General features: G+C 49.9%; 97 protein-coding genes and 5 pseudogenes (1 of these 102 cut by a window edge). 28 read left to right on the forward strand and 74 right to left on the reverse strand.

Features of this window, described 5'->3' with window-relative positions; genetic code table 11:
* Positions 1–143: 143 nt before the first annotated feature.
* The 21 genes from tnpA to BFJ94_RS07890 all read right to left on the reverse strand — a co-directional run bounded on the left by tnpA (position 144) and on the right by BFJ94_RS07890 (position 27,342).
* On the reverse strand, positions 144–617 hold the full coding sequence (tnpA, locus tag BFJ94_RS07790) for an IS200/IS605 family transposase (protein ID WP_120460925.1): 474 nt from the start codon (positions 615–617) through the stop codon (positions 144–146).
* Between the two features lie 184 nt (positions 618–801).
* Positions 802–2,130 (reverse strand): type I glutamate--ammonia ligase, encoded by a 1,329-nt coding sequence (gene glnA, locus BFJ94_RS07795; RefSeq protein WP_120462150.1) that lies wholly within the window; start codon positions 2,128–2,130, stop codon positions 802–804.
* 18 nt (positions 2,131–2,148) lie between these two features.
* A complete protein-coding gene (locus tag BFJ94_RS07800; protein WP_120462151.1) occupies positions 2,149–2,562 on the reverse strand; it encodes a MerR family transcriptional regulator in 414 nt (137 codons plus the stop codon).
* Positions 2,563–2,655: 93 nt separating this feature from the next.
* The gene (locus tag BFJ94_RS07805; protein WP_120462152.1) at positions 2,656–3,909 is read right to left on the reverse strand and encodes a methionine gamma-lyase family protein; all 1,254 of its coding nucleotides are present in this window, start codon (positions 3,907–3,909) and stop codon (positions 2,656–2,658) included.
* 222 nt (positions 3,910–4,131) lie between these two features.
* Entirely contained in the window at positions 4,132–5,103 is a 972-nt protein-coding gene (locus BFJ94_RS07810) for an AAA family ATPase (protein ID WP_120462153.1), read from the reverse strand.
* 85 nt (positions 5,104–5,188) lie between these two features.
* On the reverse strand, positions 5,189–5,863 hold the full coding sequence (locus BFJ94_RS07815) for a YdcF family protein (protein ID WP_120462154.1): 675 nt from the start codon (positions 5,861–5,863) through the stop codon (positions 5,189–5,191).
* Positions 5,864–5,865: 2 nt separating this feature from the next.
* Positions 5,866–6,426, reverse strand: coding sequence for a ribonuclease FAU-1 family protein (locus BFJ94_RS07820; protein ID WP_120462155.1), 561 nt, complete (start codon positions 6,424–6,426; stop codon positions 5,866–5,868).
* Between the two features lie 197 nt (positions 6,427–6,623).
* Positions 6,624–9,206, reverse strand: a complete 2,583-nt coding sequence (locus BFJ94_RS07825; protein WP_120462156.1) for a PBP1A family penicillin-binding protein — start codon at positions 9,204–9,206, stop codon at positions 6,624–6,626.
* Between the two features lie 180 nt (positions 9,207–9,386).
* Positions 9,387–9,626: an RNA chaperone Hfq gene (hfq, locus tag BFJ94_RS07830; RefSeq protein WP_188831495.1), complete on the reverse strand. Its 240-nt coding sequence runs from the start codon at positions 9,624–9,626 to the stop codon at positions 9,387–9,389.
* 24 nt (positions 9,627–9,650) lie between these two features.
* Positions 9,651–10,622 carry a tRNA (adenosine(37)-N6)-dimethylallyltransferase MiaA gene (gene miaA, locus BFJ94_RS07835; RefSeq protein WP_120462157.1) on the reverse strand — a complete coding sequence of 324 codons (972 nt, stop codon included), beginning with the start codon at positions 10,620–10,622 and terminating at the stop codon, positions 9,651–9,653.
* Entirely contained in the window at positions 10,615–11,394 is a 780-nt protein-coding gene (locus tag BFJ94_RS07840) for a class I SAM-dependent methyltransferase (RefSeq protein ID WP_120462158.1), read from the reverse strand. The genes miaA and BFJ94_RS07840 overlap by 8 nt, the downstream gene beginning before the upstream one ends.
* A gap of 17 nt (positions 11,395–11,411) precedes the next feature.
* Complete coding sequence (gene mutL / locus BFJ94_RS07845) at positions 11,412–13,445, reverse strand: DNA mismatch repair endonuclease MutL (RefSeq protein WP_120462159.1); 2,034 nt, start codon at positions 13,443–13,445, stop codon at positions 11,412–11,414.
* A 29-nt stretch (positions 13,446–13,474) separates the two neighbouring features.
* Positions 13,475–16,318 (reverse strand): DNA mismatch repair protein MutS, encoded by a 2,844-nt coding sequence (mutS, locus tag BFJ94_RS07850; protein WP_120462160.1) that lies wholly within the window; start codon positions 16,316–16,318, stop codon positions 13,475–13,477.
* Positions 16,319–16,511: 193 nt separating this feature from the next.
* Entirely contained in the window at positions 16,512–17,999 is a 1,488-nt protein-coding gene (locus tag BFJ94_RS07855; RefSeq protein ID WP_120462161.1) for a putative amidoligase domain-containing protein, read from the reverse strand.
* Positions 18,000–19,154: 1,155 nt separating this feature from the next.
* The gene (gene cotE / locus BFJ94_RS07860) at positions 19,155–19,697 is read right to left on the reverse strand and encodes an outer spore coat protein CotE (protein WP_120462162.1); all 543 of its coding nucleotides are present in this window, start codon (positions 19,695–19,697) and stop codon (positions 19,155–19,157) included.
* A gap of 256 nt (positions 19,698–19,953) precedes the next feature.
* Positions 19,954–20,934, reverse strand: a complete 981-nt coding sequence (locus BFJ94_RS07865; protein ID WP_120465145.1) for an aromatic acid exporter family protein — start codon at positions 20,932–20,934, stop codon at positions 19,954–19,956.
* Positions 20,935–21,088: 154 nt separating this feature from the next.
* The gene (locus tag BFJ94_RS07870) at positions 21,089–21,925 is read right to left on the reverse strand and encodes an ABC transporter permease (RefSeq protein ID WP_120462163.1); all 837 of its coding nucleotides are present in this window, start codon (positions 21,923–21,925) and stop codon (positions 21,089–21,091) included.
* Positions 21,897–22,706 carry an ABC transporter ATP-binding protein gene (locus tag BFJ94_RS07875; RefSeq protein ID WP_120462164.1) on the reverse strand — a complete coding sequence of 270 codons (810 nt, stop codon included), beginning with the start codon at positions 22,704–22,706 and terminating at the stop codon, positions 21,897–21,899. The genes BFJ94_RS07870 and BFJ94_RS07875 overlap by 29 nt, the downstream gene beginning before the upstream one ends.
* A 33-nt stretch (positions 22,707–22,739) precedes the next feature.
* Positions 22,740–23,741 carry an ABC transporter substrate-binding protein gene (locus BFJ94_RS07880; protein ID WP_120462165.1) on the reverse strand — a complete coding sequence of 334 codons (1,002 nt, stop codon included), beginning with the start codon at positions 23,739–23,741 and terminating at the stop codon, positions 22,740–22,742.
* Positions 23,742–23,820: 79 nt separating this feature from the next.
* Positions 23,821–25,425, reverse strand: coding sequence for an amidohydrolase (locus BFJ94_RS07885; protein WP_120462166.1), 1,605 nt, complete (start codon positions 25,423–25,425; stop codon positions 23,821–23,823).
* A 399-nt stretch (positions 25,426–25,824) separates the two neighbouring features.
* Positions 25,825–27,342 (reverse strand): carboxypeptidase M32, encoded by a 1,518-nt coding sequence (locus BFJ94_RS07890; RefSeq protein WP_120462167.1) that lies wholly within the window; start codon positions 27,340–27,342, stop codon positions 25,825–25,827.
* Between the two features lie 157 nt (positions 27,343–27,499).
* Here BFJ94_RS07890 and BFJ94_RS07895 point away from each other — a divergent pair, with 157 nt between their 5' ends.
* The gene (locus BFJ94_RS07895) at positions 27,500–28,066 is read left to right on the forward strand and encodes a beta-class carbonic anhydrase (RefSeq protein ID WP_120462168.1); all 567 of its coding nucleotides are present in this window, start codon (positions 27,500–27,502) and stop codon (positions 28,064–28,066) included.
* Positions 28,067–28,120: 54 nt separating this feature from the next.
* Complete coding sequence (locus tag BFJ94_RS07900; protein ID WP_120462169.1) at positions 28,121–29,293, forward strand: MalY/PatB family protein; 1,173 nt, start codon at positions 28,121–28,123, stop codon at positions 29,291–29,293.
* A 76-nt stretch (positions 29,294–29,369) separates the two neighbouring features.
* Here the strand turns inward: BFJ94_RS07900 and BFJ94_RS07905 are convergent, their stop codons facing one another.
* Positions 29,370–29,996 carry a GNAT family N-acetyltransferase gene (locus BFJ94_RS07905; protein ID WP_229717152.1) on the reverse strand — a complete coding sequence of 209 codons (627 nt, stop codon included), beginning with the start codon at positions 29,994–29,996 and terminating at the stop codon, positions 29,370–29,372.
* A gap of 254 nt (positions 29,997–30,250) precedes the next feature.
* On the opposite strand from BFJ94_RS07905, the gene BFJ94_RS07910 reads away from it, so the two are divergent.
* Complete coding sequence (locus BFJ94_RS07910; RefSeq protein WP_120462170.1) at positions 30,251–31,291, forward strand: flippase-like domain-containing protein; 1,041 nt, start codon at positions 30,251–30,253, stop codon at positions 31,289–31,291.
* A 47-nt stretch (positions 31,292–31,338) separates the two neighbouring features.
* On the opposite strand, the gene BFJ94_RS07915 is transcribed toward BFJ94_RS07910, so the two are convergent.
* A complete protein-coding gene (locus tag BFJ94_RS07915; RefSeq protein ID WP_120462171.1) occupies positions 31,339–32,382 on the reverse strand; it encodes an HD-GYP domain-containing protein in 1,044 nt (347 codons plus the stop codon).
* A gap of 228 nt (positions 32,383–32,610) precedes the next feature.
* Between BFJ94_RS07915 and BFJ94_RS07920 the strand changes: the two genes are divergently transcribed.
* From BFJ94_RS07920 to BFJ94_RS07935, 4 genes are read left to right on the forward strand one after another with little or no spacing between them, the layout of a single operon-like run.
* Complete coding sequence (locus BFJ94_RS07920; RefSeq protein ID WP_120462172.1) at positions 32,611–34,200, forward strand: spore germination protein; 1,590 nt, start codon at positions 32,611–32,613, stop codon at positions 34,198–34,200.
* Complete coding sequence (locus tag BFJ94_RS07925; protein WP_120462173.1) at positions 34,197–35,393, forward strand: Ger(x)C family spore germination protein; 1,197 nt, start codon at positions 34,197–34,199, stop codon at positions 35,391–35,393. The genes BFJ94_RS07920 and BFJ94_RS07925 overlap by 4 nt, the downstream gene beginning before the upstream one ends.
* A 17-nt stretch (positions 35,394–35,410) precedes the next feature.
* Positions 35,411–35,602 (forward strand): hypothetical protein, encoded by a 192-nt coding sequence (locus BFJ94_RS07930; protein ID WP_120462174.1) that lies wholly within the window; start codon positions 35,411–35,413, stop codon positions 35,600–35,602.
* Between the two features lies 1 nt (position 35,603).
* Positions 35,604–36,707 carry a GerAB/ArcD/ProY family transporter gene (locus tag BFJ94_RS07935; RefSeq protein WP_162944219.1) on the forward strand — a complete coding sequence of 368 codons (1,104 nt, stop codon included), beginning with the start codon at positions 35,604–35,606 and terminating at the stop codon, positions 36,705–36,707.
* A gap of 68 nt (positions 36,708–36,775) precedes the next feature.
* Here BFJ94_RS07935 and BFJ94_RS07940 read toward each other — a convergent pair whose 3' ends face one another.
* On the reverse strand, positions 36,776–37,615 hold the full coding sequence (locus BFJ94_RS07940; protein ID WP_120462176.1) for a prohibitin family protein: 840 nt from the start codon (positions 37,613–37,615) through the stop codon (positions 36,776–36,778).
* 129 nt (positions 37,616–37,744) lie between these two features.
* On the reverse strand, positions 37,745–38,530 hold the full coding sequence (locus BFJ94_RS07945; protein WP_120462177.1) for an ABC transporter ATP-binding protein: 786 nt from the start codon (positions 38,528–38,530) through the stop codon (positions 37,745–37,747).
* Positions 38,531–38,639: 109 nt separating this feature from the next.
* On the opposite strand from BFJ94_RS07945, the gene BFJ94_RS07950 reads away from it, so the two are divergent.
* Positions 38,640–39,470, forward strand: a complete 831-nt coding sequence (locus BFJ94_RS07950; protein WP_120462178.1) for a GNAT family N-acetyltransferase — start codon at positions 38,640–38,642, stop codon at positions 39,468–39,470.
* 8 nt (positions 39,471–39,478) lie between these two features.
* Here BFJ94_RS07950 and BFJ94_RS07955 read toward each other — a convergent pair whose 3' ends face one another.
* Positions 39,479–41,197: an ABC transporter ATP-binding protein gene (locus BFJ94_RS07955; RefSeq protein WP_120462179.1), complete on the reverse strand. Its 1,719-nt coding sequence runs from the start codon at positions 41,195–41,197 to the stop codon at positions 39,479–39,481.
* A 231-nt stretch (positions 41,198–41,428) separates the two neighbouring features.
* Here BFJ94_RS07955 and BFJ94_RS07960 point away from each other — a divergent pair, with 231 nt between their 5' ends.
* Complete coding sequence (locus tag BFJ94_RS07960) at positions 41,429–42,292, forward strand: class I SAM-dependent methyltransferase (protein WP_120462180.1); 864 nt, start codon at positions 41,429–41,431, stop codon at positions 42,290–42,292.
* Positions 42,293–42,294: 2 nt separating this feature from the next.
* Positions 42,295–43,056, forward strand: a complete 762-nt coding sequence (locus BFJ94_RS07965; protein ID WP_120462181.1) for an RluA family pseudouridine synthase — start codon at positions 42,295–42,297, stop codon at positions 43,054–43,056.
* 449 nt (positions 43,057–43,505) lie between these two features.
* On the opposite strand, the pseudogene BFJ94_RS07970 reads toward BFJ94_RS07965, so the two are convergent.
* Both BFJ94_RS07970 and BFJ94_RS07975 read right to left on the reverse strand, forming a co-directional pair.
* Positions 43,506–44,101: pseudogene (locus tag BFJ94_RS07970) on the reverse strand (histidine phosphatase family protein).
* Positions 44,102–44,252: 151 nt separating this feature from the next.
* Positions 44,253–46,061, reverse strand: coding sequence for a glycoside hydrolase family 30 protein (locus tag BFJ94_RS07975; protein WP_120462182.1), 1,809 nt, complete (start codon positions 46,059–46,061; stop codon positions 44,253–44,255).
* Between the two features lie 329 nt (positions 46,062–46,390).
* On the opposite strand from BFJ94_RS07975, the gene BFJ94_RS07980 reads away from it, so the two are divergent.
* On the forward strand, positions 46,391–47,071 hold the full coding sequence (locus BFJ94_RS07980) for a M50 family metallopeptidase (protein WP_120462183.1): 681 nt from the start codon (positions 46,391–46,393) through the stop codon (positions 47,069–47,071).
* Positions 47,072–47,136: 65 nt separating this feature from the next.
* On the opposite strand, the gene BFJ94_RS07985 is transcribed toward BFJ94_RS07980, so the two are convergent.
* Positions 47,137–48,561: a DHA2 family efflux MFS transporter permease subunit gene (locus BFJ94_RS07985; protein ID WP_120462184.1), complete on the reverse strand. Its 1,425-nt coding sequence runs from the start codon at positions 48,559–48,561 to the stop codon at positions 47,137–47,139.
* A gap of 218 nt (positions 48,562–48,779) precedes the next feature.
* A complete protein-coding gene (locus BFJ94_RS07990; protein WP_120462185.1) occupies positions 48,780–49,406 on the reverse strand; it encodes a hypothetical protein in 627 nt (208 codons plus the stop codon).
* Between the two features lie 213 nt (positions 49,407–49,619).
* Here BFJ94_RS07990 and BFJ94_RS08000 point away from each other — a divergent pair.
* Positions 49,620–49,721, forward strand: a pseudogene (locus tag BFJ94_RS08000) (DNA-binding protein); the annotation flags it as partial.
* 240 nt (positions 49,722–49,961) lie between these two features.
* Here the strand turns inward: BFJ94_RS08000 and BFJ94_RS25790 are convergent.
* Together BFJ94_RS25790 and BFJ94_RS26045 are read right to left on the reverse strand one after the other, a co-directional pair.
* The gene (locus BFJ94_RS25790; RefSeq protein WP_120462187.1) at positions 49,962–50,714 is read right to left on the reverse strand and encodes a TrmO family methyltransferase domain-containing protein; all 753 of its coding nucleotides are present in this window, start codon (positions 50,712–50,714) and stop codon (positions 49,962–49,964) included.
* A gap of 138 nt (positions 50,715–50,852) precedes the next feature.
* The gene (locus BFJ94_RS26045) at positions 50,853–50,984 is read right to left on the reverse strand and encodes a hypothetical protein (RefSeq protein ID WP_276145665.1); all 132 of its coding nucleotides are present in this window, start codon (positions 50,982–50,984) and stop codon (positions 50,853–50,855) included.
* 74 nt (positions 50,985–51,058) lie between these two features.
* Between BFJ94_RS26045 and BFJ94_RS08010 the strand changes: the two genes are divergently transcribed.
* On the forward strand, positions 51,059–51,529 hold the full coding sequence (locus BFJ94_RS08010; protein WP_120462188.1) for a helix-turn-helix transcriptional regulator: 471 nt from the start codon (positions 51,059–51,061) through the stop codon (positions 51,527–51,529).
* A 56-nt stretch (positions 51,530–51,585) separates the two neighbouring features.
* On the opposite strand, the gene BFJ94_RS08015 is transcribed toward BFJ94_RS08010, so the two are convergent.
* From BFJ94_RS08015 to BFJ94_RS08040, 6 genes are all read right to left on the reverse strand, one after another.
* The gene (locus BFJ94_RS08015; protein WP_120462189.1) at positions 51,586–52,947 is read right to left on the reverse strand and encodes a M56 family metallopeptidase; all 1,362 of its coding nucleotides are present in this window, start codon (positions 52,945–52,947) and stop codon (positions 51,586–51,588) included.
* A 1-nt stretch (position 52,948) separates the two neighbouring features.
* Complete coding sequence (locus BFJ94_RS08020; protein WP_120462190.1) at positions 52,949–53,326, reverse strand: BlaI/MecI/CopY family transcriptional regulator; 378 nt, start codon at positions 53,324–53,326, stop codon at positions 52,949–52,951.
* Positions 53,327–53,431: 105 nt separating this feature from the next.
* Complete coding sequence (locus tag BFJ94_RS08025) at positions 53,432–53,929, reverse strand: GNAT family N-acetyltransferase (protein WP_120462191.1); 498 nt, start codon at positions 53,927–53,929, stop codon at positions 53,432–53,434.
* Positions 53,930–54,023: 94 nt separating this feature from the next.
* On the reverse strand, positions 54,024–54,695 hold the full coding sequence (locus BFJ94_RS08030; protein WP_120462192.1) for a VOC family protein: 672 nt from the start codon (positions 54,693–54,695) through the stop codon (positions 54,024–54,026).
* Between the two features lie 120 nt (positions 54,696–54,815).
* Positions 54,816–56,213, reverse strand: coding sequence for a sensor histidine kinase (locus tag BFJ94_RS08035; RefSeq protein ID WP_120462193.1), 1,398 nt, complete (start codon positions 56,211–56,213; stop codon positions 54,816–54,818).
* Position 56,214: 1 nt separating this feature from the next.
* Complete coding sequence (locus BFJ94_RS08040) at positions 56,215–56,925, reverse strand: response regulator transcription factor (RefSeq protein WP_120462194.1); 711 nt, start codon at positions 56,923–56,925, stop codon at positions 56,215–56,217.
* 166 nt (positions 56,926–57,091) lie between these two features.
* On the opposite strand from BFJ94_RS08040, the gene BFJ94_RS08045 reads away from it, so the two are divergent.
* Genes BFJ94_RS08045 through BFJ94_RS08055 form a run of 3 tightly spaced genes read left to right on the forward strand, consistent with a single transcriptional unit; the run spans position 57,092 to position 59,515 of the window.
* The gene (locus BFJ94_RS08045; RefSeq protein ID WP_120462195.1) at positions 57,092–58,003 is read left to right on the forward strand and encodes an ABC transporter ATP-binding protein; all 912 of its coding nucleotides are present in this window, start codon (positions 57,092–57,094) and stop codon (positions 58,001–58,003) included.
* A complete protein-coding gene (locus BFJ94_RS08050) occupies positions 58,003–58,761 on the forward strand; it encodes an ABC transporter permease (protein ID WP_120462196.1) in 759 nt (252 codons plus the stop codon). Before BFJ94_RS08045 ends, BFJ94_RS08050 begins: the two co-directional genes overlap by 1 nt.
* A 22-nt stretch (positions 58,762–58,783) precedes the next feature.
* Complete coding sequence (locus BFJ94_RS08055) at positions 58,784–59,515, forward strand: ABC transporter permease (RefSeq protein ID WP_188831494.1); 732 nt, start codon at positions 58,784–58,786, stop codon at positions 59,513–59,515.
* A gap of 83 nt (positions 59,516–59,598) precedes the next feature.
* Here the strand turns inward: BFJ94_RS08055 and BFJ94_RS08060 are convergent, their stop codons facing one another.
* Both BFJ94_RS08060 and BFJ94_RS08065 read right to left on the reverse strand, forming a co-directional pair.
* Positions 59,599–59,943: a GNAT family N-acetyltransferase gene (locus BFJ94_RS08060; protein ID WP_120462197.1), complete on the reverse strand. Its 345-nt coding sequence runs from the start codon at positions 59,941–59,943 to the stop codon at positions 59,599–59,601.
* Between the two features lie 86 nt (positions 59,944–60,029).
* A complete protein-coding gene (locus BFJ94_RS08065; protein WP_120462198.1) occupies positions 60,030–60,299 on the reverse strand; it encodes a hypothetical protein in 270 nt (89 codons plus the stop codon).
* A gap of 78 nt (positions 60,300–60,377) precedes the next feature.
* On the opposite strand from BFJ94_RS08065, the gene BFJ94_RS08070 reads away from it, so the two are divergent.
* Complete coding sequence (locus tag BFJ94_RS08070; RefSeq protein ID WP_016311143.1) at positions 60,378–61,571, forward strand: transposase; 1,194 nt, start codon at positions 60,378–60,380, stop codon at positions 61,569–61,571.
* A gap of 268 nt (positions 61,572–61,839) precedes the next feature.
* Here the strand turns inward: BFJ94_RS08070 and BFJ94_RS08075 are convergent.
* The 6 genes and pseudogenes from BFJ94_RS08075 to BFJ94_RS08100 form a co-directional block, all read right to left on the reverse strand.
* A pseudogene (locus tag BFJ94_RS08075) lies at positions 61,840–62,666 on the reverse strand (IS1595 family transposase); the annotation flags it as partial.
* Positions 62,667–62,906: 240 nt separating this feature from the next.
* Entirely contained in the window at positions 62,907–63,188 is a 282-nt protein-coding gene (locus BFJ94_RS08080) for a YhfM domain-containing protein (RefSeq protein WP_120462199.1), read from the reverse strand.
* Between the two features lie 209 nt (positions 63,189–63,397).
* Positions 63,398–63,841, reverse strand: a complete 444-nt coding sequence (locus tag BFJ94_RS08085; protein WP_120462200.1) for an NUDIX hydrolase — start codon at positions 63,839–63,841, stop codon at positions 63,398–63,400.
* A 12-nt stretch (positions 63,842–63,853) separates the two neighbouring features.
* On the reverse strand, positions 63,854–64,549 hold the full coding sequence (locus BFJ94_RS08090; protein ID WP_120462201.1) for a class I SAM-dependent methyltransferase: 696 nt from the start codon (positions 64,547–64,549) through the stop codon (positions 63,854–63,856).
* Between the two features lie 557 nt (positions 64,550–65,106).
* Complete coding sequence (locus BFJ94_RS08095) at positions 65,107–65,526, reverse strand: MarR family winged helix-turn-helix transcriptional regulator (protein ID WP_120462202.1); 420 nt, start codon at positions 65,524–65,526, stop codon at positions 65,107–65,109.
* Between the two features lie 300 nt (positions 65,527–65,826).
* Positions 65,827–66,900 (reverse strand): branched-chain amino acid aminotransferase, encoded by a 1,074-nt coding sequence (locus BFJ94_RS08100; protein ID WP_120462203.1) that lies wholly within the window; start codon positions 66,898–66,900, stop codon positions 65,827–65,829.
* Positions 66,901–67,028: 128 nt separating this feature from the next.
* On the opposite strand from BFJ94_RS08100, the gene BFJ94_RS08105 reads away from it, so the two are divergent.
* Complete coding sequence (locus tag BFJ94_RS08105) at positions 67,029–67,937, forward strand: LysR family transcriptional regulator (protein ID WP_120462204.1); 909 nt, start codon at positions 67,029–67,031, stop codon at positions 67,935–67,937.
* Between the two features lie 27 nt (positions 67,938–67,964).
* On the opposite strand, the gene gyrA is transcribed toward BFJ94_RS08105, so the two are convergent.
* The 7 genes from gyrA to BFJ94_RS08140 form a co-directional block, all read right to left on the reverse strand.
* Entirely contained in the window at positions 67,965–70,400 is a 2,436-nt protein-coding gene (gene gyrA, locus BFJ94_RS08110; protein WP_120462205.1) for a DNA gyrase subunit A, read from the reverse strand.
* 13 nt (positions 70,401–70,413) lie between these two features.
* On the reverse strand, positions 70,414–72,399 hold the full coding sequence (gene parE / locus BFJ94_RS08115) for a DNA topoisomerase IV subunit B (protein WP_120462206.1): 1,986 nt from the start codon (positions 72,397–72,399) through the stop codon (positions 70,414–70,416).
* 93 nt (positions 72,400–72,492) lie between these two features.
* The gene (locus BFJ94_RS08120; RefSeq protein WP_120465148.1) at positions 72,493–73,482 is read right to left on the reverse strand and encodes an ABC transporter permease; all 990 of its coding nucleotides are present in this window, start codon (positions 73,480–73,482) and stop codon (positions 72,493–72,495) included.
* Positions 73,475–74,449 carry an ABC transporter ATP-binding protein gene (locus BFJ94_RS08125; protein WP_120462207.1) on the reverse strand — a complete coding sequence of 325 codons (975 nt, stop codon included), beginning with the start codon at positions 74,447–74,449 and terminating at the stop codon, positions 73,475–73,477. Before BFJ94_RS08125 ends, BFJ94_RS08120 begins: the two co-directional genes overlap by 8 nt.
* 22 nt (positions 74,450–74,471) lie before the next feature.
* A complete protein-coding gene (locus tag BFJ94_RS08130) occupies positions 74,472–75,278 on the reverse strand; it encodes a GDSL-type esterase/lipase family protein (protein WP_120462208.1) in 807 nt (268 codons plus the stop codon).
* Between the two features lie 414 nt (positions 75,279–75,692).
* On the reverse strand, positions 75,693–76,013 hold the full coding sequence (locus BFJ94_RS08135) for a PspA/IM30 family protein (RefSeq protein WP_120462209.1): 321 nt from the start codon (positions 76,011–76,013) through the stop codon (positions 75,693–75,695).
* 131 nt (positions 76,014–76,144) lie between these two features.
* Positions 76,145–76,651 carry a CAP domain-containing protein gene (locus BFJ94_RS08140; RefSeq protein ID WP_120465149.1) on the reverse strand — a complete coding sequence of 169 codons (507 nt, stop codon included), beginning with the start codon at positions 76,649–76,651 and terminating at the stop codon, positions 76,145–76,147.
* Between the two features lie 334 nt (positions 76,652–76,985).
* On the opposite strand from BFJ94_RS08140, the gene BFJ94_RS08145 reads away from it, so the two are divergent.
* The gene (locus BFJ94_RS08145) at positions 76,986–77,576 is read left to right on the forward strand and encodes a C40 family peptidase (protein ID WP_229717142.1); all 591 of its coding nucleotides are present in this window, start codon (positions 76,986–76,988) and stop codon (positions 77,574–77,576) included.
* Positions 77,577–77,646: 70 nt separating this feature from the next.
* Here the strand turns inward: BFJ94_RS08145 and BFJ94_RS08150 are convergent, their stop codons facing one another.
* The 16 genes from BFJ94_RS08150 to lepB all read right to left on the reverse strand — a co-directional run bounded on the left by BFJ94_RS08150 (position 77,647) and on the right by lepB (position 100,306).
* On the reverse strand, positions 77,647–78,111 hold the full coding sequence (locus BFJ94_RS08150) for a GNAT family N-acetyltransferase (RefSeq protein ID WP_229717143.1): 465 nt from the start codon (positions 78,109–78,111) through the stop codon (positions 77,647–77,649).
* Entirely contained in the window at positions 78,099–79,280 is a 1,182-nt protein-coding gene (gene purT, locus BFJ94_RS08155; protein WP_120462211.1) for a formate-dependent phosphoribosylglycinamide formyltransferase, read from the reverse strand. The genes BFJ94_RS08150 and purT overlap by 13 nt, the downstream gene beginning before the upstream one ends.
* 126 nt (positions 79,281–79,406) lie before the next feature.
* Positions 79,407–81,263, reverse strand: a complete 1,857-nt coding sequence (locus BFJ94_RS08160; RefSeq protein WP_120462212.1) for an ABC transporter ATP-binding protein — start codon at positions 81,261–81,263, stop codon at positions 79,407–79,409.
* A 3-nt stretch (positions 81,264–81,266) separates the two neighbouring features.
* The gene (locus BFJ94_RS08165) at positions 81,267–83,036 is read right to left on the reverse strand and encodes an ABC transporter ATP-binding protein (RefSeq protein ID WP_120462213.1); all 1,770 of its coding nucleotides are present in this window, start codon (positions 83,034–83,036) and stop codon (positions 81,267–81,269) included.
* A gap of 254 nt (positions 83,037–83,290) precedes the next feature.
* On the reverse strand, positions 83,291–86,926 hold the full coding sequence (locus BFJ94_RS26050; protein WP_120462214.1) for a dynamin family protein: 3,636 nt from the start codon (positions 86,924–86,926) through the stop codon (positions 83,291–83,293).
* An 871-nt stretch (positions 86,927–87,797) separates the two neighbouring features.
* Positions 87,798–87,929: a hypothetical protein gene (locus tag BFJ94_RS26055; protein WP_268238241.1), complete on the reverse strand. Its 132-nt coding sequence runs from the start codon at positions 87,927–87,929 to the stop codon at positions 87,798–87,800.
* Positions 87,930–88,117: 188 nt separating this feature from the next.
* Positions 88,118–88,414, reverse strand: coding sequence for an NAD/NADP transhydrogenase alpha subunit (locus BFJ94_RS08175; RefSeq protein ID WP_120462215.1), 297 nt, complete (start codon positions 88,412–88,414; stop codon positions 88,118–88,120).
* A 37-nt stretch (positions 88,415–88,451) separates the two neighbouring features.
* A complete protein-coding gene (gene nth, locus BFJ94_RS08180; RefSeq protein WP_120462216.1) occupies positions 88,452–89,120 on the reverse strand; it encodes an endonuclease III in 669 nt (222 codons plus the stop codon).
* 104 nt (positions 89,121–89,224) lie between these two features.
* Entirely contained in the window at positions 89,225–91,981 is a 2,757-nt protein-coding gene (locus tag BFJ94_RS08185) for an S-layer homology domain-containing protein (RefSeq protein WP_120462217.1), read from the reverse strand.
* Between the two features lie 282 nt (positions 91,982–92,263).
* Positions 92,264–92,899, reverse strand: coding sequence for a GerMN domain-containing protein (locus BFJ94_RS08190; RefSeq protein ID WP_120462218.1), 636 nt, complete (start codon positions 92,897–92,899; stop codon positions 92,264–92,266).
* Positions 92,900–92,931: 32 nt separating this feature from the next.
* Positions 92,932–94,353, reverse strand: a complete 1,422-nt coding sequence (locus tag BFJ94_RS08195; RefSeq protein WP_120462219.1) for an N-acetylmuramoyl-L-alanine amidase family protein — start codon at positions 94,351–94,353, stop codon at positions 92,932–92,934.
* Between the two features lie 196 nt (positions 94,354–94,549).
* Entirely contained in the window at positions 94,550–95,143 is a 594-nt protein-coding gene (locus tag BFJ94_RS08200; RefSeq protein ID WP_120462220.1) for a GerMN domain-containing protein, read from the reverse strand.
* Positions 95,144–95,192: 49 nt separating this feature from the next.
* The gene (locus tag BFJ94_RS08205) at positions 95,193–96,713 is read right to left on the reverse strand and encodes an N-acetylmuramoyl-L-alanine amidase family protein (protein WP_240431900.1); all 1,521 of its coding nucleotides are present in this window, start codon (positions 96,711–96,713) and stop codon (positions 95,193–95,195) included.
* A gap of 755 nt (positions 96,714–97,468) precedes the next feature.
* The gene (gene leuD, locus BFJ94_RS08210; RefSeq protein WP_120462221.1) at positions 97,469–98,059 is read right to left on the reverse strand and encodes a 3-isopropylmalate dehydratase small subunit; all 591 of its coding nucleotides are present in this window, start codon (positions 98,057–98,059) and stop codon (positions 97,469–97,471) included.
* Between the two features lie 46 nt (positions 98,060–98,105).
* The gene (gene leuC / locus BFJ94_RS08215) at positions 98,106–99,533 is read right to left on the reverse strand and encodes a 3-isopropylmalate dehydratase large subunit (protein ID WP_120462222.1); all 1,428 of its coding nucleotides are present in this window, start codon (positions 99,531–99,533) and stop codon (positions 98,106–98,108) included.
* A gap of 221 nt (positions 99,534–99,754) precedes the next feature.
* Positions 99,755–100,306 carry a signal peptidase I gene (gene lepB / locus BFJ94_RS08220; RefSeq protein WP_120462223.1) on the reverse strand — a complete coding sequence of 184 codons (552 nt, stop codon included), beginning with the start codon at positions 100,304–100,306 and terminating at the stop codon, positions 99,755–99,757.
* Positions 100,307–100,477: 171 nt separating this feature from the next.
* Between lepB and BFJ94_RS08225 the strand changes: the two genes are divergently transcribed.
* Positions 100,478–101,389: a LysR family transcriptional regulator gene (locus BFJ94_RS08225; RefSeq protein ID WP_120462224.1), complete on the forward strand. Its 912-nt coding sequence runs from the start codon at positions 100,478–100,480 to the stop codon at positions 101,387–101,389.
* Here the strand turns inward: BFJ94_RS08225 and BFJ94_RS08230 are convergent.
* Positions 101,377–101,663 (reverse strand): annotated as a pseudogene (locus tag BFJ94_RS08230) (nitrilase-related carbon-nitrogen hydrolase); the annotation flags it as partial. The gene BFJ94_RS08225 and the pseudogene BFJ94_RS08230 sit on opposite strands and share 13 nt — an antisense overlap.
* Before the next feature lie 191 nt (positions 101,664–101,854).
* Between BFJ94_RS08230 and BFJ94_RS08235 the strand changes: the two are divergent.
* The 5 genes and pseudogenes from BFJ94_RS08235 to mtnB form a co-directional block, all read left to right on the forward strand.
* Positions 101,855–102,385: pseudogene (locus BFJ94_RS08235) on the forward strand (cupin domain-containing protein); the annotation flags it as partial.
* A gap of 775 nt (positions 102,386–103,160) precedes the next feature.
* The gene (gene proB, locus BFJ94_RS08240; RefSeq protein ID WP_229717145.1) at positions 103,161–104,267 is read left to right on the forward strand and encodes a glutamate 5-kinase; all 1,107 of its coding nucleotides are present in this window, start codon (positions 103,161–103,163) and stop codon (positions 104,265–104,267) included.
* 67 nt (positions 104,268–104,334) lie between these two features.
* Complete coding sequence (locus BFJ94_RS08245; RefSeq protein WP_120462226.1) at positions 104,335–105,582, forward strand: glutamate-5-semialdehyde dehydrogenase; 1,248 nt, start codon at positions 104,335–104,337, stop codon at positions 105,580–105,582.
* Positions 105,583–106,011: 429 nt separating this feature from the next.
* On the forward strand, positions 106,012–106,881 hold the full coding sequence (proC, locus tag BFJ94_RS08250; protein ID WP_120462227.1) for a pyrroline-5-carboxylate reductase: 870 nt from the start codon (positions 106,012–106,014) through the stop codon (positions 106,879–106,881).
* 239 nt (positions 106,882–107,120) lie between these two features.
* Positions 107,121–107,765, forward strand: coding sequence for a methylthioribulose 1-phosphate dehydratase (gene mtnB / locus BFJ94_RS08255; protein WP_120462228.1), 645 nt, complete (start codon positions 107,121–107,123; stop codon positions 107,763–107,765).
* Positions 107,766–107,869: 104 nt separating this feature from the next.
* On the opposite strand, the gene dhaK is transcribed toward mtnB, so the two are convergent.
* Both dhaK and BFJ94_RS08265 read right to left on the reverse strand, forming a co-directional pair.
* Positions 107,870–109,630: a dihydroxyacetone kinase subunit DhaK gene (dhaK, locus tag BFJ94_RS08260; protein WP_120462229.1), complete on the reverse strand. Its 1,761-nt coding sequence runs from the start codon at positions 109,628–109,630 to the stop codon at positions 107,870–107,872.
* A 1-nt stretch (position 109,631) separates the two neighbouring features.
* Positions 109,632–110,768, reverse strand: a complete 1,137-nt coding sequence (locus BFJ94_RS08265) for a glycerol dehydrogenase (RefSeq protein ID WP_120462230.1) — start codon at positions 110,766–110,768, stop codon at positions 109,632–109,634.
* Positions 110,769–110,987: 219 nt separating this feature from the next.
* Here BFJ94_RS08265 and BFJ94_RS08270 point away from each other — a divergent pair, with 219 nt between their 5' ends.
* Entirely contained in the window at positions 110,988–112,034 is a 1,047-nt protein-coding gene (locus BFJ94_RS08270; protein ID WP_120462231.1) for a PocR ligand-binding domain-containing protein, read from the forward strand.
* Positions 112,035–112,133: 99 nt separating this feature from the next.
* Here the strand turns inward: BFJ94_RS08270 and BFJ94_RS08275 are convergent, their stop codons facing one another.
* Positions 112,134–112,808 (reverse strand): helix-turn-helix transcriptional regulator, encoded by a 675-nt coding sequence (locus BFJ94_RS08275; protein WP_120462232.1) that lies wholly within the window; start codon positions 112,806–112,808, stop codon positions 112,134–112,136.
* A 435-nt stretch (positions 112,809–113,243) separates the two neighbouring features.
* Here BFJ94_RS08275 and BFJ94_RS08280 point away from each other — a divergent pair, with 435 nt between their 5' ends.
* Together BFJ94_RS08280 and sdaAB are read left to right on the forward strand one after the other, a co-directional pair.
* Positions 113,244–114,314 carry a PTS sugar transporter subunit IIC gene (locus BFJ94_RS08280; protein ID WP_120462233.1) on the forward strand — a complete coding sequence of 357 codons (1,071 nt, stop codon included), beginning with the start codon at positions 113,244–113,246 and terminating at the stop codon, positions 114,312–114,314.
* 74 nt (positions 114,315–114,388) lie between these two features.
* Positions 114,389–115,096 (forward strand): L-serine ammonia-lyase, iron-sulfur-dependent subunit beta, encoded by a 708-nt coding sequence (gene sdaAB / locus BFJ94_RS08285; RefSeq protein ID WP_120462234.1) that lies wholly within the window; start codon positions 114,389–114,391, stop codon positions 115,094–115,096.
* Between the two features lie 130 nt (positions 115,097–115,226).
* Here sdaAB and BFJ94_RS08290 read toward each other — a convergent pair whose 3' ends face one another.
* On the reverse strand, positions 115,227–115,343 hold the final stretch of the coding sequence (locus BFJ94_RS08290) for a pyruvate, water dikinase regulatory protein (RefSeq protein WP_120462235.1). The gene runs 693 nt beyond the window's last position; the window shows 117 of its 810 coding nt (coding positions 694–810); its start codon lies beyond the right edge, outside the window; it ends in the stop codon at positions 115,227–115,229.

The following is a 115,343-nucleotide window of genomic DNA, read 5'->3' on the forward strand; positions in this document are numbered from 1 at the left end:
AAATCATGACCACCCGTCCAACGGGTGGTTTGCACTTGGGGTATAACCCCCTGTTGCCAAACTGCGCCTAAAGACGCTAGCCTGACCACAAATCTGTTCAGGCTCAGTGTAATTTGTCACTTTCACTAACCAGTTAAACTGGTTTATTTCTTTTTGCTCCTGTTACTGCTAAACGGATCTTCGTACTCTTTTACACTCAACTTATCTATTGCTTGGTCATGTGCTTCTTGTTCACGAATGTATTTTGCTACGGTTGCTTCATTTAGGCCCACTGTACTTACATAATAGCCTTCTGCCCAAAATTTTCGATTCCCATATTTATACTTTAGTTGCGCGTGCTTTTCAAAGATCATTAGCGAACTTTTCCCCTTCAGATATCCCATGAATGTGGACACGGCTATCTTTGGGGGGATCGCTACCAGCATGTGTACATGATCTGGCATCATATGACCTTCCAGGATGTCCACTCCCTTATACTTACATAAACGTTTGAAAATTTCGATTAAGTCTTTCCTCACTTGATTATAGATCTCTTTCCGTCTATACTTCGGGGTGAACACAATGTGGTATTTGCACATCCACTTCGTGTGAGCTAGACTATAGCTCTTGTTTGCCATCTAAGACCATTCCTTTCAATTGAGCCTGAACATCTCAATTCTATCGGGATGGTCTTATTGGTCAAACCCTCGATCCCTCCACCCGCATAGCGGGTGGTTTTTTGTTTCGCGCGTTTCACGCACTCAACTGGCTAAAGCCATAACAAAAAACCCTCACGCCATACGGCGCAAGGGGCTCCTTGAATTAATACAACGTAATATATTGGTCGCGTTCCCATTGGTGCACTTGAGTGCGGAACATATCCCATTCGATGGCTTTCAGCTCGTAGAAGTGGGTCAAAGCATGATCGCCGAGAGCTTCGGAAATGATCTCGCTGCGAACCAATTCACCGAGAGCTTCCTTCAGGTCTACAGGTAAGCTTGGAATTCCTTCTTCAACACGTTCTTCGTCAGACATGACGTAGATGTTGCGGTCAACCGGTTGAACGAGCGGCAGTTTCTTCTTGATGCCGTCAAGTCCGGCCTTGAGCATTACGGCCAGAGCCAGGTAGGGGTTAGCCGCCGGGTCAGGGTTCCGAACCTCCACACGAGTACTGATACCGCGGGAAGCAGGAATACGAATCATCGGACTGCGGTTGCTGGAGGACCAAGCGACATAGCAAGGGGCTTCATAACCAGGCACGAGACGTTTATAAGAGTTCACAGTTGGGTTGGTTACAGCAGCGAAGGCGCGCGCATGGGTCAAAATACCGGCCATGTAATGGCGAGCATCTTGGCTCAGACCAAGCTCGTCCTTCTCGTCGTAGAAAGCATTGGTCTTCCCCTTGAACAGGGATTGGTGACAGTGCATTCCGGAACCGCTCACTCCATACAGTGGCTTCGGCATAAATGTAGCATGCAAGCCATGCTGACGAGCGATCGTCTTAACTACCAATTTGAAGGTTTGAATTTGGTCCGCCGCTTTAATCGCTTTGGCATATTTGAAGTCGATTTCATGTTGGCCTGGAGCTACCTCATGGTGAGAAGCTTCGATTTCAAAGCCCATTTCCTCAAGGGTCAGCACGATCTCGCGGCGGCAGTTCTCACCAAGATCCGTCGGGGCAAGGTCGAAATAACCGCCTTGGTCATTCAACTCCATAGTGGGGTTGCCCTTCTCATCTGTCTTGAATAGGAAGAATTCTGGCTCAGGTCCGACATTCATCGAAGTATAGCCCATTTCCTCGGCTTCCTTCAGCACACGCTTCAGGATATTGCGAGGGTCACCAGCGAACGGTGTGCCGTCAGGCATGTACACATCACAGATCAAGCGGGCAATACGATCCTCTCTAATCCAAGGGAAAATAACCCAGGTTTCCAGATCCGGAACCAAATACATGTCAGATTCTTCGATCCGCACATAGCCTTCAATAGATGAACCGTCGAACATCATCTTGTTGTCCAACGCCTTCGGCAATTGGCTTACCGGGATCTCAACGTTCTTGATCGTTCCCAGCAGATCTGTAAATTGCAGACGGATAAAGCGGACATTCTCTTCTTCGGCGATTCGCAGAATATCTTCCTTGGTGTAACTCACGCTAACATCTCCCAACAGTTAATTTAATTTAAAATACCGGGATAATTCCCCCTGGATTAATGAAACCTGACCAGGACGTTGCTTCGTGAACAATTCCTGCTTCAGAATACGATAGAGCTCGGAATTCGATATTTCCTTGCGTTTTTCTTCGGTGTCCCGCGTTATGACAGTCGCTTCCTCAGATTCGCCATCAACCGGGGCGATCACCTGTTTAATACCGGCGATATTAACTCCCTTATCGATCAAGGCCTTAATCTCGAGGAGACGTTCCACATCATTAAAGGAGAACAGACGTTGGTTCCCGGATGTCCGCGCAGGTACAATCAACTCATGCTGTTCGTAATAACGAATCTGCCGAGCTGTTAAATCCGTAAGCTTCATCACGATACCAATCGGAAACAAGGCCATATTTCTGCGAATATCGTCACTCATCGCTCTCAACCTTCCAGTTTAATTATCATAGACTAATGATATGTAAGTTATTCTGACATGTCAATAGTGATGTCAGGTTAGCTTACAAGAAATTTATAGCAAATTACGATCCCTCATCGTCTGCAATGCGGTTAACAGACCGAACTTAACGTGGGAGTAGGTAAGTCCGCCCTGCATATAAGCGATATAAGGCTCGCGGATCGGCGCATCTGCAGACAGCTCAAGACTGCCCCCCTGAATAAAGGTCCCCGCCGCCATAATGACCGGATGTTCATATCCCGGCATATCCCAAGGCTCAGGCACAACATGACCGTCAACCGCTGCCGCACGCTGAATCCCTTGCACAAAAGCAATCAAATGCTCCGAGCTGCTGAACGAAATCGCCTGAATCAAATCCGTACGCTTATCATTCCAGCGCGGCTTACTATCAAAGCCGACCCGCTCGAACAAGGCTGCAGCCAGAATACTTCCCTTGACCGCTTGTCCGACAATCGTCGGAGCCATGAATAATCCTTGATAAATCCCTCTTGTTGTGCCCAGCATAGCGCCGACTTCACTGCCGATGCCCGGCGCTGTCAGACGGTTCGCAGCCAGCTCCACCAGTTCCGCCCGACCGCATATGTATCCGCCTGTTTCGGCCAATCCTCCGCCCGGGTTCTTGATCAGCGAGCCTGCCATCAGATCCACACCTACCTGGGTCGGCTCCTGCTCCTCCGTAAATTCCCCATAGCAGTTATCGACGAACACGATAAAATCCGGGGATAGAGCTTTCACCCGCCGTACCATATCTCCGATCTGCTCCACCGTGAAGGAATCCCGCCAATCGTATCCGCGTGAACGCTGGATTCCGATCACCTTCGTGCTGCTCGTTATTTTGCCAGCTACCGCATCCCAGTCCACCGAGCCATCGGCAAGCAAGTCCACATCATCGTAGGTTATGCCAAAATCCCGCAAGGACCCGGTTCCATCGCCCGGTTCACCAATGACCTTATGCAGAGTATCATACGGCTTACCCGTAATGTAGAGTAGCCCATCTCCCGGCCGTAGCACACCGAACAAGGCTGTGGAAATCGTATGCGTTCCCGAAGCAAAATGAGGTCGCACCAGCGCCACCTCCGCTCCGAATACATCCGCGTAGACGAGATCCAGCACCTCACGTCCCCGGTCATTATAGGCATATCCGGTCGAGCCAGCAAAATGAAAATCACTGACATGATGCTTCTGAAAAGCTTCAATGACCTTGAACTGATTTTTGTCCACAATTCGATCTATTTCCCGGAACTGCTGTTCAGCCTGACGCTCCGCTTCTTCCATTCGTGTTACGATCTCTTCAGAAAATACCGCCATCCAACTTCTCTCTCCCTTTACAGTTGTTCAAAAAGCGTAAGCTTCATGCAGAAGATCTGGCTCCTTGAACATGCTCTGTGAATTCTCGCTGTACGCCTCAGCATAATTTAAAAATTGAACCGCCTGATGCAGGCAGACCAGGTGTAGCATAAGCAGCAGCCTGACCGCATCATGGGTTCAACTTGAACATAATATTACAACCTTACTAGTACACACACGCTACTATTCAAACTTCAAGTCCTCGGTGCGGATAGTCATAAGCTCCAGCTTCCCGGGCGAGCCGCCGCTATATTGGTTCAGAATGCGTACCGCCTGCTGACGGATCGAACGCTCGATCACATTACGGACATACCTTGCGTTACTGAACACATGCTCGCCTTCCACCTTCTCCCGTAGCAGATGCTGTTTCAATTTGACGATCGCCTGCGGCATCAGAATATAATCACGTTCCTTGGCCATACCTTCGGCAATCTGGATTAATTGATCGATTGTATAATCGGGAAATTCCATCACGATCGGGAAGCGGGAGGGCAGCCCCGGGTTCGTATCCAGGAAGAAATCCATCTCATCGCTATACCCAGCTAAAATAAGAATAAATTGCGACTTGGAATCTTCCATTTGTTTTACTAATACATCAATGGCTTCCTTCCCAAAATCCTTCTCCCCGCCGCGGGCAAGGCTGTACGCTTCGTCCACAAACAGAATACCGCCCATCGCCTTCTTGACCAAATCACGGGTTTTCTGTGCGGTATGCCCGATGTATTCTCCCACAAGGTCGGCCCGCTCTACCTCGATCAGATGACCTTTGCTAAGCACACCCATCCGCTGAAAAAATTTAGCTACCAGCCGGGCGACCGTCGTCTTACCGGTACCTGGATTTCCTTTGAACACCATATGGAACACTTGTGCCTCGGACAATAGACCCGCTTCAGAGCGCATCGACGCAATTTGCAGGAGAGCAAATATTTCGTACATCAGCTCTTTAATATGATCCAGTCCAACCAGTGCATCCAGTTCCTTCTGCAAATCTGCAAACAGGCTATTCTGCGGCATAACCTTGGCAGATGAACGGGCTTCACTGTCCGGAACGCTCTGCGAGACAACCGGCGGCTCCGAATTGCGCAGAACAATATTAATTTGTCTTGAAGGTCTCTCCTCTGGAGGTCCACTTCTAGCCATTACTCGCCCTGACATAGCGTAGATCACCTCTTTATATGGTGGGGCTTTGAAACACATATTTAAATGTATTCTCTCTCCCCGTCCGATATTAGAAGTTTTGTCATTTCCAGCCAAGAGCAAGCAAGGCGTAATCTATCTTCCATTTCGTATAAGCCAGAATTTCGCGCACAATAGTAGGAACACGCTTCAGCACCTGGGTCTCTGTGAGCGACAGCCTCGGATTGGAATAATCCAGTGCCTCCGCGATCTCGTAGGATCGGTTGCCATGGAAGGTATGCGTGATAATCACCGCTGTTGTGAACTCCTTATCCTTCATAATCTCCTGGCTGAATTTCAAATTCTCAAGGGTGCTGGTCGCCTTATTCTCTAGCAGGAGCGCTTCCTTCGGTACTCCATGCTGCTCCAGATAGATCGCCATTCCCTCTGCTTCCGTGTAAGGATTACCCGGCTTGTCCAGACCTCCCGTCAAAATAAAGGAATGAAAGCGCCCGGCCTTATAATCTGCAAGGCCCTGCTCCAGGCGCTCCCGCAAGCCCGGACTCGGCTTGTCACCCCACATCGCCGCGCCAAGTATAATACCGACATCGGCAGGCTCAGAAGCAACCGCCGTCGCCGCTGTATTCCGATACACACTGCCAATCTGGGCCAGTGCATAGACAGACCATAGGACACCTAGCAATATACAGGTTACCCCAATGCGCAGCATCCAGACGAATTTGCGACTGCGTCTTCTTCGACTCCCAAGATACGGTGAGCTAGCACGGTATTGAGCCATGATTAACCTCCAGAATTGCTAGAATCAGATTGAACATAACCGGTCCGGTAGTGCTCAAGCGACATCGCAAAATAAGGGAACGCTTGATTCTTGATCAATTTCATCACTTCACGGGCCGTTTCCTTCGCCAGATCATAATCCCTGACGCTGATAAATCCGCGGCTTAGTGCATCATCAAGTTCATCTTCATCCAGCAAGAATACCTCGCCATTCTTCAGTACAACAATATCCAAATACAAATCATCGAACCAAGGGACCCCTTGGTCGGTAACCCCTTGGGTTTTGCATACATCAATGTACCATTCCACGATGTCCCCATGATCGTCAAACATCGCGGTTACTACATAGTGAGCCCCTTTGGGATAGTATTGAAGCCATGTATATCCCTTGTCGGCGATGCGAAAGGTATGACCTCCATACGTCTTCCAAAGCGGATCACGCAGGGCGTTAATACCGTAAAACGTAGCATAGCCCGTAAATTTGTCACCCTCTACATACTTCGATTTGAACTGGCGCTGGGTCACGCGGCGCCAATTCGCACGGTCTCCGAATTTTCGCTTCATGTTCAATACCCTTTCAACACAATGTACTTTCAGCTTACCACATTTAAAGGACTCACTCAAAAACGAATCTTCAAAAATTTATAAAAATACATCAAGCGCAAAAGAACACCGATGCCCTATCAGGGCACCGGCGTTCGATCCGAACCTATATACTAACCTTTTTATCATATCGATATCTGTATTCTTAGACCAGCAGTCTATACTCCACCAGAGCCGCTGTTCTGACCACCACCGCCGTCGACCGGTTGATCCGTTCCGGAACTGGAGGCATCCCCGCCGCCACCGGAATCGCCTGGCGTCGTCCCGCCTGGAACACTACCACCCTCATTTCCGTTTCCAGACTCGGTGTTATTCCCATTCTCATTGCCCTCTGGAGGAGGAACTTGATTCCCGCCATTGCCGGATTCACCAGAGCCGCCCTCGCCAGGAGGTGGCGTCACTTCCGAGCCTCCGCCGCCTTCCCCAGGATTCTCTGTATCCCCTCCATCTGGAGGCGGGATGACTTCTCCCTCGCCCTGATCCTCAGCAGGTACCGAGACCTGAGTAATATTGGATGGCTGGCTCTCTACATCATTGACAGGATCATAGATTGTTACATAGTATTCATAATCCGTGCCTGGTACGACCCCTATGTCCTCAGCCGAAGTCGTAACCGAATCCATATAACGCGTAAATTCGGATGCAGTCGCTTCGCGGCGATAGATGCGGTAGGCAACATCGGTCTCTTCTGTACCTGTCCAGTTCAGTGAAACCGTTCCCGTTCCTTCATCATACGAACCGCTTAAATTGCTCGGTGCAGTAATCTCTACTTCCTCTTGTGGAGGCTCTGGAGCTTTCTCCAGACTCTTCGGAACAGGGAAGTCCTTGACCGGGACGCCTTTGAGTGCCTCCTTCATAATCGTTGCGAATAAGGAAGCTGCCTGACCACTACTGCCATTTAGCAAATGGTTCTTATCCGGATTATCGTAGCCTTCCCAGATCGCAGCCGTCCATTCCGGCGTATATCCAACGAACCATACGTCACGGTTCTTGCTGCTCTTGAGGCCCGGGATACCATGCTGTGTCGTCCCCGTCTTACCGGCCAGCGGACGATCGATCTTGGCACGTCTACCTGTACCGTCATTAACAACATTCTGCAGCAGCTTCGTCATATAATAAGCTGTCGTCTCGCTGAATACCCGCTTCGGCTTCGGCGGATTGTATTTGAACAGATCCTTGCCATCGTGATCCTTGATCAGCTTAATGGAGTATGGAGCATTGTATTCCCCACCGTTGGCATACACACTAAAGGCTCCCGCCATTTCCAGCGTATTCGTACCATAGGTCAGACCGCCGAGCGCAATCGCCAGGTTATTGTCATTCTTATCCATCTTGATGCCCATTTCCTCGGCATACTTCACACCGGTCTTAACCCCGACCTGATTCAATAACCATACGGCAGGAATATTCTCCGACTTCGTCAACGCAGTAGTGAAATCTATCGTCTTGGAATAACCATGCAGGTTACGCGGACAATAGTCGCCGAAGCACTGCTTCTCATTACTAATCTGCGAGTTGATCGTAAACTGGCCGGACTCAAGCGCAGGACCATAGGATACGATCGGTTTAAAGGCCGAGCCAGGCTGTCTGCGGCTCTCGACACGACTGAAGCCTTTGCGTTGGTAGTCACGACCGCCCAATAGAGCGATCAAGCTGCCATTCTGATGGTTCATAATGACGATCGAAGCCTGAACCGGCTGGTCATCCTTGCTCTTCTCGAAGAAGTCGTCATTGTCGAACGCCTTCTCAACCGCTTTTTGCGCCTGTGCGTCCATCGTTGTATAAATTTTGTATCCGCCGCGGTTCAGATCGTCTTCCGTCAGCCCATATTTCTCCTCGGCTTCTTTAATGACATAATCCTTGAAGGCCAGATAGCTCTCATTCTTCACTGGCGGAACATAATCATAATCGACCGCCTTCGCTTCGTCACGCTCTTCAGCAGAGATATAGCCCTGCTCAAACATCAGGTCGAGCACAACCGCCCGGCGCTGCTTCGACAGATCCGGATTGGATACCGGATTGTACTTGGACGGACCCTTTGGAATAGCGGCCAGCGTAGCAATTTGCCATAATTCAAGCTTATCGAGGTCACTGACTCCAAAATACCGCTGGGATGCTGCCTTAATCCCATACGCTTTCTGGCCGAAGAAGATCCGGTTCAGATAGAGCGTAATAATCTCATCCTTCGTCTTATGGTTCTCGAGCGCCATGGCGATAGACATTTCCGTCGCTTTACGGAAGAAGGTCTTATCCCGGCTCAAGAACATATTCTTGGCCAACTGCTGCGTAATCGTACTGCCCCCTTCAACAAGAGAACGGGCCATAACGTCTTTGACAGCGGCACGTCCGATGGACCATAAATCAACACCGCTATGCTCTAAAAATCGTCTATCCTCAGTAGCGATAAATGCTTTTTTGACTAGCTCAGGTATTTTATCGGAATCAACAGGCTCGCTGCGATCCACCGATAATTCACCCATCATATTTCCATTGCGGTCATAGACCTTTGAGGTTTCATAAATAAACAGCTTATCCTCATTCTCTCTGAGGATCTTCTCACCGTTGACGGTAATATAGAGATAACCTGCGATCGCACAAATACTAGCGATAGCTACGGTGAAAAATAAGGTCCACATGAGCCGCCTTGCCGTCAGTTTTCTTTTTTTATTCCCTTTTGGCTTGACCGGCTTGTGACTTGGCTTACTGTTCCTGTCCAGTCTGGAAGGTCTCTTAGTAGACATTTATTTTCTCTGACTCCCTTCATACCAGTCTCGCTTGACAGCAGTTTCCTTGCTTGAACATGTTCCTCTACTGACCAGTATTAGTAGTTGGAAAGAAAAGAACAACCTCTCATCAGGTTGCTCCACTCTTAATCCTATACCTTTAAACGTCCTGAAGATCAAAAAGTTTCAAAACCCAAATTATACCTCGCTCGCAGGCTCCTGCATCAAGGACACATTACGCTGTGGCTGGAAGGTAGAAATCGCATGCTTGTACACCATTTGTTGGCGTCCATCGCTGTCAATCACGATCGTAAAATTATCGAATGCCTTAATGGTGCCACGGATTTGAAAGCCATTGGTCAGAAATACAGTCACAGGAATATTCTCTTTGCGGAGCTGGTTCAAAAATGTATCTTGGATGTTGATGGATTTGTTCATTCGTCGTACCCCCAATAGGATCAATTAGTATTTAGATTTATATTCAAGATTTAAATGAAACTTTCCTGCTATTATAGCACGTACAGCCTCTAAATTCCCGGAAAAATTTTTATAATCGCTAACATCGACCCAGGAAATATCCTTCATATGCCGGAACCAGGAGAGCTGTCTCTTGGCGAATCGTCTCGTATCCCGCTTCAGCTTGTTCACCGCATCCTCCAGTGGCACTCCATCTTCCAGATGCTCCGCAATTTCCTTGTAGCCTAAGCCCTGCATGGAAATGAGATCCCGAGTAAAGCCCTGCTCAAGCAGATTTCTGACCTCATCCACCAGCCCGGCATTCATCATCTCATCGATTCGCTGCTCAATACGGTTATAAAGCATTTGACGGTCCATTGTCAAACCGATGAGGCATAAGTTGTACGGGGACTGCTTATTCTGGGACTCAAGTCCAGCGGATAAAGTCGTCCCGCTTAGATGATAAATCTCTAACGCCCGAATGACCCGGCGTACATCGTTGGGATGCAGCCTCTCCGCCGATTTGGCATCCACAGCAGCCAGGCGGGCATGCAGCACTTCGTTCCCTTGCTCATCGGCTAACGCCTGCATTTCGGCGCGGAATGTCTCATCTGCTCCTACATCCGTAAATTGATACTCATAGCAGACCGATTCTACATAGAGGCCTGTGCCTCCCACGATAAAAGGCAACTGGCCCCGTCCGTGAATCTCCGGGATCAACTCCCGGCAGCTCTCCTGAAATAACGCCACAGAGAACGGTTCATCCGGACTCAGCACATCGATCAAATGATGAGGTATTCCTTCCATTTCGGCTGGACTGATCTTGGCTGTGCCGATGTCCATACCGCGATAGACCTGCATTGAATCACCGGAGATGATCTCACAGGAAAATGCCTTGGCGATTTCGATGCTCAGCTTCGTCTTGCCGACCGCCGTCGGGCCGACCAGAACGAGCAGGTTCGGTTTGTCTTTATTCATCAAGTGAAATCACTCCATACACAATTTTAGTGTGAGAACGTCCTACCTCCTGAAAGCCGAGTCTCGCAAACTCGCTGCTTCCTTTTTTCTCCTTCAGTACGACGCTCCTGCGTGCAACCCGGCAGGCCTCCTCAATCGTCTCCTCGCTCAGCCCCTCGTTGTTAGCGAAGGTTCGTAGCGGGGAAATCGCCGATGATTCCATGATCGGATCGCGGAACATCGGATCGAAATAGACGACATCTGCGCTCTTGGCAGGCATTTCTCGCAGCGCCTCAAGATGGTGAACATGTCTTGTCTCAATCCGCCGCAGCGCGGCGTCATATAGAGCTACGCCTGATTCATAGTAAGCGAGCCCTTCGGTAAGCAGCGCCCATAAGGATAAGGAATCCTCCAGAGCGATAACCCGCCCGGTAGGACCGGCGCCGAGCGAGAATACCGAAGAATCGGAGCCTAGTCCGGCTGTACAGTCGATAATCGTATCGCCCGGACGTACACCAGCTGCTTCAAGCATCGTATCCGGCTCGCCGCGCAGGACCCGCTTAGCCCTCACAAAAGCCATGCTCGGGTGAAAAGTCAGCGGCTCAGCTCCAGTCCGGTGTAATCTTGCGCCGCCCTCCAGGATGACAAGAATATCATCATCGCCGTAGCGCTGAGATAATTTGGACAGAGACGTCCGATTTCGGGGAACGAATCTGGCCCCTGATTTGCTGGAGAGGGCCATAGCACGCTGCACTGGCTCGGCTGCGCTATGATCTCCTGTCGTAATAATCAAAACATGAATTCCTCCGTTCACATAACCCGCTTGAATAGCTTCTCCAGATCATAATTCGAAAAGGAGATAATAATCGGTCGTCCATGCGGACAGGTATAAGGCTGCTTGCATGCACCTAGCCGCTGCAGTAAAGTATCAGCCTCTTCCTTCGTTATCTTCTGGTTGGCCTTGATCGATGCCTTGCAGGATACCAAGGTGGATGATTTCTCCCTCAGCTTGGAGAGGTCAATCGCCCGCTCATTCAGCACCCATTCCGCCATCTCTTCAATAATCGAGGCTTCCTCGCCGCTCGGGAACCAGTATGGATGCGATACGACGCGGAAGGTGCCACCGCCGAAATGCTCGAGAATGACGCCGACCCGCTCGAACCAGGACAAGCGCTCCTTCAGCTTCTCGCTGTCCGCTGGCGTAAATTCCAGGGTGATCGGCAGTAGCAGCTCTTGAGATGCATCCGCAGGCTGACCGAATTTCTCGTAATAATATTCGTAATTCACACGCTCATGCGCGGCATGCTGGTCGATCAGATACAGGCCTTCCTGATTTTGTGCGATCAGGTAAGTGCCGTGATGCTGGCCGATCAGCTCCAGCTCAGGGAAGGCCGGCAGCTCCGGCGCCTCCTGCGGGGCGCCGTATAGCGCTTGCGGCGCCGCGCCGCTCGCAGCTGGCGCGGCCTGCCCCCGGCCGCCCGGGCCTTCAATGCCCGGGCTGGCCGTTCCCGGCGCGCGCTCCGCGTACGCGCCGGATGCCGCCGGGCGGCGGCCAGCAGCAGCGGCGGAGGGACCGCCGCCGCTGCCACTGCCGCTGGCGTAGCCGCCCGCGGCTTGTTCGCGCAGCGCGTAAGCGGCTGCGCTGCTCTGGGCAGGCGCGCTATAGCTAGCGCCTGCGGCCGCCTGCCCACGGGCGGCCGCAGCATCTGCGCCGCTCGCTCCCTCGCGGCGACCGCCATCCGCGTCCCTCGTCGTGTCCTGAAGTGACGAGGGACGCGAGAAATGGAACTGCTCTTGAATGACCGCCTTTGTACTGCCTCTGCCGAGATTCTGCTTGACGACCTGCGGAATCAGCACCTGCTCCGACAGGACGGAGCGAATGCTCTCTTCCACGAAGCTGTTCAGTTCCGGCTCCTTGCTGAACCTGACCTCCAGCTTGGCCGGATGGACATTGACATCGACGAGCGAGGGATGCATGTCCAGCATCAGCACCAGTAACGGATAGCGATTTATCGGCAGCAGCGTATGGTAGGCGCGTAGAATCGCCTGCTGCAAGCCCTGGTTCCGAATATAGCGGCCATTCACGATCGTGGATATTCCACTGCGGTTGGAGCGAGTCAGCTCCGGACGCCCGATATAACCGGTGATCCGGTAATCCAGATTCTCCGCCTCGATCGCCACCATCCCTTTTGAGGTGTTAATGCCGTAAATCGCCGCGATAACCTGTAGCAAATCCCCTCCGCCCTGGCTTTGCAGCAATGTATTCCCATTGTGCCGGAATGTAAAAGAAATTTCCGGATGGGACAGAGCCTGCCGATACATCACATCAGAAATATGGCCGAGCTCAGTCTGTATCGTCTTCATATATTTCAGCCTTGCCGGAGTATTATAGAACAATTCCTTCACGGTAATATCCGTACCCCGAGGCGCCGCGATCTCTTCGTTCAGCTTCAGATTTCCGCCTTCGATCTCGATCGCTCGGCCCAGGCCAAGCTCGCTATTCGCTGTAACCAGTCTGACCTTGGCAACGGCAGCGATACTCGGCAGTGCCTCGCCGCGAAAGCCAAGGCTGCGGATTTGGAACAAATCCCGGCCCTGCAGCAGCTTGCTCGTCGCATGACGATAGAAAGCCGCCTCACAATCGTCCGGTTCAATGCCGAAGCCATTATCGATGACCCGAATCAGCGATAGCCCGCCTTCCTCAGCTTGCACCTCTATACTCGTCGCTCCGGCATCGATCGCATTCTCCACCAGCTCCTTCACCACCGAGGCAGGCCTTTCAACCACCTCCCCAGCGGCGATCTGGTTCGCGATATGTTCATCCAGGACAATTATTTTAGCCATTCATTATTCCCCCCTTAGCCAATTTACGCTCACAGTTCGTTCGCCTTCATCTTCAGCTCATTGATCAACTGCATCGCCTGAATCGGCGTCATATTCATCAGATCAGCCTGCTTCACCATGCTCACCATTTGCTTTAAAGCCGGTGGTTGCTGGGATGACATCTTATTCTGCCTTCGCTCAGGCAGCTCGTCCACGAACATCGATAACTGAACCACTTCTCCGACTTCCGCTGAATCATCGTTTGAAGAAGGAGCTCCCGAATCGCTGGCTCGCCCATCCACGGGCTCCTTGTCAGCGTGGTCATGATGATCGTGGTCTACATGACCATTATCCTGAGCGCGCAGCTGTTTATCTTGTTCAGCCCGTTCTCCGGCAGAGACCGTCTGTAATTTCGAACCCGTTCCGGCGTTATCTTGCCCATCATGGGCAGAATTTCCTTGAAGTGAAATTCGCTCCACCTGCGAAGAGGCTGCCGTTTCGACTGTCGCTTGCTCGAAGCCTTGCAGCAGGCCGTAAGCCCGGTCAATGATGCTATTAGGCAGTCCAGCGAGACGGGCGCAATATATCCCGTAGCTCGAATCGGCGGCACCTGGAATCAATTTACGCAGGAAATGCACCTTATCGCCGCTCTCCTGCACTGCCATGCTGTAATTACGCAGATTCCCCAGACTTTTCTCCAGCCCGGCCAACTCATGAAAATGTGTGGATACAAGCGCCTTACAGCCGATATGATCATGCACATACTCGATCACCGCTTGGGCAATCGCCATCCCTTCGCTCGTCGAGGTGCCCCGCCCAAGCTCGTCGATGATGATCAGGCTGCGCGGCGTCGCCTTCTCCGTCATAATCTGAATATCGGCCATTTCCACCATGAATGTGCTCTGACCGCCGATCAGATCATCCGCTGCCCCAATCCGGGTAAATATACGATCGACCAGCGGTATTTCCGCCTTCGTGGCCGGTACGAAGCTGCCGATTTGCGCCAGGATAGAAATAAGTGCGACCTGACGCATATAGGTGCTTTTTCCCGCCATATTAGGTCCTGTAATCAGTAAAATACTCGCCTCATCCTTACGGAGATCCGTGCCGTTGGCGATGAATGCCGCGTCGTTCATCACCGACTCCACTACCGGATGACGTCCCTGTTCGATGATCAGATCGAAGCCGTCGCTCAGCACAGGACGTACGAACCTACCGTCTGAAGCAACGACAGCCAATGAGCGGTACACATCGATCTCGGCGATTTTCTCAGCCAGTGACTGTAATCTTGTAATCTCGGTAGCGACCTTCTCCCGGACTTCCTGGAACAATGCATATTCCAGATCGACCATCTGTTCCTCTGCTTCGAGGATCAATCGCTCCTTCTCCTTAAGCTCAGGCGTTACATAACGCTCGGCATTTGCCAGCGTCTGCTTCCGTTCATAGCGTCCCTCGGGAAGCATGGACAGATTGGCCTTCGTCACTTCGATATAATAACCGAACACTTTGTTATAACCGATCTTCAGCGACTTGATGCCAGTTAATTTCCGTTCCGAAGCTTCCAGCTCGGCAATCCAGCGTTTCCCGTTCGCGCCCGCTTCGCGCAGCTCGTCGAGATGAACATGGTATCCCTTCTTGATGATGCCACCGTCTCGTACTGATACCGGAGGCTCGTCCGCAATCGAGGCCTCGATCATCTCGGCCAGATCCTCGCAGATGTCCATGTTAGCGGCGATCTTGCCCAGTGTTGTGGAAGCGGAGGAAGCACAGAGTTGCTTCAACGCCGGCGCTTGGCGTAAAGAAGCCTTGAGCGCGATCAAATCCCGTCCATTCGCGCTACCGAAGGCGATCCGACCGGTGAGACGTTCTAGATCATATATATCTTGGAGCAGGATACGCAGATCTTCCCGCAGGATGAAATCGCGCTGCAACGCATCTACCGCCTCCAGGCGCTCCTCAATCCGGGTCCTCTGCAATAGCGGCTTATCGACCCAGCGGCGCAGCAGGCGCGCACCCATCGACGTCTCGGTCTTGTCGAGCAGCCATAGCAATGATCCTTTCTTGGAGCGCTCTCGCACTGTTTCCACTAGCTCCAGATTGCGCCGGGTGAACGGATCGAGGATCATATATTGCTCCGGCTCATAGGCGGAGATCTTCGTAAGCTGGCCGAGGGAACGCTTCTGGGTCTCGTTCAGATAGCCGACCAAGAGAGAGATGCCATGCTGACGCTCAGGCTCGAGTCTGAGCCAGGCTGCTTCGCCGAATTGCTTGCGGCTGATGTCCTCTTTGCCCCGATCCCAAGGGGTATAGACCACCGGCTTACCGAGCGTAGATGCCTGACTTTGAATCCACTCAAGCAGCTCGCTATCACCGATAATTTCAGATGGATCGTACAGACCGATCTCATCCCTCAGCCATTCTTTGTTGGCGGGTGCAGAGGTGACGTAGAGCTCCCCGGTCGAGAGATCGCAGACCACTAACGCCATATTGTTGTTCTGCTCAGTAACGCACAGTATGTAGTTATTGGTGTGCTCCGCTACGGTCTTGCCCTCCATGATCGTACCTGGCGTTACGACCCGCACGATTTCACGGCGGACGACACCTTTGGCGGTTGCCGGGTCCTCCACCTGTTCGCAGATAGCGACCTTATAGCCCTTCTCAATCAGGCGCTGAATATAGCTCTCCGCCGAATGATAGGGAACACCGCACATCGGAATTTTCTCGCCGATCCCCCCATCGCGGCCGGTTAATGTAATCTCCAGCTCTTTGGATGCCAGAATAGCATCATCGAAGAACATTTCATAGAAATCGCCCAAACGGAAAAACAAAAAGGAGTCCTTCGCTTGAGCCTTCACACTCAAATATTGTTGAATCATCGGCGTATAGTTAGCCATGAGAAACCTCCAAATTACCATTCATATCATAGAAAATCGTTCAAAAAGCTCCGTTCTTGATCCACCGTTTCATGCAACGCTGGCGTTTGAAGGTTGACGCTCCTCACACTTATTGGGAAGCATAATTGGGTATCGAAAACCAGACTTTTTGAATTCGCACTAGAAGTCTATTATACCAGAAAGGGATGGAGGCTTACGAGTAGTTTCGTATTTTCCAGGGCCTGCGAATATCCGCGGATTCATCCCAAGTATTCCCCGATTCAATCGCGGTTAGGAATGGGGCTAAATATTTCTCATAGTATCCATAGGCCTTAGCCTGCCTAATATCCGAGAGTAGTGGAGGGAGGGATGGCCGGATGAGCTCGGGCTGACCCTTATAAAAAGCATGGTAGATCTCCTCCCGCTGCAGTGGCCTGCGTTTAAAGCATGCGGGTTCTTCCGCAATAAGCATGGCTAGAGCCACCACTCCTTTGGTCACTAGCGGGGAGATGAGGAAGCTCGGTAAGGTGCGGTATTCGAAGCCGCCATAGCTTTTGAGGCGGAAGTCTCCCAGAAATCCGTAGCGTGGCCTGCGGCGGAAGCTGCTGCTGTCCTCCAGCATAAATACTGGAAGCGCCAAGTAGTTGTCGAGGATGCGAAGCAGCTCGCTCGTCAGCGGAACACCGCTAAAATGCAGATGCCCTCCTAACGGAAATCCACGCTGCGGCATCCCGCCCGCCTGCCAGAGCAGTTCGCGGTCATGGATGTGGCTATCTGCCGTACGAAAGGCATGTAATAAGTGGCGAACAATCTCATCCGGGTTCCGGCCCGGGGCAGGCCGTAGCTCCGCAAGTGGCATCAGCCTGCGGCCCTGGTAGCGCAGCACATCACAGCCCGCCTCTCCATGATGGCTCAGAAAGCGCGAGGCCGGTACGACTTTGCCGGTATGACGATTAAACAGCAAAAATTCCGGGTCCATGCCGATTACCGCTTCGCTTCTCTCCCCCGGAAATTGCACCAGTTCATCTAGCTGCTCAGCCATAGCCATGGCATACAGTTCAGCGGTGGCTCTATCGCTAAAATCCGGGGTCGGTGAAACCCCCTCGATGGTATACATCCCTTCTTCGCCTGCAGCTATGATCACTTCCCCCATATCGAGCCCCAAGGCGTACAGGGCCCGGATCGCCGCCTTCCCCAGCCGTCTCCATAACGGAGTCCCCTGTTCCGGTTCAACGCCCGGTGAGCTGATGATTCCCGATTGCCCTAGCGGAATAGCACGTAGAGCGCGGAGATGGAACACACTGACCTTGAAGCGCCGCTTGTATACCCGATGTCTGGCCTGTCTGGAAGGCGAGAGGGAAGCTAACAAACCAGCCGTAGTTAAACGCTGCTCACACTCGGTTGGTGTCAGCTTGAGATATCGCTCCAGTCCATCGTTAATGTGATATTCCGTCACCTTTTCCGCCAACAACGCCTCAGGTAATCCATACACAATCCCGATCAGCGTCGCCTCTTGGTCGCTCCGGTTGGTACGCACATTATTGGCAGCCGGGGCTTGCAGAACACGATACGGCACAGCCGTGAGCCTCAGCTGATTGTACAATAGTTGTGCAATCACACCGGTGGGCACAAAGATTCGCAGCACCTGACTTTTCTCAAGATTTGGACCTGAATCTGGACTTGAACCTGAACTTTGACTCATCCTCCGATCCCCTCCCACTCGGCTAAAATGACCACTGTTACATCTGTTACATCGCTCCCCATTGTGACGAACCGTAGTATCGCTACTTGCGCCAACAAGAGCTAATCCACACTCTAACGAAACTGAGCATCGCTATTTGCACCAAAAAGTGCTGATCCCAACTCTAATGAAACGGGGTATTGCTATTTGAGCAAAATGGAGTTCCTAAGCCATGTTTTCCTCTGAATAACGATATGGTGTACCGTTAAAAATTTTTTGCCGTTTGGTTTGGAGTAAATAGCGATATGGTGTTTCGTTAGAAAGTCAACCGTCTCAAATATTGCAGCTTTTCGTATCTTCACGCTGGAAACTTACTCTCGCGCGGGGCGGTTCTCAAGGTAAAGGTCATATATTTACTAAAATAACGGTTACTATGGAAACTTTTGTGCTGAACGAAGGCTTTACAGGTAATACGCAACAATCTGCAGTGGCTATAAGTGCTTATATGCAACTATTTTGGCTCCTTTCGCCCTCCATCGGGGATATAAGTGCTTTTGTGCAACTATTCAGACGGATCTCCTCTCCATTGAACTCCATTGAGGCTTAAATGGGCAGATAGTTGTATTTTCGCAGTTATTTTCTGATTTGGAGACCATTTTCCGGAAATAAGTGTATTTTTGCAGTTATCGGGCATCCCCGGCAAAAGTGCAGCAAAATAAAAACAAAAAGAGGGCAGCCGCCCTCGACGACGACGCCCCTGCCGCATATAGTAGACTATAATCCAACACCTAACTTGCTACATCTCCTGAAGAGGAAGTTCAAAAAGTTCGCCTTTGAGCACGATGGAATATCTGACAGACCATTCGACTGCGAATCTTGAATTCAACCGGGCCTACGGGTGCTCACGTACTCAAAACGTACGCTCCGCTCCCTCCGTCCCTAGTTTCATCCAACCTTCTTGGTGCTGAAAGCCCATCTTTTTGAACATGCATCGAAGTGAGGAAGTTCAAAAAGTTCGCCTTTGAGCACGATGGAATATCTGACAGACCATTCGACTGCGAATCTTGAATTCGTCGGCCGAGGGGCCTACTGGTGCTCAAGCCTACTCATCAGCGAATCCTGAACTCAGCCGGGGCTAGTGATAAGGTGTGGTGGCTCGCTTTTTGAAGCAGTCCCTTAAAGTTCGTCGTCGAGGAGGTCTGGATCTAAATCCTCGTAATCCTCGGAGTCAGATCCGAAATCATATTCTTTGTCTTCCACATTGCCAGGTACGACAAGAATATTCAGTTTCGTCTCTGCTACGAGTTCTACGGCGAATTCACGTTCCACACGAATCGATACCCGACCGTCACCAGTCACGCTCGCTTCAACAGTGCTTGGCTCCTGCGTTGCCTCCGCAGTAACCTCGACCGTTGACGGGCGATGTCTGGAATCCAGATAGTTCAGTGGAACATTCTCTACGTAAGACACCGTTTCTTTGGCAACCTCGGTCTGCGAATTTTTATCATAGGAGTACCAGATGTTGATATCGTAAGTACCAATAACTTCAATTCCGTCGCCGGCTGCTACCGCTTCATACTGGTGGTTGATAATCCAGGCCCCCAGTATGCTAGACGGCTTATGAGGCGGAGTCACGGTATGTGTTACGGTAGAGAACTTACGACCTTTTCCGCAGATCGCTTTCGTTATAATCTCTCTACTTTGATAGTTCAATGACATGTTAGAACCTCCTCCATACATCATTCAATACATGTGTATGCGGGACATAGGCAAATGTTGAATATGTGAGCATAAATAATTATGTGAATGCCCATAAGTCAAGCATAGTCCAATAGCGATCCTTAAAAGCTATCCTTAAAAAATATATATGTAATGATAACTCAAAATATTTGTCTCAAATTAAAGACGCATTAAAAAATCCCCGGGAAAATCTATTCCCGCGGGATTTGTTCGGTTTCATATAACGGATGAGTTACTATAAATCACCTGTATCCTGTGCCGAAGCTTTCTGTGCCTGGCGCGCTTTGTCCTTTCTGGCGACTTCCAGATAGAAGCTCAGCTCATGGCATAGCTGGAGAAGATGGGCGCGCAGTTCGAATTCCTCTCGCGTGGAAGGCAGATTCATCGCTTTGAACTGCTGTTCAAGCTGATGCAGCATTTTCTCCGTCTGGCCTGTATAGAACTCCCGACTGACATCGACACTGAGGCGATCGAACAATGCCGCCATGGCCTCCCCCTGCGGAATACGTTCAAAGACTAGCGAGACAAGCTCCAGCATCCCCTCAATCCGCTCTAACTGCTGCTTACGCATATAGAAATAGACGTTCCAGGCCTCATTGGGCGAGATCAACTGATTCTCCAGTGCCCGATTAGCGGAAGTCAGCCCCTCATCGACCAGCTTGCCTGCCTCAATTAACTCACTCCCATCCCACAGATGCTCCGGGTCACGCAGCGATTCAGCGATATGCTTGAAAATAACCGAGAACAGCCCGTCCACTTTACGGCGTATTTGCAGCAGTTTATCCTCTTCCTTCGGCATATACAGTAAATTTACTAGCATAGCCGAGCCAAGACCGATGATAAGCAGTTCGATCTGGGTGGCCATAACTTGCAGACTGATCTCTTCGCCACCGAACACACGGAATACGACGACAGAGCTCGTGACAATGCCCTCTTTGAATTTAGCCCGGGCAATAATCGGAAAGGCGATCAGGATATAAACCGCCAGCACCCAGATATGGAAGCCTAATATATAGAAAATAATAAATGCCATAATCAGGCCCAGCAAAGAAGCGAAGAACCGTGAGGATACGCTGGAAATACTGCGCTTACGTGTCACATCAACTCCCAAAATCGCAAGCAACCCTGCAGATAGAGCTCCTTCTATACCTAGCGCATCAGATACAATAATAGCTAGCAGTGTGGCAATAGCTGTTTTAATAACTCTGAATCCCATCGAATCACCCTTCATGACAGTCTATAAATGCGTGATATACCTCTTAAGGTAACATTTCAATATTTACACAAAAATAACCCACATTTCAAATTTCATTCCATCACCCTCCTTATTTTACAGACCGCGAGCCAAAAATGGCCATAAAAAAAGGAGCTTACCGCTCCCTGACCAGTTTACGTTCAATATATACGACCAACTGATACATCGCTGTCGCCACGATAGCAATGATGACCAGACTGGATAGAACCAGCGTGAAATTAAAGACCTGAAATCCATAGACGATCAAATAGCCAAGTCCGATCTTGGCCACCAGGAACTCACCGACGATCACCCCTACCCAGGCCATGCCCACATTCACCTTCAACGTGGATACAATGGTGGGAAAAGAAGCCGGCAGGATCGCCTTCGTAAATACTTCTCGCCGCGAGCCGCCAAATGTGCGGATGACCTTGATCAAGTTTTGATCTACCTCATTGAAACTGTTATAGACGACAAGGGTCGTGACGATCACGGTAATCGACAACGTAGTGATGACAATCGCAGTATAGCCCGCTCCGAACATGACGATGAAGATCGGGCCGAGGGCTACCTTCGGCATGCTGTTGAACACGACCATATAGGGGTCCAGTACCCTCGACAGGAAAGGCGACCACCAGATCACTACTGCCAGCGCCGTTCCTATTAACGTGCCGAGCAAGAAGCCGACCGCTGTCTCCGCCACCGTAATTCCTAAATGCGGCCACAGTTCTCCTGACAGAGCATCCTTGACGATTTGCTTGGCAACCTTGGAGGGATAACTAAAAATAAGGACGTCGATCCATTTCAACCGTCCAGCCAGCTCCCATAGCCCGATCAAAACTAGCAGTATTGATAATTGAGTAGCCAGCACAAGACGCTTGCGCTTGGTCTTAAGCCGGCGATGCCCAAGCCATTGCTGCTTGATCCAGTCTTGCTCCTCATGCTTAACCTTCAGAGTTTGCGTGAGAGACATTCTTCAGCCCCCTCTCCTCCAGCGTCTCCAGATCACGCCAGATTTCCTGAAACAACTCGTTGAAGCCTTCCTCTTCTCGGGCGTAGAACGGCTGCATCTGCCGGATATTATCCGGAATCATATAGGTGCTCCTGATCCTGCCCGGCTTCGCAGCCAGCACGATGACCCGATCGCTTACGGCGATCGCCTCGGACAAATCATGAGTCACCAGGATTCCGGTCTTGCCCCGCTGCCGCAGCGTATCGACGACCAGATCCTCAAGCTGCAGCTTCGTCTGGTAATCCAGCGCCGAGAAGGGCTCATCGAGCAGCAGTAAATCCGGATCTGTAGCAAGCGTCCTGACGAGCGCAACCCGCTGTCGCATCCCTCCAGACAGCTGATGCGGATACTGATTTGTCGTATTTCCAAGTCCCATCCCATCCAGCAAGTCCTGCACCATCAGACTGCTCTCCTCATTAAGCCGCCCTGTCAGCTCCAGGCCAAGCTGGGCATTGCTCAATATAGTCCGCCAAGGAAACAAATAATCCTGCTGCAGCATATAGCCGATCTCTGGCGTCGGTCCTGTAATCGGCTTCCCATGCAGCAGCACCTGCCCCCTGGACGGGGACAATAGTCCGGCAATCAGTGATAGAAGCGTGGTCTTGCCGCAACCGCTAGGGCCAACCAGGCTGATGAATTCACCGGCATCGACGGCTAAATTCAGCCCCTTGAGTGCAAGTATCGCTTCCCGATCCGTTAAATATAAATGATCTAAATCCCTCAGTTCTACGACAGGAACCACTGCTCACACTCCCTTTTCGTCCGGATAAGATAATTACTTGCTACTGGCCTGTACAGCAGATTCCGCAAATTCATTGTTCACTACACTGCCTATCTCGACCCGCTGCTTCAGCTCTCCGGCACTATCCATCACATCCAGCAAGTTGTTCCAGGCGTCCTCTTGCAGAGCTGGTGTCTTTGCATAAGTCCCTTGCTCAAGATAGCGCTTCACAGAGCTGATGAGAATATCCATATCCGTATCCTTGAAGTAAGGAGCGATCACTTCCGCTGTCTCCTCGGGAGTATGGGCTCCGACCCAGACCTGGGCCTTATAAATGGCATTGGTGAACTTCTGGATCATATCCTTATGCTTCTTCATATAGCTCTGCTTCGTCATAAACACGGTATAGGGCAGCTGTCCACTCTCGGTTCCAAATGAAGCGACAACATGGCCCCTGCCTTCCCGTTCAAATATCGAGGCTTGCGGCTCGAATAATTGCACATATTGACCCGTTCCTGATGAGAACGCAGCGGCGATATTGGCAAACTCGATATTCTGAATCAGCTCCAGATCAGCATGAGGATCGATACCGTTCTTCTTCAGCGTAAATTCACCGGCCATCTGCGGCATTCCGCCTTTACGCTGACCGAGGAACTCGCTCCCCTTCAGCTCCGACCAATTGAACTCCCCCGGTTCTTCCCTGGCTACGAGGAAGGTACCGTCCGTCTGGGTCAATTGCGCGAAGTTAATCACCGGATCATCGGCTCCTTGCTGATATACATAGATAGATGTCTCCGCACCGACCAGGGCCACATCGATCGCTCCTGACAACAGCGCTGTCATCGTCTTATCCCCGCCCGCTGTCGTCTGTAATTCCACGTCCAGGCCTTCTTCCTTGAAGAAGCCCTTCTCCAGCGCGACATACTGCGGCGCGTAGAATACCGAGCGCGTAACTTCACCGATCTTCACCTTCGATGCTCCCCCAGCGCACCCCGACAAGCCCCATGTAAAGAGCAGCAGCAGTGCGATCAACATCATCAAATGGCGTTTGAACATGCCTTTCACCTCTTTCGCAATAACCAATAATTAGGCTTCTAATTAAAGTGTATGCGTCAGTTAGGCAAATGGTTAAGCACTATCGATCAGAACGGCTCTGCCGATAAACGACCTGGTCGTTCACCACAGTCATTTGGACAAGATCCTCCAGTAGCATATCCGTCTCACCATAAAAAGGGTCCTGCCGCAGAATCGTAAAATCCGCCGCATGGCCTGCTTCAATCAAACCGCGCTTCCCTTCATGACAGGCCGCATACGCACTGCCCTTCGTATACAATGAGATCGCTTCATACATCGTAAGCTTCTCCTTCTCCCCATATACGGCGGTCTGGCCAGGCTGCGTTCGCGTGACGGCCGCATGTATGCCCAAAAGTGGAGATACCCTCTCGATCGGCGCATCCGAACCGCCAGCACATGCAATGCCCCTTGCTGCAAGAGTATGCCAGGCATACAGCAGCAGTCCCTCGGGATCGCCGATCCGCTGCATGACCCAAGGGAAATCCGAGGTCACGAAGCTAGGCTGTATGTCGGTGATTATAGGTATATCGCTCATTTGCTCAATCAGCTCAGGCCGTAGGATTTGCCCATGAATCAGCCTGTCCCTCTTGCCTTCAGGACAAGGATACTTCTTAAGCAGTCTGAGCATCTTGACAGCGGCCTCATCTCCGATCGCATGAAAAGCGACGGCCAGACCCCACTTTCTCGCCCTAATCACTAGCTGCTCCAGTTCCTCATCCGTATGGACCGCAACGCCCCGGGTCGTTGGATCATCTGCATAAAGCCTGCTGAGCAGGGCGGTTCTCCCGCCAAGCGCACCATCGACAAACAGCTTCATCGCGCCAAATTCAAGCAGCGGAGATTCGCTGGCCTGTCCCTTATGTTCCATCAGCCATTCATCCAAGGCCAAATGATGGACGAGCAAATGAGCTCGGAAAGGCCTCTGTCGTGCATGGAGCACCTGATGAAATGCCCTTATCGTCCGAGCGCAGCTACCGTAATAGCTCAAATCCTCCGTATGACAGCCTGTTAAGCCTTTGGACCAACAATCTTCAATCGCGGCTTCAAGCGCCGTAGCCAAATATTCATCTGTCGCCCCCGGTATGGCTGCAAGGACCAGCTGTTGGGCCTGCTCCTTAAGGATGCCATTCAATTTCCCGCTTGCGCTTCGTCCCAGGACACCGCCTTCAGGTATAAGGGGATGCTCATCCATTCCAGCTGCATCGAGTGCAGCCGAATTGACGGCAAGCATATGTCTACATACTCTCCACAGTAGAACCGGATGTTCCGGGGCGACCTGATCAAGCAGTTCCCGCTCCGGCAATCCCGAATCCGACCACTCATTCTCGTTCCATCCTTCACCGATGATCCACATGCCTTGCGGCAGTAATGCAGTCTGTGCCCTCACTCTCTCCAGCACCTCTTCCCTGCTCCGGCAATCATTTAACTGCAGCCTGAGAAAGGTTTCACCATGCCCGATTAAATGCATATGACTGTCCACAAAGCCCGGAAACATCACACCGCCTTGCAGATCCTCTATCCGTACGATCTGTCCCTCATACTGCCGCCTCAATTCACTCATGCAGCCCGCACCGAGTATGACTCCGTCCGCCGTATATACCGCCTCCACGGTATGAAGCTCCTCCTTCATCGTATAAATTGTACCGCCCATCCACAGCGTCCCCATATAACTCCTCCTTTCTTGCCAGCCAGTAACATTTAAATCTACGAATCTGCGATGTCTTCCCGTGCTAATCCTTGTGACGGACGATTGCCCGCACCAACTCAGTATCTGAGAATTCCTGCAAATATGTAGGTTTTCACTCTCAAAGTCACCTGTGCTTAGGAAATTCCTGCAAATGTGCAGGCTTTTCTGGAATTACAGCTCTAGCTCAGATACCGCCGCCGAATCCAACCAGCCCAACCGACAATTCCACACTCGCACTCACTGATCCGTCCAATATACTGCCAATACTACAAGAAGCCCGTCTGGAATGGTTGCGTTAGCACTGCCATTTACCAAGGACGGGCTTCTTATTAAGATTTAATTATGCATATATGCGTACAATTGTCTGAATCGCATGTGTTACAGATGATAAACTGCCTTGTATTTCTTCTCCAAATAATCGGCCAGATAGTCAGGATTCAGATCCTCACCAGTGACTTGCTTAATGATTTCCGCAGGCTTCAGCGACTTGCCGTGACGGTATATTTTGTCCGTGAGCCATTCCTTGATCGGCTTCAGGTTGCCAGCAGCGATCAGGCTGTCGAACTCAGGCAGCTCCTTGCGGATCGTATGGGCGAACTGCGCTGCATACATATTCCCGAGCGCATAGGAAGGGAAGTAGCCGAAGCTGCCGCCAGCCCAGTGCACATCCTGCAGCACACCCTCGCCGTCGTTGGACGGAGTAACCCCGAGATAGGATTGATATTTCTCGTTCCACACCTTCGGTAGCTCACTGACCGCCAGGCCCTCGTTAAAGAGCATTTTCTCAATTTCATAACGGATGATGATATGAAGGTTATAAGTCAATTCATCGGCTTCAATCCGGATGAGCGAGCTCTCCACCCGGTTAATAGCCCGGTAGAATTGATCGACAGAGATCCCCTTCAATTGTTCAGGGAAATATTGCTGCAGCTCCTCATAGTAACGATTCCAGAACTCGTGGCTGCGGCCGATAATATTCTCCCAGAAACGGGACTGGGACTCATGAATTCCCATCGAAGTACCCGCGCTGAGTGGAGTACCATTCAGCTTAGGGTCCACATTCTGTTCATAGAGAGCGTGACCGCCCTCATGCAACGCGCTGAATAAAGCGCTCGTCAGATCATCCTCGTAATAATGCGTCGTAATCCGCACATCCCCCGGATTGATCGTCGTCTCGAACGGATGCTCGGTCTCATCGACCCGGCCGCCGTCGAAGTCATATCCCATCTCTCTCAGCATGGCCAGGCTGAATTGATGCTGCTTCGCAATATCAAATTGATTGTCCAGGAAGGCCGTATCTGGTCTGTCCTTGGCTTCCGCAATTTGCTGTACCAGCGGAACAAGCCGATCGCGCAGCCGTCCAAACACTTCATCCAGCTTCTCCGCGGTCAGATCAGGTTCATACATATGTAATAGCGTGTCGTAGCGGGTAGCCCGCGGCCCCCAATAATCGATGAATTCCTGCGTCTTCTCTACAATCTTGGTTAAGTACGGTTCGAAGCCAGCATAATCGCTGGTTTTCTTGAAATCAGTCCACAGAGTCTCCGCATGAGAGACAAGCTCCGTATACTCCTGGAATTTCTGCGGCGGAATCTTCACACTGCGGTCATATTCCTCCTGCACATTGCCCACCAAGCGTCTGCCCGTCTCATCCAGCTCAGCCAGCACCTCCGACTGGTTCAGATAGGATAAGTATCCGCCCATCTCTTCAGAGATCTGCAGCTTGAACTGCTCTGTCGCCAGTGCCCCGATCGTAGCGGCGCGCGCTTCGGCGCCATTCTTCGGTGCTCCGGTACGAAGATCCCAATGCAGTAACGCCACAGCCTCCCCGTAGCTTTCTACTTTACGCAGAAGTTCCTTGAACTGCTCCCATACTTCCGTTGTTTTTTGATTCATCCCATTCACCTCTAATTTTATTTGGGTCATTCTCTTGCTGATACTTTTTCAGATACGTATAATTAAATTTTAAGACGAGTTGGAGTTTTTCTCAAATATAATTATTAATCTCCTGCTTACAGATCCCAGAACCGCTGAATTTGAAAGGAGGTTCACTATGAACCGTGTAGAGACGATATTGGAGCATAACCGCCATTTTGTGGCGAACAAAGATTATGAAGCTTATATTACTGATAAATACCCCGATAAGAAGCTGGCGATCGTCACCTGTATGGATACAAGATTGGTAGAGCTTCTACCCAAAGCGATGAATCTAAGGAATGGCGATGCCAAAATTATCAAAAATGCCGGAGCCCTGATCTCACAACCTTTCGGAAGCGTTATGCGTAGTCTTATCGTAGCTATCTATGAGCTGAAAGCGGAGGAAGTGTTCATCGTCGGACACACCGGATGCGGGATGGCTGCTATAAACTCGGATAGAGTTATCGAAACGATGCAGGAACGCGGCATTTCGGACGAAGTGCTTAGCACCCTGGAGCATTCCGGGATCAGGTTGAACAAATGGCTGCGCGGAGTTACCAATGAGAAGGAAGGCATCATCCATACGGTCGGTATCGTCAAGAACCACCCTCTCCTCCCCGCCAATGTTCCCGTACATGGCATGCTGATCGATTCGATGACCGGAGAGCTGGAAGTGATTGTTAACGGATATGAACAAGCCTAGCTTTCGTTTGCAAGCAAATTTACCGCATGAGCATAGAAAGGAAGATAGCAAGCTATGACTTATCATTTTGACGAATTGTATCCACGAAAAGGAACGCTCTCTCTCAAATGGGATCAGAACGAAAGCCTGTTCGGTGATCCGGATGTTCTACCACTATGGGTAGCCGATATGGATTTCCGCTGTCCGCCTGCCGTTATTGAGACCGTTAAGCAGCGTGCTGAATTAGGGATGTATGGCTATACGATCAGAACTGAAGAATACTTAGCCGCCATTACCAGCTGGTTCGAAAGACGCCACAATTGGAAAATCCAGCCTGAGTGGCTGACGGATACGCCTGGGGTCGTCCCCGCGCTCAGCATCGCCATCCAAGTTCTATCAGAGCCGGGCGATCCAGTGATCGTGCAATCTCCAGTATATAATCCCTTCTACGATGTCATCCGCCGGAACGACCGGCGCATCGCCGAGAATCCTCTACGACTCCGTGACGGGCGCTATGAAATGGATTATGAGCATCTAGAGAGTCTGATGCGTGAAGGCGCCAAGTTAATGCTGCTGTGCAGCCCGCATAATCCCGGCGGCCGTGTCTGGGATCGCGACGAACTGGAGAAGCTGGGCCAGCTCTGTGAACAGTATGATGTGAAGATCATCAGCGATGAAATCCACTGTGACCTGGTGCTGGCTGATAAGAAGCATGTTCCTCTCGCTTCATTATCCGACTCGATCGCAAAGCTGACCGTCAGTTGCCTGGCTCCGTCCAAGACTTTTAATATGCCTGGGCTTAACTCTTCATTCACCTGCATCTCCAACCCGGAGATCAAGCGGCTGTTCGATGAGCGCATCCAGACCATCGCCGTAGGCGGGGTCAGCTTCTTCGGCCCGCCTGCTACAATTGCAGCCTATAACGAGAGCGAGGATTGGCTCGAAGCACTATTGGACTATGTACGTGGCAATATGAACTACGCGGTTTCGTTCATCCATGAACAGCTTCCGATGCTCCGTCCGATCATTTCCGAGGGCACCTACCTGCTATGGGTGGACTGCCGTGAACTCGGCCTTAGCTCTACTGCCATAAAGCAGTTGATGTACCGTGAAGCCAGGATCGCCTTCAACGAAGGCTCGCTCTATGGCGAGCAAGGAAGCGGCTTCCTGCGCGTGAACCTCGCTTGTCCGCGCGCTCTGCTCAGCCAAGCATTGGATCAATTCAAAGCTGCCATTGACCGTATTTAATATTCCAGGGGACCCGAATTGGGTCCCCTGCGTTATTTTACTACATGATATCGACTCTTCATCGGAGAGGCCTCACTCAGGAGTGCAGCATGCAATACTGCTTCAATGAGCTGCCCGGCAGCGAGATCACCTTCACCACATGATAATCATAATGCTCATATAACGGTAAATTCCCTATCGTCTGCGTCTCCAGCGAACAGATGACTTCTTCCTTATGGCATTTCTCCAATAACGGCCTGATTATCCTGGAAGCATAACCCTGACCCTGATACTGACGCTGTACCGCCAGCATATCCATATGGAGATACTTTCGCTTGCCCAGCATGGATAACCAGGATGAGTCCATCTTATGAAGAATGGACAAGCCGCGTATAAATCCGCGAGCTCCGATATAACGGCAAATCGGCACGGATTTACAGACAGCGACAGCGATCCGTCTTCTATATTTCATTCTCGAACGAAATGTTCCTGGCTCAAGCTCCGAATGAAATACGAGAGCCACCGCCTCATATTGCTCCGAAGTGGCTACCACGTCGGAATAAGGATACAACATCTCAATATAATGATTGAAGAAAATACTCAAAACCTGATGCCTTGTCGTCTCATCAGGCAAAATATACTGATAGAGCGGATCATCCTGGGCAAAGGCCTGCGCCATCACCTCAGCTGCTTTAGGAATATCCTGCCTACCTACTCTAAGCAACGTACTACAAATAGTTCCACCTCATTAGTGTCATGTCAATTTTACAGCCGCTATGAGACTATTATAGCACTTCTTGAAAGTATTCAGTCTTCCCCATATTTTCTCCTCTAAGTACGTATACAACGATTCAGCTTATGCCGAAAATGAGTATATATCCCTGCAAATTATCGATGCTATGACGCCATCGTTTGACATCTTCTTTCACGACACACCATAATATAGTTACTTGAAGTAACAAGGGAGCCTATTCAATTATGCAACGCATCCGAACGATTATTGGTAAATTACAGCTTAAGAAATGGTTATCCACGCTATACCGTATAAAATTGCTGCGGTTTATTCCCCCGATCGTAATTATCGGTCTCGTGTATTGGGAGGGACAGAAGGAATTCAATGTGATTAATTGGAACAAAACCTTCTATTATCTGCGGCATATTCACATAGAAACACTATTATTTCTATTTTGCTTCTCGCTCGCTGCTGTCTCTATTATGACTTTGTATGACCTGTTGATCCGACGTCACTTCCAGCTTCCGCTGACCCGTTGGCAGACCTTCAGATACGGCTGGGTCGCGAATACTTCCAGCAATTTGCTCGGTTTCGCCGGTCTGACCGGAGCCGGAATCCGCACAGCGCTGCTCCGCAGCTGCGGAACCTCGTTCCCTATGATCGCAGCCGCCGTCGGCTTCATCTCAACCATACCCTTCACCGGGTTATCATTGCTCGCCTGGTTCAACATCTTCGGTGTTTTTCCGGCCGGGCAAATCATTGAAGTTCATCGTTGGCTGATATACGCGGTCTGGGGCTCTGCATTATACCTGCCCTTATTCGTGCTCCTGCAACGGACGACGCTATTCTCCAAGTGGTTCAATCGCAATCGGGGATACATGAAATGGAGCACAATCTGTTCAGTGATTACTGTGTCCTTGATGGAGTGGCTGTTCGCAGGCCTGACCTTCTGGTTCATCTGTGTGGCCTTCTTTCCCAGCCTGTCCTTCCCGGCCATCTTCGGGATCTACATCGTTGCTGCGATCGCCGGCATGATTAGTATGATGCCTAGCGGAATCGGAGGCTTCGATCTGATCGCCTTGCTGGGATTGCAGTTGCTGGGTCAGTCGCCGGAGAAGAGCGCGGTCGTGCTGATCCTGTTCAGAATTCTGTATTATATTCTACCGTGGTTGATCGGCCTTATCATGGTCGCCATCGAATGGTTATTCGATCGTAAGAAGCGTCCGGCAGTCGCATGCTGCAAGGAGTCTAAAGAGGAACATGAGGAGCAACTACTTGGAAAATAAAACAAGGCCGCTGCGCGGAGGAGTCCGTGAGCGGCCTTGTTAGCTGATTACATAAATACATCAACAATCTGGATATTCCGTTCTGTAGAAAGGTCATAAAATTTCTGTTCCGATTGCACTAATGGCCGGAAAATATCCGATGGATTCGTCCAGACAATCGTCGCCAGCTGGTCGTCACTAAGCCGTACCTTCTTGCCGATAAAGCTAGGCAGCAGGTTGCGCGTCAGAGCCTGAACAGCCCGCTCATTCAACACGCCGAAGCCAAGCTCATATACCTTGCGGAGCACAGTCAGCAGTGCTGGCTTATTGCCCTCACTATCCGGCGCGGTCATATCAACATATGCATTCGCCACCGCTACAATTTGCGCATAGGGATGAATCTGTTCCTTATGCAATCCATCCGGGTGACCGGAGCCGTTCTCCCGCTCATGATGCTGCAGAGCTACTAGAGCGATCGGCTCATCGGACATCGACTCGCGGATGATATCGTAACCGTACTTCGTATGCTTCCTTAGCTCCGCCTTCTCCTCAGCGGACAGTGGATGCGTGCTGTTGCGAATTTCCTGGGGAACCTGACATTTCCCTATATCATGCAAATAACCTGCTTTACTGATCGTCATGCATTCTTCCTTGGTGTAGCCGAGCCATGAAGCGATGTAATAAGACAGTAGTCCTACCTGCAGGGAGTGATTATAAATATTAACATCTTCCTGTCCAAAATAGATCAACAAGGATACTACATCCTTCTTCTCATCGATGACCTCCAGCATAGGCTGCAGCTTGTTATCCACCATCGCCTGATTGAACTTCCCGGTCGTCAGTGCCTCTAGGAATATCGACTGATATCCTTGCACCGTCATATCAAAGTTTTCCTGTAATCGGCTGGAGAATCCACTGCGATCCAGACCAAATAGCGCTGAAGAATCCACCCGAGGCTCGATATCGATATAATCGATGCTCTGTCTGTACAGAAGAGCGATTTCCTCTTTATGTATGCTTGTACCTTTCGGCAATACGTGAAGCCCGGCGCGATTGAATATGTCGGATTTCAACCGGTCTCCATCTTTTAGATCCGTAATATGCATTTTCATTCATATCAGCCTCCTCTCGACAAATTTATAGGCCTTCCTAGACGTTAAGATCTATACGTAAGATGTATGTAACAGACTCCCGATACTAAATGTACTACTGCAATATTAATATCGAATAATAATAGCCGTATCTTAATAGTTCTAAAGATTCATTTGCATAAAACCCCCTCTCATCGCAAACCTTATAGGTACCATTACATAATTTTGGATGGGAAGGAGAAGTTGTCTATGTCGCCATGGGGACGCAAGAAGCGGATGCAGGATAAGAATAAAAAAGTATCGGCAAAAGAAACCGGACACCCCCCAAACACCGAGTGGCCTGTGCTGGAAACAGACGTTAGCGATCTCAAGCCACGCCTTAATTGGTTCAAGAAACAATTCAGCAATTGTTCAGATATTATTTTCCGGGAATTCACCTTGCCATCCGGGCAGAGCTGCGCATTGATTTACTTCAATGGAATGATAGATCAGAATTCACTTCAGCACTTCATATTGCAGGATTTGTTAACGGTAGCTTCGGAAACTGAAGATATATATAAAACTCTCTTTGAGCGTAAATCACTCTCCGTCTCGAACTATACGATCACAGTTGATTTGAATGAATGCCTAACCCACATCTTAAGCTCCTGCGCTTCGCTCATTATCGATGGCGATAGACGCATGATCAATTTTGAGGTGGCCTCTTATGCGACCCGCTCGATCGAAGAGACACCGAATGAATCGATTATTCGCGGCTCCAGGGAATCTTTCATCGAGGACCTGCCGACCAATTTAACGATATTACGCCGCCATTTGAAGACGCCGGCATTAAAGACAGAAAGCATCGTAGTAGGCAGAAAAACGCAAACCCCGGTCGTTATCAGCTACATCGAAGGGGTATGCAAGCCAGAACTGATCGCCGAGCTAAAGCGCAGATTATCCTATATACAAATCGATGGAATCGTAAACTCCTACTATATCGAAGAGTTCATCAAAGACAATCCGTATTCGCCATTCCCTCAGGTTGAATATACGGAAAGACCGGATACATTAATCGCCTCCCTGCAGGAAGGAAGGGTGGCTATTCTGCTTAATGGGACTCCAGTCTGTCTGCTGGCTCCGGTTACACTGACGATGCTGATGCAGGCGCCGGATGATTATAGTATGTGGTTTATCGCCGCTTCCTGGATCCGGATCACCCGCTATATCTTCTTGCTGATTTCCTTGCTGCTGCCATCACTATACATTGCGATCACGACATTCCATCCGCAGATGATCCCCTATCCGCTGCTCATCACAATCGCCTCCTCACGGGAAATCGTTCCGTTCCCGGTGATCTATGAGGCATTTATTATGGAGATCGCCTTCGAAGCGCTACGGGAAGCATCGATCCGGATTCCGAAATCGATCGGTCAGGCGGTATCGATTATTGGAGCGTTGATCATCGGCACTGCCGCTGTGCAGGCCGGCATTATCTCCGCCGCGATGGTCATTATCGTATCCTTGACCGGAATCGCTTCGTTCATTATGCCGCACTATGATCTCGGGATTGCCATCAGAATACTGCGCTTCCCGGTTATGATCCTGGCCTCGATGTTCGGACTTTATGGAATCGCCTGCGGATTAATTTTTCTCTATATCCATCTGGTCAATTTGAAATCATTCGGCGTGCCCTACTTGTCTCCATTCACTCCGCTGGTGAAGGATGATCTGGTAGATACAGTGATACGGCTGCCATGGACTATGATGCGTACCCGTTCTCCATTGACATCTAATAATCGGCACAGGGTGGCGAGGAATGCGCGGGGATGGGTCCGGCCAAAGGGGGAAAATGAATGAAGAAATCGCTAGCATGTCTATGCACTACAATTCTCACGATACTCCCCCTCCTCGTACTGAGCGGATGCTGGTCGGCTACAGAATTGAATAATCGGGCCTTCCCAACGATTATGACCGTCGATTTGCTGGAGGATGGATATCTGGAAGTCGCACTTGGGTTCCCTCTCCCTAACCGGATGATTCCAAGTCAGACGGGCGGATCCAACAGTGGCGTGGGAGAGCCGTTCACTTTCATATCCAGAAAAGGCAAGAAAATAGGGGAAATTCTACGGGATATTCAATTGGATGCCACCAGGGATATCTTCTTTGGCCAAACTCGGGTCGTGGTCATTGGCCGACGCCTCGCCTCGCAGGGCATAAGTCCTGTCATTGATCTGATCAGCCGCCAACCGAATTTCCATATTAGCGCCAACCTGTTCGTGACTGAGCAGGACGTCAAGGATATCCGAATGACTCCGACGGTATCGGAGCGCTTCGTCTCGACGGTACTCACCAAGTTCATCGATGATAAGCTGACCATTAATGCGACAGTGAAGAACTTCCTGATGTCCAATCCCAGAACCTCTGCTATTCTTCTCCCGCAGATTGGCTTCAGAAAGCTGGAAGAAATCGAGGTAACCACTCCAGGCAGGGATTACTGGATCAGTTCAGAAGGCGCCGTCATGATGTCCAACGGCAAGATGATCAGCGATCGGCATCTGACCAATGAAGAGCTCAGAGGCGCTCTATGGATCACTTCACAAATTGATTCCGCCATCTCATCGATCAAATCGCCGACTGATCAACGGGAGGTTACTATTAAAATCAATAATATTCGCACCAAGATTAAGCCTACGATCAAAAATAACAAAATCGCCTTCGAGCTCAAAAGTACAGGAAATGCCTATCTGTTCTCTTCCGATTCCGATCTCGATGTCAAGGATACCAGGGCAGTCGAAGAGCTCCAAAATACATTGAACAAGGATTTGGAAGGGCTGATACGCCAAACTTTTGAAACTACCAAGCAGGCAAAATGCGATGTATTCCGGCTCAGTGACTATTTGGATTGGAGATACCCGAAAATATGGGAAAAACTGCAGGATCAATGGGGTGAATACTATGCTAAGAAACTTCCTATTGATATCGACGTAGATATCACCATTAATCGTACAGGAACCTTCTACCAATCCACACAGCAAATCAGGAATTATTAAGCTTCGGAGGAAAGATTATGGTCTGGATCGGGTTAATCTTCACCGTGATTATTATCTTTAACTGGTTCGAACAACGGAAGCAGCAAGCGGATCTTAAGAAAAGGTTCATCGTTCTGTCAATCACGATCACATTCCTTATCTTGAGTGAGCTGCTGTACGCTTTTAAGGATCAATTTAATGTATTTCAAATGTTGGAAGGAGTGCTGTGACATGAGAAAAATTACTGCATTGCAGGTTTTCACGCTGTACAGCTTGTCTATGTATACGACATTCACAGCCTTCCTTATAAACCCGCTAGCCTCAAATAGTAAATACTCCTCCCTGCTCGCCTCGCTCATAGGACCGATTCTGGCCTGGATATTGATCTACCCTGCCCTGAAGGTGACCAAGGCAAAACCTGATCAATTCATCATTGTGTATGGGCATGAGCTCGTTGGTAAGTGGCTGCATATCATCTGTATGCTGATGATCGTCATTGTAAATCTTGTGCTGGGCGCAACCACCTTACGGCAGATGTCTGATTTTCTGCTGACGGAATATTTGATCGGCACCCCGTCCTGGGCCGTTCTACTGTTGTTCAGCCTGACCGTCGCTTATGCGGTCTATTCAGGAATCTCGACCATTTTCAGAGCGTCCCAGGGAATATTCCTGCTCAGTGCTCTGGCCTATCTGTTGATTCCGATTTTCGCTTCCAGCGAAGTGAATGCAGCCATGATCCCAGCTTTTTTTACCCATCTGGATATGAAGCATTTCGGGGACGGACTATATCTGAATCTGGCCATGTTCGGGGAGATCGCCTTCCTATTCCTGCTGAGGCCTTACTTGAAAACCCCGGACAAATCTTACCGGTCGCTCCTGGGAGCTGTCCTATTTGCTGTTTTTATTAATTTGACCCATCTATTCCTGGTCTTAACCTCCTTCGGACCTGAGGTTACCAGCAATATGTCTTACCCTGATCTGGAGCTGATCGCCTTCATTCAGACCGGATCATTCCTGCAGACAGGGGACCCGATCCTGATCATCCTATGGCTAACGAGCCTGTTCGTAAAAATATGCTTCACCCTATTCATGTCAGCGATTGGCCTCGCACAGCTTGTCAAGGTGATGGATCACCGTCCATTCGCGCTACCCGTGACCGCCTTCACGACGATGCTATCCATCATTCTGGTCCGGACGCAAGTCGAGTTGAATGAACTCGTCTCCGGCAAACTGCCTGGGCTTCTGATCGTTTGTGAGATTGTAATTCCGATCATATACTGGATCGGCCTTTTTATCCGCAACCTCACCCACAAGCATAAAGAGCAGCGAACCTGAACAAGTCGCTCCGAAAGCGGAGCGACTTGAGCGCATTTTATAGGGAATAGTTGAATTGAACTTAGTTTTTATGGATTAGTCAGGGACTGAACATCGATAAATGGTGTCGCTCCTCCCGTTACCGTCGGAAGCTTGCCGTCCCATTTCTCCAGTGCCTTCTCCTGAACCTCGATCTGCTTCAACTGGATCAGCTCCGATGTAACTTCCTGCTTCTTCAGCTTGAGCGACTCGGCCTCGGCTTGAGCCTGGGCGATCTTCTGCTTCGCCTCAATCTCGATCCGCTTCAGATCATTGCTTGCCTTCAGCGCCTGCTGCTGAGCAACCTGCTTCGCTTCAATCGACTGGTTGAAGGCGTCGGAAAATTTAAAATCCACGATATTAATCTCATTGACGATCAGATCGTATTTAGCAAGGCGCGCCGTCAGCAGTTCGCTAATCTCTCCAGCGACGACATCCCTTCTCGCTATCAAATCTTCCGCTTGATACCTCGCCGTCACTTCCTTGACGATCTCCTGTACTGCCGGATTGATAATGATCGAATCGAAAGATCCGCCGATATTGTTCATCAAATTATAAGCTGACTCTTTATTGACTGAATAGTTCACGGCAACATGAGTGGATACAGGCTGCAGATCCTTTGATGAGGCTGTCGTATCCGTCTCCGCCTTGGTTACCTGCGTATTCACTTGGATGACCGACTGTACAAACGGAATCTTAAAGTGGATTCCCGGAGATAGCACTTCACTATTCAACTTGCCAAATGTCTTGTAGAGCCCCACATGACCGTATTCTATCTGCGTAAAACTAGCCATCCCCAAAATACCTGCAACGATGACAATGATAATCAGACCTGTTACCCCGCGCAGCTTGACTGTCTTCTTCGATCCAGGATTCGCTCCCGCCTCCATCTGCATCCCTCCGTCTAATTAAATCTTGCTACTCCTCCGACCAGGTTAACCGGCCCTACTTATAGTACGCTGCGTCCTGGAAAAGGTAGCAAAGTTTACAATAGAGCGATACTTTGTGTTGCAGGAAGCTTATTTCCGCGACAACCAGGCGCGCCCCTGATTCCAGTTCAAATCCACTGGCATCTCGAAAAAGTCGGACAGTCTCTCACTATCCAGAACTTCTCTCGTCTGGCCCTGAGTAAATACCTCGCCGCGCCGGATCAACAAAGAATGGGAGAACATCGGCAAGATTTCCTCTGTATGATGCGTCACATAGATCATGGTCGGCGCATCCGGCTGCCCCGCCAGCTCGCTAATGCTGTCCAGCAGGCCTTCCTTGGAAATAAAATCTAGCCCGTTCGCAGCCTCATCGAGAATAAGCAAACGTGGTGCCGCCATCAATGCTCTGGCGATCAACAGCTTCTGCTTCTCGCCTTGGGAGCAAGTCTGATAGGTGCGGTCCAGTAAATGTCCACAACGCAGTTGCTCCATAAGGGCAGCCGCCCGTTCAAAGTCGGCCTCCGTCGGCTTGTCATAGAGACCGATGGAAGCGAATTTACCGCTGACGACCAGATTTTGCGCCTTCTCACTGCCATGCAGCCGCTCTTGCAGCGAAGAGCTGACCCAGCCGATCGATTTGCGCAGCTCTCTTAGATCAACCTCGCCGAATCTCTGTCCAAGAACGCTGATCTGTCCCGTGGTCGGCCATATGTAGCCACAGAGCAAATTGAGCAGCGTCGTCTTGCCTGAGCCGTTCAAGCCGAACAATGCCCAGTGCTCGCCCTCACGTACAGTCCAATCGATTTGCTGCAGCACTGTTTTTCCATCGCGTCTCCAACTGACGCCCTTCATCTCGATCACCTGATTTTTCCCCATAGCTCTACCTACCTTCTCCCGATTTTTGTATAATAAACCCAAGCTACTCTGACGCTGTAATTTTGTCAACAGCCGATAATAGATGACTAGCTAAGGAGGGTAGATACATATGAACCCACTGAATTTTGACGATTTAAAAGAGCTCCAGACCTGCTGTGAACAGCAAGATCATATCTATCTGAAGCTGAACTGGGACATGCTGCTTAACCCGGAGGAAGAAAATAGCCTTCATCTGGCGGAATATCGCGATGGGCGACTCATCGCTTTTCTGGGCAAATATATCATCGGAGGCAATCTGGAGATTTGCGGCATGGTGCATCCTGATTTCAGAAGGCAGGGGGTTTTTGCGAAACTGCTGAAGGAGGGCCTGAACAAACAAGAAATCGCGAGATACCGGATGATTCTGCTGAATACACCCGCTGCCTCGACAACAGGAAAGGCCTTCCTCGGCACGGTTAACTGCCGCTATTCCTTCTCTGAATATCAAATGCAGTATGTCGCGGCTGAGAACAGACTCGGCACTGCCCGACAGGATGTGTCGCTGCGCCCCGCCGTCTCGGAGGACACGGCATTCTTAAGCAGACTTGATGCCGATGGATTCCAATGTGATTATCAGGAAACTCTGCAGGAATATACGCGATTAAGCCCGGCGGAGCTAGCTGAGAATGAAGTGGTCGTCGTTAATGGGACCGACGTAGGCAAAATTCGCTTATCTCGGATCGAAGACCGGAGCTGGATTTACGGATTTGTTACCCGCTCAGACCATAGAGGTGGGGGCATTGGCAGCGCCGTTTTGAAGCAGGTGATCGACCGCGAGCAGGCTGCGGGACGAAGCATATGGCTGGATGTGGCCATAGAGAACCCGGCTGCCATGAAGCTCTATACGACAGCCGGGTTTGAAACGCGCAGTGCACAGGATTACTATACTTATGAAGTTTAAAGAGGACGTTAAATAGCCCCGAATTGTGCTTGGTGCAGGCGGCTGTAATGGCCGCCGGCAGCCACCAGTTCCTGATGGCGACCCTGCTCCGATATACCCTCCTCCGTCACGACGACAATACGATCCGCATTCTTGATCGTAGCCAGACGGTGTGCGATTACGAGCGTCGTTCTTCCCTCTGACAATTCGGCTAGGGATTGCTGGATCGCCAGCTCCGTCTCTGTATCCAGAGCCGAAGTCGCTTCATCCAGAATCAGAATCGGCGGGTTCTTCAGGAACATCCGGGCGATGGCCAAGCGTTGCTTCTGGCCGCCGGACAGCTTGACTCCCCGTTCGCCAATCACCGTATCCATTCCCTCGGGCTGCGACTCGATGAAATCTTCAAGCTGAGCCCGGCGCGCCGCCGTCCAAATCTCTTCATCGCTAGCCCCTAATTTACCGTAAGCGATATTCTCACGGATACTGCCCGAGAACAAATAGACATCCTGCTGCACGATCCCAATATTTCGGCGCAATGAAGATAAAGTCACATCGCGAATATCTCGACCATCGACCGTGATCCTGCCCTCATCCACTTCATAGAAGCGTGGCAGCAAGCTGCAAAGCGTCGTTTTACCAGCCCCGGAAGGTCCCACAAAGGCGATGGTCTCGCCTGCGTGAATCTCCAGATTAATATTTTGCAATACGCTGTCCTTGTCATCGTAACCGAAGCTCACATTTTGAAAAGCGATATCCCCCTGCAATTGCCCGGCATCCACCGCGTTCTCTCGATCCGCTATATCCGGCTCCGTATTCATGATCTCCATATAGCGTTTGAACCCGGCGATGCCCTTCGGATAACTCTCGATAATCGCGTTGATCTTCTCAATCGGCCGCACGAATACATTCGCCAGCAGCAGGAAGCCGATGAATTCCCCATAAGTGAGCTCCCCGCGAATCACAAACCAAGTACCGCAGATCATCACGAACAAGGAGACGAGCCGCATCAGCATATAGTTCACAGATAAGCTCCCGGCCATAATTTTGTATGCACGCAGCTTCGTCAGGCGATACCGCCCATTATTCTCAGCGAACAGCTTCTTCTCATGCTCCTCATTGGCGAAGGCTTGTACGACGCGAATCCCGCCGATATTCTCTTCCACCCGGGAGTTGAAATCTGCAAGTGCTCCGAATAGCCCGCGGTAGGTCGTCGTCATTTGCCGATTGAAATGTAGGGCAGCCCAGACCAGGATCGGAACCACCAGGAAAGTCAGTACAGCTAGTTTCCAATGGATCGACAGCATCAGCAAAAATGAGCCCAATAAGGTCATGCCCGCGATAAACACATCCTCCGGCCCATGGTGAGCCACCTCTCCGATATTGTCCAGATCATTCGACAAACGCGACATCAGATGCCCGGTCTTACGATTGTCGTAAAATTTGAAGCTCAGCTTCTGCAGGTGATTGAACATATTCCTGCGCATATCTGTCTCAATATTGACCCCCAGCATATGTCCCCAATAAGTAACAATATAATTCAACACCGTATTCAAAATATAAATTCCGAGCAGCACAGCACAGGCCATCGTGATCAACGACCAGTCCTTGCCGGGAAGCAGCTTATCCACGAACTGGTTAACTGCAATCGGAAATCCCAGCTCCAGCAGCCCAGCGACCACTGCGCAGGTGAAGTCTAACAGGAATAACTTCCTATAAGGACGATAGTATGAAAAAAAATCTCGAAGCATTACGGCGTTCTCTCCCATCTGGCATTTAGCAGTTTTCTGTAAAGATTATCATAGTTGCGGGGCTTTTCACAGGGCCAAAGTCAGTTATAATTGTTTATGGTCAATCAAGATTCATCCACCAGTAGCATGGAGACAGATAAATAAGGTACAATAACTACCGATGATTGCCCGCTGCAATTGAACACCGGGGCACTAATGAACTACCTTTGTTGGAAGGAAGGAAAACGATAAATGTATGTAGCTAATGAATGGAATGACTATGAAGTTATCGATACAGGTAATGGAGAGAAGCTGGAGCGTTGGGGAGATGTGATTCTGCGCCGTCCCGATCCGCAAATTATTTGGCCGATCGCGAAGGAAGACAAATCATGGCGGGATGTGCATGGACACTATCACCGCAGTTCCTCCGGCGGTGGCAATTGGGAGATGAAGAAGCCGATTCCTGAGCGCTGGACCGTGTCCTTCGATCAGCTTAAATTTTATATTAAACCGACCAATTTCAAGCATACTGGTCTGTTCCCGGAGCAAGCGGCCAATTGGCGCTGGATGATGGACAAGATCTCCGTTGCCAAGCGGCCCATCAGCGTGCTTAATCTATTCGCCTATACCGGCGGCGCTTCGGTCGCCTGCGCTTCGGCCGGGGCTTCCGTCGTACACGTCGATGCGGCCAAAGGAATGGTGCAATGGGCCAAGGAGAATTTAGCTCTATCCGGGCTCGCTGATCGTCATGTGCGATTCATTACCGATGATGTATTCAAGTTCGTGCAACGCGAGCAAAGACGCGGCAACCGCTATGATGCGATCATTATGGACCCCCCATCGTACGGCAGGGGACCGTCAGGGGAGACGTGGAAGCTGGAGCAGAGCCTGTATCCCTTCGTGGAATCCTGTCTCTCGATACTGTCGGATAAACCGCTGTTCTTCCTGATCAACTCTTATACGACCGGGATCTCTCCGACCGTGCTGAACAATATATTGAGTATGACTGTGAAACAGCGGTTCGGCGGACGCATCTCCGCTGGCGAGCTCGGTCTGCCGATCACAAAATCAGGCATGAATCTGCCTTGCGGAATTCTCGGCCGCTGGGAGGAATAAGGATGAATTCTGCCGCAGGTTGGACATCGGGACAGCCGAAGATGCGAATTCTATATGAGGACAATCATCTGCTCGGGATCGAGAAACCGGTGAATATTCCGACCCAGGAGGATGCCAGTGGCGATGCCGATCTATTGAATCTGTTAAAAGAGGATATTAAGGAGCGCTATCAGAAGCCGGGGAATGTGTACTTAGGTCTCGTTCACCGGCTCGACCGTCCGGTTGGCGGAGCGATGATCTTCGCCAAGACGTCCAAAGCGGCGTCCCGTCTATCGGATGCTGTGCGAACGCGGAAGTTCGCGAAGAGCTACCTGGCTGTCGTTCATGGACAGCCGCAGGAGTCGCGGGGACGCCTGATCGACACGCTGCTGAAGGATGAGCGGACGAACACCGTGTCCGTCGTGGCGGCAGGGACGCCCGGCGGCAAGGAAGCGATGCTCGATTATACCGTGCTCGGCACATCGGGCAAGCATGGGCTGTCATTGGTGCAGATCGAGCTGCATACCGGTCGTTCACACCAAATCCGCGTGCAGATGAATCAGCTCGGCTGCCCATTATACGGGGATCAGAAGTACGGAGCCCGTGTGAACAAGCCCGGCCAACAGATCGCCCTCTGGTCTCTATACGTCGGCTTCCCCCATCCGGTATCCAAGGAGCCTGTCGATCTGGTCTCCTACCCACCAGCTCAATTCCCTTGGGATCAGTGGGAAACGCGAATATACGCGCAGGTCGCTGAGAACCTCGTCTCGAGCGGTCATATATAAGCTGGCCCAGCCGTGTTTTGTTTTGGCCATGCCATGGGGCTCGGCATCTTAAGGCCATCCGATTGGGTATTGTTATCGGATGGCCTTCTTAATTCTTCGCGCAGCTCGAAAACTGCAAATATGCAGCATTATCGCAGGAATTTACCCTGGCCGGGCGGATTGTATGCGAAATTCCTGCATAATTGCAGGTTTAGACCATTGTATGACTTTGAGAACGCCAAAACAGAGGCTGCTCTTGATTGTAACGAAACTGCGTATCGCTATTTGCCCCCAATGGAGCCATTTCAAAATCTAACGAAACTGGGGATCGCTATTGCGACAAAAAAGGGGCTAAACGGCAGACTTTCACCCGAATAACAATATGGTGTTTCGTTAGATTTAATTTGTTGCTGATTTTGCGAAAATAACGATATGGTGTTTCGTTAGAGCTCCGGGAGACTTCCTAATGCTTATTCAACAGCCTGATCAGACAGATGTCCGGCGCAATTGAACAGCTCGCATGCCCACTTCGAGCCACAGCCACCATTATGTTTAATTATTGTTACCGCTGTATTGTGCATATGCTGGTCTATATTTTGCTCAGGAATCAACGCTTTGACAGTATAACTGATCAGCGCTCCGTGGCTGAAGATAAGGACATTCTGTCCCTTATGATGATGCAGAATCTCGGAGATGATTGAAATTCCCCGCGCTGTAATCGACTCCCTCGATTCAATTCCTAACTCCAGTTCTCTCCAGTCTTGCCCCCATCTGGCAATCCTCTCTTCAAGCGTCGTTCCTTCGGTCTCCCCCTTATGCATTTCTCTAAGCCGCTCATCTGTAGCGACCGTTAAGCCCAGCACTGTTCCAACAAGCTCGCCGTTTCTTGAGCTCGTGACAGGTCACTAGAGTAAATACAATCCCATCCTCCAGCCCGCAACCGCTCTGCCAGTAACCGAGCCTGCCATCTGCCTATATCATTCAATGGAATATTTGACTGGCCTTGTGCCCGTCGCTCCCGGTTCCAATCAGTAATTCCGTGTCGGATCAGTCCCAGTCTGGTCAATCTGCACCTCCATTCTCGAATTTACAGTACCATTAATGCTTTGTAGTTCTAACAAGTAGCTCCGTATTCCTGCTTAAATCAGTAAAAAAGGAAAAAGAGGACATGCATAAAGCATGCACACCCCCTTCTCTCAGCTATCCTTTGAAACTGGTTATAACGTGTAATTAATGGTCATTTGAGACACTTGCTTCTCCCAGGAATCACTACCCGATAGCTCGACCTTCAGGTATTGAGTGCCTGCTGGCGGCAATTCTACGGAGTAATAAGTTTTCTGGTACCACTTGCTACCTGTGTAAACTCCCGGAGTGCTTGCGTGAGCTAACTTCGTCCAGTTCTCCTGATCAGAGGACACATAAAAGGCGATTCCGTCCCAGACACTAAATTGATAGAATACGGCTTGGAATGAGGTGATGTTCGGAATATTGTACACGAAGCTCTCCGTTGTACCATCCAGCCTTTTAACTCTCGAGGCATCGCCATTAAAATAACCGCTATTGCTGGAATCCATCACAAGCCCGCTAGTATGAGAAAATGTCTTTGACCAGTCGTCCAAATCATCAACGAGAGTCTGCTCTTGGGGAGCAGGTGCCGAGCCATTTTCACCTACAAATGTGACAACACTCTTCGCAGGTATGATCGTTTGGAACTTTCCTCCAGTTGAAGGGATTGCCGCCCCTTGGGCCAAATTCATTTGATCATCGGTGGTATAAGGCGTCAATGAGCCTGACATAAATCCATTAGGGACTAGATTAACCTCTGCGGTGGCATCCCCATTATTGATCGCTACAATCGTGAACTTATCAGTTGCCGGGTCTTTATAGGCCGAGATATAGACATTCGATTTCGGATTCTCCGGTGCGCCAATCCGTACATATCCCGGCTTGATGAACTTGCTGAAATTGCCTAGTGTATAGTAGCGCTTCGTAATCTTATAGGTGCTGGTATTTTTATCAACATTAATCAATCCTTCATCATTGTCGCCCGGAATCGCCCCTGTCCAGTACAGCCATGCATTGACGCCTGCCTTGGTCATGAAGTCATGGGTTTGCTTAGCGAATTTGAGCCCGGAGTTGATGCCAGGATCATAGGAGTCTACCTTGGATACCTCGGTCATCCATACCTTTTTGCCTTTGGAGACAGCGGTTGAGAAAGGTGTTGTCGGAAGCTCTACGTTCAGAATTGGAATCGGGTAGTTGTGACCGCCGACGATATCCAGTCTTTCTGCGGAAGCCGGATCATTCAAAGAATCCTTGATCAGATCCTCAGACCACCAGGAGGACTCGCCAGCGATCACCTTGGTGGAGGACACCCCCTCATCAATCATCGCTTGCTTCAAATAATCCTTCAGAAAGACCTGAAAATTCGTTGAATTCCATTCTGATGAATCCCAGGTTAAGAAGGTCATGGCGTTCGGTTCATTGGCTATGGAAACGGCATAGAGATCAAGATCAAATTGTTGCTTGTATTCCTTGATAAATTTAGACATCAGAAGTGCGTAATCACCGTAGTTCTCCTGCTTCAGATACCCGCCATGGGTTGTAGAATTATTCGTCTTCATCCAGGCAGGCGGGCTCCAGGTCGATGCTACAAGCTTGTCAACTCCCCTTGCCTTGGCCTGCTGCATCACCCATACCTGATCCGGTCTTACTGTAAAGTCAAATTGGCCCGGGGCAGGATTGTATTCGGCGAATAAAGCTCCGCGAAGAATAGAGAGGCCGATCCCATTATCCTGCGTAAATAACAGATCCATTATTTGGCTTCTTGCGGGTTCCTGTAAATCATAAATGGCACCCGACCATCCGGCCTGCGAAACCCCAAAACCATCGATTTCCTGCTTCACGTCATTCCAGTTGATGCTGACGTCTGTTGCAGCATGTGCGTTAAGTGGTACGATCATAAGCGTCAGGAGTAGTGTGCTCATCATTACAGCCATTCGTTTTTTAAGACTCTTTGTCCTCATTTCAAAACCACCTTTACTTTTAAAATGATGTGGCCAAGGATTTGAATGCGCTTTCAAATAAAATTTGAAGCCGAGTCTTTATTCCTCCCTTCCTCGTTCTTACATGCTTACTCGACGATTATAAACAGGTAAATCGAATCGGGCTACCATAATTGTGACTTAAACCTGTTCTTATGGTGACTTCTTATTCGATTTTCAGCTAGAGTGAAAAAAGAAACGCCCCAGCATCAAATTATTTGATCACTGGAGCGTCTCAAAGGTCTATTTTCCCGTATAATATCAGTATCTGTATTTAGAGTTCTAACAAAGCTAATGTGAGAGGTTACTCTATGAATAAATGGTTGAAAGCATTGCTATTCCTGCTAGGCGCTGCAATTCTGACCCGGTTCATTCCCTTCTCGGGATGGTTCCGTATTATCGATACGATGTTTCATGAGCTAGGTCATGCTATTCTGACCCTGCTCCTGTCCGGTAAGGTGCTGCGCATCGTGCTGAATCCCGATCACAGCGGGGTCACCTATTCCATTCTGCAGCCGGGCTGGAGCCAATTCATCGTGTCTCTTGCTGGCTATATCACAGCTTCCTTATGCTCAATTGCCATGTTCTTCGGCTATTACAAGCAAAAGCAAGCAGCCGGGCTCATCGCCATTAGTGTCGTCGCACTGACCACGGTTGTCTTATTCGTACACTCGGGGTACGGACTGTGGTGGCTTCTCTTTTTCATTCTGGTGAATCTGCTGTTCTATTTTATTGGCGGACGGGTCCGCAATTTCTATTATTTGCTGCTAGCCTTCCTATGTTTAGAGGAATCGGTGGTTGGTCCGATCTTCCTGCTGGCACAATCGATCCTTCACCCCGATCAAGCAGGCGATGCCACCAACTTGGCGAATATGACCATCCTGCCTGCTGTGGTGTGGGCCTTATTATTCGTGCTGATCGCATGCTTATGCGCTAGACTGGCATTACAATTCTATTGGAAAATCGGCAGCCGTGCTCAACGGAACGGATAGCGCTTAGCTCATCAGAAACTCCATATGGACATCAACAATGTCCCGTAAAATATCCAGGTTGGCCCTTACGCTTGCAGCTGGACGCTATGCTCTTTAGCAAGGTCTGCTACAGGCCTTCTAATGAACAAGGAAAGAGCAATATTAACTACAGCTAGACAAAAGCTGATGATAAATACAAATGAAGTCCCGGCAGCAGTAGCACCTGGCAAGTCATTCGCGAAGCCGGACAGATAGCTGCTTTGCTTCGTAGCGAAAAGAGAGACCATGACAGCAATCCCTACCGCACCGGATACTTGTTGAGAGGTTTGTGTAATAGCAATGCCATCTGGATAATATTGCATCGGCAGTGCATTTAATGTATTCGTCTGTACTGATGCCAGCACCATACCAACTCCAAGCATCATTATAAGATGGGTGACCACCATAATCCATAGAGCTGTCTCTGTCCCATACAGGGCATATAGTCCATAACCTACAGCAACAAGAATAGTCCCAGGTGTAATTACAGCACGGGGCCCATATCTGTCAAATAATCGGCCAATCGTCGGCGCTAGAATACAATTCAGTAGGCTACCTGGAAGCATGATCAAACCAGTCATAAATGCTGAAACCAGAAGAGCCATCTGCAAATACATCGGTAGTATTACAAGCATCGATAGCATATTCAAGAAGGTGATCATATTCATCAATAGACCTAATATGAACACTGGATACCGGAATGCCTGCAAATTTAACATAGGTTGCTCTAACTTGGTCTGACGGATAGCAAATAAAATCAATGCTATCATTCCTACAATAATTGTTCCTATAACAAGCTGGCTCGTCCAGCCATAATCCCCTCCGACACTTACACTATACACTATGCCGCCGAAACCAATCGTGGATAATACAACGGACAGCATATCGATCGATACCTTACGAGTTTCATTCACATTTGGAATGTGAACGAAACCGAAGATCAGCGAGAACAATAAGAATGGAGTGGTGAACCAGAAGATCCAATGCCAGGATAGCATATCCAATATCATTCCTGCTAATGTAGGGCCAAAAACTGGACCCGCTAAAGTGACGAGGCCCATTACCCCCATCGCCATCCCCCGTTTCTGAGGCGGGTAAATCGTGAAAATCACATTCTGTGTTAAGGGAAGAATAATCGCCAGCCCGGCAGCTTGAATTACGCGCGCTATCAACAACACGCTAAATATCGGCGCTAATGCAGCAAGAAAAGTACCTACTATTGATAAAATTAAAGATGTCATAAACATCTGGCGTGTAGTGAACTTCTGCATTAAGATGCCTGTTACCGGAACCAAAATACCAAGTGTTAAGAAATACCCTGTAGCTAACCACTGAATCGTCGTAGCATCAGTATTAAAAATATTGATTAAGTCCCCCAGTGCTATATTGAGTGCCGTTTCACTAAACAGACCCACAAAGCCAGCAACTAAGAGAGCCGCCATAATAGGTCCTGTTTTGATACTTTTATTCACTTAAAAGAACTCCTTCAATCATTTTTTGGAAAGTCGCGATGTCGACGTCAGCGATAATTTTTCCTTTTATTGTGAGTGCACTCTATCATTTCCGATCGGTCTGTTTTTAAATATAACAAAAATAAAATTTCTGATGTAAGTGTTTTTTCTACGCTCTATATGTAAAATTCATATTTTGGACAAACTTTTTCTCAGAAAATCCCTCTTTCAGGTACATATTAGGACAAAACTTGAGTCTCCTTCAAAGTCGCCTGCACATCCCGCTCCGGATTTATGCTTCGGATCAGATCTTCACTGACAACTGCGCCGTTATAAATCTCTTCAACTGCATACTCCGGCAGCTCCAGCTCATAGTAATCCTCGGCCCAATCCACATAATCGGCCGCTGCTTCATAGATCATTCCTAAGAGGAAGCTCGAACCATCATTTAGTCCTGAAGAATCTACGTCGCCACAGTTCCATACTGTATCTCCACACTCTCTCCACAAGCAGAAGGTTACATCTTCCTTGCAGAGTGAATCATCATTCAGCCGGGCCAGCAGAGCGGGTGGCACCTGCTCGTAAATTCCCGGCCAAGCCTCGCCATCCTCTCGAGCATAGGGACTCATTTCCGATTCATGATCAAATCCCTTGATTATGATTCCTTCAGGGGCGAACACAAGATAAAGCTCATCCCCGGCGCCATTACTGATGCTGAACAATTCTGCATCTTCTTCCCACTGCGGATTGTACTGGTATCTGCGCAGCCAATCCTCCGAGCACAATATAATATCCAGTGTACTCATCGCAATTAAATTCCGTCTTAACTGTTCCGGTTCCATAAAAGGCTTGGGCCATTTACGCATAGTTTCCACTCCATTCTATTCTATACCCCTGGCTGGTGAGTATTTGAACGCTAAATATAACATATAACCTACGCCAAAGATCGTCAAAGGTAGCTCAATCATCGGCATAAATCGGACAAGCAATATATTAAAAAAACTGCACAATACAATAATAGCAAAAATTCCCGCGCCAACGCCGAAACAAGTAAAACGATGATTGGACAAATTGAGCGAGGGGAGTCCATCCGCTTTAGGGCTGACCGACCCCACACCTACTATAATGCTGGGGAGATGATGACCCGATTGAGCATGACCATCTATTATCCGGCTTATTAGGGGTTAGAGGATGAATAACTGCATATATGCAACTAAATTTGCCCTAGAGGCGCTCCATAGCGGATATAACTGCTTTTCTGCAACTATTCAGACGGTTCTCGGCTGATCGAGGCTTAAGCTCAGGAAATAGTTGTATATTCGCAACTATTTCCTGATTTCAAGGCCATTTACCGAGGAATAAGTGCATTATTGCAACTAATTAGCTATCTATGAAATCGACTAGGCAAGTAGGGTCAGAAATCAGAAATTAAATACTTGACTCCAGTCAAATGCGGCGGATTCCTCCATACTCTTAGGCCAGTCTCTGCACCATAACGGCACCTCAGGGCGCTCCACTCGATCCAGGCTAGGTGTGTAAGGCTTCAGATCGAGAACAGGGCTATGGTCATTAGCATCAATATAAGCGATTTGGATGACTCCTTCCTCATCATCGATAGCCATGATTTGTGAAGCGGTCAGAGCGATCGGATTGGGACGGATCGGGGACTGAGCAAATGACAGATAAGCACCTTTAATATTTTCGAACGGCCCGTATACCATAGCGCATGCCATCAATTCCACTTGCTCCGTTCGTCTATATGTTGCCCGCGATGGATTGTTTCGTAAATGAGACGTCATCGAGCATACCTCCACATCGACATTCGTCTCCTTGAACTCTTGATCATGATAAAGGGCAATACCCGGTGCATGGGGATCTACGTCAATTTTCTCTTGCGTGATGATTTCGACCCGCCGCAAAGAAACGACCGGATAACTGGGTACTTGCTTCAATATGAAGTTGTATTGCTTGGCGATTTCGGCCACACTGCATCCAAGATCCCGCAGCATAATAATTTTCTGCAAGACGGGAATTTGCTCCACGGAATAATGACGATAACCGGTTTGATTATCGATCTGCGCTGGCTTTAAAAGACCCGTCTCATCATAATAACGCAGCATTCGAATGGACACCTGAGTCAGCTTCGAGAATTCCCCAATTCTAAATATGGTCATCAGCTCCTGTTATATAGGCACGTACTCTGCCGCTTATGACGATATTATACCTGAACCCTTGGACGCTAACGAGCGAAATAACGAAGGACCTCCCTGCCGGATTGGATATCTGCGTGGGAGGTCCTCATATGAATCTATTCAGTTTTTCTGGACGTGGTTAAGCACCACTCGCTCTTGCGAACGATAAGTCTCGCATGGCGTCCGCTTGGTTCTGGCGTTTGCAATCAGACTTAACAGAACCAGAGCAATATTGAACACCATAGCCAGCATAATCGCCGCCTCCATCGATACGGCCGCCGTTTAAAGAGCAGGAGCTGGTGTCCTTCACCGAGGAGCCGAGATCCATGGGACGGCCGGCCAAAATGTGGAGGCTCACTTCGGAAGCAAACCGACTCTTTCCCGACGGGTATGCTGATCTGACCTTAAGTCTGATCGATTCTATGAAGGAAGCGTTCGGAGAAGAAGGATTAGAGAAAATGCTGGAGATTCGCAATCGCCAGCAAATTAAGGAGTACCAGAGCAAGGTGTCCCGCAGCCTGCCCTTGGAGGGTAAATTAAAGGCATTTGCAGTAACACGAACCGCTGAGGGGTATATGGCGGAGATCATCGATAATGAGGATGGAACCTATTATTTCATTGAGAAGCATTGTCCGATCTGCGAGGCGGCCCGCGCCTGCTCCAGTCTGTGCAGGAACGAAGCAGACCTGTTTCAACAAGTGCTGGGCGATGATCTGGTGATTGAGCGAAGCGAGCATATCTTGGAGGGGGACAATCGTTGCGTGTTTGTCATCACTCCTAATAATACGACAACATGAAATAGAGCACCCAAGCGGGCGCTCTATTCTAGAGCTTATCATTCATAGGTTCACCGCTAATTCGTCGGCTCAGTTCCAGCCTTCAAGATGAATACTCCCGACTCCTCCAGTACCATAGCATCCGCTTCCTTCGCCGATGGCATACTCGCTCTCAGCTCCACTGTAGGCGATGCAGATGCGCTAGGCACAACGGAGAAATCTAATGATGACTGCTGGTCCTGTATCAAGATCGGATTGTCCTGACTGGCTGCCTCCCCCTCTGAGGGCTGAGGTACAGGCACCATCATCTCTGGCTGTTCCTTCGGAGTCCCGGACAGCTCCTTATCCGCTGATTCCGAATCCATCGAAGCTTCGTCAGAAGATTCACCTTTCTCCGTCTGATCCGATGAATTACCAGTTCCCATAACCGGCTGCACAGATTCTCCCAGCGAAGCTTCGGATTCGTCAGGCTTGGCCGGGTTCAACTGTATCACCGCGCCGATGATTAATATGGCCGAGAGGATGATGGCGAGCAGCGATGGCCCCCATTTTTTGACCCGGGTATCCATGATCGAACGCACCCTTCTCTGCAGATTCAGCTTATTGTTGGAGAAGCTGGTTGATAATAAGATCGCCCTTTGTCCTGCCTGACGCTTCATCGAGCCAATAATCGCTTCCACATACTGCTGCCGGTACTGAATATCGGAATAGTGAATCACTTCCTCATCGCAGGAAAGCTCGCATTGCAGTTCGATTTCCCGGGCCATCCGGTACACAAAAGGATTGAACCAATGCAGTGCGGTCGCCATAAATATCAATATTTTCGCCAAAATATCCCCACGCTTGAGATGAACCAGCTCATGCTTCAAGAAGAACTGAAGCTCGTGCCTTGAAATGTCGGCGGAAGGCAGCAGAATAACCGGACGGAACAAGCCGATCAGCATCGGGCTGAGAATGCCGGGGCATACCTGCAGCCTCACCGGACGGGTAATCCTCATACTCTCCTTCATCTCCTGCAATAGAAGCAGACCTTGCTCATCGGAGTATGCTGCGCCCCAGCGTCGTACCATACCCAGAAATCGTCTATGCTGATGGATATGATAGATGACGAACAAGCTCAACCCCATGCCCCAGATGGCGAACAGCAATATATGCCAAGGGAACAACGCAATGGCCTCTACGGAAGAAGCTGGCGGAAGGGCATTCATAGAATCCTGCGACTGTTGCAACATCGGAATCCATGCATCAATTGTGAACAGGGGGGAGGAGAAATGAAAACGGAACGGGATGATCAGTCCAACTGCGATCACCAGCCAAGCGTAATATCGTCCACTTGCTGTAAAACGCCGCTGCAAAACCGGCATCAACGCCATATAGAGCATCCCTATTACCGTCATGGAAAACGAGCATTCCAATAGCGCAATCATGAAGGTATGCATCTCATTCCCTCCGTTCTTTGGCCCATTTCAGCAACTCATCCAGTTCCTGATCACTCGGCCGCTTGCCATTGTATAACGTATTGATGAAGCTCAAGAAGGAATTCTCATGGTACTGCTTCATGAAATGCTCTGTTTCCAGAGCAAGATATTCTTCCTTATCGATCAGAGGAAAATAACTGCGCTCCTTCCCCTGCTTCTCCGTGCGTAGGAATCCCCGCTCCACCAGACGCATCATAAGGGAAATCACCGTAGGCGCTTTCCACTTCCGCTCTTTACCGAGCTGTTCCATGACCATGGCGGTCGTAATCGGCGGTTCATTCGCCCACACTACCTTCATAATTTCGAATTCAGCATCCGGTAATTTCTTGATGTTGTCCACAAAGCTTCACTCCTTTTTAGGCAACTGTCTTTTTTGATATTTTACATCCGTCTAAAATCAAAGTCAATCTTATTTTACATTTGCCTAAAATGAGAGAGCAGCTATCTATTCACGCATTTCTTTCTCCAGCACATAGCACTCCTCTTCACGACTCATCGGGCTCAATATTTTGACAATCTTAAATCCGCACTTATTAACATAGAAATGATGATTCCGTTTGGAGTAACCCGGGGTCTCGGCGATCCACTTCATCGTCTCTGGATATCTCCGCTCTATGTATTGCCAGATGGCAAGTCCGATTCCGCGATTCTCCAATAATGGATCAACGAACAGGCAGCTCAGGCGATTCACCTTATTGGCATTGATCCATACAATGACGGCTCCGACCACCTGATCATCCAATATCACCTTATAGGAGTGGGTTGGTGAATGTGCTCCCCATTTTCTGATATATTCGCCATTATCATATCCGGTGGGTCCCCCTTTATCACATCCCAGAAACAACCGGGTATCCGTATCAAAGGCACGGGTCATCATTTCAGTCAAAACAGCAACATCCTCGTCAGTTATGCAATGGAACTGCAAATTCTCATAGTCTTCCATCCTGCTGCTTGCCCCCCATTCATATTTAGCGAGTCAAATTACGGCTCCGCGAATGAAATGAATATTTCAGATCAGTCATGTACTTCCCTTATTTCTATGGAGCCTGCTCAATCACAAACGTGGAGTCCTCTACGAAGGTCATCCTGCCAATCCCTTGGATCGTAACCCGCAGCGGATAATACTCCGCAGGCTTCTGATTCGAGAAAAACCAGGTTCTCCCCTTTCTGACGACGATCAATAAGCCGTGCTCAACCCCCACCGGAGTCAGTCCTTCACTGTCCTCTTTCCAGTTGGGCAGGCCGATCCCGTTCAAGGTCCTGACAAACGGAATCACCTCATGAACGACCACACCGATCTCACTCACTCCTTGGATCTCACGGCTATGAAAAGGACGTGAAATGGCATTGGGGAGATTGTGACGAGCGATAAATTCAACAATATTACCGGAAGGATCTTCACAATATACAGAGTGGGCGTTCCAGGAGGTGAAGAACACCTCGTCATCCCCTTCTTCCTGAATTAAGCTTGCCCTGGACTGAATCCAGCTCTTCGCTTCGCGAAATTGATTCTCCGGAATATTCAGTGCAAAATGATAGAACGGACGGTCATACTCCCTCGTCGCTTCAAATCTGATTTGGGTCGCCCCCGCCTGAACGATGAAGGTATCTTCACGATCCTCGACAAGCTCCAGCTCCAGTACATCTTTGTAGAACGACTTCGTTTCTGATAAATTTGCTGTCAGCAGCTCAACCCTCTCCAGAATCATTTCTTTTCCCTCCCAAGTTAAATTTACACTTAATACGCATGGGCCTCTTCCCTGATTATACATGGAGACTGTGGCAGGGAGAAGCCATTCTTCTCCCTTGCAGACTTCGGATCTGATTGATTACGTCTGTTCAGAGCATGACCCTGCGGGAAGCTCGATGATCGCTTGCATGCCCTGGCCTTCATCGCTGATCAGGCTGAACTGCCCTTGATGAGCCTTGGCGATTCGGGCAACCATAGGCAGCCCTAGTCCATGACCGTTACGCACCGGACGCCGTCTTGCCGACGAATAAGGCAGCTTCAGCAAGTCCGGAAGATCACGCTCAGCCACCCCTTGTCCATTATCCATTACGATGATGCGGCAGCTTCGCCCATCCGAGGATGCGGAGGTCTGCACGATGATTTGGCAGCCCTCCGGGTTATGATGGATACTGTTCTGCACCAGATTCGTAATAGCCCGGATCAGCAGCTTCTCATCCCCCTTTACCTGCAGCTGTTCATCGCTAATATCCACGTCCAGCATAAATCTGTCATCCAGCCCCTGATTGAGAAAATCCGAAGCAACTTGCCGAGCCAATACCGATAACCGCAATCTTCTCGTATGCAGCGGCTGCATGTCGTACTCCAGCATGGAGACCAGATTCAGGTCGCTGACGAGAGAACGCAGCTTCTCGCCTTGCTGCCGGATAATGGCGGCCTGCTGTCGCTGCTCTGCGGGCACGGCCGGACTCTCCTCCAGCTCGCTGGCATAACCCAGCACCATCGACAGTGGCGTGCGAATATCGTGAGAGATGCCGGCAATCCAGTTCGATCGCGCTTCATCCCTGGCTTTAAGCGAGGCATCCTTCTGTCGTAACAATAACGATGTATGATTAATACTCTGGGCCAAGCCGCTGAATACGCCCTTCGGTTCAACATAAGCATCCTGCTCATGGGCGAGCGAGTAGATTCCATGAAGAAGCGGTTTGATCGATTTAATCAGTCTGGAGCCAATCAATAGAGATAATAGTAGAGCAAGCACCGCATTCCCCAGAACCATCACCACGATGCGAAAAGGAAGCCCCTTCACCCATCCGACCGGAACATTAAATTGATATTTGGCCATACTTGTCTTCGGGAAACCGACGACAACCAGTCCCTCGGCATGCTCCCAGACATATACAGGGTAATCCATTAAATAATTGCGCGAGAATTGGGCTACCTCAGTCAGCGAATATGACCGATCCAGTGAGATTGGCAGATCTCTATTCCAGATGACTTTTCCCTTGTCGTCGATCAACATGACCCAGGCGCTATTTTGCTCGAGCAGCTGTTCTCCCTCTTTTTTCAAAGTAAAACCATTGGAACTGGCTTGCAGGGCTTCAGCTACTGTCTGCACCAGGCTATAGGGAGACTGCTCCACATTCATCCCCTTAAAAATCCAGACTCCGAGCAAAATAAAGTTCAAGATAAGCAAAAACACAGATATCACGATGGTCGTTCTCGCAAAGCGCCGTAAGATATGAGCAGCACCGTCCATATTACCCCTCCGTCACGATCAGCTTGTAACCAAGCCCTCTAACAGTAATCAGATGCTCGGGGCTGGAGGGATGGGCCTCTATCTTTTCCCGGATTCTTCGGATATGCACCATTAGAGTATTCTCATAGCCAAAATAATCGTCCCCCCACACCGCCTGACATAACGCATCACTTGTCACAATTCTCCCTCGCTCATGATAGAGCTTCACCAATAGCGCATGCTCCTTGGCGGTCAAGGCCTGTTCCCCTTGATCGCTGCGTACTACCGCCCCTTCCAAATCGACGATGTAAGCGCCGAGCCGGAAAACCGGCAACTGCTCTACCACCGGGGCTGCATAGACTCGCCGCAAAATAATATGAAGCCGCAGCATAAGCTCACGTGGCAAAAAAGGTTTCACCATATAGTCATCTGCACCAAGTCCGAGACCTAGCAGCCGATCCTCATCTTCCCCTCTCGCGGACAGGAACAGTACGGGCATTGAAGAAAAACGACGGATCGAGGTCAGCAGCACAAAACCATCGCCATCGGGCAGCATAACATCCAGGATAGCGATATCCGGCTTGTCCGCCCGGCAAATTGCCAAGGCCTCCTGGCAGCTAGCTGCACAGAAAATGCGAGTATAGCCTTCTTTACGTAAAAAACGATCGATCATATTGCGGATTTCAAGCTCATCCTCTACGATGAGCACTTTTTTGTGCTTCAAATCTTCCATAATGTCATCACCTATTGCCATTATACCAAGGGATTATGGGAAGGTTCAGCAGATCGAGCGCGCCTCACAATGATTTAAGGTTCTCGTAAGGTTGGCTTCAGCTGGCGGAAGGGTAGCCTGGATATGCTGTAACTGTGAAACAAGTAAATGGATGGGAGAGAAGCTAATGAACACAATCGTCTCAACGCATAATCTTTCAAAATGTTATGGGGGTGTGTACGGAGTTAATGATGTGAATTTATCCGTCTATGAAGGGGATGTCTATGGTTTCCTGGGACCGAATGGAGCCGGAAAATCAACTACACTGAAGATGCTGCTGGGATTAATTCAGCCGACAGATGGTAAGGTAACGGTCTTCGGCCAGGATTTCAAAAAAAATCGCCGCTTTATTCTCAGCCAGACAGGATCCCTGATTGAGTCCCCTTCCTTCTACGGCCATCTTACTGGCCTTGAGAATATGCGCATCATGCAGAGCCTGCGTAGTGTGCCGGATCGCAATGTGATGGAGGCGCTGCAAATTGTCAGACTGGAGAAGCAGAAGGACAAGAAAGTAGGGCAATATTCGCTCGGTATGAAGCAGCGGCTTGGGATTGCTATGGCCCTGATCGCCTTTCCCAAGCTATTGATCCTGGATGAGCCTACGAACGGACTTGATCCCGCCGGGATCGGAGAAATTCGCGAGCTGATTCAATCCCTGCCGCAGCGGTATGGCATTACCGTACTAATCTCCAGCCATCTTCTGTCCGAGATCGAGCAGATCGCCACCTCGGTCGGCATTATCAACGAGGGTAAGCTGGTATTTCAAGGGAGTATGGATCAGCTTCGAAGCCAGAGCGAGTCCCGAATAGCCCTTAAAACAGCGAATAATCCTCAAGCAGGGCAAATGCTGCTCGAACGAGGATTGTCCCCAGTGATCAAGGACGGCTTCCTGACGCTCCAGGATCTCAATGATACAGAGGTGGCCAGCCTCAATCGAACGCTGGTTCAAGCCGGTATCGATGTCGTTCGGATTGAAGAGCACAGACAAAGTCTGGAGAATCTGTTCCTTCAGCTTACGGGAAAGGAGAAGAGTCTCTAATGAGTATGCTGGGCCTGGAATTTTATAAGCTGCGCCGCAGGCGCCTGTTACTGATGATCGCCCTGTTCCTAAGTGTAGAATTAGCCTGGATTCTCATCTCAACCAGCGTCTCCCTCTCCCGTAATCCCGAGCTCGCGGGCTGGGAAGGAGTCTTAGGGCTCTTGATGACCACCGCATCGATGAATGGACTATTCCTTCCCATCCTGTCAGCTGTTGTCGTGTCCCGTATCTGCGATATGGAGCATAAAGGCAGCACCTGGAAGCTGCTGCTCTCAGCCTCGGTGACTCGCGGTCGGGTCTACGCCGCTAAATATACATGCGCCTCCATTCTGATGCTGTTCGCGATTATGATTGAATGTGCCGCGATCATAGGCTTTGGCATGATGTATCAATTCGAATGGTCTGACCTTTTCCCTCTGCTGCTGCAATTTGTGGGCGGAGCTATTTTGACCAATCAGGTGGTGATTGCTCTGCAGCAATGGCTCTCACTATCTGTCAAGAATCAGGCCTTCAGCCTCTGTCTCGGCATGATTGGCGGGTTCATCGGGATGACAGCCGATCTGTTTCCGGCCTCGGTCAGACGCATATTCATCTGGTCCTACTACACGGGACTAAGCCCGATCACCTACGAATATTCGGATTCGACGATGCGCTTTGTAACTCGTTCCATTGGAGTTATGCTGCCAATCACACTCTTGATCATGGGCATTGTCATATACATTGTCGGCAGCTTCCGCGTATCCAGACAGGAAGTTTAATAAATCTACTAGGAGGCCCCTTATGTTGATGAGATGTATCCGAGCTGAACGGCTCAAGCTGCGGCATTCCCGCATGTGGCTGATCCTGGTCGTGCTGCCCCTGCTGGCAGTGCTGATCGGCTGCGCCAACTACTATATGAATCAGAGTGCTTTGCAACATAAATGGTACAGTCTGTGGACACAGGTAAGCCTATTCTATGGCGAATTCTTCCTGCCTGTTCTGATCGCGATCTGCTGTGCTTATGTCTGCAGGCTAGAGCATTTAAATAAGAACTGGAATATGGTGCTGAGCGCCCCGGTTACGGCTTCACAGATTTTCATGTCAAAGCTGGTCATCGTAAGCATGCTTATTCTGGCGGTGCAGCTATTCTTTACTGTCCTTTATATGATATCCGGCCTATTAATGGGGCTACATTTTCAGCTCCCGCCAGAAATCATCGGCTGGATTCTTCGAGGCTGGGTCGCTTCCATCACGATCAGTGCCATCCAGCTCTTGCTCTCCATGCGTATCCGCAGCTTCGCGGTGCCGATCGGGATCAGCGTCTGCGCCGTCTTTTTCGGTTTGGGGATGTATGTAATGAAGCTGGGCATGTATTTTCCTTATTCCCTGCTGACGATTGGAATGGGAGTATTGAGCCAGAATAGCTTAACGGCTGGGGACACCCTGTTATTCTTCATCATGAATAGTCTGTTCATCCTGTTGATTTCTGTAGTGGCGATCCGGTGGCTAAGGAATTCGGATGTGGCTGCTTAACGGGTAAGCTCGCAATAACTCAATAAACCCAGTGCTCAGTGAGACTTATCTGAGACTGGGTTTCGCTATTTGTTACGAAGAAGCTAGTATATCTTGCCATACCCCTTGCCTCTCTCACTCGGTCGAACCATATAACCTATATGGCCGCCATACCTCATCAGTTTATCATTTAATCGATGTCTCAGCTTTCCGTATGCAACCGGATGCCCGTCGACATACATCCAATAGATCGTCTGGGGTACATATCCTTCAGACAAATCGAACCCTTGCGAAATTTGAATCTGCCGCGGCAAGCTTAGCTTGAACTCTTCAAAGCTGCTCACCGGAAAAGTATTCGTAAATCCGTTCTCACCTAGCCCCATCTCTTGAATCATCTCAAAGATTTCTATACCATCATCTTCGCTTAATGCTCTAAGTTCAATGTTCATCGAATCTCCTCTGTAAACCTGCTCTTAATTGATTGGCTGTGTTAAACTTTAAACTAATGCTTTTCGTTACTAAATAAAGATATTGCCTAAAAACGTTTTTCTTTCTTTTCTATGAAGTCTTCTTCGCTAATCTCTCTCTTATCAGTTAATAAAAGTGATTGGAATGCTTCAAATAGGTCTTGAATATCTTTTTGTTCGTTTATAATGTTCATACTTTTGTTATATTCATCTTCATCTTTATATCTTGTAATTTCTATCCATTTTGTATCATCATCTTTGCTATTCAGATACATTGTATGAAAATCTGAGCGTTTTGCAGTAATCTGAGGCCTTGAGCCGTAAGGATTTTCGGACATAAAAAAGGGACTTCACCCCAACTTGGAGAAGTTTTCAAGTGACCAAACCCAAAAACCTCAAGGATGGAGGAAGTCACTTTGTATATTCTCCAAGAATGTCTGTTTTCCTTCGAAGAACTTTTAAAAATTCAACCCAAGGAGAGATTGCCGATCTTCTTCAGTTCTCTCGATCTGAGACCGTATGCCAAGGAACTGAGAAGCCGTTCACCCCGAGGCGCTGAGGGATACTGCAGACAAGGTATTCTACGAGCACTCTTGGCTGCGCCGCTTGAAGGAATAAGTACCTTTTCAGGGTTGCATAAGCGTTTGGATACGGATCTCCGGTTTCGTTATCAGTGTGGTCTTCCGCTGGATCGAGAAGCTCCTTCCATATCCACATTAAGCCGAGTTTTCTCAGAACTGACGAGAAAGGACTTGGCAAAACGGCTTTTTGAGGATTTGGTCACACGCTGTCAGCAGGAAGGTATCATAGAAGGCAGTAACGTCGCCATAGACAGCGCCGCTCTCCGCGCTTACGAGAAAAAGCAGCCCAAACGCAAAAGCGAGCAAACGGGTAATGCGAACTGGGGCGCAAAAATTGATTCCTTCGGCAATAAAATCACATGGTTTGGTTACAAAATTCATCTGGCGGTCGATACGAAAAGTGAATTGCCGATCGCCTTGGAAGTAACGCCGGCGCATGTCAATGATGGAGAAATGGCGCCGGGCCTGATCGAGAAAACAGCGTCCAGGACGAGCACACGATTTTTCATACTCGATGCGGGCTACGACCAAATGAAAGTTTATGAGGCCGCCCGCAACGTCAAGGCACAAGCCATCATTCCCCTTAATCTGCGGGGGGAGAAGGAACCGCCTGCTGGCATGACCTCGAACGGAACACCGTGCTGTTCCATGGGTTATGCGATGACATACTGGGGAGTTGACGGCGATATGCATAAATTTCGCTGCCCGCATGCCACGGGTAAAGTCGACTGTCCGCTTGGCATGGCTGCCTGCTCGTCTTCAAACTATGGAATGGTCGTCAAAGTAAATGCGAAGGATGATCTCCGGCGATACAGCATCCCTCATCGGGATACAAAGCGTTGGAAGGAACTTTACAATGAACGAACCAGCGTAGAACGCTGCAACTCCCGATTGAAAACCTATTTGACGGCAGACGCCGCACATGTCCGGGGCATTCAGAAAGTCACAACTCACCAGTATTTGAATGCCATTGTTCTGCTTGCATCTGCGCTCGCCGTTTCTCATCATTCAAAACGGGCTGCCGCTTAAAAAACGAGCTGTTCTAAAATTCTGCAAGTCTGCCCTTTTCTTCACCCATATAATACCATTTTCGAAAATTACCCCTTAACGACAGTGAATATGCTATCGCTTCTTCTCTGAAACGGAATTATGCAAAACACTCAATCTAAATACCGACCATAAATTTCAGAGGCTTTTTCTTGAATACTAAAATACTCATCTACTTTATCTTTTTGGATGTGGTACTGATAAATTTTAACAAACATCATTATCTCCCCTAATTTTAGTTGAATAAAAACTATATATTAAATTTTGATAGACGCAAACTGTCATAAGTGTCTGTCATTTCAAATACGAATGAAGATAGTAAAAATTCTTTTATATTGTGTTTGGTGCTTTCGTTACTACGACTATCCACAAACAAGAACCAAGCAAGGTAATTGTCGAGGTACTTCGTAGCCACACCTTTAAAACGATTTATCCATTGTTTCATACGAGAATGTAGACCATTTACATTTTGAAGGTGATATAAGCCCTTAATAACGTGTTTACCATCATTTGATTTAATTCTTTAATGTTCAATACCCTTTTCTTTAGCGTAGGTTTTGTATGCTCTCCAAGCATCTGTAACAAGTACATTATCAGGTGTCAGTTTAGAGCCAATCATAGTATCCACCTTAGTTTTCACAACACGCCCCATACAAGCAATTTTTGAAACAGTTGCTTTAGTGCGGTCTCTGGCAACAAGAAGACATACTTGTTCGTGGCTAATGCCTCTATGTTTGGATTTGCCACCTCTTTTACGAGGTTTGCGTTCCGTTATACCACGTTGACCTTTTTGAGAGTACAGGAAATAGGTCTCGTCAACTTCAACGATACCGTCAAATTGCTCAAAATCCATTTGTTTTAATGCACTTAACAATTGTGTCTCCAAGAAAAAAGCGTAACCCAAGTAACCCCTATGATTTCGGCAGATTTTCGCAGAGAATAGCCTTTGAACATACAATCAACAAATATAATCCATTCGTCACCTTTTCGAGTGCGGTAAAGAACGGTATTCGTTGTATCAGTAAATGTTTTACTACAACACTTGCAACGATAACGTTGGCGACCATTATACTTTCCAATCTGCCAGAGTAATTTGTCGCGGCATGTAGCACCTCTTTTTATTTAATTTCCGTCACTATTCCACCTTCCTACTTATCTCCTCAAGCTTGCGGTTCATTTCAGATACGGATTCCTGTAGTAACTCCATCTTTCTCAAGCCTGCATATTGGTTACCGATGATTCCTGAAAATCCAACAATTAATACAAAAGTGATTAGAATTAACAAGCAGACATCCCCTCTCGACTGTAGATGATTTTTCACTCTGATTCGTAGATTAATTTCCTCAGCTTCTCGCTAGTCTTCTCTGAAATCGTATAGCCATGCTCCGTATCGGGTAAATGCACAAGCAGCCCTCTTTGCGAATCCGTATCTTCAATATTCAAGTGGTATTGCTTGCTACTTCCGTCCTTCATCTCCAATGTCATTAGAAAGATTGCACCATAATCAAGCACGCCCTCCATCTGAGCAGCATGATTTAATGCCTCCACAAATAATCTAATGGACTCCTGATCCTCGAATACCTTCTCAGTAAAAGGCATGTTCTCCCTCTCTAAGCAAATCTGAATACACTCCAACGAGACGCTACTAATATCTTTCGCATTGAGGCGAGCGGCGACTTGTGTCGTGCAACCCGTATTCACGATCATCATGAGCAAGACGGGCATAATCAGAAAATTTCTGAATTTTATGATACTTCATTCCTCCTTTTTTCTAACGCAACTAGATGCCTCTATTTCCACCTTTTCGACTAAGCAGGTCCTAGCTGCCTCAATTTATCCTTGATAAACGGCTGAGTGCTCTCCGGCACTTCCGATAATCCGAAAAATTGGGCCTCCAACACTTCCTCGCCATCTGGTGTAATCTCACCCGTAAACTGCGTACATATATAGTTGATGATGACATTATAGTATTCATGTCCATTTCTTAGCTTGGTAAAGAGCTCTTTTCCGGAGAATACGCCTTGAAGCTGGAGTCTCCCCAATTCCAAACCAATCTCTTCTTTTACTTCTCTCGCAATACACTCTTCAACGGATTCTCCAAGCTCCATCAGGCCTCCCGGAATTCCCCAGGTATGATCTTGATACTTCACTAACAATATCTGTCCATATTGATTAATGATTGCGACGCTAGGTCTTACCAAAATAAGCGGCTGATTACCCACCAACCGTCTCAAATCCTCTACATATCCCATAGAAACCTCCACTTATATATTGAAATGCCTCCACCAAACGCCGGCACATTCCGGTACAGTTGTCCATTGCTTCTCTTTAATCCTATCTGTGATTTCCTGACCAAAGAAAAAATCTGTTTTATCCACCGCTTCACTGACACTATTAAAACGATAGTCCATTCTGATCCAGCGATAATCGAAACCATACCTCTCTTGTAATAAGGCATAATAAGGAGTCAAAAACTCGGGCGGGTTAGGTGCTTCAACCCCTGTCCCCATCGTCTCAAAAATGATGATGCTCCCTCCAGGCCTTAGCACTCTTTGAAGCTCTGTCATAATCAAATCGAGATTTTGTGGCCAATTCGTATTTTCCGTTCCGGTTAGATAGCAAATGCTCCAGCCTGAAACAATCAGATCGACGGAAGAGTCGGGCAAAGGAAGCTCTCTATGATCCGAGACCACCGTCTTCCAATTCAAAGGATATTCACTTCTCCTTAATTTATGATCCAATCTATCGAGCATCGGTCGGGAAATATCTGTACATACCAGGGATTTGGCCGTTGGAGCGATTATAGTAGATAGCCTCCCGCAACCTGCTCCTAGATCCAGTACATCCAGGCCTTCAAAAGGTCTTATTTCACGAATTACATCCGATAAATCGGGTTGACAGCTGACCATTGCATCATATAATTCCGCTTGTGCGATATAGACATCATCCTGATGTGACATTTGATCTTACCACCTCTTTACATGTTGTGCGTTAGCGATACTGCCGTTCGGTGCTGTGTATTACATTAATAGATGCAAATATGCAATTATTCTCGGAAAATAGGACTGTGATTTAAGAATAGTTGCGAATATACAACTATTTCCTCACTTAGGCCTCGTTCGAGAGAAAAACCATCCGAATAGTTGTATAAAAGCAGCTATATCCTCAAAGGTGGGCATGGAGTCCCCATATAGTTGTATTTAAGCACTTATATTATGTACGACGTCCCCTATACCACAAACGTTGCAGCAATGAGCTAAATACTTGCGACAATCAACAACTCATATTTGCAGTTTTCGAGCTTCTGCGGGAATGCCTAGGCAAGGGGCCCAAGGCTGTGCCGTTTAATACTTGCTTCCAGACACGCGGCAAATAAAAAGACAAATCGTTATTAGTTCTAGCGATTTGTCTCGGGTGCTCCGCAATGCGTTAATTATTTATGTGATGTCTGTGCTGTAATAAGCTTTGTAAGCCTGATACCTTCTGATACCTGTTATTTTCCCCCTCTGCAGTCCCGTTAAGATTTTCCGCCCGATATCTTCCCTAGCAAATAAATCAGCAACTGTTGATTGTGGGTCGAAATGCGATCAAGAATACCGTTAAGATACGTATTCCGGATAGAGACACCGCGCTCAAGCTCTTCCTTCCCTTTGTCCGTAATGGATACCCAGACGATCCGTCGATCCGTCTCATCACGGTCGCGGCGAATCAGCTCGCCACGTTCCATGCGATCCAGCAGCATCGTAACCGCAGCAGGTGTTGTGGACAGGAACGGAATAAGATCCGAAGGCTTCAAGCTCTGAAGCTCCTGCTGACTCATGACCTCCAGAACGCTCAATTGCGATGTCGTCAAAGAGGGCGCAAGATTATCCTCCATATGAGTCTGAAAATCTTTAACGATCTTTCCAAGCAATCTGGCAAATTCCTCTGTATGCAATCAGATCCCTCCCCAGGTCGTGCATCAATAAATGGCCTTAAATTCCCTGGCTTAACTCTTTCTATGAGTTAACTAATCTAATCATGACCCACTCGCTAATAATATCAGGTGTAAGTAAATTTCGACATCCATTTTCAAAATCCTGCCATAGAAGTCCTCAACATCACTTATTACCTATCAAAAACACAAAAAAGGCCACCCATCCACGGGCAGCCCCTCCAATATATCTATTGAAAATAAACCCCAAAATGCTCATGATACAAACAAACTCCACCTAGCAGACAAAGCAGAATTCCTACATTAAAGCTTACCGATCAAATGTCTCCAATTCAGAGGGTCAGCGAGTTTCCCCTGCTGAATTCCAGTGATCGTATCATACAGTCTGCCGGAAATTTCGCCAGTATTGCCTCCGTTAATCTCGATGCTCTGTTCCTCCCATTTCATCGCGCCAATCGGAGAGATCACAGCAGCCGTTCCGGTGCCGAAGGCTTCCTCCAGTTTTCCTTGCTGATGCGCCTCGAACAGCTCCTCGACAGAGATCTTACGCTCCGTCACTGGAATCCCCCAATGCTTCAGCATCATAATTACCGAATCCCGGGTAACGCCGGGGAGAATGCTGCCATTTAGCTCCGGTGTAATCACTTCCCCAGCGACCTTGAAGAATACATTCATACTACCGACTTCCTCAATATACCGCTGCTCCACGCCGTCCAGCCACAATACCTGTGAATAACCTTGACGCTTCGCTTCCTCCTGCGCCTTAATACTCGAAGCATAGTTGATCGAGGTCTTGGCCTCGCCTGTCCCGCCGCGTACCGCCCGTACATATTGATCCTCTACATAGATCGATACAGGGGCCAGACCACTGGAATAATAAGCTCCTACTGGCGACGTAATGATGATCAGCTTATATTCCTGCGATGCGCGTACGCCAAGACATGGCTCGGTGGCGATGATGAAGGGACGGATATACAGCGAGTTCTCTACCCGCTGCGGAATCCAGTCATGATCGATCTCTACGAGCTTGCTGATCGCCTGCAGCAGCCATTCAGGCTCCACCTGAGGAATTCCTAATCGGTCACAAGACCGATTCATACGGCGGATATTCATGTCCGGCCTGAACAGAATAATGTCTCCCTCCGCTCCACGGTAAGCCTTCATGCCTTCGAACACTTCTTGTCCGTAATGAAGCACCATCGCTGATGGATCCAGGCTTATCGGCCCATAGGGAATAATTCTCGAATCATGCCAGCCCTTCTCCGACGAGTATTCCGCAACGAACATATGGTCACTAAAATATTTGCCGAAACCGAGTTCATCTTCATTCGGCTTATGCTTCGGCTGATTGGTTCGAATTACTTGTAGCTGTTCCATTTCGGGCGCTTCCTTTCTTAGGTACGATAGTTATTGTTATTAACTATAGCGATTAAATCTATATTGATCAATAATAGGGTATCGATTATAATCATAGAAATTATCTATCAATAAAGGGGATCCTATCAATGGAACATCGGTTACTGGAATATTTCCTGGCTGTTTGTGAGGAGCTTCATTTTACCAGGGCGGCTGAGAAATTAGGCATTACCCAACCCACCTTAAGCCATCAGATTCGGCTGCTGGAACGTGAGCTGGGAGCCCCGTTATTTCACCGCAGCGGGAAGAAGATAACATTGACACAGGCTGGTCAGATCCTGCTCGGTCATGCCCATCGCGTCATTAACGAGCTGAAGCTGGCCCGACAGGAAATCGATGAATTGTCCGGATTACAAAGAGGCAAGCTGCGCATCGGCTGCTCCGGCAATCATCTGTTGACCGATGCTCTCGTTGCCTTCCACCGCCTCTATCCGGGCATTGAACTGACGGTCACTGAACTGGCGACCGAAGAGACGAGAGAGGGATTGCTCCATAATTATTTGGATGTCGGCGTCGTCTTCCTCCCCTTATTCGATGAACAGCTAGCTTACCGCCCGCTTTATGAGGAAGAGCTCGTCTTAGTGATATCAAGCCGCCATGAATATGCGGCCTGTCCCAGCATAAACATCCGACAACTGGCCGAGTTGCCGCTAGTGCTGTTCCCGCAGAAATTTCTAGTCCGGCAAATGATCGACTCCGCTTGCGCCGAGCTGGAAATTCAATTGAAGCCGGTCATGGAGCTGTCCACCCTGGAATCCCAATTACATATGGCCGAGCAAAATGTGGGGGGCACGATTCTACCCAAATCCTATATTGCAACCATCGATCGCCGTCGTGTCGCCATCATCCCGTTATCCTCCCCCGCCCCGCGAAAAAAGGTAGGGCTTGTCTACCGCAAGGATACGTCGATGAATCCCATCATCAGTGCTTTTATCGATCATTTAATCCATTTCTGGCCTAGCAATAAAAAAGAACCTTCATCTCCACCCCTGCAATAGGACGGATTAGAAGGTTCTTCATTTTGATTAAGGAGTAATTAGCAGATCGACGATCTCATCCTGCTTCTCCACATGAGCCATAATTCTGCCGATAGATTTGCGCTCAGCAAGCGGCGCCGACTCGGAGCTGAAGCTGTAGGTCTGGCCTTCCCGAGTTACGGCAAGCACTGTAATTGGCTCTTTGCAATGGAAGCCGCCTGCGATCCGGCTGCCGTTCGGCTTAACCCGCTTGCCTTCCTTGAACTCAAAGGTCTGGACGCCCTTACCTCCGCGGCTCTGCAGCGGATAATCAAGCAGCAGACTGCGCTTCGCATAACCCAAGTCAGAGACAACGAGCAGTTCGCCCTCATCGCCCTCAACCCATAGCGCGCTGACGACTTCATCGTCTTCCTTGAGCCCGATTCCTTTCACACCAGCCGATACCCGGCCCATCGCATTCACTTCATTCTCAGCAAAGCGGATAGCCATGCCCTGCTTCGTCAGCAGTAATATATCCTGATTGCCCCGACTCACCTGGACAGTAACAATCTCATCCTCGCCCGCTACCTTACAGGCCGCTACCGCTGTCGAACGTTTTGTCTCATAATCCTTCAATTCCGTACGTTTCACTTGACCACGCTTCGTAACGAATACAAGACTTACCCCCGGTTCATCGAAGGACTTAAGCGGAATCGCATTCACGATGTAATCCTCTTTGGCTAATGGTATCACGTTCACGATCGCCGTTCCGTTGTCCTTCCATTTGAATTCTGGAATCTGATGCACCGGCAGCAGGAAGTATTGACCTCGCTGGGTGAAGAGGAGGATATTCTGCAGCGTATCCACATCGAGCACATGCTTGATATAGTCGCCTTCCTTCACCCCGGAGCTATTCCGCTCACCGCCAGAGCGAGTGAACGAGAGCATGCTCGTCCGCTTGATATACCCTTCATTGGACAGGGTCACCAGCACATCCTCCTGCGCGACCATAACCTCAAGGTTCACCTTAAGCTCCTCTACCTTGCTCTGAATTTCACAGCGGCGGTCGATCCCGTATTTATCGCGGATCTCCAGCAATTCCTTCTTGATCAAGGCGACGAGCTTCTTATCGCTCTCCAGAATACCGCGAAGTACAGCGATTTTCTTAATAATATCATCAAGCTCTTTCTGCAGCGAAGTAATCTCCAGATTGGTTAAACGGTATAATTGCAGAGTCAGGATGGAGTCGGCTTGCCGCTCTGTGAATCCAAACATCCATTGCAGATTGTTCTGCGCATCCTGGCGATTCTTCGAAGCCTTGATCGCCGCGATAACTTCATCAAGAATATTCAAGGCCTTCACCAGACCTTCGAGCACATGGGCCCGATCCTCCAGCTTCTCCAGCTCATACTGCGTCCGGAACGTCACTACCTCGCGCTGGTGAGCGATATAAGCCTCCAGAATCGCCTTTAGTCCAAGCTGACGCGGCGCCTTGTTCACAATCGCTACCATATTGAAATTATAAGTTACCTGCAGATCGGTCTTCTTCAGCAAATAAGCGAGAATCCCCTGAGCATCGGCATCCTTCTTCAGCTCGACGACGATCCGCAGCCCGTTCCGTCCGCTCTCGTCGCGAACTTCAGCGATCCCGTCTACCTTCTTCTCCAGCCGGATATTCTCCATCGCCGTGACCAGACGGGATTTAACAATCTGATACGGAATCTCTGTGACGATAATCTGTTGCTTACCACCGCGCAGATTCTCGATTTCTGTCTTGGAACGCAGATAGATACGGCCTTTCCCGGTGCGATAGGCATCACGGATGCCTTCCTCGCCCATAATAATCCCGCCGGTCGGGAAGTCCGGTCCCTTCATATAGGACATGATCTCCTCCAGGCTGAGCTCCGGCCGCTCCATCACAGCTATAGAAGCATCGATCACCTCGCGCAGATTATGCGGCGGAATCTCTGTCGCGAACCCCGCCGAAATCCCGCTTACCCCATTCACGAGCAGATTAGGATAGCGGGAAGGCAACACAACAGGCTCCAATGCCGAGTTATCAAAATTGTCCTTGAACGGAACCGTCCGCTTCTCAATATCGCGCAGCAGCTCCATCGCGATCGGTGACAGCCGTGCTTCCGTATAACGCATCGCCGCCGCTGGATCATCATCCTGGGAGCCCCAGTTGCCGTGACCATCGACCAGCACATGCCCCATCTTCCACGGTTGAGCCATCCTGACCATGCCATCATAAATCGATGCATCGCCATGCGGATGGTAATTCCCCATCACATCGCCGACCGTCTTGGCCGACTTGCGATAAGATTTGTCTGGCGTATTGCCCGAATCATACATCGCGTACAATATCCGACGCTGAACCGGCTTGAGCCCATCGCGCACGTCAGGAATGGCGCGATCCTGAATTATATATTTGGAATACCGGCCGAAGCGATCGCCGACGACTTCTTCCAAATAAGCCGGTAAGAAATTCTCCAACATGCTCAAATCAAGTCACCCTCTATTCCTCATACTCCGTAAAATCGACGTTCTCTACGATCCAGCGTTTACGCGGATCAACCTTATCCCCCATCAAGGTGGATACACGCCGCTCCGCCTTAGCGGCATCGTCAATCCTCACCTGCAGCATCGTGCGGCTCTCCGGATTCATCGTCGTTTCCCACAGCTGTTCCGGATTCATTTCCCCAAGTCCTTTATAGCGCTGCAACTCGAAGTTTTTACCGAATTCCTTCAAATAATTCTGTAGCTGCTCATCGGTCCAAGCATATCGAACCGTCTCCAGCTTACCAGAGCGCCTTGCGATCTTATACAGCGGAGGCTGGGCAATATAGACCCGGCCCGCATCGATCAGCGGCTTCATATAACGATAGAAGAACGTAAGCAGAAGCACCTGAATATGCGCTCCATCCGTATCGGCATCGGTCATAATAATGATCTTCGCATAATTGCTGTCCTCGACAGCGAATTCCGTGCCGATGCCCGCACCGATCGCCGCAATAATCGACCGATACTCATCATTCTTCAGAATATCGGCCAGCTTGGCCTTCTCCGGATTCATCGGCTTCCCCTTCAACGGCAGAATCGCCTGATATTTAGAATCCCGGCCCTGCTTCGCCGAACCGCCAGCGGAGTCCCCTTCGACAATGAATAATTCATTGCGAGCATAATCCTTCGACTGCGCCGGAGACAGCTTGCCGCCAAGATTCGTGCTCTCGCTGCGCTTCTTGCCGCTGCGCATCTCATCTCGCGCCTTACGGGCAGCTTCCCGCGCCTTGGAGGCTTGAACCGCCTTCTTGATCAGCACCTGAGCGATCTGCGGGTTCTCCTCCAGGAACAGCGCCATCTTCTCGGATACGACGGATTCCACCGCACCGCGCGCAGAAGCACTACCGAGCTGATCCTTCGTCTGACCGACGAATTCCACCTCAGACATCTTCACGCTGATGATCGCCATCATCCCTTCGCGCAGATCATTACCGTCCAGATTTTTATCTTTTTCCTTCAGGATTGCAGTCTTCCTCGCATATTCGTTCATCGCGCGGGTGTACGCCGTCTTGAAGCCCGTCTCATGCGTACCGCCGCCGCGTGTTGGAATCGAGTTAACAAAGGACACCAAGGTCTCTGTGTAGCCTACATTGTATTGCAGCGCCACCTCGACCTCGATCTCATCCCGCTCCGCATAGAAATGGACCACATCGTGCAGAACATCCTTGCCATCATTCAGAAATTCGACGAATTGACTCGCGCCGCCCTCGTAAAAAAACTCGTCGGAGCGGTCGGAACGCTCATCCTTCAGAGTCACCTTCAGACCCGAGTTCAGAAAAGCGATTTCCTGTAAACGATCCGCGAGCGTATCATAATTAAGACCGATTCCATTCGGGAACACCCGAATATCCGGCTTGAACGTTACCTTCGTGCCGGTCTTGTTCGTATTGCCGATAATATCAAGGCCCGTCACCGGCTCCCCGACATGCTCAACTCCTTTTTTATCAACCCAATACTCGAAGCGCATACGATGTATCTTGCCATCACGGTAAATTTCCACTTCCAGCCACTCGGATAGAGCGTTCGTTACAGACGCGCCCACACCGTGCAGCCCTCCGGATTTCTTATAGCCAGAGCCGCCGAACTTCCCCCCGGCATGCAGGATCGTATATACCACCTGTGGGGTAGGAACACCGATCTTATGCATCCCGGTCGGTATACCACGGCCGTTATCTACTATAGTTACAGAACCATCCTTGTTCAGTGTAATATCGATCTTGGAACAAAATTTGGCCAAATGCTCGTCGACAGCATTATCCACAATTTCCCAGACCAGATGATGAAGTCCCGACGAGCTCGTACTGCCAATATACATTCCTGGCCGTTTCCGTACTGCGACAAGCCCTTCGAGCACTTGAATGTCGTCCGCGTCGTATCCCGAAGTTTCACTTCCGGAAGTGATGCCGGAAGCTGCTTCGAATAAATCGATTTGTTCCGCCATTCATGCTCCCCCTTTTACTTTCGATATGTAGCCATTTGAACAACCTCTAATATACTACAAATGCAAACAAATGTTTTCTTATCCTTGTCCATTTTAATTCAAGATATCCTGTTTAGTAAAGACAAGGAACGAGACGATTGTAGAACAAGCTGCCCAAACCGCGAGAACAGCGAGTGAAAAGCCAAGCGTCATGCCCTCGATCGGAGCCGGTGTTCCCGATAAATAGTTCGTAAGACCGAGATTGACCATGAACAGGTATTTGGCGCTCGTCCAGGCTGAAGCCATATTGCTGAGAATCGTGCCCGCGATCAGCGCCGCCATCATTATGACGATGCTCGCAGAGGTGCTGCGCACCAGCACGGACACCATGAACGCCAGCATTGCAACCGTGATGCCCACGAACCAGATCAACCCCGCTTGCATACAGATATACTTCCACTGTGGAACGGCATGGACATTCGACATGTCTACCTCAGAGCCATTGAGCTGGAAGCCGCTGAATACCGGAAGCTGAAAGCCGCCATAGCCAAAAAATAACCCGGACACCAAGTAACATACCAGCAGCGTAGATACAATGATCAGCGAGACGAACATAATTAGAGTGATCAATTTACTGAGTAATATTTTCCACCTTCGCACCGGTCGCGTCAGCAGCATCTTGATCGTTCCGGCCGTACGCTCTGAGGATACAATATCCGAGGCCACTCCCATGATCAACAGCGGAATGAACAAGGTGGAGGCATTATTCAAAAATTCGCGGGTAAAGGTTACCCCGCCCGACTGAATCGGATTTACATCATGCTCCAGATAGTATTTCATCTGCTCGATATATATTTTGCGATACTTCTTCCACTCTTCGGGGACGCGGTCGCTGCCCAAGGAATTCTGATTGTCCGTAATCGCCTGCTGGACCTCCCTGCGCCAATCGGCACCGAATTTCTCCCGCTTTGTGGTCGATTCCCGCATCTGGGCATAAGCGAACATCGGAACAAGTACGATCAGGACGAGCAGTACCACATAGAACCGCTTCTTCTTGATCATCTTAATCGTCTCATTCTTCACTAACAGCAGTAAACTATTCAACGCCTTCACCATCCGTCATCTCAAGGAACAATTGTTCCAGTGTAGGGATTATCTTCTGAACTGAGCGGACCTGTAATCCAGAGTTTACTAGGCGAGGCACAATATCAGCGACGGCATCCGCCTGCATCTGCGTTACGATCGCCCTGCTGCCAAAACCGGCGATAATCGCATCGTCCAGCACCTCATCCGCATTCCTGATTATACTTATTCCCAATTCTTGCAGCATTTCTTCGCCTGCAGAGGAGGGTTCAAGCTCCCAGACCACATACCCTTTGCTGGTATCGATCAGTTCATTCACAGCTCCTACCGCAAGCACCCGGCCACGGCTAATAATTGCGACACGGTCGCATAGGACTTGAATTTCGCTGAGCAGATGGCTGGAGACGAACACTGCCAGTCCTTCCTTCGCCAAACGGCGGATGAAGCTGCGCATCTCCTTGATTCCCTTCGGGTCAAGCCCGTTCGTCGGTTCATCGAGAATCAGCAGCTTAGGTCTGCCGAGCAGAGCCTGAGCGATTCCAAGACGCTGCCGCATTCCTAGCGAATACGTCCGCACTCGATCATGGATGCGCTGGTCGAGACCGACCAGATCCACGACCTCCTGAAGCCGCCCGGCATCAATCCCGGGCATCATCCGCGCGAATTGCTCCAGATTCTCCCATCCGGTCAGATACGTGTACACTTCCGGGTTCTCCACGATCGATCCCACTAGGCCGAGCGCCAGCTCCGGCTGCTTCTGCACATCGTATCCGCATATCGACACCTGTCCTTCCGTCGGCCGGATCAGATCGACCAGCATGCGGATCGTCGTCGTCTTCCCCGCTCCATTCGGGCCGAGGAAGCCGAAGATTTCCCCGGCTCGCACTTCGAACGAGACATCCTGGACAATCCAGCGCTTGCCGATCCGTTTCTTCAGATGCTCCACCGACAGAATAATTTCATCATTTACCTGAGTTCCATGATGCATCGCTTATCTTCTCCTCCTTAGCCTAGTTCAGCGCGATGCTCTGCACAATCCGCTCTGCAATCATCTGATAGCCCTCGCCATTCGGGTGGAAGTGGTCACCGGATAAATAACGGTCCAGGTTATTCGTAAACAAATCATAGGTAGGGACGACAATCGTACCTTGGTATTGATTCATTGTGTCCAATACATTCGTGTTCCAATGGGCAACAGCGCGGTCCCCGGCCTCTCTCATATCCTTCAGATCAGCAAAAGGATTATACAATCCAACATATACCAGTTGGGCATCCGGATTGATCTCCCTTAATTTCTTGACGATTTGCTTGAAATTCTCTCCTGATGCCGCCACCGCTGCATCCATCTCCGCCGCACTCGGAAGCTCCCCGCTGTTCTTATAGCCGTGCGCCCCGGCGAACAGATCATTGCCGCCGATGGACAGAATAATGATTCCGGCCTGCTTGAGGCCATATTGAACCCCCGATTCATCCAGCATAGGCAGTAGCGCTTTCGTCGTCAGTCCATTGATGCCAAGATTATTGATTAACTGGGACTCCTTGTCCTTTTTCGTTAATAGCTCTACCGTCCTGCGGGCAAAGCCCTTGCCAGTATCATCGCCAGTGCCCTTGGCGAGCGAATCACCGATCGCGGTCAAATCATAAGGCGCCGCCGCTGCAACAGACATTTGCACACCGGTCTCGGGCTTGGCCTTGCTCGCCTGGTTTGCGGGAACCGTCATATCATAGACGGCATATAAGAAACCCAAGATAAGCAGCAGTGTTGACACCGCCGAGAGCAGGCCGGTGATGCGCCATATTCGCGACGATTTATTCATGATCGTATCCTCCTGTGTATGCCTGAATCTGTGTATCCTGAATCCAGGATCCCATCCCTTAATAATCTAACCAACTTATGTAAGATCTGTACATGCCAGTGACGGAAACCAGATCATAAATGCAAATATACAACTATTTTCGGGCTATAAGCCCCCATCCGAGGATATAGCTGCTTTTATACAACTACCCGGACGGATTTTCCGCCAATTTCGAGTTTAACCAGGAATTAGTTGTACTTACGCATCTATTTTCTTGTTAGATCCCCTGTTACCGGCAAATAAGTGTTTTTCAGCAACTATCTATAAACATAAAACTTCCTGAACAAAGATGCAAATTCCATTCCCAATAAAATTCCAATTGGCAAACAAAAAGCCCGGGAATCTGTCCCAGGCAATCCGTTCCAAAAATGAAATTTAAAGTTCCCCCTTCATCCCTTCCAATATAGCAGAGATCCTGCGGCGAAGCTCATCGACTGCCGCCTTATTCAGCTCATAGTTCTCCCGATACTGCTTCATTACGGCCTCAGCACTCTTCTTCTCGGACAGCGCGCGGAGAGCGAACTCTTCATTATGAGCCATGGCCGCCATTCGGGCCTGACGGATACGCCGGTTGACGAAGGCCTGCTGTTCTGCGAAGAGCCGCTTGAATTTCCGCTCCTGAGCGCTACGCTCCGCAAGCTCCCTCTCCATCTCGTCCAGCTCAGTCTGTAGCACATCGATATATTCTAATGCCATTCAACAGTTCCTCCCTGCCATAATTTATTTCTGTACTGATATGTATGCATCATCGCAGCGTTAGATGGCAGTAAAAAAGAGCCACGGTCTTCCACCATAGCTCTTCTGTCTTCATATTCATATTGAGGGGACTACTTGCCGATAAACTCTTGCACCCAATAGCCGTTATAATAGCCTACGCCGATCAATTTGTATTTGGGATTGAGGATATTGGCACGATGACCGGGGCTGTCCATCCAATCTTCAACAGCCTCTTCCGCCGAGCGCTGTCCCTTGGCGATATTCTCACCGGCGTAGAGATAAGTGATGTTATAAGCATCCATCATGTCGAATGGGGAGCCATATGTCGGCGAAGTATGCTCAAAATAATGGTTTCGATACATATCGACTGCCTTATCCTTAGCCATCTTCGTTAAATTCGTGTGGACGATCAAGGGTTCCAGACCAGCCGCAGCCCGTTCTTTATTCACAAGCGCGACCACCTGGGCCGCTCGTTCCGCTTGAACCTGCGCGAATACCGCAGCCATGCTTTTTCCGGCCGCAGCAGCGCTCACCGTCTCATAACCAGCAGGTACTACCGCTAATGATGCTGCCAGTACGGAGAATATCAAGCCCATTTTCGCAACCTTCAGCTTCATTTTTTTCAATGATACATCCCCTCCTCAGCAGGTTAATCTTCTCTGGAAAATAGTCTCTTTTATTCTAACATGCCTGCCCGTCACTTGCATGGGAATATGTTGGAAAAAATCGCGAACTTTGCCGCATATTCCCGCATCCTCTGTCTATGAACCTACTAGCCCTCCTGCAAGCTCATAAATTACTAGGATCAGCTTCTTATTACGACCTTAGTCTAGTTTAATTTCCGCCTTCGGACCATTTCGCTATTCCACGTGAACGATTACCATGGTAATATCAAATGGAAACCTCATTTGTAAATACCTAACTTATCAATTAGAAAATGGCGGTTGAAAAATGATGAATAACACGAAACAAATCTACATTCTATTAAGTAACCCAAAGACAATCATTACGAAAATGATCGGTGTATATACGAAAGCTCCTTTTAACCACGCTTCTATAGCTTTTGACCCGCAATTGCGAGAAATGTACAGCTTCGGCAGGAAGCATCCTATGATTCCTCTGATCGGAGGATTTGTAAAGGAAGATATCTATTCGGGAATATTTGAACGTGCTACATGCGCGGTATATAGCTGCACCGTCAGCGAAGCAACCTACAATAAAATGAGGAATTATGTCCGTAAGTTTGAAGAGAATAGCGAGCTATACAGCTATAATTTTCTCGGTTGTCTGGGCGTCATGCTCAATATGGAATTCGGACGGAGAAACTCTTACTTCTGCTCACAATTTGTGAGCGCTGTCTTCGAGATAGCAGGGCTTCAGCTTTGCGGCAAATCAGCGGCACTAACGACGCCGGATGACCTGTCCACCTGCTCTATGCTCAAGCTAGTCTTCCGCGGCTCGCTTGTCACCTACCGAAAGACCTGCTATGAACAGCCCGATAGATCTGCTCTAGAGCCCTCACATCTATATGCGGCCAATTGATATCATCGACAAATAACCCGGCTCTTACCTGAGCCGGGTTTCATTATGCTTGCACATAGCTAGTTTATTATTATAATGTCTTGCTAAGTCTGCGATACCCGGAACATATGAAGCCCATACGTTCGTAGAATGATTTGGCAGACAGGCTGTTCTCACCCATGATGGACAGGAACAATTGGGAACTACCGCGATCCTTAGACCAGGATTCCGCTTCAGACATAAGCCGTTTACCGATTCCATTGCTTCGATGATTCTCATCTACGATCATCGCGATGATCTGGGTAATAGGTCGGTTCATATCATGCGTCTGATACTGCTTCAAGAAGATCGTACCGCGTACCACTCCATCCACCTCAGCTACCAAGCTATGATGCTGTTGATTGTTCTCCAACATACGCAGGCGCTCTTTGAGCACACTAAATGTTGTTGGATAACGAAGCTGTCGCATCAGCGGAAGCAAATGATGAACATCGTCAATGCAACCCTTCCGAATGATTAACGCAGGAGCACACACCTGACTACTCAATTTGACCATACCACCTTTAATAGACTTGCCGCTTGTTTGGCGCGGCTGCGGGCCGTTTCAACATCCTCTGCTGTGCTCAGGGCAACAGCCATACGTCTTCCCGGCTTGCTGAGCGGTTTACCGAATACTCGAATTTGGGTTCTCGGTAAAGCGAGCGCTTTCTCCATTCCTGCGATTTGGAAATCCTCACCTTCCCGGTCTGACTTCAACGTCGCCGATGCACCCGGCGCCAAGAGCTGAACTGCGGGAATCGGAAATCCGAGAATCGCCCGAACATGAAGCGCAAATTCTGACAGATCCTGCGTTACCATCGTCACCATTCCCGTATCATGCGGTCTAGGCGACACTTCACTAAAGATTATGCCATTCTCTGTCACGAATAATTCTACACCAAATAGCCCATATCCGCCAAGCGCATCTGTCATTTTTTGTGCAATTTCCTGCGCTTCCAGAAGCTGAGCTTCATTCAAGAAATGAGGCTGCCAGGATTCAACATAGTCTCCATCCTTCTGAATATGCCCGATGGGCGGACAAAATAGAGTTCCGGACGCACAGCGGACGGTTAACATCGTAATTTCGCTAGTAAAAGGCACAAAAGCCTCGACAATAACGCGCATCTTCTTGGCACGCGCGCCTTCAAGCGCGGCATTCCAGCATGCCTCGACATCCTCCGCCCGGCGGCAGACGCTCTGTCCCTTCCCGGATGAGCTCATCAGCGGTTTAATCACGCAAGGGACACCGATCTCGGCGACAGCGGTCTGCAGTTGCTCCAGACTGTCGGCAAATTGATATCTCGCCGTCGGCAAGCCAAGCTCCTCAGCTGCCAATCTGCGAATTCCCTCGCGATCCATCGTCAGTAGAGCGGCTCTTGCGGTTGGAATCACCTTATAGCCCTGCTGCTCCAGCTCCACCAGCACAGGGGTTGCGATCGCCTCGATCTCCGGGACAATCAGATCCGGTCCGACTTGCACGATCAATGATCTAAGCGCTTCTCCATCCAGCATATCAAGCACATAAGATTCATGAGCAACCCCCATGGCAGGAGCATGGTCATACCTGTCAACGACGATCGTACGAACGCCGAGACGCTGCGCCTCAATGACTACTTCCTTGCCCAATTCTCCTCCGCCAAGCAGCATGATGCTCTTGGCATGTTTAGATACTGGCGCACCCCACATGAGTCCAGAATCCCCCCTGAAAATTTGAAAGTTATTATTACCATTCTATTTTCAGGTTTTCAAACTCATAATGCAATAGCTAGAGCCGTAGTCCAGGTATGATTTTTGAATAAGTTCGACAAATTTCTACATATAGCGGAATTGAGCCTCGACCAATCCGCAATAAATTCCCTTACGTTCCATTAATTGTTCGTGGTTCCCGACTTCCTGAATTTCACCATGATCCAGCACGATGATTTTGTCCGCGCTGCGGATCGTTGACAGACGGTGCGCGACCATGAAGGAGGTTCTCCCCTTCAACAGCACCTTCAGCGCATTCTGGATCTTCACTTCCGTCTCCGTATCGATGCTCGCGGTCGCTTCGTCAAGGATAAGAATGCGCGGATCGGCCAGCAGCGCCCTTGCGAAGGACAGCAGCTGCCGCTGTCCCATCGACAGCGCGTTGCCCCGCTCCTCGACCTCGGTATTGTAGCCTTTAGGCAGCTTCATGATGAAATCATGGGCGTCCACCGCCTTCGCTGCCGCTTCAATCTCTTCATCGGTCGCATCCAGACGGCCAAAGCGGATATTGTCGCGGATCGTGCCGGAGAAGATGAACGTATCCTGGAGCACGATCCCGATCTGTTTACGCAGGCTCTTCACCTTAACATCACGGATATCATAGCCGTCAATCAGGATCTCCCCTTGATTGATGTCATAGAAGCGGCTGAGCAGATTGATGATCGTACTCTTGCCTGAGCCGGTATGACCGACCAACGCGATCGATTGACCCGGTTCCGCTTGTAAATCGATGCCTTTGAGCGCCGGGCGCCCCTCCTCATATTCGAAGACGACATGTTTGAAGCGGATGTCTCCCTTAATCGTCGGAAGCTCAACTGCCCCCGGTTTATCCGCGATATCCGGCTCCTCGTCCATGAATTCAAAGATACGCTCTGAGGAAGCCATCGCCACGAGCAGCTGATTATACATTTGTCCCATACGGTTGATCGGCTCCCAGAAGTTGCCGACATAGTTACTGAAGGCAACGAGCAGACCGATGGTCAGCTGTCCCTGCTGGATCAGATGCACACCGAGGATGAACAGAATGAATGTACCGACTCCGCCGGTGATATCGATGAGCGGTCCGAACATCTGGTTCATCGCCGAGGCCTTATCCCATGATTTTTTGCTATCGCCGTTCATCACATCGAAGTACTGAATATTCTCATGCTCTTGCGTATAAGCCTGGGTAACCCGGATGCCCTGAATCGACTCATTCAAGTGGGAGTTGATGCGCGAGTTCTTCATCCGTACTTCCTGCCAGGCGATACGAATCTTGCGCCGCAGTCGGGTCGAGATCAGGAACATCACCGGCACCGTGATCATCACGGCCAGGCCGAGCTTCCAGTTAATCAACAGCAGGATGACGACGATCCCGGCCAATTGAACGCAGTCGATCATCAGATTGACGACCCCGTTCGTGAACAGATCCTGCAGGGAGTTGACGTCATTCGTCACCCGAACCATGACAGAGCCGGCTGGACGCTTATCATAGAAATTGAACGACAGCTTCTGAATATGACGGAACAGATCTGAACGGAGGTCGTAAATGACCCGCTGCCCGATCACATTCGTGTACTTGATGCGATAGACCCCTGAAGCCCATTGAACGATATATAGAACAACGACGAGAGCTGTTAAAATATATAATAGCGTTAGACTGGTCGGTCCATCCTCGGGAGCGATCGCTTTATCGATCGCCAGACTCGTTAAGAACGGTACGGTCAGCTTCGTCACCGTTCCGAGAATCGTCATCAGAATGACGGGTGGCAGCATTTTCCGGGCATAGGGCTTCATATAGCTGAACAAGCGGCGGAACTGCTGCCAATCAAATGCTTTATCGATAATCTCGTCGTCCTGGTATACAAATCGATCCTCGATCTTCGTCTTAACCTTGCCCTTCGACTGAGGCTTTTGCTTCCATGTCTGTGTCTCGGTACCCATGTGTTATGCCTCCCCTCTCTTCGTGCTGGACTCTTCTCTTGCCAAATGATCGGCATATTGAATCCGGTATACATCCTGATAAGGGCCGGGAACCTTAATTAATTCATCATGCGTTCCCTGTTGAACAACTGAGCCTTCATCCAATACGAGGATCTCATCGGCATGCCGTAGTGAAGAGATCCGATGGGCGATAATGAAGGTCGTACGCCCGCGCATAACCTCCTGGAAGCCAGCCTGAATCTCCTGCTCGGTCTCCATATCGACCGCACTGGTCGCATCATCGAGGATGAGGATCTTCGGATTCTTCAGCAGCGCACGTGCGATCGCTATCCGCTGCTTCTGTCCGCCCGACAGCCCCATGCCTCTCTCGCCGACGACCGTATCATAACCGTCCGGCAGCTCCATAATGAATTCATGTGCCTTGGCCAGCTTGGCGACCCGAATCACTTCATCCATGGACACCTCACTCATTCCGTAGCAAATATTGTTACGGATCGATGAGGAGAACAAGAAGGTCTCCTGGAACACCGTAGCGATCTGATGACGCAAGCTCTGCACACTCAACGTACGGATGTCATGACCATCCAGCTCGATGCTGCCTTCATTAACATCGTAGGCGCGCATCAGCAGCTGTATGATCGTCGATTTACCGGACCCCGTCCCGCCGAGGAAACCGACCACCTTGCCCGGAGGCGCCTCGAAGTTGATATCTCTGACCGCCGGAAGCTTGTTGCCATAGGCGAAGGTGACATGCTCGAACTTCACTTCACCCTTCACCTCATCGGCAGACAGCTCGATCGCGTTTTCCATATCCTTTACATCGATTTTATGATTGAGAATCTCAAGCACCCGTTCCCCGGAAGCCTTGGACTGGGTATAGTTGTTAATGTGGAACCCGAGTCCCCACATCGGCCCGATAATGAACCAGATCAGGCTGAAGAAGGCGACCAGATCACCGAGAGACAATTGCTCCTTGACGACAAGCGTACCGCCCACCGCTAGCAGAACGGCCACGCTGATCGAAGCGAGCAGCTCCATCGCCGGGAAGAATTTGCTCCACAGCGTGGCGGCGAAGATCTGGTTGTTCTTGTAGCGCTCATTGCGATGTGAGAATTTCTCTACCTCATACGGTTCGCGGGCGAACGCCTTCACAGTCCGCACTCCGGTAATATTCTCCTGGACCGCTGTCGTCAGCGAGCTCAAGGCCAGCCGCATTTCCTGGAAGGCCGGGTGAATCTTCGATTCAAATTTCAGGGCGATCCCCGCCAGGAACGGAATCGTGATCATCGTGACCAAGGTAAGCTGCCAATGAATAGACATCATGACAGCCATACCGAAGGTAACCATCAAGACCAGATTCAGTAATTGCGCGAAGCCGAAGCCGACGAAGTTGCGGATCGCCTCAAGATCACCGGTCAGCCGGGACATCAGGTCCCCGGTCTTCGCCCGGTCATAATAACGGAATGATAGAAATTGCAGCTTCTCATAGCAGGCATTGCGCAGCCGATAGGCCAGATAATTGCCCAGCCTGCCGCCGAAGAAGCCATGCAGGAACTGCAGGAATGCTTTGACGATAACTACACCTAGTGCAGTGAGGGCAATGCCTAGTACGAGATCATATTGCTGCTTACGAATTACATCATCAATCAGCTTCCTCAATAGAAGCGGATAGACGAGCCCTAACGCTGTTGCAGCCGCCAGGCATAGCATCGATAATATTAAATAGTGACGCTTCTCACGATAATAGATCGAGAGTTGCTTCAGAATGTCCATGTCATTACCTCCAAGCAACTTAGGACATCATTGTAAAAGATCGTTCCGAAAAAATCGCTCAAGCCCTTCTCTTCTTACGGCTTATATCCGCCGCCGCATATTCGAGCAGCCCTAGTGAATTTCCCGAACAATACTATAAAGAATACGCCTAAGTCTTTAGCCCATTTGAAATTTTATTGATCTGCTCTTTGTCTCTGTTCTCTCTTTCTCTACATTTCTATTGGCTTTTCGACAGTTGCTATCTCTTACATTTTCTAATCCTGCTTGAGGTCATTACTTAAGGCTTGCAGCTCTGCTGTCATTTTGCGCCAGATCGCTGCCTCCTCTTCTCCTTCACCTTCTGTTAAACCAGCCAGTCCTTGCTCCCATTCCTCCCATTGCAGATTAAATCTTGCCGCTAATGCTGTAATGTTCCGAACCATTTGCAGACAGTAATCATCGCTTAAGCCTTCCTCGATTCTGTCTACAGCCTCCTTCAATATGCCTGCCAAAGGTTCTTCGACCGCTTCACGCAGCCGCTTTCTTCCTCCACCCTCAAAAAAGGATTTTGGATTTTTAAAATAGGGCCAGAATTCAGCCGTATTTAACTGTAGTTCATGCTCTCCCCGAGCCGCTTCAGGAGTAATCCATTCCGAATGCGACTCCCTATTCAATGCCGGTAACAGTGCCAATTGCTGCTGCAGCTGTTCAATCCAGCCCTCGCCGGCCTCTTGAAGCCAGGCAGTGCATTTATTCTCCATACGCAAGCAAGTGACCTGAATCTCCCGCTTCAGCTCAAGCGACAGAGAGGATAACCATTCATGCATCGAAGCCGCAAATTTCCGCTTCATATCGCCGCCATCCTCCTGCAGCAGCACCGGATGGAAGAACTCGGTGAATAGATCTCCGGCAAGCAGGCGCAATCTTTGCCGGACATGGTAGAGCAACTCCGATACCTCCTGACGGATCTCCGCCGCCTTATCCTTGGCAGTCAGAGCAGCGAGCTGTTCCTGGAACACCTGCTTATCCTGACGCAATCTCTGCTGCTGCAATTGGCGTTCTTCCCGGCCCTGCGCCAGAGTCGCCGACCATTGCTCGGCCTGAAGGATCACCTGCTTCAATTCGCGTTTAGCCGTCTGTACGGCCAAGCCTGCCAGGTCATTTCCTAGAAAATGAAAGAATACCCGTTCAAATTCCAAGAATCCGGAGGCAGTGAATTGCTCTGTATCTCCCGAGCCTTTGGCGGTGAGCGCCTTCAGGCTGGATAGCGGATAAATCTGCGGCGCTTCCACACCAGCACCGCGCAGACCGTCCTCCACATGCTCCACCACGGACGCAAGCTCTGCGGACGTAGCCGCCAGGTCGGCGGCGTTGACGATAAAGAACATTTTATCCAGGGCGAAGCTGCCTTTGACCCGGCCCAGATGGGCCAGAAATTGCCGGTCAGCCCGCGAGAAAGCATGATTATAATAGGTCACATAGATCAATGCATCACAATTCTTCATATATTGAAAGGTTACGCCGGTATGGCGGGCGTGAATCGAATCCGCGCCAGGCGTATCCACAATGACAATTCCCTGTTCTGTCAGCGGGCAGGAATAGTACAGATCCATGCGCTCCACGAAGCAGGCCTTGCTCTCCACCGACACATAGGAAGCGAATTGCTCCAGGCTGGCGATCTCAGCGCTGCCCAGCTTGGAGGAGCTATGCTCCCAGCCCGCGGCCGCAGCCTTCAGGAAGCTGTAGTGGGCTCTCCCCGGCGCCGGGACATCCAGCGCCTTCAGCTTGCTGACCTCCGCGATCCAGGTCCGCTCCTTCCACGCTCCTAATTGCAGCGCTTCGAAGGAAGCGGCCAAATCCTGCTGCATCGCCTCCAGGGTCTTGAACCTAATCCTGCCGGTCCCATGCTCCATCCCGTCCTCGGGTGCGAGGATGCGATTGATCGCCGCGGTCGTCGGATGCGGCGATACCGGCAGGACGCTGGCGCCGAGCAAGGCGTTGGCGAAGGAGGATTTGCCGGCGCTGAACGCTCCGAACAGCGCCACCGTGAAGCAGCCGCGCGCCAGCCCTGTAGCGCGGCTGCGCAGCTCCCGTACCCATGAGCCGAAGGCCGGGTACGGAGCCAGCTTGGCCGCGGCGGCTTCTAGCGTAGCCGCGGCCTGGGTCAACCGCTGCAGGCCTGTGGCCGCAGCAGCGGGAGCCACCGCCCGCGCGGCCGCAGGCGCGCCAGGCGGTGCCGGCGGCACCGCTCGCGCGGGCAGCTCCTGGTCCCTCACCTCCGGCAGAATGCCCGGAGGGAGGGACGGGGCGGCACCGCACAGCGCTATGAGCTGTGCGGTGCGCTCGCTGGCGGCGCTACGCTGCGCCTCTAGCTGCGCAGCGGCCGCGGCCCGCGCCAGCAGCGTCTCGCGCTGCGCGGCCAGGCTCTGCCGCGCCTCAGCCAGGCGCGGCGCCAGTTCCGCCAGCAGCCCGTCGGCGAGGCCGAGGGCTGCCCTCTTGTAGCGGCCGCATATTCCGGCCGCCACCTCGGTAGCGTAGCGCAGCGTGTACTCGCCAGAGAGCAGCGCGCCCTCCTTCACTGCCTCCGTAATCCACGCTTCCTCCGGCTGCGGCAAGCGCTCGCCGAGCTGCTGCTCCCATCTCGCATCCCAGGCGTCAAACTGACGGCCCAGCTTGCGAAGCAGATCGCGCACATGCCAGTCTACCTGCGCAGCCGTCTGCTCCGTCAGCTTCTCCATGAAGAAGGCCTTGCGCCGTTCCTGCTCGCGCTGCGTCTTGCCACGCTGGAACAGAAGCCCTGTCTTGAAGCCCGGCTGGCGGCTCTCCAGATACGCTTCTGCCGCGCTGCGCAAGGACGGATTCATAATATAGGAATTATTCAGTAGCGAGTCGAGCTCGGCGGCCCACTGCTGATGAATCCTCTCCTCATCGCTGCGCTCCGCCTCCTGCTCAAGCGTGGACAGCTCCACCGAAATCGATTGCAAGCCTTCCTCACCGCCCGCCAGTTCCAGCAGCTCTTGCTCCTGCTCTTCTCCGTCCGCCTTCCTCCGCGCGATGAACTGCTCCGCGCCGTGCCGGATCGAGCAGTTAATGCTGTATTCCAGCAGCTCCGTACGATGCTGCTGCAGCTCGATAATCGTCTCTTGCAGGCGATCCAGCATATTCAGAGGATGATCCAGTTCCTTCAATGAAATATGGAACACCCCGGCCGGAGCTATGCCCCATAGCTGGAAGGCCTGCTCAACCGAACGATAGTAATCGGCGAAGGATAATTCATTCTCCTGATGCTTATCGATTTGATTGACCACCAAATAGAGCGGTTTTCCCCAATCAGCCAAGCGTCTGGCAAAAGAAAGATTACTCTCGGACAGCACATGATTATAATCCATTACATAGAATACGACATCCGCCAGATGCAGCGCGGAATTCGTAGCTACCGTATGAGCAGCTTCTCCCGAATCGACACCGGGGGTATCGAGCAGCACCGCGCCATTCTCCAGCAGCTTCATTTCATCCCATATTTCAATGAGTGCATATGTACTTCCATCTCGGCAATACTCGTCTAGTCCGGCCGGTGAGAGCGTTATGACTTCCTTACTGCCACCCGCTTCGCTCGCGGCCTTGGTGAGCCTGATCCTCGGCGCTCCGTCTCGAAGTGCGGCTATATTCGCCGTCGTCGGAATCGGCCCTGATGACAGTACCTGCTTGCCACAGAGCATATTGATCAAGCTCGATTTACCGGCAGAGAAATGGCCGCAGAAGGCCAGTGTCAATTCATCCGCTGCCAGCTTATGCAGGAGATCTTCGATTTCTCCGGAGGCTACTCCATCAGCTTGGCTCGCATACCACTCACCAAGTCGGACAAGGCGTTCTTGCAGGCCGCGGCCCTGTCTATCTGTAATCGTTTCCATTGAAAACTCTCCTTAGTTATTGAAAGTTCGCAGAAGAGCCGCTTCTCACTCCCTGTTCATCCAACCTTCCCGGTACTGGAAACCCGCTTTCTCGAACTCTCATCATTTATCCATTTGACTCTATCCCTTTCGAAATACATACATTTTACCCTACCTGCTCAGTACATGGAAGCCTTCATTTGCAATTGATCTAATTTATATATGAGTTTCTTCGTTTATCCGTATAAATTGAATAGGTTACCGTCCAAGCAAGCTCCAAAGCTGCAAATATGCAGGTTTTTACATGTGAAATCCTCTATTCTTAGGAAATTCCTGCAAATCTGCAGGCTTTCCCACCCTTTTCTAAGAAATCAGGACTGCCTGGAGAAAATAACTGCATTATCGCAGGAATATACTCTCCCGGAACGAAATAGTTGCGAAATTCCTGCATTTTTGCAGGCATTGTCGAAACCAGGACTGCTCAGCAAACGAACTACCGTCTCCTCCTCTAGCTCCCTAACCCTAACTGACCCTATTATCGTGACAATGCCGCTCCTATGTTCCGCTAGACTCGATCAGCCCATGTTTTACAGTAACTAGCTCTCTGTTGTTTCTTTAGCAATTAGGTAGAATTGTTAGTTCAATGCAAGTAACTGGCTCGTTGATGTAACGCTGGTGGTATATGGAGGCAATCTGCGGGTTGTACGGTGACTTAAGTGCATATATGCAGCTATATTGGGGCTTCATGACCTCGATATGGGAAATAAGTGTTTTTGTGCAACTATTTAGGGAGATTTCCGCTCCCAACGGGCTAAAATGAACATTTAGGTGTATATTTGCAGTTATTCTCTAGCTACAGCTCAATTCCCCGGGAATAGTTGTATTTATGCAGTTATCTAGGGCTTCTACCCACGGCCCTCGACCTCCAGCTTCTGGATTCTAGCCCACGGTTTCCGTCTTCCAGCTTCTGACTTCTGCTTCCGCCTTCTAGCTCCTGATTCCCAGTTTCCAGCTCACCGCTCATCGATCCCGTCCTCCTGGCTCCCAGCTCCCGGCCCATAGCTCATCCCTTCCACCTTCCGCCCGCCACCTCCTAACTCCTAACTCGTGGCTCCCAGCCTCCTTCGTCCCGCCCCTACACCACCACAACTCCCAATTCCACAAAAAAAGGCCGACGGGCGTTTTTACCCGTACAGCCTTTTTTCGACATTATTAAAGAGCGGCGCTCTCGGTGCTAGTTTCTAGCGTGTCCGTTTCAGTTGGAATCAGGATTTCGAACACTTTGCCGTGTTGCAGAATCATAACTCCTTTGTGGCGGTCCTTCATCACGACAACCTCAGGCTTTACAGCCATACGCTCCAAATAATGTGCCGGAACCTCGCCGGAATCGCTCACCGTAAGTCCTTCGAGCTCTAATTCATCATTTTCCTGCAGATTCATTTCCATCACTTGTTCGAATACATCGGAAAATTGCTCAAAGTTATCGGTATAGACAGAAATACACTTCATCTTGGTTCTCATCCTCACTATCTTAATCTTATTAGCGTCACTTATCTCTATCCTTGCTAAGTTGAGACTTTTTCATACGCTTTTTTCCTTCGCGGCATACATCCAGCAATGGGCAGTCCGCACAAGCCGGATTCTGGGCTTTACAGTGATATCTGCCGAAGAAGATCAGACGGTGATGCGTCAAGGTCCACTCATCCTCAGGAACCTGCTTCATCAATTTCTTCTCGACCTCGAGTACAGAATCATTCCACCCCGCCAGGCCCAGTCTTTTGCTGACGCGCTCCACATGGGTGTCCACCGCAATGGCAGGTACGCCAAAAGCATTCGAAATGACAACGTTCGCCGTCTTTCTCCCAACACCGGGCAATTGAACAAGCTTATTATAGTCACTCGGTACTTTGCTATTGTACTGCTCAATCAATATTTTGCACAAGCTCTGAATATGCTTGGCTTTACTGCGGAACAGACCAATCCGCCGGATATCCTGCTCCAGCTCCTCAGGCGGGACAGAGACATAGTCTTCAGGTGTCTTGTATTTCTGAAACAAATCAGCCGTTACTTTATTGACGGAAGCGTCCGTGCTTTGCGCGGACAACAGAACGGCAATCGTCAGCTCAAACGGATTACGATGGTTCAATTCGCAATGGGCGTCCGGGAACATAACAGCGATACTGTCCAAAATATGCCTAACAACCGCAGCCTTCATCTCTTCACCTGCTTTCCTAAGGGGATTCTCGCTCATTAACGGTTAAAAAACCGTCCTGATCCGGGAAACATCCCGCATCAAGACGGTTATTCTCACGAAAACGATTATTGTTTTTCGATTTCAATCAGCTTGTCACCATTGAAATACAGAACAATTTTATCATTTTCCTTCAATGATTGCACGGACAAAGTCGTGTCACCTTGGTGAATATATATGTCATCGTTAATCGGGAAGCGGAAATTATTATCCGCTACACTCGATCTAAGCACCGACAGCTCCTTCGTCAAGCTGTTATAACGGGATACCTGACGCTCCATCGAGGTCAGAACCTTGACCAGCAATGAGCCGTCCGTATCCTTGCGCACCTCTACATGATCCTTGTCGCTAAGGTTAGAGATACCCGCGCTCACCGAGCCGTTACGAACGACCTTCACGCCGTTAACAAGCTGGAAGCTCTCCGACGTACCGTCGAATTTCTTCAGCTTCAGCACGGAGCCATCCACCTGCTCGACCTTACCGAGTGTCAATTTCACAACCTGCACCGATGACGCCGTGTAGCCACTAAAGGTAACATTGATCGTCTGGCCGACCTTAAGATCATGGACCTTAATGCCCGCGCCATTATCTCCGAACAAGGTTGCCTGATCTACGTAGAACTCTCTGGAAACATTATCGCCCAGTGCTCTGATCCGGCTGTTATTGATATTCACATTCGTAATTTCAAACTGCATCGTCTTCTTGACAGCGAGCGTCTGCAACGCGTCCTGATTCGTGCTCAGAATCGCAGTCACTGGATCGCCAACCTTCAGATCCGTATAGCTGGCACTTGTCTTGCCATAGATGGAAACCGCAGGTGAAGTTCCTTGATAAGGCACTTCAATCTTGCTGCCATCAGCCTGCAGAATCGTTACCTTCTTCTTGACGGTGTCTGTCGATACATAGGTGCCTTCATATTTATAGATCACCTGCAAGGAGAGCACCCGGTCTCCAATCGAGGTCAGACTGATCCTTCTGCCCTCGGTCAGCAGAGACTCTGCTCCTTCAAGCGTCGGGTTAGAAGAATTGTATTCTACCTTGGTCTTTTCATCCAGCGTAAAGGCATGAACCTTCTTCGCTGAGTCAACAACCGTCAGCGCTTTATACTTCGGTACATAATTCACGACAGATACCGCGCCGACCGCTTCCGACTGCCGTCCGGTCACTTCAATCTTCGTAACCTGCTCTTCCGGATTAATCGTCAGCTTCACCTTGTCTCCGCCCTTGACGTCAGCGATCAGATCGTCCAGAGTCGGCTCGGCGATCCCGTCGATGAAGATGTACGGCTTCTCAGCCAGGCGTTTGATTTCATCCTTGCCATTCGTATTCGTGAAGCTGATCAGTGATTTACCTTCAATACTGAGCAGGGTTCCAGTTACCGTCCGTTCGATGCCTTGAGTCACCTCGAGCTTGGTCAAGACATTATTCTTCACGGTAAATTCAGCCAAAGCCCCTTTTTGCAATTCACCCAGGTTGTTCAATACCTGATCTTGATACACAATCATCGTATTATCATCGTATTTGAACGTCTCTTCTGCACCGGAAGCCTCTCTGATCTTGATCGTCTTCTTGGTCAGATCGAAGTCTTCAATGACGCCATTGCCGCTCTTATTCACGATGGCAGATTTGATCTGTACAATAACAGGCTTCTTCTCAACAGAATAAGTCTCACGCTGAATTTCAATCGTACTGTCCGGCGTCAGGCTATCTGGTTGAACCTTATTACCGTTTTGATCAAGGAACACCGTATTATCATCATAAGTATAAGTAACAGAATCATTATTCACCAACAACAGGATCTTATGGTTGCTGCTAAGTACTTTTAAAAGGGTCCCTTCCGTCTTCTCCAGCTGCTGGTTGGCATCCCGCACTTCAACATAAGCGGCAGAGCCAATCTTATCTACGACCAGCACCTTCGTATATAATTGAAGCACTGACTTGGAAGCTTTGGTCTCCGAGTCCTTAGTGAAGTATACCGAGCGATTATCCAGCTTGAAGCTTCTCGCCCCCCCGTTCACGAACAGGGTCATGGTATCATCCTTCAGCGATGTAACGATCCCTTCGAATACATTATCATAGCCCGGGTTGACATGCTCACCGCCACGGCTGAAGAAGGTAGCGAGCTGTGCGCGCGTTACATTGCCGCGTGGATTGAATTTATTGCCTTCCACACCCTTGGTGAGATCCAGTTGAACTGCTACATTCACGTAACCGCGAGCCGCCGTGGAAATATTGTTCTCATCAGCGAATCCAGTAGAGGTTCCTGCCGCAGCCTTGGCATCTGCTTCCTTCCCGAGTGCACGTACCAGAATTTTGGCGATCCATTCACGTGATGCCGGCTTCTTGCCCCATTCTTCCTTCTCGCCCGTGCTGGCGATTTCCTCCGTCTTGTCGATCAGCTTCTGCTCCAGAGCCAATTCAACATAAGGTTTAAAATAATTGCCGATGACCAGCTCTTTTGGCGCGTTCTCCCCACTGCTCAGTTTGGAATTCAAATTCATGAAACGAATCGCCATCGTGATCGCTTCTTGCTGGGTTACACTATCCCCTGGACGGAATTTTCCGGCTTCGCCAAGAATAATCCCTTCAGAGGCCAATTTATAAATATGCTTCTCTGCCCAGAAGCCGCTCTTCACATCACTGAATAATTGGAATGAGGACGTATCCTGATTTTGAACCGGAGTCTGTGTCTGTGGCTGGGAAGCTCCTTCCTGAGCTTGATCTGCGAAAACAGCGGTACCTCCGCTTAAGCATAATGCTGTTACCAGCATGGTAGATACTGCTCTGTTCATGTTACGTTGAATCTTGCGCTTATATGATGACATTCAATTCTCCCTTTCTACAAAATAATCCCCTAGAGGTTGTTCAAAAAGTCAAAAAGCAACTTAACATCGTATTTTGACATTTCAGCCGGGCTGAGCCGGAGCGAAAGTTCCATAGGTCTGATGCCCAAACGATCGAAAACCTCTCAAATCCACCTTGAAGACATACTCGCTCCGCTCTAATGCCCCAGCTTCATTCAGCCTTTTTGGCGCTAACTACCGATCTTTTTGAACTTGCACTCTAAGTCTATTCGACAGAAGAGGTCTAAGTTCCTCCAATCGCGACTAATTTCTTGTCAGCGGTTGTTCTAATTCTACGTGGCCCATCAATGTATCTATTTCCTGGCCGTCGACAAGCAAGCGGATCGATTGCACCTCTGAAAATTGAAAGAGAGTCTGTTTGACCGCATCCAGAGCGAGGGTCTCGCCACCCGCACCAAGACGCGCTTCATCCGGCAGCGACAGATCGACGGTGACCTCGCCGCTTTGAATTTTGGCAGAGTTGAAGATCGCTTTTCCCCATAGCGGGAACAATTTCTGATCTGAAGTGCTCTGTAGAGCCTTCAAGGCTGCCAGATACTTGTCGTCTTCGCTTTTATAGGTGATCTCCTGTTCTACCTTTTGCAATTCTAGCATTTGGTCATCTGTAAAATAAGTCTCGATCTTTGCTGTGTTTTGATCTTTTACAGCGTCCTTGTTTTCTGTGTCCGGTTGATCAGCGTTACCTTCCTTGGCTGTGTTATCTTTAGGCTGGTCAGCGTCATTGGCCTGACCGCCATTTGAAGAATTATGGTCGCCGTTTGCTCCCGTCTCATCCTGAGTAACTCCATTTGATGGGGAAATCTGCGGCTTTTGTCCACATCCGGTACTCAGCACGAGCAGAAGCACCAGCATGCCTGATACGAATAGCTTTCTGTTCATTATCTGACCTCCTTAAGCAAGAACATGAACGATTACATTCTGAAATAATCTTTAATCCCTTTTACAATGCCCTCTGCTACACTATCCTGAAATTGCTCAGTATACATCTTGGACTCATCCCCGCTATTGCTCAGGAATCCGCATTCCAGCAGCACAGCTGGCATCTTCGTCTCCCTCGTCACATGCAGGCTCTTCGTACGAACCTTGCGATCGGCGAGTCCAGTAGACTGAACGAGATACTTGTGCATAATATTAGCCAGTTCAACGCTATCCGAACGGGTATAATACGTCTCTACCCCTGTCGCGGATGACGGGCCGGAGTTGCCGTGAATCGATATGAAAATATCGGCATTCAAATTGTTAGCCAGACTGGAGCGATCCTTCAATGTCGGATAAGTATCCCCATCCCGGGTCATGACCACTTCAATGTCCGGTTCATGCTTGAGCAATTCCTCCACCTTGAGCGCGACCGCTAGATTGAAGTCCTTCTCATTCTTCTTCGTAATGCTGATCGCCCCAGGGTCGCTGCCCCCATGGCCAGCATCGATGATGACAAGCTTCTTGCCATCGCCACCCGGCGTAGAACCGGATGAGGAATCATCCACATTAAGATCGATAATCACCAGGCCGTCATTGTTGTTCACTAGCTTATATTTCTTGGCGCTGTGCATATCCAGTACAACCCGGATTGTCGAAGGATTATCACTGAACAATGCATAACGCACTTTGGAAATATCGGGGTAATCCGTCACTTCAAGCGAGCCGCTCTTGTGGGCGTCCAAGCTCTGTCCGGCCGCAAAATCATCGGCAAAACGGGCATTCGGCACATCGATCACGATCCGCTCAGGTCCCGACATCGTGAACACGCTCGGCTTCACATTTTTGTCCACCGCGATCATCAGCTGATTGTTATTGAAGCTAATTCCTGTTACATTAGCCAAATTCTCGACCGTTCCTGGCTGGGATGATTCACCGCCGCTATTGGCGTTTCCACCGCTACCCGAGCCTGACCCCGAATGTGGTGAGACGAGATAAGCCGTCTTCGTCTTATTATCCCAATCTACATCCAGGCCCATCTGTTCTCCTACGAAGCGCAGCGGCACGATTACCGTATCGCTCATCAATTTAGGGGCCAATGGTAAGCTAACGCTAGCTCCATTTACGAGAGCCGTGCTCTGATCCACGACCAGTTTCAATACAGTATCTGGTTGCTGTATAGTTACCGTGCGCGTCTTTTTCTCCCAATTGACGTCAAAACCAAGCTCCTCCGAGACGACACGAATTGGAATCATCACATTACCTTTCAGATTCTGAACCTGCCCATTCGCTGGCAAGGTCAGCGCTTTCCCGTCGAGCACGATACTAGTGCCGCTAGATGCGGCTTGTCCGGTCTGAGGGAAAACTAGCAAAAACATAGCAAAAAACATCAACACACCTAAGCCAATTTTTTTCATCCTTCACCCCTACCATTCAATTTTTTGGCCTGATGATGTCCGTAAACTACCAACAACTCCGACCATCATCAGACGAAGTATTAGACGTCCAAAACTCACAAAAGTTGCGATAATATGCCAATTTTCTTGTTTTGCAAACCGAAAAAAAATAGTTTCCGAGAATCTCGGAAACTATTCCTATCAGCATTTAGGACGATCATCTAGTTATTGGATGTTCCAGATCGACATGCCCCATTAATGATTCGAGCTGCTCTCCATCGACCGTCAATTCTATACTGTCCACTTCAGTAAATTGGAACATCGTCTTCTTCAAAGCCTCGATCGCCAGCGATTCTCCGCCAGCCCCCAGCCGCGCCTCCGCCGGAAGCGAAATATCGATCACGACCTGCCCTTCCGAGAAATCCAACGCATTCAGCACTGCCTTGTTCCATAAGGAGATCCATCCTGAATCTGCCGTCTGCAGTGCCTTAAAAGCAGCCTCATACTTGCTGTTGTCATCCGCATAAGTAATCTCACGCTGGACAGGCTTCAAATCCATAATATCTTCATCCGTAAAATATACGGTGATATCCGTCTTCGTCTGTTCGGAAGCCGCCGGGTCGGTCACCCCGGTCTGTCCGTTGTTCTCTCCATCTGGAGCAGCATTATTGCTGTCCCCATTCTGCGGAGCCGCTGTCACCGGGTCCTGAATTGATGAGGAATCGCCATTCCCCAATTCCGGCTTCTGACCGCAGCCAACCGCCAGGATGATCAATACAGCCAGCAATCCTGAGAGCCATATTTTCTTCATATTTCATTCCCCCTTGGGATTTTCGCATATTCAAGCGTGTAATGATGAATCACAATCCTAAATATTCCTTGATACCCGCCACGATGCCTTCGGCTACCCTTTGTTGGAATACCTCGGTATACATCAGATAATCATCGTTCTCATTACTCAAATAACCGACCTCCAGCAATACGGCCGGCATCTTCGTCTCTCTCGTCACATGCAGACTGCTATAGCGCACCTTACGATCAGCCAGTCCAGTCGCAGCTACCAGATGCTTTTGCATCACATCCGCTAATGGAACGCTCTCGTCTCTCGTATAGTAGGTCTCTGAGCCGCTAGGATTGGCTGGCGGATCTATACTATTACCGTGAATGGATATGAACACATCTGCATTCAGATCATTCGCCAGTTTGGCGCGATCTTGCAGACTGACCGTCACGTCAGTCGTTCTTGTAAATGTAAAATCAATATCCGTCTCTTGCTCAAGCAAGGCTTGTACCTTAAGTCCCACCGCCAGTGTGAAATCCTTCTCCGCCTTTTTACTCTTGCTTGTAGCTCCAGGCTGGGTGCCTCCATGACCCGGATCAATGACGACCAGTCTCTTTCCATCGGCTTTCGGAGGAAGCGGTGTAACAGCTGTCGATTCCGTCAAATCTATAGTGATCAAGCCCAGACCATCTCTGGTCACCGAATATTGGCTTGGTTCATTCAAATCGAGCACGATCCGAACGGTATCTGGATTGCGGGTGAACAATGCGTACCGTACCTGAGAAACCCCCGGCGCATCTTCAATCGCGAATTGTCCCCGCATCGTCTCATCTAGCGGCAGTATGCTGGCAAAATGCTCTGAAAAAGAAGTTTGCGGCAGATCGACAACGATCCGCTCAGGCGCATCCATCTTGAACACTTTTGGCTCTATATCTGCAGAGGCCGAAATCTGCAAGCGATTGTCGCTGAAGCTGATCCCATTGAGCCAGGTCTGCTGCTGAGCTGGAGTGGAATCTCCCCCGTTATTGGTAGAGTCAGGCTGCGGTATACCTTCCTGGGACTTATCGTTTTCTTTTGGACCCGAGGTAGTCTTGCCTCCTCCTGTACCCGAACCTGACCCGCCGTCAGGACTAATTAAATATGCAGACTTCGTCTTATTATCCCAGCTTACCTTCAAGCCCATCTCTTCACTAACGAAGCGCAGCGGAATAAGTGTGGTGCTATTCTTCAGGAACGGCGCGGCATTTAGCGCAACTTCACGATCCCCGACCATAGCCTTCTTCTCACCGATAATGAACTTCAGTGATTTATCCGCCTGAGAGACCGTTACACTTCCGCTCTCCTTCTCCCATTTTACATCATAACCGAGACCTTCACCCACGACGCGCAGGGGTACCATCACATTCCCCTTGACGATCCCGGCCTGTGCCTTCTCCGGCTGTACTAATTCATGGCCATCCAGATAAATATGGGTACCCGCCGGGTTAACCTTACCCGCAGAGTCAACTGCGCCTGCCGAACCGGCAGCATGTCCGATTCCGGGGACAACTAATAAACATAACATGAACAGTATTACGAAGCTCAATTTCTTCATCATCATATCCCTACCATTCTCGTAATTTTACCGCGAGATTGCAGCGTATGCTAACAGAACCGACGACCTTTACAAATAAGCCTGAACCTGACAGCAAAATTCCGACATCCGACAATACCCCGATCTGCAGCATTCAACAGCACATGACATCTCAAAATATGTAAGCCGAAACGTCTGACCGTAAACCTATCTTTCGACAATCATGGTTTGAACCGCCGCACAGATTGCTAATAACTTCCATGATATCAGATAATAGCATTTCCTGATAGACCCGATAGACTTATATTCTCATAGAATGACAAGTTGGTACAAATTTCATTAGAGTTAGGAGACAATTCCTGGTGGGAGATAATAATCCCTGGTAGATGAAGATAATTCCTGCAAAAGTGTCAGGCTTCTATCCAGGATTGCGGACCCAAAATTGAAATTTTCGGCGATAATTCCTGATAATGCCCGGTAATGCAGACGGCTTAGACGACTCCAAATTTGTAACGAAACTAGGCATCGCTATTCGCCTCAAAAGAAGCGATTTCAAAAACTAACGAAACAGGGTATCGCTATCCGGGCTAGTAAGGGGGAAATGGCGGATTTTCACCCAAATAACGATATGGAGTTTCGTTAGAACAGGGAATCCCTTCACCGGACCAATCGGAACCACAACTATTGCACACGCGCCCTCCCAAACACAAAAAACCGATCCACCTCCCCCTCCATAGGCGGCAGATGAATCGGCACTCATGATCAACTATAAAATAGATAGCTTAAGCGAACTTGCGCTTCTCATAAGCGGTAATTAATTCCTCATGCTGCAGGGTCAACCCGATGTCGTCCAGGCCTTGCAGCAGGAATTGACGGCGATGCTCATCAAGATCAAAGGAGATGCTCAGTCCGAACTCATCCACAATCGTCTTGCTCTCCAGATCGACGATCAGCTTGTAGCCTTCATGCTGCGCTGTACGCTGGAACAGCTCTTCAACCTGCTCCTCCGTCAGTTTAATCGGCAGAATCCCGTTCTTGAAGCAATTGTTATAGAAAATATCGGCAAAGGAAGGCGCGATCACACAGCGGAACCCGTAGTCAAGGATCGACCATGGCGCATGCTCCCGGGAGGAGCCGCAGCCAAAGTTGGCGCGGGAGATCAGAACCGATGCTCCTTCATAGCGCGGTTTATTCAATTCGAACTCCGGATTCACCTTGCCTTCTGTATCGAAACGCCATTCATAGAACAGAAATTGCCCAAATCCGGTACGCTCAATTCGCTTCAGAAACTGCTTCGGAATAATCGCATCCGTATCCACATTAACCCGGTCTACAGGACCGACGATCCCTGTTATTTTTTTAAATGCTTCCATGATAATGCTCCCCTCTTTCCTAAATAGTGCGTGATCAAAAGCGGACTTAGCTTACGATTTCGCTCTTCACATTCCATTCACGCACGTCTACGAAGCGGCCCTTGATGGCAGCTGCCGCAGCCATAGCCGGAGAGACGAGGTGAGTTCTGCCGCCACGGCCCTGACGACCCTCGAAATTACGGTTCGAGGTTGACGCACAGCGTTGACCTGGCTCTAGTACATCCGGATTCATCGCCAGGCACATGCTGCATCCAGCTTCGCGCCATTCAAAACCGGCTTCAGTGAAGACCTTGTCAAGCCCTTCCTTCTCCGCTTGCAGCTTCACACGACCCGAGCCCGGTACAACAATCGCGGTTACTTGATCCGACACCTTATATCCACGGGCGATTTCCGCCGCCGCACGCAAATCCTCGATCCGACCGTTCGTGCATGAGCCGATAAATACATAATCGATCGCGATCTCCGTCATCGGCGTGCCTGGCTTAAGCCCCATATATTCAAGCGCCTTCTCGGCTGCCTTCCGTTCATTTTCTGTCGTAAAATCAGCCGGATTCGGCACCGCAGCACTTACACTCGTACCCATCCCAGGACTCGTGCCCCAGGTAACTTGCGGAACCAGCGAATCCACATCGAATTCTACGACACGGTCATAAGCTGCTCCTTCATCCGTCTTCAAGGCTGACCATTCCACTACAGCGCGGTCAAAATCTGCCCCTTGCGGCACATGCTCACGTCCGCGCAAATAATTGAAGGTCGTCTCGTCTGGCGCAATCAATCCCGCCCTTGCCCCAGCTTCGATCGACATATTGCAGACTGTCATCCGCTCTTCCATCGTCAATTCACGGATCGCTTCGCCCGTATACTCGATGACATAGCCGGTCGCGAAATCCGTGCCATACTGGGCAATCACGCCGAGAATAAGATCTTTGGCTGTGACGCCCGGCTTACGCTTGCCTACGAAGCGCACCTCCAGCGTCTTCGCCTTCGCCTGCTGCAGACATTGCGTAGCCATCACATGCTCAACCTCGCTCGTACCTATGCCGAAGGCCAATGCCCCGAAAGCACCATGCGTGGAGGTATGGCTGTCCCCGCATACGATCGTCTTGCCCGGATGCGTCAAGCCAAGCTCCGGCCCCATCACATGCACGACCCCTTGATCGATCGTGTCCAGATCATACAGCGTAACGCCGAAATCCTTACAGTTCTGCGACAGCGTATCGATCTGCTGCTTGGAGATCGGATCTGTGATATTGTAACGGTCCTTCGTCGGAACGTTATGATCCATCGTCGCGAACGTCAAATCCGGACGACGCACCTTGCGTCCGTTCAATCTCAGGCCCTCGAAGGCTTGCGGCGACGTTACCTCATGAACGAGATGCAGATCGATATACAAAATACTCGGCTTGCCTTCCTCTTGATAAATTACGTGATTGTCCCAAATTTTCTCATACAAAGTTTTCTTTTGGTTACTCATAAAATTCACCCCTCATCAGGATTCGAACATTGGAAAAGTCAGCTACGGCGCTCCCGCCGCCAACCATTGACTTGTATATTGGAATCAATATATCACTTCACTCTTCATTGTTCCAAGATATAATAACTATAATGGTGATAGGTTAATCCTATAAGCCAAAAGTAAGCTAAAAAAGGCACCCCCGACGGATGCCTCCTACTATTATTCAATATTCTAATCTACTAAAAGTCTATCCCCATCACATGATCCAGCGGAACGGGACCGATGCTGCGGCTGTCATTGCTATTGTTGCGATTATCGCCCATCACAAAGATGGAGCCCTGCGGAACCTCCCAGGACTGGGCGGGTCCATGATTCATTTGTTCTTTTATGTAAGGCTCAGTTAACTGTTCTCCGTTACGGTATACATGGCCATCTCTTACCTCTACCCTATCTCCCGGAAGCCCGATCACTCTTTTGACATAGAAAATCTCATCATCCGACTTGCCCGATATCAGATTAATGATAGGATGCTCTAATAGATCGTCCATGAAAGTGCGGGACCGGTCTACTCTACTATCCACGATAACGATATCCCCATAATTCGGCAGTTTATAGAGCGTGTGTTTGATCTTCCATGCATAGATCCGCTGCTTATCCTTGAGCGTCGGTTCCATGGAATGACCATCCACTTTATACGGCTGGATCACGAATACGCCAATCAATATGCTGAGCACAAATCCAATGATGATTGAAATGCCCCAGCCTTGAACCTCTTTCCATACTTTTCGCACACAAAATACCTCCCATGATTTCTACTGTTTTTATTATACATAGAATGAATCGCCTATAACAAACATGTTCGACATATATTACCGGAACAGGATATTCTATCTGACTAAGCTGGCCTATATATCATATAATAGTTATAGGTAAAACAAATAAGAGAGGTGTACTAATAACTAATGGAACTCAGACAGCTACAATATACCCTGCAAATCGCTGAGGAGAGGAATTTCTCACGGGCAGCCGACAAGCTGCATATCGCCCAGCCTTCATTAAGCCAGCAGCTATCCAAGCTGGAGCAGGAGCTCGGTGTCAAGCTGTTTCAACGCAATACGAGCACCGTCGAGCTGACCTATGCCGGCGAGAGCTTTATCGAACACGCTCAGAAGATTATGGACGCCGTCAAGGAGCTGCGTCAGGAAATGGATGACATCTCCCAGCTTCGGGCTGGACGTGTCGTGATCGGAAGTATGCCGATTACCGGCTCCCACCTGCTTCCCTACGTTCTGCCTGCCTTCAAAGCGGCTTACCCAGAGATCGAGATTATACTGCGTGAGGATACCTCGCTGAATCTGGAGAAGCTCACGGCTGGCGGAGGCACCGATCTGAGCCTGCTCTCCTTGCCGCTGCAAGAACCGACGCTTACCTACGAACCGATCGGCGAAGAACCGATTGATCTGGCCGTTCCGCCCCAGCATCCCCTGGCCAGCAAGGACACTGATCAGAGCGGTGTCTCATTGAAGCTGTTAAAGGACGAACCGTTCATCGTACTGAAAAAAGGGCAAGGTTTCCGGAAAATAACGATCGACCTGTGCCGTCAGGCTGGCTTTGAGCCCAATGTCGTATTCGAGAGCAACAATATCGAGACTGTCCAATCGTTGGTGGCCGCCGGGATGGGGGTTACATTAGTGCCCCATTTTATCGCAAGAGCCAAACGCAGCGAGCTGATCCCGGCCTACCTTCCGCTCACCGATCCCGCGCCGAGCCGGACGCTCGTGATCGCCTACCGCAAGGGTCGCTATTTATCGAAGGCCGCCGAAGCCTTTATCGAGACATTCAAGCGGACGCTGGCGGAGCGCTACAGCTCATAAAGCTCCGGACGGCGGTCCTTGAAGACCGGAATCCGCTGGCGCACCTGCTGGACGAGAGCCAAATCGATGCAGCCGGTAATAATCTCTTCGCTCTCCCCGCCCTCGGCGATCCACTCTCCCCACGGGTCAATGATCGCCAAATGGCCGAAGAAATGATCATCTCCCGTGCGGCCGGTCGCATTGCAGGCGATCACATACATCTGATTCTCGATGGCCCGGGCGGTCAGTAGCGCGTGCGCCAGTGCTGCAGCCGCGGATGCGGCCATTGGGCCGGAAATCGTTATGCCATAGGTGACGACTCGGTCACCCGCTGCCTAGAGTAAGCCGCTGTCTCTTTTCAGGTACGGTCAAAGCATATGTAAATGACTTATCAAGTCTATCACGGGTCAGACTCAATCACTCTTCTCTGGGCGAATGCATAGAATACTCCATCAATCCCAAGCGAAAGGATGGGGAGAACAGCATATGTCGATCTCCTACATGGATTATACCTCACCCAAGACGAAGTTTACTTATGATTTGAAGAACAATTTATTTTACAAAAAAGACAGCCAGAACTATATTAACGCTCTTTCGATCAATCAATTGAACACCCTGGGCAACTATTCTCTGCTTGATATCTTCCTTAGTAATGGCGGAACAATAGAGCCACATTATCATCAGAATGCTTCTGAATTAGTGTATTGTATCACTGGCTCGGCGGTCGTTTCCCTGATTAACCCTTTTACGAACCAATTGCTGAACTTCACGATCACCCCGGGACAGGTGGCGAATGTACCACAGGGCTGGTGGCATTATGAAATCGCGACGGCGGAGAATACACATCTGCTGGCCGTATTCGATGCGCCGATTCCAGAGGTTATTTTTGGCTCCGATATTTTGCGATTAACTCCGACCTCTGTGTGGGCTAATACGTATTGCCTGAATGAAGCTGAGGTCAAGCAAACCCTCGCCCCCATCACTTCAACCGTAATTATTGGACCACCCAAGAACTGTGGATCAGCGGGATCGGCAAACAATGAGAAGCGCAATCCCCAGCAGGCTCAGATTCATCAGTTGCCAGGGGCAGCACAACACGAACGGCCGCAGCGAGAACTGACCCCGTCTTTTGATTATCAATCTGCTCAGCAGCCTGCAGAGCCTGGGTATGCCCCGCCATTTCCTCCTATGTCTCAATTTATGCAGGAAAATCCGATGACAGCCAAGCCGCAGTGGGCACCGATGACCAGCGCTCATCCCGTGTATGGAGTTCCGCAAGCAGGACAACAAGTTCAGCAGGCTCCTCCATGGATGCACCCCACCCATGAACGTCCATATCCGGTACAAATGCAAGCCCCGGCTAATCACGCAAACTATCCGCCCCAGTTCTCCCGGCCCAACCAAGCACCCGCACAGCCATATCCGGCTTATTCCGGCTATTCAAATCAAACGCGCCCCATGTTCGGAGTGTAGTTTTGACCATCACTTCTTTTCAAGCCCGGCGACACATGGTATTCTAGCATTATAAACGTGATGACGGGACCAAGTACAGGAGCACTGCGGACCACAGAGAGCAGATTCCATGGCTGTAAGAATTTGCACTTCGCACCTCTTCGAAACCTCCCCCCGAGCGGCCGCTCGCCAAGAGTGGACAGTGCCCCTGTTACCGGGTTTTCAAGTTGGATGAGTAAATCATCAATAAAGGTGGTACCGCGGAAGTGAAACTTTCGTCCTTTGCGAGCAAAGGCGAAAGTTTTTTTGTTTTAATAAATTAATGCTAGGAGTGAACTCCATGCTAAGACGCATCGTTGTCAAAATAGGCAGCAGCTCATTAACCTCACCGGAAGGTGGGTTACACCGGGAGGCTATCGACTTCTTCTCCGCAGAGCTTGCCGCCCTGAAGGCTGAAAATTATCAAATCCTACTCGTTACCTCCGGAGCGGTCGCAGCGGGATTCCGCGAGATCGGCTATACGGAGCGACCGAAGCTGCTGCACGAGAAGCAGGCCTCTGCTGCCGTCGGCCAGGCCCTGCTGATGCAGAACTATCGTGAAGCGCTGACAGTACATGGCGTGTCCGCAGCTCAGGTGCTGCTAACGCGCTCCGACTTCCAGAACCGCAAGCGGATGGGCAATGCCAGTATGACGCTGGAGGAATTGCTCGGCCGGGGCATCCTGCCGATCATTAATGAGAATGACACCGTCTCGCTCGATGAATTGAAATTCGGCGATAATGACACTTTATCCGCGCTTGTGGCCAATCTGATTAAGGCCGATCAGCTCGTCATCCTGACAGATATGGACGGATTGTATACGAAGGACCCGCGCATTGATCCTAACGCCCGGCGGATCGACCAGGTGCAGGAGATCAATGATGATATATATCGCATCGCTGGTGGAGCTGGCTCCTCTGTAGGCACCGGTGGCATGCGCTCCAAGATCGATGCAGCCAAGATCGCTGCGCGCGGCGGGGTTCCCGTCTTCGTCGGCAAGATCACCCAGTCCGGGCAGCTGACGCAAATCTTGAAGGGACAAGGGCAGGGCACCTACTTCGAGGCGAATGATACCGCCCTGCCGCGCAAGAAGCAATGGCTCGGCTTCCTGTCGATTCCGATCGGCACGCTGACGGTGGACGGCGGCGCTGAAGAAGCGCTGCTCCATGGCGGGCGAAGCTTGCTTCCTGTCGGCGTGCGTGAAGCGACCGGGCATTTCCAGGCTGGCGATGTCGTTGAGGTCATCAACGCGGACGGAGAAATTCTGGGGCGTGGCATCGTGAATTATGATGCTGAGCAGATGCAAGAGATCATAGGGCTACCGAGCTCCGAAGTCGTGAAGAAGATGAACAGCGTCCATCGTCTGGAGGTTATCCACCGCGACGAATGGATTTCATTGAAGGCTTGAGACAAGCTTGATTGGACACGCTGAATCTAGTTGAACATTTATTAATTTTAATGAGGGGGTATTTCTAATGAGTGAAGTAAGACAAAAAGCACAGCTCGCGGGCGTTGCCTGCGCGATTCTCGGCGGGCTGACCACCGCACAGAAGAATGAAGCTCTGCTGGCTGCTGCCCAAGCGCTGGAGGATCATCAGGAGGCGATCATCACCTCTAATCAGGAGGATCTTGCTCGCGGCCACAGCAATGGAACGAGCGAATCCCTGCTAGATCGGTTGGCGCTAAATGAACAGCGCATCCTCGGTATTGCCGAAGGGCTGAGACAAATCGTCGCTTTGCCTGATCCAATCGGCGAAGTGCTGGAGACCATCGAGCGGCCGAATGGACTAAATATCGTGAAGCGCCGCGTGCCGCTCGGCGTCGTCGGGATGATCTATGAAGCGCGGCCGAATGTAACGGTCGATGCCCTCGGCCTATGTCTTAAGACCGGCAATGCCGTTGTACTGCGTGGCGGCTCCGCGGCGATCGAATCCAACCGCAAAATCGTTGAGATTATTCACAATGCCCTCGATTCGACCTCCATTCCGCGCGACGCTGTGCAGTTGATCGAGGATTCCAACCGTTCCTCGGTGAATGAGATGCTGAAGCTGAACGGCTTGCTTGATGTCGTCATTCCGCGTGGCGGCAGCTCGCTCATCCAGAATGTCGTCAACAATGCCACCGTCCCGGTCATCGAGACAGGCGCCGGAATCTGCCACACTTATCTCGATGCCAGCGCTGATGCTAAGATGGCGACGGATATCGCTCTCAATGCCAAGGTGCAGCGCCCTTCTGTCTGCAACGCGATGGAGACACTGCTCGTTCATCAGGATTTCGCTGCCGCGCATCTGTCAGCTCTGGCTGAGCGCTTCAAGGAAGCGCATGTCGAGCTCAGAGGGTGTGAGCGGACGAGGAAGCTGGTGGATTGGGCCGTCCTGGCAACGGATGAGGATTACGCTACCGAATATAATGATTATATTCTTAACGTCAAGATCGTGGATGATCTGGATGAGGCGCTGGCCCATATCGCCCGCTTCAGCACGAAGCATTCCGAGTGCATCGTGACCGAGGAGCTGCATAATGCTGAGCGCTTCCTGCAGGAAGTAGACGCTGCTGCCGTCTATCATAATGCCTCTACCCGCTTCACGGATGGCTTCGAGTTCGGCTTCGGCGCTGAAATCGGCATCAGCACGCAGAAGCTGCATGCGCGCGGACCTATGGGCTTGCCAGCACTGACCTCAACTAAATATATAATTCACGGCAGCGGTCAGATCCGTGGTTAAATTCTTGGCAGAAGCCTGCAAATTTGCCAAATGTGCAGGCTTTTGATAAACACATTGCTTAACAAAACGTCAAACCGCGCTTGCTCTAATTGTAACGAAACTAGGTAACGCTATTTGCCTCAAAAAGAGGGATTTAAAAGTCTAATGAAACTGGGTATCGCTATTGGAGTAATTTTCTGCCTTAAACCGTGGTTTTCTTCAAAATAGCGATATGGTGTTTCGTTAGTTTCCCACTCCCCTCATTTTCGCGGAAATAACGATATGGTGTTTCGTTAGAGATCCGTGGGACTTGCTTGCGCTTGTTCAACAGTCCCAAATGTGCTTAAAAATGCAGGAATTCACCATTCCTGGGTCGAAATACTTGTCGAATAGCGATATCTAGTTCCGTTAGAGATAATAAATGAACTCAAACCTCAGGAGGTAATATAGATGGTCACTAAAGAGAACAATTACGTACCCCATCCCGGTACGATCTGCTTTTACGGCGCTGGTTCCATGGCGGAAGCGATGGTTCGCGGGCTGATTCATAAGCAGGTTGCCAGCCCTGGCTCCATCTCCATGCTGAACCGCAGCAATCAAGAGCGGCTAGTCTTTCTGACGCAGCAATACGGCGTTGTAACCAGCAATCAGCCGGAGCAGAAGAATAAGCTGCTAAGCGAAGCTTCTATTATCGTACTGGCGATGAAACCAAAGGATGTCAAAGAAGCGATCACGTCCATCGCGCCCTATCTAACAGATAAGCAGCTTATCGTGTCCGTCATCACCGGCTTGTCCATCGCGACGATTCAGAAGCTGCTCGGCTTCCAGGCCCCGATTGCCAGAACGATGCCGAACACATCCAGCTCGATCGGCTATGGTGCAACCGGAATTTCCTTCTCTGATGAAGTTAGCTCTGAGCAGCAGCAGCAGGTACTGACAATGTTCGAAGCGGTCGGCACGGTGTCAGTTATTCCGGAAGAGAAGCTGGAGATTCTGACCGGCGTATCAGGCAGCGGCCCAGCCTACATCTACTTCATGATGGAAGCGATGATCGCCGCTGGTATGGAAGGCGGTCTGTCCGCACAGCAGGCGCGGGACTTGACCGTACAGACCGTGCTTGGAGCGGCTGTGATGATGCGCGAGACGGGCGAGGACCCGGCTAAGCTGCGCGCCGCTATTACCTCGCCGAACGGCACGACACAGGCGGCGCTCGATGTGCTGCGTGAAGGCAATTTCACGGAGACAGTGAAGGCCGCCGTGCGCAGAGCCGAGGAGCGCTCGAATGAATTGGGACAAGCTGTGAAAGAAGCGTTGCAGTAATAAACGAATAATTCCCGAACAGTTCTACTGAACACGAAGCAACTAAACGGCGACTCACCAGATGAACGACCCTACGACGAATGTCGCCCATACCATAGTGCTGGATCGCTCACTGCTGTAGCGGTATGGACAGAGCAATGAGCCAGTCATACTGAGTTATACTGGGCTGATCGCAGCCCGGTATGACTGATCGACACTTTTTAGTGATGATATCATTCAAAAGGGGGACGTAAGTCAATATGGCCTTCGCACAAATTGCCTGGGAAGAGAAGCAGGCCACAATCGCCGAGCTTAAGCACATACAGGAACAGTTCGCTGCCAGAGGCTGGCTCCCCGGAGCTAGCGGCAGTTTATCGGCCCGTGTTGGTGCCTATACTCCAGATACGTATTATTTCGCGATGACTTCGAGCTGCAAGGACAAATCCGTGCATACCTCGGAGAATTTCCTGTTTGTCGATGCCTCAGGCGAGCCTTGCGAGACTACCTCGCTCATGCCAAGTGCAGACACCTCAATTCACGCCAAAATTTACCGGATGACCGGGTGCGGTGCTATTTTCCATGTACATACGGTATTTAGCAGCTTGATTAGTGAATATTACGGAGATCATGGCTTCATACCGACGCAGAGCAACGAGCTGCTCAAGGAGCTCGGTCTTTGGGAAAAGAATGCGAAAATTGCCATTCCCATCCTGCCCAACTATGCAGATATCCCTTCCATCGCCAAGCTAGTACCCGAAGCCATTCATCCCGATATCCCCGGAATCGTATTGCGCAACCACGGCGTATATGCCTGGGGCAGTAATCCCCCTGAAGCCAAGCGGCGTCTGGAAGCCTTTGAATTCATTTTTGAGCTGGAGTACAGGTGGCTCGCTTTGCTTCGATAACATGGGAGTCTGTCTAAACGAAACTACGTATCGCTATTTGCTACAAAACCCATCCTCTCGCCAGGATATTATCCAGCGAGGGATGGGTTTTGATAGACACAAGCTTACTTCAACACCTTAGCCAGCTCTGTGAAAATTACCCCGAGTGCATAAGCCCCTGCATCCGGGTAACCGATGCTGCGTTCGCCGACGGTGCCGGCGCGGCCCATACGAGCTACGATTTCCGCCGTCTTCTGCGCGCCCTGAACCGCTGCTGCGGCCGCTTTGTCCGCCGCCTGCTTCAGATCATCGCCCTGCTCGGCGCTCTTCGTCCACGCATCCGCGAATGGTACGAGCGCATCGATCAAGGTCTTGTCGCCGACGACAGCTCCCCGGCCGAAGGAGCGCTCGCCCGTGTCCTGAATTCCTGTGACGACGGCCTGCATCATTCCCGCCACTTCATCTATCGATAACTCCTGCTTCTGCTGAACATATTTGCTTGCGGCGCGGAAGCCCGAGCCCCAGATCGGTCCAGACGCCCCGCCGCAGTGTTCCATAATAATCAGTGAGCAAGCGTCCAGGAAATCCCCAATGTCATGCTGATGGTGAGTGAGAAGATCATGCCATTCTACTTTGAGCTGCTTGAAGCCCTTCGCTACGCTCATCCCGAAATCACCGTCTCCGGCGTGGGCATCAAGCTCGCAGAACGGAACCTCATTTTCGATAATAACTTCGCTCATTTGGTCGATCAGATAGACGATATTGGACAGCGAGAGCCGATTATTTTTTATGACCGCTGCTGCTGGGTCCGTCTCATTTTTATAGGATACTTTGCCAGCCGTCTGCTCTTCCCGAATGACCTCGGTATAATTCACCGGCTCGAACGAGCCCTTGATGGCCAAGGCCGGAGTATCACAGGGAGCGGATAACCATTTCTTCAACGTATCGTCGAGCTTCATCATCGTCACCGAAGCGCCAGCCATATCGATACTCGTCATATAGTTGCCGACAAAAGTTTTGAACACCCGCTTGTTCTTCGCCGTCAATTCACGGATTACCGAATTGTTCAGCAAATACAGCTCCTGCAGCGGTGTCGCACCAAAACCGTTGATCAATACGGCAACCTCTTGCTCCGTCTGATCATTCATTTGCAGATTATCGAGCAGCGACGTGACCATACGCTGGGCCAATTCATCCGCCGATACGACCTCTTCCCTGCGAATCCCCGGTTCGCCATGAATCCCGACTCCATACTCCATCTCATGATCCTCGATCTGGAAGGTAGGTGTCCCCTTGGCAGGCACCGTACAGGAAGTAAAAGCGAAGCCCAGGCTGCGCACATTATCAATCGCGTGTTGAGCAGCCTGCTTCACTTCCGGCAATGACAGCCCGGCTTCGGCCGCTGCTCCAGCAACTTTATGGACAAGGATCGTGCCAGCGACGCCCCTCCTACCTACTGTATATAGGCTGTCCTCGACGGCGATATCATCGTCCACCTTGACATAATCCACCTCAATCCCGTCTTCGCTGGCAAGGTGGGCGGCATTTTTGAAATTCATAATATCGCCGCTGTAATTTTTGATGATCAACAGAGTTCCCTGGCTACTAGCAGTATTGCGGATCGCTTGATACACCTGAATTTGCGATGGCGAGGCGAATACGTCGCCGCATACTGCCGCATCCAGCATTCCCGTGCCTACGAAGCCGGCGTGGGCCGGTTCATGCCCGCTCCCACCGCCGCTGATCAGCGTAACTTTATCGGTATTGATTTTCTTTTTGGTAATAATCTTGAACTTAGGATTGAACTCCAGCTCAGGATGCGCGAGCACTAGCCCATTGCACATTTCCCGAACCAAGGTTTCAGGCTTGTTCATTATTTTCTTCATCTTAAATCTCCTTGGTTAATTTATATTGACGGCCCAAATGATCTGCCGCCATAATCGCCGACGCAACCGCCTCCTCCGAGATCGGGAATGGCATCGAATGTATGGATTCCTCAGCGATGCAAGCTTTCTTCGCAACCTCAAGCAGCTCCTCATAAGTCACCTGCTCCACGCCGATATCGGCCAGACAGATCGGAAGACCAATCGATAGGGAGAAATCAAGCACCTGCTTCATTTCAGCCCGATCGGCATTTTCCAGAACCAATTGGGCAATGGTGCTGAAGGCTACCTTTTCCCCATGATAATAATGATGTGTGCCTTCCAGCGCGGTCAAGCCGTTATGAATCGCATGTATGGCAGCCAGACCACCGCTTTCAAAGCCTAGTCCCGACAGCAGAATATTCGTCTCGATTATATTCTCCAAGGCTGGTGTTACAATATTCTGATCACAGGCCAGCTTCGCCTTGTACCCATTCTCCAGCAACGTCTCATAGCAGAGCTTGGCCAGGCCGAGAGCCGTAATCGTCCCTTTGGCATCACCGCACACCCCTTCGTGAACGCCGCATGGCAAGCCCGCATTTACATTGGAATAGGAATTCGCCGTTGCTCTCGCCTCAAAATAGGTGGACAGCGCATCCCCCATCCCGGCGACGAGAAATCTCGTCGGTGCTTGAGCGATCACTGTCGTATCGATCATAACTACGCTTGGGCTTTGTTTAAAATACGCATAATCATCAAATTCACCTTCCGGCGTATAGAGAACCGCAGAGTGGCTTGTCGGCGCATCGGTCGCTGCAATCGTCGGTACGATAATCAGTGCTTCCCCTTCTGCTACGCATTTGGCCGTATCAATCGCTTTGCCGCCGCCAAGGCCGACCGTACATGAGCAGTTATGCTCCTTGGCCAGTGCCTGCAATCGAGCTACTTCCTGCCGGGAGCATTCCCCCTGGAAACCGCTTTCTACAAATGTAACGTTAAATTTATGTGTTGTTGCCTCAAGCTTGTCCTTCACGCGAGCTACGTCATCAGGATGCGCAATCAGCAGTGCAGAATCACCAAATGTCCTCACAAAATACCCCAAATTCAACAATTCATTTTCACCTTGCACATATTTCGTTGGACTGATAAACGCTCTTCTCATCTTACATTCCTCCTCAGACTGAATATATTTCAATTATAGAATGCTTCAATTTGAGAAGCATGAAACAATAAAGCTGATTTAAAGCGTTTTCTTATCGAATTTTTTTGTCATTATGCTGTTAAATTGTACTTTCTTGTTCTCAGGTGCAATATATCGCTATAATATAAATAGGATTTATCTTACTTGCTTAACATCTCATAACGACTGGAGAATATGACGATGACCAAATCCCGATTTGATCTGGAGGAAATTATTGATTTGCAGAAATGGGAGAAGCTGCAGGATTCTCTGTCGCTCGTCACCAAGATGGCCATCCTTACGGTCGATTACAAGGGCGTTCCTGTGACCAAGCACAGCTACTGTCAGCCTTTCTGCCAAGGGGTGCGCCAGGATGCCCACCTCTCTCAGTATTGTCAGAAATGCGATGCCCGCGGCGGGCTTGAAGCCGTTCGGCAGAACAAGCCTTATATCTATTTATGCCATTTCAATATTATCGATATCGCGATTCCCATTATTATCGACAATCAATATCTGGGTGCGATTATGGCTGGCCAGCTTAAGCTGCGTGAATCTGATATCCCACTCCTGGAGCAGGTCGTATCGAGGCCTCCTAATGTGGAGACCAACCGGAAGTTCCAGGCGCTGGAGGAACATTATCATGCCCTGCCGCTCTTATCCTATGATGAGGTCACGAAATGCGTCGATCTACTGCTGCAGCTAAGTACCTATATTGTAGAAGAAGCGATCCAGAAGCACAGGAGCATCGATTTATACAAAAAAGTGCTGACCACGAACCTGGACGCCCCCGCTTCGGTCGAGACCCTGGATGGATCAGAGCGCACCTATCGCAAAATCCAATCGATCCAGCAGGAGCTATCGGATGCCTTGATCAGCACTAAATTAAAGAATGGCGCAGATAAATTCATAGCTGCAAATTCCGTGCTTCAGCCCGCGTTCGACCATATCTATGCCCATAAGAATGAGAATTTCAGCCTGAAGGATATGGCCAAGCTCTGTCATATCAGCCCCAGCTACTTCAGCCGGATCTTCACGAAGGAGACGGGAGAGAACTTCTCCGCATTCGTAGCCAGATTGAAGATCGAATGGGCCAAGCAGCTGCTTGAATCGACCGACTTGCCAGTCAATCAGGTGAGCGATGAGTTAGGCTTTTGTGACGCGGGCTATTTCATCAAGACATTCAAGAAATTCGAGAGCCTGACCCCGGCCGCGTACCGCAGTATGTATAAGGGGCTATCTGGAAAATGATCGCTGTACCGTCTTTTCACACTATAAGGGCCGTCTCCAAGTCAGAAATTCGACTTATGAGACGGCCCCTTTTTGCCGCTATGCTTATGTTTCTGCTGTTTACTTGATGGCCTTCTCAGCTTTGGATGTAATATTGCGCAAATGCAAATATACCGTATGTTTGGAAATCTTCAATGCATTGGCCACGATCGTGACCGCATCCCGCATATTGAACACACCCCGCTCATGTAGCAGACCGATAATATGCTTGTTGCGGTTGGCATAGGTGATCTCCTGAGAAGCGTCAACCTCTTCAATCGTCCTCTCGATCGTCTCCTGAATCATCTCCTCCACAGATGAGGCAAAATGCTCAGCCTGCCCTCTCGACTCCATATCCGGCTGGGGCAGGAAGGTCTGCAGCACGTCTGCAAAAGATTCATCAATATTCATGTTGATGCACAACAAGCCGATAATCTTGCCGTCATCCCCCCAAATCGCAATCGTGCTGGATTTCATCAGGCGGTTATTCTTGCTTCTGGTGAAATAACTTAACGATTTTTTCACTTTGGACTGTTCAATTTCCTGCAGCATTTGCAGAGCAATATTCGTAATAGGCGCCCCAATCTCCCTGCCTGTATGATGTCCATTGGCGATTTTGATAACTGAATGCTGGTAATCCTCTAAGCTATGAAGCACAATTTCGGAAGCAGACCCCAAATATTCGGCCAACCCTTCCACAACGGCTTCGTAGGATTGCAAAATCAGATGATCGCGTTCTGTAAATCTCGTATTCATGGCATGAAGTCCTTCCCTAGACAATATGAATTTTGACCAGAAGATCTCATCTCATTGCTATTACATTTCAATTGATAATTAAAAATAGTTGATTAAATCAAATTAAGTTGAGTATATAAACATTTTGTGATTACTACTCATATCATAACTCGAACTTTCCTCTCTATCAATCCCCTTCTGTTTTCCCTGACAAAACTATCCACTCCTTATTTTTTGTTACAGTTTTCGAAAAATAGCTATAAAACAATTGTACACTTTAAAAAAAGTTGATACAATCAAATTAAAGTTAACAACTCAATTATTTTTGAGTAGGTTAACGATTAATCAATGATTAAAATAAATTTGATCATTGATGGTTGTGCAATAAAGATGTGTATTTTGTATTTTTTGTAAGCGATTACTACACGATGTACTCACCAAGGAGGATCTTCACGTATGGACATTCTTATCGGTACTGCCCTGTTATTACTCGTATTGTCACTATTCTCCCTCTTCAGCTTCAAGGCACCTAACGGTATGAAAGCGATGGGGGCCTTGGCAAACGCGGCGGTCGCCAGCTTTCTAGTAGAAGCATTTCAAAGCTATGTAGGCGGCGACCTGTTCGGCTTCAGTCTTGCTAAGGAGGTCGGACTCGCTTCCGGCAGTATGGGTGGTGTAGCAGCCGCAGCACTGGTTTCACTCGCTATGGGCGTCTCCCCGGTCTACGCTCTGCTGCTCGGAGCAGCTTGTGCGGGAACTGGCTTGCTTCCCGGCTTCATCGCCGGCTATCTCGTATCCTTCCTCGTCAAGCTGATCGAGAAGAAGGTGCCGGATGGACTTGATCTTATCGTCTGCATCATCGTCGCTGCACCGCTCGTCAGATTTGTTGCGAATATGGCAACGCCAGTCGTTAACGCTACACTCATGAATATCGGTGGCATTATTACAACAGCGGCCAACAATAATCCGATTATTATGGGGATTGTTCTCGGCGGAGTTATCACCGTCGTGGCGACCGCACCGCTCAGTTCCATGGCGCTTACCGCGATGCTGGGTCTGACCGGTCTGCCGATGGCGATCGGGGCCCTGTCTGTCATGGGATCATCCTTCATGAACTTCGTCTTCTTCCATCGTATGAAGTTCGGTGACCGCAGCTCTACTATTGCTGTTGCGATCGAACCATTAACACAAGCCGACGTCATATCCGCCAACCCGATTCCGGTCTATGTGACCAATTTCCTGGGCGGAGCTATGGCCGGGGTCGTTGTCGCCCTCTTTAACCTGACTAACAATGCGACAGGTACGGCTACACCGATCGCTGGACTCATGGTTATGTACGGCTTCAATGATGCGAAGACGGTGACCATTGCGGCGGCATTATGCGCATTATGCGGTATCCTAGCTGGCTTCATCGGTTCAGTCGTGTTCAAGAACTATAAGATCCGCACAGTCGCTGAGATCCGCGGAACTAAACCCGAGCCAACTGCTGCACCTGCTGCAACCCCGGCCAGCATTGAAATCGCCTAAATAAATGTCAAATCTAAAATTATTCATTAGATCACTGGATCATTCTCAATATTAATCCAGGAGGAGAATTATATATGCCGTTTACATCTGTATTTGATATTATCGGCCCTGTTATGATCGGCCCGTCCAGCTCGCATACGGCAGGAGCCAACCGCATCGGCCGGGCAGCACGCAGGCTGTTCGGACGAGTACCCGAATCTGTTACCGTTACCCTATACGGTTCCTTCGCCAAGACATATAAAGGACATGGAAGCGATCTGGCCATCGTGAGCGGAATCCTCGATTTCGATACCTCCGACGCACGGATACCGAAGGCGCTTGAAATCGCTAAGGAGCAAGGGGTTGACATTACTTTCGTAACAGCCGAGGAAGAGACCGACCATCCGAATACAGCTCGCCTCACCCTGCATGACAAGCGTGGAGCCATTGAAGTGATCGGCGTCTCGATCGGTGGCGGCAGTATAGAAATCCGCGAAGTGATCCAATTGAACCCGAATCCTGCCGGCAGCACTCCGGCCATGCTTATCCTTCATGAGGACAAGCATGGTGCCGTGGCTCATGTCACTACCTTGCTCGCCAACCATCATATCAACATCGGGTATATGGAAGTATCGCGTACAGGCAAGGGAGAAGATGCCTTAATGGCGATCGAGCTCGATCAAGCGGTCGATCAGACCGTGATTAATCGCATGCACACCCTCCCCCATATTAAGGAAATATGGCAAGTGCAGACCTATCATCGCTCAAGCGCCGAAGGGGGAGTCCCATGTTCCATAGCATAGCCGAGCTGGCGAATACACCTACCGGTCGTAAGCTGGAAGAGCAAGTGCTAGGTAAATAATACGGAATTTAAAATCCCCGGAAGATGCTTGATAGGCATCCTCCGGGGATTTTGTGGTAATGAAGTGTCTTCTAAGTAGTTGTAATCATATCCATCACAAGTCCGGCCGTCTCCTCGATCGCCCGATCTGTCACGTCAATGACAGGGCAGCCCAGCCGATCGAATAAGGATTGTGCATATTCCAATTC

Origin of the sequence: Paenibacillus aceti (assembly GCF_003614185.1) — a bacterium.
Lineage (GTDB): Bacteria > Bacillota > Bacilli > Paenibacillales > Paenibacillaceae > Fontibacillus > Fontibacillus aceti.

Coding starts and splice junctions, on each gene's coding strand:
- BFJ94_RS26045 (WP_276145665.1), bottom strand. CDS start 50,984: ATGCTGGCTATGGTGTTCAATATTGCTCTGGTTCTGTTAAGTCTGATT.
- mtnB (WP_120462228.1), top strand. CDS start 107,121: ATGGCCTTCGCACAAATTGCCTGGGAAGAGAAGCAGGCCACAATCGCC.
- BFJ94_RS08065 (WP_120462198.1), bottom strand. CDS start 60,299: ATGTCCGAAAATCCTTACGGCTCAAGGCCTCAGATTACTGCAAAACGC.
- BFJ94_RS08135 (WP_120462209.1), bottom strand. CDS start 76,013: ATGGCATTAGAATATATCGATGTGCTACAGACTGAGCTGGACGAGATG.
- BFJ94_RS07890 (WP_120462167.1), bottom strand. CDS start 27,342: ATGAATCAAAAAACAACGGAAGTATGGGAGCAGTTCAAGGAACTTCTG.
- BFJ94_RS07945 (WP_120462177.1), bottom strand. CDS start 38,530: ATGGGGAAAAATCAGGTGATCGAGATGAAGGGCGTCAGTTGGAGACGC.
- BFJ94_RS08270 (WP_120462231.1), top strand. CDS start 110,988: ATGACCAAATCCCGATTTGATCTGGAGGAAATTATTGATTTGCAGAAA.
- BFJ94_RS08165 (WP_120462213.1), bottom strand. CDS start 83,036: ATGGACATTCTGAAGCAACTCTCGATCTATTATCGTGAGAAGCGTCAC.
- BFJ94_RS08225 (WP_120462224.1), top strand. CDS start 100,478: ATGGAACTCAGACAGCTACAATATACCCTGCAAATCGCTGAGGAGAGG.
- BFJ94_RS08030 (WP_120462192.1), bottom strand. CDS start 54,695: ATGATTCTGGAGAGGGTTGAGCTGCTGACAGCAAATTTATCAGAAACG.
- BFJ94_RS08100 (WP_120462203.1), bottom strand. CDS start 66,900: ATGGAACAGCTACAAGTAATTCGAACCAATCAGCCGAAGCATAAGCCG.
- BFJ94_RS08125 (WP_120462207.1), bottom strand. CDS start 74,449: ATGCATCATGGAACTCAGGTAAATGATGAAATTATTCTGTCGGTGGAG.
- BFJ94_RS08195 (WP_120462219.1), bottom strand. CDS start 94,353: ATGAAAAAAATTGGCTTAGGTGTGTTGATGTTTTTTGCTATGTTTTTG.
- nth (WP_120462216.1), bottom strand. CDS start 89,120: ATGAAGGCTGCGGTTGTTAGGCATATTTTGGACAGTATCGCTGTTATG.
- mutS (WP_120462160.1), bottom strand. CDS start 16,318: ATGGCTAACTATACGCCGATGATTCAACAATATTTGAGTGTGAAGGCT.
- BFJ94_RS25790 (WP_120462187.1), bottom strand. CDS start 50,714: ATGACCATATTTAGAATTGGGGAATTCTCGAAGCTGACTCAGGTGTCC.
- BFJ94_RS07960 (WP_120462180.1), top strand. CDS start 41,429: ATGTATGTAGCTAATGAATGGAATGACTATGAAGTTATCGATACAGGT.
- BFJ94_RS07895 (WP_120462168.1), top strand. CDS start 27,500: ATGAACCGTGTAGAGACGATATTGGAGCATAACCGCCATTTTGTGGCG.
- BFJ94_RS07955 (WP_120462179.1), bottom strand. CDS start 41,197: ATGCTTCGAGATTTTTTTTCATACTATCGTCCTTATAGGAAGTTATTC.
- BFJ94_RS08080 (WP_120462199.1), bottom strand. CDS start 63,188: ATGCCTTTTACTGAGAAGGTATTCGAGGATCAGGAGTCCATTAGATTA.
- BFJ94_RS07800 (WP_120462151.1), bottom strand. CDS start 2,562: ATGAGTGACGATATTCGCAGAAATATGGCCTTGTTTCCGATTGGTATC.
- BFJ94_RS07990 (WP_120462185.1), bottom strand. CDS start 49,406: ATGCGTAAATGGCCCAAGCCTTTTATGGAACCGGAACAGTTAAGACGG.
- BFJ94_RS08150 (WP_229717143.1), bottom strand. CDS start 78,111: ATGGTCAAATTGAGTAGTCAGGTGTGTGCTCCTGCGTTAATCATTCGG.
- BFJ94_RS07965 (WP_120462181.1), top strand. CDS start 42,295: ATGAATTCTGCCGCAGGTTGGACATCGGGACAGCCGAAGATGCGAATT.
- proB (WP_229717145.1), top strand. CDS start 103,161: ATGCTAAGACGCATCGTTGTCAAAATAGGCAGCAGCTCATTAACCTCA.
- purT (WP_120462211.1), bottom strand. CDS start 79,280: ATGTGGGGTGCGCCAGTATCTAAACATGCCAAGAGCATCATGCTGCTT.
- BFJ94_RS08245 (WP_120462226.1), top strand. CDS start 104,335: ATGAGTGAAGTAAGACAAAAAGCACAGCTCGCGGGCGTTGCCTGCGCG.
- BFJ94_RS08015 (WP_120462189.1), bottom strand. CDS start 52,947: ATGCATACCTTCATGATTGCGCTATTGGAATGCTCGTTTTCCATGACG.
- leuC (WP_120462222.1), bottom strand. CDS start 99,533: ATGAGTAACCAAAAGAAAACTTTGTATGAGAAAATTTGGGACAATCAC.
- miaA (WP_120462157.1), bottom strand. CDS start 10,622: ATGAATAAAGACAAACCGAACCTGCTCGTTCTGGTCGGCCCGACGGCG.
- BFJ94_RS08105 (WP_120462204.1), top strand. CDS start 67,029: ATGGAACATCGGTTACTGGAATATTTCCTGGCTGTTTGTGAGGAGCTT.
- BFJ94_RS07925 (WP_120462173.1), top strand. CDS start 34,197: ATGAAGAAATCGCTAGCATGTCTATGCACTACAATTCTCACGATACTC.
- BFJ94_RS08190 (WP_120462218.1), bottom strand. CDS start 92,899: ATGAACAGAAAGCTATTCGTATCAGGCATGCTGGTGCTTCTGCTCGTG.
- BFJ94_RS08200 (WP_120462220.1), bottom strand. CDS start 95,143: ATGAAGAAAATATGGCTCTCAGGATTGCTGGCTGTATTGATCATCCTG.
- hfq (WP_188831495.1), bottom strand. CDS start 9,626: ATGAACAAATCCATCAACATCCAAGATACATTTTTGAACCAGCTCCGC.
- BFJ94_RS08045 (WP_120462195.1), top strand. CDS start 57,092: ATGAACACAATCGTCTCAACGCATAATCTTTCAAAATGTTATGGGGGT.
- BFJ94_RS07815 (WP_120462154.1), bottom strand. CDS start 5,863: ATGGCTCAATACCGTGCTAGCTCACCGTATCTTGGGAGTCGAAGAAGA.
- BFJ94_RS07930 (WP_120462174.1), top strand. CDS start 35,411: ATGGTCTGGATCGGGTTAATCTTCACCGTGATTATTATCTTTAACTGG.
- BFJ94_RS07950 (WP_120462178.1), top strand. CDS start 38,640: ATGAACCCACTGAATTTTGACGATTTAAAAGAGCTCCAGACCTGCTGT.
- BFJ94_RS07920 (WP_120462172.1), top strand. CDS start 32,611: ATGTCGCCATGGGGACGCAAGAAGCGGATGCAGGATAAGAATAAAAAA.
- tnpA (WP_120460925.1), bottom strand. CDS start 617: ATGGCAAACAAGAGCTATAGTCTAGCTCACACGAAGTGGATGTGCAAA.
- BFJ94_RS08090 (WP_120462201.1), bottom strand. CDS start 64,549: ATGTCACATCAGGATGATGTCTATATCGCACAAGCGGAATTATATGAT.
- BFJ94_RS08280 (WP_120462233.1), top strand. CDS start 113,244: ATGGACATTCTTATCGGTACTGCCCTGTTATTACTCGTATTGTCACTA.
- BFJ94_RS07805 (WP_120462152.1), bottom strand. CDS start 3,909: ATGGCGGTATTTTCTGAAGAGATCGTAACACGAATGGAAGAAGCGGAG.
- BFJ94_RS08085 (WP_120462200.1), bottom strand. CDS start 63,841: ATGGGATATGTAGAGGATTTGAGACGGTTGGTGGGTAATCAGCCGCTT.
- BFJ94_RS08175 (WP_120462215.1), bottom strand. CDS start 88,414: ATGAAGTGTATTTCTGTCTATACCGATAACTTTGAGCAATTTTCCGAT.
- BFJ94_RS26050 (WP_120462214.1), bottom strand. CDS start 86,926: ATGGAAACGATTACAGATAGACAGGGCCGCGGCCTGCAAGAACGCCTT.
- BFJ94_RS26055 (WP_268238241.1), bottom strand. CDS start 87,929: ATGAGCGGTGAGCTGGAAACTGGGAATCAGGAGCTAGAAGGCGGAAGC.
- BFJ94_RS07825 (WP_120462156.1), bottom strand. CDS start 9,206: ATGTCTACTAAGAGACCTTCCAGACTGGACAGGAACAGTAAGCCAAGT.
- BFJ94_RS08145 (WP_229717142.1), top strand. CDS start 76,986: ATGATGAATAACACGAAACAAATCTACATTCTATTAAGTAACCCAAAG.
- BFJ94_RS08055 (WP_188831494.1), top strand. CDS start 58,784: ATGTTGATGAGATGTATCCGAGCTGAACGGCTCAAGCTGCGGCATTCC.
- BFJ94_RS07900 (WP_120462169.1), top strand. CDS start 28,121: ATGACTTATCATTTTGACGAATTGTATCCACGAAAAGGAACGCTCTCT.
- BFJ94_RS07940 (WP_120462176.1), bottom strand. CDS start 37,615: ATGGAGGCGGGAGCGAATCCTGGATCGAAGAAGACAGTCAAGCTGCGC.
- BFJ94_RS07910 (WP_120462170.1), top strand. CDS start 30,251: ATGCAACGCATCCGAACGATTATTGGTAAATTACAGCTTAAGAAATGG.
- BFJ94_RS08265 (WP_120462230.1), bottom strand. CDS start 110,768: ATGAGAAGAGCGTTTATCAGTCCAACGAAATATGTGCAAGGTGAAAAT.
- BFJ94_RS07810 (WP_120462153.1), bottom strand. CDS start 5,103: ATGTCAGGGCGAGTAATGGCTAGAAGTGGACCTCCAGAGGAGAGACCT.
- BFJ94_RS08205 (WP_240431900.1), bottom strand. CDS start 96,713: ATGATGATGAAGAAATTGAGCTTCGTAATACTGTTCATGTTATGTTTA.
- BFJ94_RS08130 (WP_120462208.1), bottom strand. CDS start 75,278: ATGAATAAATCGTCGCGAATATGGCGCATCACCGGCCTGCTCTCGGCG.
- dhaK (WP_120462229.1), bottom strand. CDS start 109,630: ATGAAGAAAATAATGAACAAGCCTGAAACCTTGGTTCGGGAAATGTGC.
- cotE (WP_120462162.1), bottom strand. CDS start 19,697: ATGTCATTGAACTATCAAAGTAGAGAGATTATAACGAAAGCGATCTGC.
- mutL (WP_120462159.1), bottom strand. CDS start 13,445: ATGGCTAAAATAATTGTCCTGGATGAACATATCGCGAACCAGATCGCC.
- BFJ94_RS07880 (WP_120462165.1), bottom strand. CDS start 23,741: ATGTTCAAACGCCATTTGATGATGTTGATCGCACTGCTGCTGCTCTTT.
- BFJ94_RS08140 (WP_120465149.1), bottom strand. CDS start 76,651: ATGAAGCTGAAGGTTGCGAAAATGGGCTTGATATTCTCCGTACTGGCA.
- BFJ94_RS07885 (WP_120462166.1), bottom strand. CDS start 25,425: ATGGGGACGCTGTGGATGGGCGGTACAATTTATACGATGAAGGAGGAG.
- BFJ94_RS07980 (WP_120462183.1), top strand. CDS start 46,391: ATGAATAAATGGTTGAAAGCATTGCTATTCCTGCTAGGCGCTGCAATT.
- BFJ94_RS07820 (WP_120462155.1), bottom strand. CDS start 6,426: ATGAAGCGAAAATTCGGAGACCGTGCGAATTGGCGCCGCGTGACCCAG.
- BFJ94_RS07935 (WP_162944219.1), top strand. CDS start 35,604: ATGAGAAAAATTACTGCATTGCAGGTTTTCACGCTGTACAGCTTGTCT.
- leuD (WP_120462221.1), bottom strand. CDS start 98,059: ATGGAAGCATTTAAAAAAATAACAGGGATCGTCGGTCCTGTAGACCGG.
- BFJ94_RS07870 (WP_120462163.1), bottom strand. CDS start 21,925: ATGTCTCTCACGCAAACTCTGAAGGTTAAGCATGAGGAGCAAGACTGG.
- BFJ94_RS08275 (WP_120462232.1), bottom strand. CDS start 112,808: ATGAATACGAGATTTACAGAACGCGATCATCTGATTTTGCAATCCTAC.
- BFJ94_RS08185 (WP_120462217.1), bottom strand. CDS start 91,981: ATGTCATCATATAAGCGCAAGATTCAACGTAACATGAACAGAGCAGTA.
- BFJ94_RS08040 (WP_120462194.1), bottom strand. CDS start 56,925: ATGGAAGATTTGAAGCACAAAAAAGTGCTCATCGTAGAGGATGAGCTT.
- BFJ94_RS08025 (WP_120462191.1), bottom strand. CDS start 53,929: ATGGAAGACTATGAGAATTTGCAGTTCCATTGCATAACTGACGAGGAT.
- proC (WP_120462227.1), top strand. CDS start 106,012: ATGGTCACTAAAGAGAACAATTACGTACCCCATCCCGGTACGATCTGC.
- BFJ94_RS07975 (WP_120462182.1), bottom strand. CDS start 46,061: ATGAGGACAAAGAGTCTTAAAAAACGAATGGCTGTAATGATGAGCACA.
- BFJ94_RS07915 (WP_120462171.1), bottom strand. CDS start 32,382: ATGAAAATGCATATTACGGATCTAAAAGATGGAGACCGGTTGAAATCC.
- BFJ94_RS08160 (WP_120462212.1), bottom strand. CDS start 81,263: ATGGGTACCGAGACACAGACATGGAAGCAAAAGCCTCAGTCGAAGGGC.
- BFJ94_RS07865 (WP_120465145.1), bottom strand. CDS start 20,934: ATGGGATTCAGAGTTATTAAAACAGCTATTGCCACACTGCTAGCTATT.
- BFJ94_RS08010 (WP_120462188.1), top strand. CDS start 51,059: ATGGGACGGCCGGCCAAAATGTGGAGGCTCACTTCGGAAGCAAACCGA.
- BFJ94_RS08050 (WP_120462196.1), top strand. CDS start 58,003: ATGAGTATGCTGGGCCTGGAATTTTATAAGCTGCGCCGCAGGCGCCTG.
- BFJ94_RS07855 (WP_120462161.1), bottom strand. CDS start 17,999: ATGAGTCAAAGTTCAGGTTCAAGTCCAGATTCAGGTCCAAATCTTGAG.
- sdaAB (WP_120462234.1), top strand. CDS start 114,389: ATGCCGTTTACATCTGTATTTGATATTATCGGCCCTGTTATGATCGGC.
- BFJ94_RS08035 (WP_120462193.1), bottom strand. CDS start 56,213: ATGGACGGTGCTGCTCATATCTTACGGCGCTTTGCGAGAACGACCATC.
- BFJ94_RS08060 (WP_120462197.1), bottom strand. CDS start 59,943: ATGAACATTGAACTTAGAGCATTAAGCGAAGATGATGGTATAGAAATC.
- parE (WP_120462206.1), bottom strand. CDS start 72,399: ATGGCGGAACAAATCGATTTATTCGAAGCAGCTTCCGGCATCACTTCC.